The sequence below is a fragment of the Pseudarthrobacter sp. NPDC059871 genome (assembly GCF_042731175.1).
Classification (GTDB): domain Bacteria; phylum Actinomycetota; class Actinomycetes; order Actinomycetales; family Micrococcaceae; genus Arthrobacter.
In genome coordinates this window covers 1-114,367 of record NZ_JBHWJV010000002.1, presented here as the reverse complement: position 1 = coordinate 114,367, position 114,367 = coordinate 1, and the positions used below count along the sequence as shown (strand labels likewise).

Annotated in this window: 100 protein-coding genes and 2 pseudogenes (1 of these 102 cut by a window edge); 50 read left to right on the top strand and 52 right to left on the bottom strand. The window is 66.2% G+C overall.

The genetic code is table 11. From position 1 onward, the window contains the following. The 3 genes in view from ACFV4R_RS03225 to ACFV4R_RS03215 are tightly spaced (at most 19 nt apart) and all read left to right on the top strand, a layout consistent with a single transcriptional unit that may run on beyond the window. Positions 1 to 1,013: the 3' portion of an MFS transporter gene (locus ACFV4R_RS03225; protein WP_377201013.1), read on the top strand. The gene continues 337 nt to the left of window position 1, outside the view; only the last 1,013 of its 1,350 coding nucleotides appear in the window; its start codon lies off the left edge, out of view; it ends in the stop codon at positions 1,011 to 1,013. Between the two features lie 19 nt (positions 1,014 to 1,032). After that, the gene (locus tag ACFV4R_RS03220) at positions 1,033 to 2,718 is read left to right on the top strand and encodes a carboxyltransferase domain-containing protein (protein ID WP_377201012.1); all 1,686 of its coding nucleotides are present in this window, start codon (positions 1,033 to 1,035) and stop codon (positions 2,716 to 2,718) included. Beyond that, on the top strand, positions 2,718 to 4,493 hold the full coding sequence (locus ACFV4R_RS03215; protein WP_377201011.1) for a biotin carboxylase N-terminal domain-containing protein: 1,776 nt from the start codon (positions 2,718 to 2,720) through the stop codon (positions 4,491 to 4,493). The genes ACFV4R_RS03220 and ACFV4R_RS03215 overlap by 1 nt, the downstream gene beginning before the upstream one ends. Positions 4,494 to 4,514: 21 nt before the next feature. On the opposite strand, the gene ACFV4R_RS03210 is transcribed toward ACFV4R_RS03215, so the two are convergent. Together ACFV4R_RS03210 and ACFV4R_RS03205 are read right to left on the bottom strand one after the other, a co-directional pair. Then, positions 4,515 to 5,501, bottom strand: a complete 987-nt coding sequence (locus ACFV4R_RS03210; protein ID WP_377201010.1) for an aldo/keto reductase — start codon at positions 5,499 to 5,501, stop codon at positions 4,515 to 4,517. Positions 5,502 to 5,600: 99 nt separating this feature from the next. Next, positions 5,601 to 6,122 (bottom strand): hypothetical protein, encoded by a 522-nt coding sequence (locus tag ACFV4R_RS03205; RefSeq protein WP_377201009.1) that lies wholly within the window; start codon positions 6,120 to 6,122, stop codon positions 5,601 to 5,603. A gap of 357 nt (positions 6,123 to 6,479) precedes the next feature. Between ACFV4R_RS03205 and ACFV4R_RS03200 the strand changes: the two genes are divergently transcribed. Both ACFV4R_RS03200 and ACFV4R_RS03195 read left to right on the top strand, forming a co-directional pair. Next, positions 6,480 to 7,523 carry a hypothetical protein gene (locus tag ACFV4R_RS03200; protein WP_377201008.1) on the top strand — a complete coding sequence of 348 codons (1,044 nt, stop codon included), beginning with the start codon at positions 6,480 to 6,482 and terminating at the stop codon, positions 7,521 to 7,523. A 93-nt stretch (positions 7,524 to 7,616) separates the two neighbouring features. Then, positions 7,617 to 9,059 (top strand): DUF320 domain-containing protein, encoded by a 1,443-nt coding sequence (locus ACFV4R_RS03195; RefSeq protein WP_377201007.1) that lies wholly within the window; start codon positions 7,617 to 7,619, stop codon positions 9,057 to 9,059. A gap of 109 nt (positions 9,060 to 9,168) precedes the next feature. Here ACFV4R_RS03195 and ACFV4R_RS03190 read toward each other — a convergent pair whose 3' ends face one another. The 4 genes from ACFV4R_RS03190 to ACFV4R_RS03175 all read right to left on the bottom strand — a co-directional run bounded on the left by ACFV4R_RS03190 (position 9,169) and on the right by ACFV4R_RS03175 (position 13,735). Then, positions 9,169 to 10,095 carry an aldose 1-epimerase family protein gene (locus ACFV4R_RS03190; RefSeq protein WP_377201006.1) on the bottom strand — a complete coding sequence of 309 codons (927 nt, stop codon included), beginning with the start codon at positions 10,093 to 10,095 and terminating at the stop codon, positions 9,169 to 9,171. Beyond that, a complete protein-coding gene (locus ACFV4R_RS03185) occupies positions 10,092 to 11,714 on the bottom strand; it encodes a xylulokinase (RefSeq protein WP_377201005.1) in 1,623 nt (540 codons plus the stop codon). Before ACFV4R_RS03185 ends, ACFV4R_RS03190 begins: the two co-directional genes overlap by 4 nt. A gap of 225 nt (positions 11,715 to 11,939) precedes the next feature. Beyond that, positions 11,940 to 12,578 carry a hypothetical protein gene (locus ACFV4R_RS03180; RefSeq protein ID WP_377201004.1) on the bottom strand — a complete coding sequence of 213 codons (639 nt, stop codon included), beginning with the start codon at positions 12,576 to 12,578 and terminating at the stop codon, positions 11,940 to 11,942. 524 nt (positions 12,579 to 13,102) lie between these two features. Beyond that, entirely contained in the window at positions 13,103 to 13,735 is a 633-nt protein-coding gene (locus ACFV4R_RS03175; RefSeq protein ID WP_377201003.1) for a flavin reductase family protein, read from the bottom strand. A gap of 172 nt (positions 13,736 to 13,907) precedes the next feature. On the opposite strand from ACFV4R_RS03175, the gene ACFV4R_RS03170 reads away from it, so the two are divergent. From ACFV4R_RS03170 to ACFV4R_RS03135, 8 genes are all read left to right on the top strand, one after another. Further along, on the top strand, positions 13,908 to 14,753 hold the full coding sequence (locus tag ACFV4R_RS03170) for an ABC transporter ATP-binding protein (protein ID WP_377201002.1): 846 nt from the start codon (positions 13,908 to 13,910) through the stop codon (positions 14,751 to 14,753). 116 nt (positions 14,754 to 14,869) lie between these two features. Then, positions 14,870 to 15,613, top strand: a complete 744-nt coding sequence (locus ACFV4R_RS03165) for an ABC transporter permease (RefSeq protein ID WP_377201001.1) — start codon at positions 14,870 to 14,872, stop codon at positions 15,611 to 15,613. Positions 15,614 to 15,647: 34 nt separating this feature from the next. Then, positions 15,648 to 16,727 (top strand): ABC transporter substrate-binding protein, encoded by a 1,080-nt coding sequence (locus ACFV4R_RS03160; RefSeq protein ID WP_377201000.1) that lies wholly within the window; start codon positions 15,648 to 15,650, stop codon positions 16,725 to 16,727. 77 nt (positions 16,728 to 16,804) lie between these two features. Beyond that, on the top strand, positions 16,805 to 18,802 hold the full coding sequence (locus tag ACFV4R_RS03155; RefSeq protein ID WP_377200999.1) for an aconitate hydratase: 1,998 nt from the start codon (positions 16,805 to 16,807) through the stop codon (positions 18,800 to 18,802). Beyond that, a complete protein-coding gene (locus ACFV4R_RS03150; RefSeq protein ID WP_377200998.1) occupies positions 18,799 to 20,010 on the top strand; it encodes an MFS transporter in 1,212 nt (403 codons plus the stop codon). Before ACFV4R_RS03155 ends, ACFV4R_RS03150 begins: the two co-directional genes overlap by 4 nt. Positions 20,011 to 20,211: 201 nt before the next feature. Then, on the top strand, positions 20,212 to 21,702 hold the full coding sequence (locus tag ACFV4R_RS03145) for a GntP family permease (RefSeq protein ID WP_377200997.1): 1,491 nt from the start codon (positions 20,212 to 20,214) through the stop codon (positions 21,700 to 21,702). Positions 21,703 to 21,717: 15 nt separating this feature from the next. Beyond that, the gene (locus tag ACFV4R_RS03140; protein ID WP_377200996.1) at positions 21,718 to 22,962 is read left to right on the top strand and encodes a CaiB/BaiF CoA transferase family protein; all 1,245 of its coding nucleotides are present in this window, start codon (positions 21,718 to 21,720) and stop codon (positions 22,960 to 22,962) included. Further along, entirely contained in the window at positions 22,959 to 23,885 is a 927-nt protein-coding gene (locus ACFV4R_RS03135) for a hydroxymethylglutaryl-CoA lyase (protein WP_377200995.1), read from the top strand. The genes ACFV4R_RS03140 and ACFV4R_RS03135 overlap by 4 nt, the downstream gene beginning before the upstream one ends. Here ACFV4R_RS03135 and ACFV4R_RS03130 read toward each other — a convergent pair. Continuing rightward, complete coding sequence (locus ACFV4R_RS03130) at positions 23,872 to 24,687, bottom strand: IclR family transcriptional regulator (RefSeq protein ID WP_377200994.1); 816 nt, start codon at positions 24,685 to 24,687, stop codon at positions 23,872 to 23,874. The genes ACFV4R_RS03135 and ACFV4R_RS03130 overlap by 14 nt on opposite strands. Positions 24,688 to 24,825: 138 nt before the next feature. Between ACFV4R_RS03130 and ACFV4R_RS03125 the strand changes: the two genes are divergently transcribed. The 5 genes from ACFV4R_RS03125 to ACFV4R_RS03105 all read left to right on the top strand — a co-directional run bounded on the left by ACFV4R_RS03125 (position 24,826) and on the right by ACFV4R_RS03105 (position 29,389). Beyond that, the gene (locus ACFV4R_RS03125) at positions 24,826 to 25,110 is read left to right on the top strand and encodes a hypothetical protein (protein ID WP_377200993.1); all 285 of its coding nucleotides are present in this window, start codon (positions 24,826 to 24,828) and stop codon (positions 25,108 to 25,110) included. 288 nt (positions 25,111 to 25,398) lie between these two features. Further along, positions 25,399 to 26,763 carry an SLC13 family permease gene (locus tag ACFV4R_RS03120; RefSeq protein ID WP_377200992.1) on the top strand — a complete coding sequence of 455 codons (1,365 nt, stop codon included), beginning with the start codon at positions 25,399 to 25,401 and terminating at the stop codon, positions 26,761 to 26,763. Positions 26,764 to 26,848: 85 nt separating this feature from the next. Further along, on the top strand, positions 26,849 to 28,249 hold the full coding sequence (gene leuC, locus ACFV4R_RS03115; protein WP_377200991.1) for a 3-isopropylmalate dehydratase large subunit: 1,401 nt from the start codon (positions 26,849 to 26,851) through the stop codon (positions 28,247 to 28,249). Between the two features lie 11 nt (positions 28,250 to 28,260). Continuing rightward, positions 28,261 to 28,851, top strand: coding sequence for a 3-isopropylmalate dehydratase small subunit (leuD, locus tag ACFV4R_RS03110; RefSeq protein ID WP_377200990.1), 591 nt, complete (start codon positions 28,261 to 28,263; stop codon positions 28,849 to 28,851). A gap of 304 nt (positions 28,852 to 29,155) precedes the next feature. Then, positions 29,156 to 29,389 carry a hypothetical protein gene (locus ACFV4R_RS03105; protein ID WP_377200989.1) on the top strand — a complete coding sequence of 78 codons (234 nt, stop codon included), beginning with the start codon at positions 29,156 to 29,158 and terminating at the stop codon, positions 29,387 to 29,389. Between the two features lie 343 nt (positions 29,390 to 29,732). Here the strand turns inward: ACFV4R_RS03105 and ACFV4R_RS03100 are convergent, their stop codons facing one another. Next, the gene (locus ACFV4R_RS03100) at positions 29,733 to 30,293 is read right to left on the bottom strand and encodes a TetR/AcrR family transcriptional regulator (RefSeq protein WP_377200988.1); all 561 of its coding nucleotides are present in this window, start codon (positions 30,291 to 30,293) and stop codon (positions 29,733 to 29,735) included. Between the two features lie 52 nt (positions 30,294 to 30,345). Here ACFV4R_RS03100 and ACFV4R_RS03095 point away from each other — a divergent pair, with 52 nt between their 5' ends. Further along, complete coding sequence (locus ACFV4R_RS03095) at positions 30,346 to 32,859, top strand: MMPL family transporter (RefSeq protein WP_377200987.1); 2,514 nt, start codon at positions 30,346 to 30,348, stop codon at positions 32,857 to 32,859. A 144-nt stretch (positions 32,860 to 33,003) separates the two neighbouring features. Here the strand turns inward: ACFV4R_RS03095 and ACFV4R_RS03090 are convergent, their stop codons facing one another. From ACFV4R_RS03090 to ACFV4R_RS03045, 10 genes are all read right to left on the bottom strand, one after another. Next, positions 33,004 to 34,503 (bottom strand): LCP family protein, encoded by a 1,500-nt coding sequence (locus ACFV4R_RS03090; RefSeq protein WP_377200986.1) that lies wholly within the window; start codon positions 34,501 to 34,503, stop codon positions 33,004 to 33,006. 131 nt (positions 34,504 to 34,634) lie between these two features. After that, positions 34,635 to 35,519, bottom strand: a complete 885-nt coding sequence (locus ACFV4R_RS03085) for a helix-turn-helix domain-containing protein (protein ID WP_377200985.1) — start codon at positions 35,517 to 35,519, stop codon at positions 34,635 to 34,637. A gap of 51 nt (positions 35,520 to 35,570) precedes the next feature. Then, positions 35,571 to 36,920 carry a cellulase-like family protein gene (locus ACFV4R_RS03080; RefSeq protein ID WP_377200984.1) on the bottom strand — a complete coding sequence of 450 codons (1,350 nt, stop codon included), beginning with the start codon at positions 36,918 to 36,920 and terminating at the stop codon, positions 35,571 to 35,573. Further along, positions 36,917 to 40,234 carry a DUF5107 domain-containing protein gene (locus ACFV4R_RS03075; RefSeq protein WP_377200983.1) on the bottom strand — a complete coding sequence of 1,106 codons (3,318 nt, stop codon included), beginning with the start codon at positions 40,232 to 40,234 and terminating at the stop codon, positions 36,917 to 36,919. The genes ACFV4R_RS03080 and ACFV4R_RS03075 overlap by 4 nt, the downstream gene beginning before the upstream one ends. Before the next feature lie 71 nt (positions 40,235 to 40,305). Next, positions 40,306 to 41,157: a pyruvate, water dikinase regulatory protein gene (locus ACFV4R_RS03070; protein WP_377200982.1), complete on the bottom strand. Its 852-nt coding sequence runs from the start codon at positions 41,155 to 41,157 to the stop codon at positions 40,306 to 40,308. After that, positions 41,158 to 43,560 (bottom strand): phosphoenolpyruvate synthase, encoded by a 2,403-nt coding sequence (ppsA, locus tag ACFV4R_RS03065; protein WP_377200981.1) that lies wholly within the window; start codon positions 43,558 to 43,560, stop codon positions 41,158 to 41,160. It lies immediately after the preceding gene. 166 nt (positions 43,561 to 43,726) lie between these two features. Next, the gene (locus ACFV4R_RS03060) at positions 43,727 to 44,734 is read right to left on the bottom strand and encodes a Gfo/Idh/MocA family oxidoreductase (protein WP_377200980.1); all 1,008 of its coding nucleotides are present in this window, start codon (positions 44,732 to 44,734) and stop codon (positions 43,727 to 43,729) included. 67 nt (positions 44,735 to 44,801) lie between these two features. Then, entirely contained in the window at positions 44,802 to 45,818 is a 1,017-nt protein-coding gene (locus ACFV4R_RS03055) for a sugar phosphate isomerase/epimerase family protein (protein WP_377200979.1), read from the bottom strand. A 9-nt stretch (positions 45,819 to 45,827) separates the two neighbouring features. Further along, on the bottom strand, positions 45,828 to 47,270 hold the full coding sequence (locus tag ACFV4R_RS03050) for a sugar porter family MFS transporter (RefSeq protein ID WP_377200978.1): 1,443 nt from the start codon (positions 47,268 to 47,270) through the stop codon (positions 45,828 to 45,830). A 13-nt stretch (positions 47,271 to 47,283) separates the two neighbouring features. Further along, complete coding sequence (locus ACFV4R_RS03045; RefSeq protein ID WP_377200977.1) at positions 47,284 to 48,480, bottom strand: Gfo/Idh/MocA family protein; 1,197 nt, start codon at positions 48,478 to 48,480, stop codon at positions 47,284 to 47,286. Positions 48,481 to 48,637: 157 nt separating this feature from the next. Here ACFV4R_RS03045 and ACFV4R_RS03040 point away from each other — a divergent pair, with 157 nt between their 5' ends. Continuing rightward, positions 48,638 to 49,657 carry a LacI family DNA-binding transcriptional regulator gene (locus ACFV4R_RS03040; protein ID WP_377200976.1) on the top strand — a complete coding sequence of 340 codons (1,020 nt, stop codon included), beginning with the start codon at positions 48,638 to 48,640 and terminating at the stop codon, positions 49,655 to 49,657. An 87-nt stretch (positions 49,658 to 49,744) separates the two neighbouring features. Here ACFV4R_RS03040 and ACFV4R_RS03035 read toward each other — a convergent pair whose 3' ends face one another. From ACFV4R_RS03035 to ACFV4R_RS03015, 5 genes are all read right to left on the bottom strand, one after another. After that, positions 49,745 to 50,692: an ATP-binding cassette domain-containing protein gene (locus ACFV4R_RS03035; protein WP_377200975.1), complete on the bottom strand. Its 948-nt coding sequence runs from the start codon at positions 50,690 to 50,692 to the stop codon at positions 49,745 to 49,747. Between the two features lie 9 nt (positions 50,693 to 50,701). Next, positions 50,702 to 51,748 (bottom strand): ABC transporter permease, encoded by a 1,047-nt coding sequence (locus ACFV4R_RS03030; protein ID WP_012630853.1) that lies wholly within the window; start codon positions 51,746 to 51,748, stop codon positions 50,702 to 50,704. 10 nt (positions 51,749 to 51,758) lie between these two features. Beyond that, a complete protein-coding gene (locus ACFV4R_RS03025; RefSeq protein ID WP_377200974.1) occupies positions 51,759 to 52,754 on the bottom strand; it encodes a substrate-binding domain-containing protein in 996 nt (331 codons plus the stop codon). Between the two features lie 149 nt (positions 52,755 to 52,903). Then, positions 52,904 to 53,944: a Gfo/Idh/MocA family oxidoreductase gene (locus tag ACFV4R_RS03020; protein ID WP_377200973.1), complete on the bottom strand. Its 1,041-nt coding sequence runs from the start codon at positions 53,942 to 53,944 to the stop codon at positions 52,904 to 52,906. Positions 53,945 to 54,129: 185 nt separating this feature from the next. Beyond that, entirely contained in the window at positions 54,130 to 54,522 is a 393-nt protein-coding gene (locus ACFV4R_RS03015; protein ID WP_377200972.1) for a hypothetical protein, read from the bottom strand. A gap of 218 nt (positions 54,523 to 54,740) precedes the next feature. Between ACFV4R_RS03015 and ACFV4R_RS03010 the strand changes: the two genes are divergently transcribed. The 3 genes from ACFV4R_RS03010 (at position 54,741) to ACFV4R_RS03000 (ending at position 58,070) form a co-directional block, all read left to right on the top strand. Then, entirely contained in the window at positions 54,741 to 55,187 is a 447-nt protein-coding gene (locus tag ACFV4R_RS03010) for a helix-turn-helix transcriptional regulator (protein WP_377200971.1), read from the top strand. Further along, positions 55,184 to 55,603: a VOC family protein gene (locus ACFV4R_RS03005; RefSeq protein ID WP_091717107.1), complete on the top strand. Its 420-nt coding sequence runs from the start codon at positions 55,184 to 55,186 to the stop codon at positions 55,601 to 55,603. The genes ACFV4R_RS03010 and ACFV4R_RS03005 overlap by 4 nt, the downstream gene beginning before the upstream one ends. A 76-nt stretch (positions 55,604 to 55,679) precedes the next feature. Further along, on the top strand, positions 55,680 to 58,070 hold the full coding sequence (locus tag ACFV4R_RS03000) for an ATP-binding cassette domain-containing protein (RefSeq protein ID WP_377200970.1): 2,391 nt from the start codon (positions 55,680 to 55,682) through the stop codon (positions 58,068 to 58,070). 14 nt (positions 58,071 to 58,084) lie between these two features. On the opposite strand, the gene ACFV4R_RS02995 is transcribed toward ACFV4R_RS03000, so the two are convergent. After that, entirely contained in the window at positions 58,085 to 59,053 is a 969-nt protein-coding gene (locus ACFV4R_RS02995) for an alpha/beta hydrolase (RefSeq protein ID WP_377200969.1), read from the bottom strand. 89 nt (positions 59,054 to 59,142) lie between these two features. Between ACFV4R_RS02995 and ACFV4R_RS02990 the strand changes: the two genes are divergently transcribed. The 4 genes from ACFV4R_RS02990 (at position 59,143) to ACFV4R_RS02975 (ending at position 61,867) form a co-directional block, all read left to right on the top strand. After that, entirely contained in the window at positions 59,143 to 59,715 is a 573-nt protein-coding gene (locus tag ACFV4R_RS02990; protein ID WP_377200968.1) for an MOSC domain-containing protein, read from the top strand. A 240-nt stretch (positions 59,716 to 59,955) separates the two neighbouring features. Continuing rightward, a complete protein-coding gene (locus tag ACFV4R_RS02985; protein WP_377200967.1) occupies positions 59,956 to 60,360 on the top strand; it encodes a hypothetical protein in 405 nt (134 codons plus the stop codon). Between the two features lie 158 nt (positions 60,361 to 60,518). Then, on the top strand, positions 60,519 to 61,502 hold the full coding sequence (locus ACFV4R_RS02980; protein WP_377200966.1) for a trypsin-like serine peptidase: 984 nt from the start codon (positions 60,519 to 60,521) through the stop codon (positions 61,500 to 61,502). Between the two features lie 143 nt (positions 61,503 to 61,645). Continuing rightward, complete coding sequence (locus ACFV4R_RS02975; protein WP_377200965.1) at positions 61,646 to 61,867, top strand: hypothetical protein; 222 nt, start codon at positions 61,646 to 61,648, stop codon at positions 61,865 to 61,867. Positions 61,868 to 62,103: 236 nt separating this feature from the next. On the opposite strand, the gene ACFV4R_RS02970 is transcribed toward ACFV4R_RS02975, so the two are convergent. The 4 genes from ACFV4R_RS02970 to ACFV4R_RS02955 form a co-directional block, all read right to left on the bottom strand. Next, on the bottom strand, positions 62,104 to 63,279 hold the full coding sequence (locus ACFV4R_RS02970) for an MFS transporter (RefSeq protein ID WP_377200964.1): 1,176 nt from the start codon (positions 63,277 to 63,279) through the stop codon (positions 62,104 to 62,106). Then, a complete protein-coding gene (locus ACFV4R_RS02965) occupies positions 63,276 to 63,941 on the bottom strand; it encodes a GntR family transcriptional regulator (protein ID WP_377200963.1) in 666 nt (221 codons plus the stop codon). Before ACFV4R_RS02965 ends, ACFV4R_RS02970 begins: the two co-directional genes overlap by 4 nt. 185 nt (positions 63,942 to 64,126) lie before the next feature. Then, on the bottom strand, positions 64,127 to 65,497 hold the full coding sequence (locus tag ACFV4R_RS02960) for an MFS transporter (RefSeq protein WP_377200962.1): 1,371 nt from the start codon (positions 65,495 to 65,497) through the stop codon (positions 64,127 to 64,129). A 102-nt stretch (positions 65,498 to 65,599) separates the two neighbouring features. Next, positions 65,600 to 66,457: a LysR family transcriptional regulator gene (locus ACFV4R_RS02955; RefSeq protein ID WP_377200961.1), complete on the bottom strand. Its 858-nt coding sequence runs from the start codon at positions 66,455 to 66,457 to the stop codon at positions 65,600 to 65,602. A 69-nt stretch (positions 66,458 to 66,526) separates the two neighbouring features. On the opposite strand from ACFV4R_RS02955, the gene ACFV4R_RS02950 reads away from it, so the two are divergent. Further along, positions 66,527 to 67,477: a DMT family transporter gene (locus ACFV4R_RS02950; RefSeq protein WP_377200960.1), complete on the top strand. Its 951-nt coding sequence runs from the start codon at positions 66,527 to 66,529 to the stop codon at positions 67,475 to 67,477. 3 nt (positions 67,478 to 67,480) lie between these two features. Here the strand turns inward: ACFV4R_RS02950 and ACFV4R_RS02945 are convergent, their stop codons facing one another. The 8 genes from ACFV4R_RS02945 to ACFV4R_RS02910 form a co-directional block, all read right to left on the bottom strand. Next, on the bottom strand, positions 67,481 to 68,464 hold the full coding sequence (locus tag ACFV4R_RS02945) for a cyclase family protein (RefSeq protein ID WP_377200959.1): 984 nt from the start codon (positions 68,462 to 68,464) through the stop codon (positions 67,481 to 67,483). Then, positions 68,461 to 68,715: a hypothetical protein gene (locus ACFV4R_RS02940; protein ID WP_377200958.1), complete on the bottom strand. Its 255-nt coding sequence runs from the start codon at positions 68,713 to 68,715 to the stop codon at positions 68,461 to 68,463. The genes ACFV4R_RS02945 and ACFV4R_RS02940 overlap by 4 nt, the downstream gene beginning before the upstream one ends. A 10-nt stretch (positions 68,716 to 68,725) precedes the next feature. Beyond that, positions 68,726 to 70,063, bottom strand: coding sequence for a TRAP transporter large permease subunit (locus ACFV4R_RS02935; protein WP_377200957.1), 1,338 nt, complete (start codon positions 70,061 to 70,063; stop codon positions 68,726 to 68,728). Between the two features lie 79 nt (positions 70,064 to 70,142). Next, a complete protein-coding gene (locus tag ACFV4R_RS02930; RefSeq protein WP_377200956.1) occupies positions 70,143 to 70,922 on the bottom strand; it encodes a DUF1932 domain-containing protein in 780 nt (259 codons plus the stop codon). Between the two features lie 44 nt (positions 70,923 to 70,966). Then, positions 70,967 to 71,596: a methyltransferase gene (locus tag ACFV4R_RS02925; protein WP_377200955.1), complete on the bottom strand. Its 630-nt coding sequence runs from the start codon at positions 71,594 to 71,596 to the stop codon at positions 70,967 to 70,969. 30 nt (positions 71,597 to 71,626) lie between these two features. Next, positions 71,627 to 72,637, bottom strand: a complete 1,011-nt coding sequence (locus tag ACFV4R_RS02920; protein ID WP_377200954.1) for a tripartite tricarboxylate transporter substrate binding protein — start codon at positions 72,635 to 72,637, stop codon at positions 71,627 to 71,629. Between the two features lie 53 nt (positions 72,638 to 72,690). Then, a complete protein-coding gene (locus ACFV4R_RS02915; protein WP_377200953.1) occupies positions 72,691 to 74,193 on the bottom strand; it encodes a tripartite tricarboxylate transporter permease in 1,503 nt (500 codons plus the stop codon). A gap of 2 nt (positions 74,194 to 74,195) precedes the next feature. After that, positions 74,196 to 74,705, bottom strand: a complete 510-nt coding sequence (locus ACFV4R_RS02910) for a tripartite tricarboxylate transporter TctB family protein (protein ID WP_377200952.1) — start codon at positions 74,703 to 74,705, stop codon at positions 74,196 to 74,198. A gap of 120 nt (positions 74,706 to 74,825) precedes the next feature. On the opposite strand from ACFV4R_RS02910, the gene ACFV4R_RS02905 reads away from it, so the two are divergent. Further along, the gene (locus ACFV4R_RS02905; RefSeq protein WP_377200951.1) at positions 74,826 to 75,626 is read left to right on the top strand and encodes an IclR family transcriptional regulator; all 801 of its coding nucleotides are present in this window, start codon (positions 74,826 to 74,828) and stop codon (positions 75,624 to 75,626) included. Positions 75,627 to 75,742: 116 nt separating this feature from the next. On the opposite strand, the gene ACFV4R_RS02900 is transcribed toward ACFV4R_RS02905, so the two are convergent. From ACFV4R_RS02900 to ACFV4R_RS02865, 8 genes are all read right to left on the bottom strand, one after another. Continuing rightward, the gene (locus tag ACFV4R_RS02900) at positions 75,743 to 77,227 is read right to left on the bottom strand and encodes an FAD-dependent monooxygenase (protein ID WP_377200950.1); all 1,485 of its coding nucleotides are present in this window, start codon (positions 77,225 to 77,227) and stop codon (positions 75,743 to 75,745) included. Positions 77,228 to 77,408: 181 nt separating this feature from the next. Continuing rightward, positions 77,409 to 78,476 carry an LLM class flavin-dependent oxidoreductase gene (locus ACFV4R_RS02895; protein WP_377200949.1) on the bottom strand — a complete coding sequence of 356 codons (1,068 nt, stop codon included), beginning with the start codon at positions 78,474 to 78,476 and terminating at the stop codon, positions 77,409 to 77,411. Positions 78,477 to 78,532: 56 nt separating this feature from the next. Next, positions 78,533 to 78,733: a 4-oxalocrotonate tautomerase family protein gene (locus ACFV4R_RS02890; protein WP_377200948.1), complete on the bottom strand. Its 201-nt coding sequence runs from the start codon at positions 78,731 to 78,733 to the stop codon at positions 78,533 to 78,535. A gap of 13 nt (positions 78,734 to 78,746) precedes the next feature. Next, positions 78,747 to 80,228, bottom strand: a complete 1,482-nt coding sequence (locus tag ACFV4R_RS02885; protein ID WP_377200947.1) for an aldehyde dehydrogenase — start codon at positions 80,226 to 80,228, stop codon at positions 78,747 to 78,749. Further along, complete coding sequence (locus ACFV4R_RS02880; RefSeq protein ID WP_377200946.1) at positions 80,225 to 80,965, bottom strand: alpha/beta fold hydrolase; 741 nt, start codon at positions 80,963 to 80,965, stop codon at positions 80,225 to 80,227. Before ACFV4R_RS02880 ends, ACFV4R_RS02885 begins: the two co-directional genes overlap by 4 nt. Beyond that, a complete protein-coding gene (locus ACFV4R_RS02875) occupies positions 80,962 to 81,513 on the bottom strand; it encodes an amino acid synthesis family protein (protein ID WP_012630822.1) in 552 nt (183 codons plus the stop codon). Before ACFV4R_RS02875 ends, ACFV4R_RS02880 begins: the two co-directional genes overlap by 4 nt. Beyond that, entirely contained in the window at positions 81,513 to 82,178 is a 666-nt protein-coding gene (locus ACFV4R_RS02870; protein ID WP_377200945.1) for an amino acid synthesis family protein, read from the bottom strand. The genes ACFV4R_RS02875 and ACFV4R_RS02870 overlap by 1 nt, the downstream gene beginning before the upstream one ends. A 53-nt stretch (positions 82,179 to 82,231) precedes the next feature. Next, entirely contained in the window at positions 82,232 to 82,927 is a 696-nt protein-coding gene (locus ACFV4R_RS02865) for a GntR family transcriptional regulator (RefSeq protein WP_377200944.1), read from the bottom strand. 117 nt (positions 82,928 to 83,044) lie between these two features. Here ACFV4R_RS02865 and ACFV4R_RS02860 point away from each other — a divergent pair, with 117 nt between their 5' ends. The 3 genes from ACFV4R_RS02860 (at position 83,045) to ACFV4R_RS02850 (ending at position 87,385) form a co-directional block, all read left to right on the top strand. Beyond that, positions 83,045 to 83,995 carry a flavin reductase gene (locus tag ACFV4R_RS02860; RefSeq protein ID WP_377200943.1) on the top strand — a complete coding sequence of 317 codons (951 nt, stop codon included), beginning with the start codon at positions 83,045 to 83,047 and terminating at the stop codon, positions 83,993 to 83,995. A gap of 117 nt (positions 83,996 to 84,112) precedes the next feature. Then, positions 84,113 to 85,789 (top strand): BCCT family transporter, encoded by a 1,677-nt coding sequence (locus ACFV4R_RS02855; RefSeq protein WP_377200942.1) that lies wholly within the window; start codon positions 84,113 to 84,115, stop codon positions 85,787 to 85,789. An 87-nt stretch (positions 85,790 to 85,876) separates the two neighbouring features. Next, on the top strand, positions 85,877 to 87,385 hold the full coding sequence (locus tag ACFV4R_RS02850; protein WP_377200941.1) for an NAD-dependent succinate-semialdehyde dehydrogenase: 1,509 nt from the start codon (positions 85,877 to 85,879) through the stop codon (positions 87,383 to 87,385). Positions 87,386 to 87,556: 171 nt separating this feature from the next. On the opposite strand, the gene ACFV4R_RS02845 is transcribed toward ACFV4R_RS02850, so the two are convergent. Continuing rightward, the gene (locus ACFV4R_RS02845; RefSeq protein WP_377200940.1) at positions 87,557 to 87,757 is read right to left on the bottom strand and encodes a hypothetical protein; all 201 of its coding nucleotides are present in this window, start codon (positions 87,755 to 87,757) and stop codon (positions 87,557 to 87,559) included. Between the two features lie 292 nt (positions 87,758 to 88,049). Between ACFV4R_RS02845 and ACFV4R_RS02840 the strand changes: the two genes are divergently transcribed. Beyond that, positions 88,050 to 89,393, top strand: a complete 1,344-nt coding sequence (locus tag ACFV4R_RS02840; protein ID WP_377200939.1) for a glycosyltransferase family 87 protein — start codon at positions 88,050 to 88,052, stop codon at positions 89,391 to 89,393. 61 nt (positions 89,394 to 89,454) lie between these two features. Continuing rightward, on the top strand, positions 89,455 to 90,678 hold the full coding sequence (locus ACFV4R_RS02835) for a glycosyltransferase 87 family protein (protein ID WP_377200938.1): 1,224 nt from the start codon (positions 89,455 to 89,457) through the stop codon (positions 90,676 to 90,678). 12 nt (positions 90,679 to 90,690) lie between these two features. Here the strand turns inward: ACFV4R_RS02835 and mptB are convergent, their stop codons facing one another. Next, positions 90,691 to 92,310 carry a polyprenol phosphomannose-dependent alpha 1,6 mannosyltransferase MptB gene (gene mptB, locus ACFV4R_RS02830; RefSeq protein WP_377200937.1) on the bottom strand — a complete coding sequence of 540 codons (1,620 nt, stop codon included), beginning with the start codon at positions 92,308 to 92,310 and terminating at the stop codon, positions 90,691 to 90,693. Positions 92,311 to 92,453: 143 nt separating this feature from the next. After that, on the bottom strand, positions 92,454 to 92,843 hold the full coding sequence (locus ACFV4R_RS02825) for a MerR family transcriptional regulator (protein ID WP_377200936.1): 390 nt from the start codon (positions 92,841 to 92,843) through the stop codon (positions 92,454 to 92,456). 241 nt (positions 92,844 to 93,084) lie between these two features. On the opposite strand from ACFV4R_RS02825, the gene ACFV4R_RS02820 reads away from it, so the two are divergent. Next, complete coding sequence (locus ACFV4R_RS02820) at positions 93,085 to 94,536, top strand: SulP family inorganic anion transporter (protein ID WP_377200935.1); 1,452 nt, start codon at positions 93,085 to 93,087, stop codon at positions 94,534 to 94,536. A 44-nt stretch (positions 94,537 to 94,580) separates the two neighbouring features. Here the strand turns inward: ACFV4R_RS02820 and ACFV4R_RS02815 are convergent, their stop codons facing one another. Beyond that, a complete protein-coding gene (locus ACFV4R_RS02815) occupies positions 94,581 to 94,997 on the bottom strand; it encodes a hypothetical protein (RefSeq protein ID WP_377200934.1) in 417 nt (138 codons plus the stop codon). A 98-nt stretch (positions 94,998 to 95,095) separates the two neighbouring features. Here ACFV4R_RS02815 and ACFV4R_RS02810 point away from each other — a divergent pair, with 98 nt between their 5' ends. Continuing rightward, on the top strand, positions 95,096 to 95,446 hold the full coding sequence (locus tag ACFV4R_RS02810; RefSeq protein WP_377200933.1) for a hypothetical protein: 351 nt from the start codon (positions 95,096 to 95,098) through the stop codon (positions 95,444 to 95,446). A gap of 178 nt (positions 95,447 to 95,624) precedes the next feature. Here ACFV4R_RS02810 and ACFV4R_RS02805 read toward each other — a convergent pair whose 3' ends face one another. Next, positions 95,625 to 96,653: a LacI family DNA-binding transcriptional regulator gene (locus ACFV4R_RS02805; protein WP_377200932.1), complete on the bottom strand. Its 1,029-nt coding sequence runs from the start codon at positions 96,651 to 96,653 to the stop codon at positions 95,625 to 95,627. Between the two features lie 130 nt (positions 96,654 to 96,783). Here ACFV4R_RS02805 and ACFV4R_RS02800 point away from each other — a divergent pair, with 130 nt between their 5' ends. From ACFV4R_RS02800 to ACFV4R_RS02790, 3 genes are read left to right on the top strand one after another with little or no spacing between them, the layout of a single operon-like run. Next, positions 96,784 to 98,013, top strand: coding sequence for a Gfo/Idh/MocA family protein (locus ACFV4R_RS02800; RefSeq protein WP_377200931.1), 1,230 nt, complete (start codon positions 96,784 to 96,786; stop codon positions 98,011 to 98,013). Beyond that, positions 98,010 to 98,708: a ThuA domain-containing protein gene (locus ACFV4R_RS02795; RefSeq protein ID WP_377200930.1), complete on the top strand. Its 699-nt coding sequence runs from the start codon at positions 98,010 to 98,012 to the stop codon at positions 98,706 to 98,708. Before ACFV4R_RS02800 ends, ACFV4R_RS02795 begins: the two co-directional genes overlap by 4 nt. Beyond that, positions 98,693 to 99,826 carry a Gfo/Idh/MocA family protein gene (locus tag ACFV4R_RS02790; RefSeq protein ID WP_377200929.1) on the top strand — a complete coding sequence of 378 codons (1,134 nt, stop codon included), beginning with the start codon at positions 98,693 to 98,695 and terminating at the stop codon, positions 99,824 to 99,826. Before ACFV4R_RS02795 ends, ACFV4R_RS02790 begins: the two co-directional genes overlap by 16 nt. On the opposite strand, the gene ACFV4R_RS02785 is transcribed toward ACFV4R_RS02790, so the two are convergent. Continuing rightward, positions 99,823 to 100,974, bottom strand: a complete 1,152-nt coding sequence (locus ACFV4R_RS02785) for a diguanylate cyclase (RefSeq protein WP_377200928.1) — start codon at positions 100,972 to 100,974, stop codon at positions 99,823 to 99,825. The genes ACFV4R_RS02790 and ACFV4R_RS02785 overlap by 4 nt on opposite strands. A 188-nt stretch (positions 100,975 to 101,162) precedes the next feature. Here ACFV4R_RS02785 and ACFV4R_RS02780 point away from each other — a divergent pair, with 188 nt between their 5' ends. The 8 genes from ACFV4R_RS02780 (at position 101,163) to ACFV4R_RS02745 (ending at position 110,134) form a co-directional block, all read left to right on the top strand. Then, entirely contained in the window at positions 101,163 to 101,372 is a 210-nt protein-coding gene (locus ACFV4R_RS02780) for a zinc-ribbon domain-containing protein (protein WP_377200927.1), read from the top strand. Positions 101,373 to 101,497: 125 nt separating this feature from the next. Next, a complete protein-coding gene (locus tag ACFV4R_RS02775; RefSeq protein WP_377200926.1) occupies positions 101,498 to 102,856 on the top strand; it encodes a hemolysin family protein in 1,359 nt (452 codons plus the stop codon). Beyond that, the gene (locus ACFV4R_RS02770; protein WP_377200925.1) at positions 102,849 to 103,889 is read left to right on the top strand and encodes a hemolysin family protein; all 1,041 of its coding nucleotides are present in this window, start codon (positions 102,849 to 102,851) and stop codon (positions 103,887 to 103,889) included. Before ACFV4R_RS02775 ends, ACFV4R_RS02770 begins: the two co-directional genes overlap by 8 nt. Positions 103,890 to 104,176: 287 nt before the next feature. Further along, complete coding sequence (rsgA, locus tag ACFV4R_RS02765) at positions 104,177 to 105,349, top strand: ribosome small subunit-dependent GTPase A (RefSeq protein ID WP_377200924.1); 1,173 nt, start codon at positions 104,177 to 104,179, stop codon at positions 105,347 to 105,349. Between the two features lie 58 nt (positions 105,350 to 105,407). After that, positions 105,408 to 106,115: an alpha/beta fold hydrolase gene (locus tag ACFV4R_RS02760; protein WP_377200923.1), complete on the top strand. Its 708-nt coding sequence runs from the start codon at positions 105,408 to 105,410 to the stop codon at positions 106,113 to 106,115. Positions 106,116 to 106,235: 120 nt separating this feature from the next. Beyond that, positions 106,236 to 107,351, top strand: a complete 1,116-nt coding sequence (locus tag ACFV4R_RS02755; RefSeq protein WP_377200922.1) for an agmatine/peptidylarginine deiminase — start codon at positions 106,236 to 106,238, stop codon at positions 107,349 to 107,351. Beyond that, positions 107,348 to 109,078, top strand: coding sequence for an amidase (locus tag ACFV4R_RS02750; RefSeq protein WP_377200921.1), 1,731 nt, complete (start codon positions 107,348 to 107,350; stop codon positions 109,076 to 109,078). Before ACFV4R_RS02755 ends, ACFV4R_RS02750 begins: the two co-directional genes overlap by 4 nt. A gap of 204 nt (positions 109,079 to 109,282) precedes the next feature. Then, a complete protein-coding gene (locus ACFV4R_RS02745; RefSeq protein ID WP_377200920.1) occupies positions 109,283 to 110,134 on the top strand; it encodes a pentapeptide repeat-containing protein in 852 nt (283 codons plus the stop codon). Positions 110,135 to 110,194: 60 nt separating this feature from the next. On the opposite strand, the gene ACFV4R_RS02740 is transcribed toward ACFV4R_RS02745, so the two are convergent. Next, positions 110,195 to 111,478, bottom strand: coding sequence for a glycoside hydrolase family 27 protein (locus tag ACFV4R_RS02740; protein WP_377200919.1), 1,284 nt, complete (start codon positions 111,476 to 111,478; stop codon positions 110,195 to 110,197). A 116-nt stretch (positions 111,479 to 111,594) separates the two neighbouring features. Here ACFV4R_RS02740 and ACFV4R_RS02735 point away from each other — a divergent pair, with 116 nt between their 5' ends. Next, positions 111,595 to 112,851 carry a D-arabinono-1,4-lactone oxidase gene (locus ACFV4R_RS02735; RefSeq protein ID WP_377200918.1) on the top strand — a complete coding sequence of 419 codons (1,257 nt, stop codon included), beginning with the start codon at positions 111,595 to 111,597 and terminating at the stop codon, positions 112,849 to 112,851. Positions 112,852 to 112,900: 49 nt separating this feature from the next. Continuing rightward, a pseudogene (locus tag ACFV4R_RS02730) lies at positions 112,901 to 113,235 on the top strand (hypothetical protein). A 43-nt stretch (positions 113,236 to 113,278) separates the two neighbouring features. Here the strand turns inward: ACFV4R_RS02730 and ACFV4R_RS02725 are convergent. Then, complete coding sequence (locus ACFV4R_RS02725) at positions 113,279 to 113,875, bottom strand: MarR family winged helix-turn-helix transcriptional regulator (protein WP_377200917.1); 597 nt, start codon at positions 113,873 to 113,875, stop codon at positions 113,279 to 113,281. Between the two features lie 291 nt (positions 113,876 to 114,166). On the opposite strand from ACFV4R_RS02725, the pseudogene ACFV4R_RS02720 reads away from it, so the two are divergent. Then, a pseudogene (locus ACFV4R_RS02720) lies at positions 114,167 to 114,367 on the top strand (hypothetical protein); the annotation flags it as partial.

The following is a 114,367-nucleotide window of genomic DNA, read 5'->3' as shown; positions in this document are numbered from 1 at the left end:
TGCCCGACTACTCGGCCATCGGCGTCGCCGCCCCCATCATCCTGGTGCTGCTGCGCCTGGCCCAGGGCATCGGCGTCGGCGGCGAATGGGGCGGCGCGGTGCTGCTCTCCAGCGAGTTCGGCGATCCCAACAAGCGCGGCTTCTGGTCCTCCGCCGCGCAGATCGGCCCGCCCGCCGGCAACCTGATGGCCAACGGCGTTCTCGCCGTCCTGGCCGCCTCGCTCAGCAACGAAGCATTCCTGTCCTGGGGCTGGCGCGTCGCCTTCCTGGCCTCCGCGCTCCTGGTGGCCTTCGGCCTGCTGATCCGCCTCAAGCTTGAGGAAACCCCGGTCTTCAAAGCCATCCAGGCCCACGGCGACCGCCCCAAGGCACCCATCAAGGAAGTCTTCACCAAGGAGCCCAAGGCCCTGGTTTCGGCAGCCCTGTCCCGCCTGTGCCCGGACGTCCTGTACGCCCTCTTCACCGTGTTCGTGGCCGTCTACGCCACCAAGCAGCTCGGCATGACCACCGGCAACGTACTGGCGGCCATCCTCATCGGTTCCGCGTTCCAGCTCTTCCTTATCCCGGCCGCCGGTGCCCTCACCGACCGGTTCAACCGCCGCTGGGTCTACGGGATCGCCGCCGCCGCAACAGCCCTCTACATTCCACTGTTCTTCCTGATGATCCAGGGCAAGTCCGTGCTGATGCTCACCATCGGTGTGGTGATCGGCCTGGCCCTGCACGCCTTCATGTACGGCCCGCAGGCCGCGTTCATCACCGAGCAGTTCCCGGCCCGCCTCCGCTACGCCGGCAGCTCGCTTGCGTACACCCTGGCCGGCGTCATCGGCGGCGCCGTGGCCCCGCTGATCTTCACCGCCCTCTACGGAGCAGCCTCCGGCGGCTGGCACCTGATCGCCGGGTACCTCGCACTCACCGCGGTCATCACCATCGTGGGCATGCGCCTGGGCCGCGATCCGCAGCCTGAGGAAGATGTCCGCCTGCTCAGCAACAGCGCAAAGGAGAGCCACGCCTGAGCGGCGCGGCCCGGTCCCTATGGAAACAGTCAGTAGCCCCGCCACGGCGGCCCGTGTTTTGGCCGTCCGGCCGGTAGGCACCACGGCGGTGCTCGCCGAACTCTCCGGCCTCCACGACGTCCTGGCCCTGCAGGCCCTCTTGCTGGAGGTGCCGCTGCCCGGCCAGGTGGACGTGCTGGCCGCAGCCGAAACCGTGATGGTGAAGGCCGATTCTCCCGCAGCTGCGCGCCGGATGGCTGCCCGTTTACTGGCGATGGACCTGACGGTCCAGTCCCACGCCGAGGGCTCGCTGGTCACCATCGACACCGTGTACGACGGCGAGGACCTCGCCGAGGTGGGAAGGCTCACCGGCCTGGGGGCTGACGGAGTGGTAGCCGCCCATACGGGGCAGGTCTGGACGGTGGCCTTCGGTGGCTTCGCCCCGGGGTTCGGCTACATGGTGGGGGAAAACCAGGCCCTGGAGGTCCCGCGCCGGAGTTCACCGCGCACGGCCGTCCCTGCCGGGTCCGTGGCGCTGGCCGGCAACTATTCGGCCGTCTACCCCCGGCAGTCGCCGGGCGGTTGGCAGCTGATCGGCCGCACCGCGGCACCCATGTGGGACCTCAGCCGGGAGCAGCCGGCGCTGGCCGCTCCCGGAGACCGCGTGCAGTTCCGTGCGGTGCGCGAGCTCGTGGAGATTCCTGCCCCGCCGGCCCAAACCTCCGCGCCCGCCGGTGTACAGTCCGGGCTCCGTATCCTCTCCCCCGGGCTCCAGAGCCTGGTCCAGGATCTGGGCCGGCCCGGGCATGCGGGTCTCGGCGTGTCCTCAGCGGGTGCGCTGGACCGCGCCTCGGTGCGGCGCGCCAACCGGGTGCTCGGCAACGGCCCCTCCGCCGCCGTGATCGAAAGCGTTGCCGGCGGCCTGCGCGTCCAGGCCGTGGGCGACCAGGTACTGGCCGTCACCGGGGCGCCGTCGGCACTGACTGTGGTGACGCCGTCGTCCGCTGCCGAAACCGGTGACGCCGAAGACGGCACATGGCCCGAAGAGGTGCGCACGGTGCCCATGGCCACCGCCTTCGCCCTGCTGGACGGCGAAATCCTGACTGTGGGCGCCCCGGAGCGGGGGTTCCGCACCTACCTGGCCATCCGCGGCGGCGTGGAAGCAGAGGCCGTGCTGGGCAGCCGGTCCACTGACACCATGTCCGGAATCGGGCCGGCGCCGCTGGCCGCCGGGCAACTGCTCGGCGCCGGAGCCACCACAACATCCAACGTGGTGGGCAATCCCGAACTGCAGCCCGACTATCCGGACGCCGGGGTCACGGTGCTGGACATTGTGCCCGGTCCCCGCGATGACTGGTTTGATGCGGCGGCGCTCGAATCGCTCTGCAGCCAGGACTGGGCCGTGACTCCCCGGTCCAACCGGGTGGGCATGCGCCTGGCCGGCGAGCCGCTCCGCCGCAGCCGGGACGGTGAGCTGCCCAGTGAGGGGACCATGGCCGGCGCCCTGCAGATCCCGCCCGAAGGCCAGCCCGTGCTGTTCCTGGCGGACCACCCCATCACGGGCGGCTACCCGGTGATCGGCGTGGTGGCGGACTACCACCTGGATCTCGCCGCGCAGGTTCCGGTGGGCGGCTCCATCCGGTTCCGCTGGGCGCCCGGGCTGGCTGCTTCGGCTGATACCTCCCCCAACCATTCCCACGATTCCCAAGACGAAGTGAGCAACTGATGCGCAAGGTCCTCATCGCCAACCGAGGAGAAATCGCTGTCCGCATCGCCCGGGCCTGCGAGGACGCCGGGCTCGAATCCGTAGCGGTCTACGCGGACGTGGACGCCGATGCCATGCACGTGGATGCCGCCACCGAGGCCTACAGCCTGGGCGGGAACGCGCCGTCGGAGACGTACCTGGACGTCGCCAAACTGCTGGGCGTTGCCGCCGAGTCCGGAGCGGACGCCGTGCACCCCGGCTACGGCTTCCTGTCCGAGAACGCCGGTTTCGCGGAAGCGGTCATCGGCGCCGGGCTGACGTGGATCGGCCCCAGCCCGGAGGCCATCCGGCAGCTGGGTAACAAGATCACGGCGCGGGAGATTGCCGTGCGCGCCGGGGCGCCGCTGGTGGCCGGCAGCGGCGGTCCGGTGGACTCGGCCGCTGAGGCCCGTGCCTTCGCCGAGGAACACGGCCTGCCCATCGCCATTAAGGCTGCCTTCGGTGGCGGCGGGCGCGGGCTGAAAGTGGTCCGGGAAATGGGACAGGTGGAGGAGGCGTTCGACTCCGCAGTCCGCGAGGCAGTGGTGGCATTCGGCCGCGGCGAATGCTTTGTGGAGCGCTACCTGGACCGGCCCCGGCACGTGGAAGCACAGGTCCTGGCAGACCAGCACGGCAACGTGGTGGTCGTGGGGACCCGGGACTGCTCGCTGCAGCGCCGGCACCAGAAACTCGTGGAAGAGGCCCCCGCCCCGTTCCTCACCGAGGGCCAGACCCGCCAGATTTACGACGCCGCCAAGGCAGTCTGCCGCGAAGCCTCCTATGCGGGGGCCGGGACCGTCGAATTCCTGGTGGCCGCCGACGGCACCGTCGCCTTCCTCGAGGTGAACACCCGCCTGCAGGTGGAGCACCCCATCACCGAGGAAACCACCGGCATCGACCTGGTCCAGGAGCAGTTCCGGATTGCCGCGGGCGAACCGCTCCGCTGGGACGCCGATCCGTCGCCGCGGGGGCACGCTTTCGAATTCCGGCTGAATGCCGAGGACGTGGGGCGCGGCTTCCTGCCGTCACCCGGGACCGTTACGGCCTTCAGCGGCCCCACCGGCCCGGGAATCCGCCTCGATTCCGGGGTCCGTGCAGGGTCCGTTGTGGCGCCGCAGTTCGATTCGCTGCTGGCCAAGCTGATCGTCACGGGCGCGGACCGGCAGCAGGCCCTCCGCCGGGCGCGGCGGGCCCTGGCCGAAATGCAGATCGGCGGCGTTGCCACTGTCCTGCCGTTCCACCGAGCCGTGGTGGAGGCGTCCGATTTCACGTCCGAAACGGGGCTCGGCATCCACACACGGTGGATCGAAACGGACTTCGCCGAGACCATCGGCGCGGACCCGGAGTTCGGCACGTCCGTCCCGGACGGTGAGCGGCGCACCATCACCGTTGACGTGGACGGCCGGCGCCTCGCCGTCGGGCTGCCCGCAGCACTGCTGGACGGCTGGGCGCGTTCCGGCGGCCCGGTTCCCGCGGGCGTCACCCCGGTGGGCGGCCCCTTCGGCGCGGAGCACGACGGCGGCACTGCCGCAGGTGCCGCGGCCCCGGGTGAGTTGCGCGCGGACATGGCAGGGACTGTGGTGAAGTGGCTGGTCGAGCCGGGCGCCGAGGTGGCGGCCGGGGATCCCGTCGTCGTCCTTGAAGCGATGAAGATGGAAACCCAGGTCACCGCCCACCGCGCCGGCACCCTTGGCGACGTGCGGGTGGATGCCGGCGGCGTGGTCACCGCGGGTGGCGTGCTGGCGCTGATCTCCTGATGGTTTGGGGCGCCCTGCAGGTCAGAGGTTGACCATCTTCATGCCGTTCTCGTCGTAGCGGTCCCCGGCTACGCCGAGCTTGCGGGTGAGGCCGTTCAGGTCCGCCACGTCGTCGGCGGAGAGCGCCACGGCGGTGGCGGCAGCGTTTTCGTCGATCCGTTCGCGGCGGCGGGTACCCGGGATGGGGGCGATGAAGGGGTGCTGCGCCAGCAGCCATGCCAGGGCCACCTGGCCGGCGGTTGCCCCGCGGGCATCGGCGAGCGCGCGGACGTGGTCCACGAGTGCCTGGTTTGCGGCGAGGTTGTCGCCCTGGAACCGCGGGATGCGGGAGCGGATTTCGTCCGGGGCGAAGGTGCTGCCGGCCGGCACGGTTCCGGTGAGGAAGCCTTTGCCCAGCGGGCTGAACGGCACGAACCCAATGCCCAGCTCGGCAAGCGTGGGGAGGACCTCGGCTTCGGGGTCGCGGGTCCACAGCGAATACTCGGACTGGACGGCTGTCACGGGGAACTCGGCGTGCGCGCGGCGGATGGTGCCGGCTCCTGCTTCGGAGAGCCCGAAATGTTTGACCTTGCCCTCGGCAACCAGCTCACCCACGGCGCCGGCCACTTCCTCGATGGGCACCGCAGGGTCCACGCGGTGCTGGTAGAACAGGTCGATGGATTCGATGCCCAGGCGGCGCAGCGATCCTTCGGCAACCCGCCGGATCTGCTCGGGGCGGGAATCGGTGCCCTGCATCCGCCCGTCCACGATGTTCCAGCCGAACTTCGTGGCCACCTGCACCTTGTCGCGGATGGGTGCGATCGCCTCGCCCACGAGTTCCTCGTTGACGTAGGGGCCGTAGACCTCGGCGGTGTCGATGAACGTGACGCCCTGGTCCACGGCGTACCGGATCACGTCGATCATGTCGTCGCGGCCGCCGGGGTTGGGGCCGTAGCTCTGGGACATCCCCATCGCGCCGAAGCCGATCGCGGATACCTCGAAACCCTGCCCAAGTGTCCTGGTGTGCATGGTGGTCCTTTCATTGCAGGTGATGGCTTCTATGCAACACCGGTTCGCCGCTGGGCGGCAGTGACTGCCGGTCAGGGTACTGCCAGTACCTCCCTGGGGTCACCGGGGCCGGCGTTTACCGGGGATCAGGCCGGCCAGTGACGACAGGCCAAAGATGGAGCACAGCATCCCCGCAAAGCCGGCAAACCCGTCGCCTGAGGACCCCGTCAGAAGAAGGACTCCGAGGGTGAGCCCGGCGGCTCCCCCGCCAAAACGCCACGCACGCCGTGCATTGATGTTCGGCTCATATCTCGACACCCCGTACTTCCTGGGCGTTCCCGTGCGATTCGCCTGCGGGTACGGGTCGGTGGCTGCTGGACCCTCAACCACATAGCCGGCCTCGTCCACCCATTGGCCCGTTCCGATCTCGGGGCAATGCGCGTGCACGCTCTCATCCACGCCGGCGAAGTCTGCGGGATGGCCCCGGTACATCACCGCGGAAAGCTCCACGCCGAAATCCACGTGCCCATCCGCCCAGTAGGCGTCATAGCGGACCAGCCGCCGGGGACGGTGCCGCCACCTTGAGGGCCGCATAAAGGCGGTCGCCCGGACGGCCACCGGGTATTTTGTGGGTTCAGGCATGGATCGATAGTTGCACAACCGAACCTCACTGTCCGCCATCCATGGGTTGCGCGTCCGAGCCCGGCGGGCCGCCGTCGTACGGGCAGGGATTTCGAGCGCGCAACTCGCTCCCAGCCAATCTCAAGGTTTCCCCTGCAATGTTGGTTCCGGAACTTCGGCCAACCGCTATTTGGCCGGAGTTTCGCCAATTTCCGGCCCTGTTGATTGCCTGCCTCCATCGAGCGTGACCCTTCGATGCCCGTCGTTTTTCCAAAGTTGCCTATCGTTTAGTTTCTCCAATTGCTGGACAGGCTTCGGTTTGGGTGGTTAGGGTTTTAACCATTGCTTGGCAATGATCTCTGGGGGGAGGCGATCTAAGTGCAGTCACGGCACCACATCTGGGCGTTTCTTCGCCCCGTCCTTCTCGCCGCAGCCGCAGCCACTTCCTGGATCGTTTTCTCCGCCCTTGGGGCATCTGCCGATTCCGGCTCTTCCCACAGCTCCCCGGCAGGCAAGTCCCTCGTTGGCACTGTCGGTTCCTCGCTCAATGCAGTCACCAGCCATGCCACCGGCCAGGCCAAAGATGTTCTGGCCCCGGTGAAGGCAGCGGTCAACGGCGGGCTGGCCGAATCCCCTTCTTCCTCCGTTGCTTCGCTTGTACCGGCACCGTCCCTGACTCCTGTGGTTCACGAGGTGGCGGGTCTTGCCGATGAAGTGGCCCAAAACGTCCCGGTCGTGAAAAAGCTCGTGCCCGTCGGCACCGTTTCGGCAGTCACGAATCCTGTTGTTCGCACGGTTGACGGGGCCGCAAATTCAGCTGTTGGCACCGTCACCAACGTCGCAACCACTGTCCTTGAACCACTGGACCCGGTTCTGGCTCCCGTCACCGGGACCGTGCCGGTGCCCGTGATAACCCCGGAGCTTCCGACGCTCCCAGCCGTTCCGCCTGCTGCCCAGCCGGTTGCTGCGGACCCCGCTACTTCATCACCGCAGCCTTCGGCGCTGCCGGCCGTCGACGGTGCTTCCCCAAACGACGCGTCCCCAGATGCTGCGGCGGCCCAGGAATCGGCCGCATCGGTACCGGCAATGGCGGATTCACCCGTTGAGCTGTCTGATCCAGCACGCGCCCACGGAAGCAGCCTTTTCCGTGGCCTGCCAGTGCAACTGCCCACACCTTCGGCGTCCAGCCCGGAAAGCCCTGCCGGCCCCGCGCCCTTTGAAGCACCTGCTGAACCGCAGCCAGTTGCTCCGGCGACCACCACCGGCGGGGCAGGCGCATCCAACGGCAACGCACCGGTCCAGCCAGCCTGGGTGGACGCCCACCACTTCTTCCTCCCTGAGCCCGGATCGGCCAGGATTCAGGGCAGTTTGCTCAATGCCCCTGCGCCGGTGTCCTTTGACCCCGGATCTTCACCTGATTAGTTGCGGCCACCCCCGCGTCGTTTGACACGGGACACGAGCCAACGTTTTAGGGCTAAGCAGTATGCCCCAACCAACTTTCAGGAGAGAACTCCCATGTCACATCGCAACATCCGCAGATGCCTTCTGGGCACCGCATTCGCAGGTGGCCTCTTGGCCTTTGGCGGCGTCGCCGCCAACGCTGCCGACACTACGTCCGGCACCGACGGGCTGCTGTCCGGCACCCAGGTGGTGGCGCCCATCAGCATTCCGGTCAACCTTGGTGCCACTTCCGTGGGCCTCCTGGGCGATTCGAGCGCCAGCACGCAAAGCGCCGGTAGCGGCGCGCCCGCAGCGGCACCAGCGCAGGCAGCCGGCGCTGAAACGAGCGGTGCCGACGGCGTCGCCTCCGGAACCCAGGTCATCGCGCCAATCACCGTCCCGGTGAACCTCGGCGCCACATCCCTTGGGCTGGTGGGCGATTCAGCAGCAACTACCCAGACGGCGGGCGCGCCCGCACCGGCACCCGCGGTGGTGCCGGCAGCTTCGACAGACGGCAGCAACGGCATCGCGTCCGGAACCCAGGTCGTCGCGCCGGTGACCGTTCCGATCACTATCGGTGCCACGTCCGCGGGCGTCATCGGCGACTCGGCAGCGGGCCTCCAAAACCCGGCTGCCGCGGCACCCAGCCCGGCTCCGGCGTCGTCCGCCCCCTCCGAGGTGAGCACAAGCGGCGATGACAGCGTCGCATCCGGGACCCAGATCGTCGCGCCGGTCACGGCTCCAATCAACCTCGGTGCTACCTCGGCAGGCATCCTGGGCGACTCGGCAGCGGCAATCGAGGGCCCGGGAGCCACGGGCAGCGCGCCAGCGGGCGGGCAAGCTCCGGCAACCACCAGCGGTGCGGAAGGTGTTCTTTCCGGAACGCAGGTTCTTGCCCCGGTCACCGCCCCCATCAGCTTGGGGGCCACGTCCCTGGGTCTGGTTGGGGACTCGGCAGCCGCAGTTGAAGGCTCCGGCCCCATCGGCACCACCACGGTGCCTGCAGCGCCGGTCACCACTACCGGAGCGGACGGGCTCCTTTCCGGAACCCAGATTGTCACGCCCATCACCCTGCCCATCTCGCTGGGCGCCACCTCCGTTGGCGTGATCGGTGACTCCACTGCCACGGTGGTTACCCCTCCAGTGGTTGCCCCGCCGGTGGTGACTCCCCCGGTTGTCACCCCGCCCGTTGTCACGCCCCCGGTAGTAACCCCGCCTGTTGTCACCCCGCCGGTAGTGACTCCTCCCGTGGTTACCCCACCCGTAGTCACGCCGCCGGTGGTTACTCCCCCGGCAGTGACTACGCCGGTGGTGAACCCTCCGGCCACTGCAGTTCAGCCCGCGGCCGTTTCTGCTGAGACCCGTACCCCAGCAGCCGCACCGGCCGCCATTGGCAGCTCCTCCGCTCCGATGGCACTGGCACACACCGGCGCGAACACCGGCCTGCTGGCTACCGGAATACTGCTCCTGGCCTTTTGCGGGCTGGTGATGCTCGGGCTGCGCCGGAAGCGGGCCTGACCCTCAGCCGGTTAGCTGCAGCACCAGGAGTGAACCACCGGCTCCTGGTGCTGCAGCGGCGTGCCACCCACATGGCTGTCTTTCCGTCCGCGGGCGTTCGCAGCCGGGATCAGACCGCGAAAATGCCCCACGATGCCGTGCAGGCGGCCCCCGGCTCCAGCCGGATGAGGTCCACACCGCTGTTGAACGCATCGGGCGGGCATGTCATGGGTTCCACAGCGACACCCAGCCGGTTCGGGAACGGCGGCTTTTTGTCCGCGGTGTGAATCTGGAGCCACCGGCACGTACGGTCCCAGGACATTCCCACGCCGGTGCCGGTTGGGTCGTGGACCAGCACGCGGGCCTGCCCGCCGTCGTCGAATTCAATGTCCGTGAACGCGAGGTCAATCTCCGTCGCGCCGATGGCGCGGGAGCTGCGGAAATCGAACTCATGGCCATCCACGCTGAGCACTTCCTTCGGCAGGAGCCGGTCCGGCGTTACGTCCAGGAAGGATCCCGCAGGGACCTCCAACGTCCACTCATTGAGCGGCGACGGGCCCGCCAGCAGGTAGGGGTGCGGACATATCCCATACGGTGCCGTCGTGCTGCCGAGGTTCTCCGCGGAGACCGTCATGCGGAGCCCGTCTGCCCCAAGCAGGTATACGACGACGACACGCAACTCATGCGGATACCCCGCCGTCCGCCCCAGCGAGCAGGAGAGTTTTACGGATGCTTCGTCGTGCGACTCCAGCGCCCACTCAAGCGGGAACACCAGTCCGTGCAGGGCACAGCCACGGTCGGCTTCGTTGACCGGCACCTCGTAGTCTGCACCATCAAACGAGTACCGGCCGTCAGCGATCCGATTGGGCCACGGGGCAGCGATGACGCCGCGGTAATCCGGGATGGGGCCGCCTTCCGGGAACGGGACAATCAGGTCCCGCTTCCGGTGGCGGAGCTCCCGCAGGGCGCCCGCCCGTGCAGTAACTGCGGCGGTGTACTCCCCTGCCCGGATCCTGTACTCGGTCACAGTCCGGCCAGTCTGTAGATGGCCGGTCATGGGGTGGCTCCGTTGAGCGTGAGGCTGTCGATCGCGGCCCGCTGCACTGCCAGGCCCGCGCTGTAACGGTCGAGGTAGGCGCTGAAGCCGGCTGCGTCGTCGGGACGGGGGTCCGTGGTCTCGAATTCCGCGTCGCCGAAGACGGATGTGCGGAGGAAGTGGTCGAGGTCGTCCGATGGGTCGCTGACGAAGGCTGAGAGCACGGCTATCCCCCATGCCCCGCCTTCGGAAGCGGATTCCGCCACTGAAACGGGCGCGTTCAGCGCGCCGGCCAGGAAGCGTTGGGCAACGCCGGCCGTTCGGAACACACCTCCGTGGGCGAACATCCGGTCGATGGTGACATTTTCGCTGGCGAGAACCCGCATCCCGAGGGCAAGTGTGGCGAACACTCCGTAAACCTGCGCACGCATGAAATTTGCGAGGGTGAAGTCGCTGCCGGGGGCACGGACAACGAGGGGACGCCCCTCGCTGAGGCCCGCGATGGGTTCGCCCGCGAGGTGGTTGTAGGCAAGGAGCCCGCCGGCATCCGCTTCCCCTTCCAGGGCCTCCTGCAGGAGCGCGCTGAACGCGGCGTCCGTGTCCACGGGAACACCTGCCGCCGCAGCGAAGCGCGTGAAAAGCTGGACCCACGCCGCGAGTTCACTGGCGCCGTTGTTGCAGTGGACCATTGCCACCGGCACACCCGCAGGTGTGGTGACGAGGTCGAGTTCGTGGTGCAGCCCGGCGAGTGGGCGCTCGAGCACCACCATCGCAAAGATGCTGGTCCCGGCGCTGACATTGCCCGTACGCGGCGCTACCGAGCACGTGGCAACCATGCCCGTTCCCGCGTCGCCCTCTGGCGGACAGAACACGGCACCCGCCTGCAGCGCCCCTGTGGGGTCAAGCAGTGCGGCACCCGCTTCAGTCAGCAGCCCGGCATTGGTACCCGCAACCAGGGCTTCAGGCAGCAGCCGCCCAACCTCCAGTCCGGGAGCGGTCCCCGCCACAAGCATGTCGTAGCGTTTCAGCAGTTCCGCGTCATAGGTGTTGGTGGCCGAATCAATGGGGAACATGCCAGATGCATCACCGATTCCAATGACTTTCCGGCCGGTAAGACGCCAATGCACGTACCCGGCGAGGGTGGTCATGAAGTCGATTTGGGAAACGTGCGGTTCCTGGTCAATTACAGCCTGGTGCAGGTGGGCTATGGACCATCGCAGCGGGATGTTGGCCTCAAAAAGAGTGGTGAGCTCCTGCGCTGCCGGTCCGGTATTCGTGTTCCGCCACGTCCGGAAAGGCACGAGCAGTTCACCGTCGGCTCCGAAGGCAAGATACCCGTGCATCATTGCAGAGATGCCGATTGATGCCAGGGCCGCGGGCCGCACGCCGTGCCTGCGCTCCGCGTCGTCCAGTAGATCCGCGTAGGCCGCCTGCAGACCGGACCATACCTCCTCGAGGGAGTAAGTCCACAAGCCATCTTCCAAGGCGTTCTCCCAGGTGAAACTTCCCACGGCAAGCACCGTCCGGGGATCATCCCCAATCAGGCAGGCCTTGATGCGGGTGGAGCCGAGCTCGATCCCCAGACGGCCACGTCCGGAACGGATGACTTCGGCCGCGGTATCGGCACCGGGAATGCTCACTGAAGGTCCTTCGACTTGTTAGCGCTAACAGAATGTATGCACCCAAACCTACTCGATCCGGAAATGAACGTCTAGAGGAGGCACCCGCATTGGGGCGGCGGCGCCTGCCGCCGCCCCGGCTTTGGACCGCCTCCTGTTGTCTTTCGCTTTTACCAAAAAATTCATCTAGGAGTGCTCTGGGCAGTCGAAGGCCCTGCTATTGGCTGACTCCTTCAGCTGTTTCCTTCAAGTCACTAGTCCATCAAGTTCTGCAATGTCGGAGAGTATCTGCTTCCGTTGCCTGGTGCGGTAGAGACCGGGGGTGAGGTGCTCACTAAGAACCAGGTTGGCTTCCAACGAATTGCGCCTGATCGCGCGGTAGAGCAGGGGAAGGTTTGCCTCGAATGCTTTGGCTGCAACTGCCGCTGACGGAACGTCTGCCGTGTTGATGGCCACCGTTGCTTCTTCCCGAATCCTGTCGAGGTTTTCTATAGCTTTGGACACCTGTGCATCAGCGTGGACGATGCGTCGCGCTATCACTCGGCGCCAAGCGTCCGTCGCTCGAGTAATCCGGGCCACCAGGTCATCGCTGTACCTGTAGTACGTCTCTTCAGAGGTAAGGATTTCTCCGGATTCGACCCGATTCCTGGCTTCTCGCATGAAGGCGTCAATGTCTTGAATCAACCGCTGGTAGAGGATTGAAAGATCGTGTGCTGCGGCCACCGCTTCGACATGAAATTCTCTCGTGGTTTCTATTTGGGCCGAATTCCACTGAATCCTGGCAGTTTGCTGGCCTAGCGAGCGGCTACTCAACACCCCGATCACTACACCCGCCAACGCGGCCACCGGAGCTACAAGCTGCAGCATCCATGAAAAATCGCTCATACCAGCACCCCCAAGATCGGTACCCCAATGGCACCGTTCCGATTATCCGCTGCCGTCCCTTCATAGCTTTGCTGCCACGCTGCCAGCCCCCTGACGACCGACACGCTCGGGCCTGTCCGAGCAACGCGATGGTCCGGTCAGCGCTGAGAGTCTGGCCGGACGATGTACATCCTCAAGGATCGAGCGCGCAGATAGTCGGTGGTCTGGGTCCCAGGGAAACGGATTCCTACCCGACGCAATCTCCATTATGGGCGTTCGAAAGAGGGGATAAGAATATACGCTCTTGGCATCAGGATGCTTCATCATGCTTACAGTCATGGAACGCCTCGAAGGCCGCAGCAGCGACCGGCTCAAACGAGGCGTAAGTCGGGATAAGGTCAATTATCGACAATATTTCCGAATGCTCATTAGAAGCGAGAATCCCCGCCTCTGGACGCGGTTTCTTATTTGAGAAGCCGAAATACGGCCTTGACGGCTAAAGTCCACGGCGTTGTGGCGGTGTTAGCGTCCATGCCGATCTCCAGTCACTCGACCTGGCTGGGGGCGCTGAAGTGTCCGGGCCAGTCTTTGGCTCGGATGCGGCGGATCTCCTGTACCGGACCGAGTGTCCCCCATTCGTTGCCCCCTAATCGGCACAGGGGTTCTAAAAGGTCAATTTGCGGATGGTCACCGTCGAGCACGCTTGTAGACACGACTGCGTGGATGACCCTGCCAAACACCAAGGTGCAGTTACCGAGCTCTAAGGTGCTGTGCAGTCTGCATTCCAGTGCCACTGGCGAATCTCTTACACGCGGAGGACTCACCAGGGTGCTCGATTCCCGGGATAGCCCCACTGCGTCGTACTCACTCGTAGCCGCATGAAAGTCAGTCCCTGTTGCATTGACCTCCTCAAGCAGCGAGGCCGGGGTGAGATTGACGACGAACTCACCCCGTGCCTGTATGTTGCGCAAAGAATCCTTCTCGCCCACTGAAGTGAACTGAACAATCGGCGGATCAACGGACGCAATGGTGTAAAAAGAGTGCGGCGCAAGGTTGTCCACGCCCTCCGCCGATGTAGTTGACACCCAGGCGATCGGCCTCGGAACAACAACCGACGTTAACAGCTGATAAAAATCCCGCGATGACATCTGTGCCGGATCAAAATCCTTCCGAGCCACGTAGCCTCCTGCTCTTTCTATCTCCACGGCCGCATACCGGAACCGGGATGGTGACCCGGAATGGTGCGGCAGCTGGTTCACACCACCCCTTGTAGTGTGACGCACGTTACTGCTAGCCTACCAACCATTATATGACCATCAACTCACAATGTGGTTAGTCGGGAGATTAGCAATGACGCAACCCTCACAGCCAGGATCATCGAATTACGCGATTGAACTGAACGGATGCACCAAGGAGTTTGTAACTCCCGGCGGTGGATCGTACTTCGCTGTCCGGGACATCAACCTCAAGGTTGAGCCGGGACAATTTGTCTCCATCGTTGGGCCCACGGGATCGGGTAAGTCCACGATCCTCAACATGGCAGCGGGACTCCTAAGTCCTTCTTCGGGCACTGCCCATAGCTTCGGTGAGCCCGTCCACGGGGTGAACCGCCGCGCCTCCTACATGTTCCAGCAGGACGCTTTGCTTCCGTGGAAGTCGGTTATCGACAACGTCAGCCTCGGCCTTACGATGGCCGGAGTTTCCAAGGCCGAAGCCTACGACGAGTCACGCCGCTGGCTCGAGAAGGTGGGTCTGAAGAACTTCGCCGACCGGTATCCCCACCAGCTCTCCGGAGGTATGCGCAAGCGCACGGCAGTTGCCCAGGCCTGGATCGTCAACCCGGACATCCTCCTCATGGACGAACCATTTTCCGCGCTCGACGTTCAGACCCGGCAGATCATGGAGAACGAACTCCTCCAGCTCTGGCAGGAATCGAACAAAGCCGTCGTTTTCATCACCCACGACCTGGACGAGGCGATCGCCCTGTCCGATGAAGTGGTCATCCTTGGGGCCGGCCCGGGCAGCACAGTCGTCGGCAGCTACCAGATCGACATCCCCCGCCCCCGGGACCTTCTTGATATCCGGGACGATCCAAAGTTCGTTGAGCTCCACAGAGAAATCTGGGGCCGCCTCAAGGTTGAAGTATCGAAGACCTATGAATCAGCACGCGAAGAGGAAGAGAGCCAGGCAGCATGACCGCGGCACCAGTTTCCAAGAACACACAACGGTCTCCTCTTCGAAAAGACCGAAGCCCGGCGGTGGTCCAGCGCCCCAGGCCCAAGCGGGGCACACCGTCTAATTTCTCAATCCGGATGGGACAGCTGGGCCTCGCCGTCATTGCCCTCGGCGCGTGGGAATTGCTGGGACGCGTTGGCGTCATCGACCCGTTCTTCTTCCCGCTCCCCTCCGACATCCTGATGACGGTGTGGGTCTGGATTTCCAGCGGCTTCGTCTTCCCGCATCTGTGGATCACCCTGCAGGAATCGATCCTGGCATTCATGACGGGTGCAGCGGCCGGCCTGGTCTTGGGCTTCCTCCTGGCGAGGGTCCGGGTCCTGGAACGGCTCCTCGACCCGTTCCTGCAGATGTTCAATGCCCTGCCCCGGGTGGTGCTGGCCCCGATCTTCCTGCTGTGGTTCGGCCTGGGGATCTGGTCAAAGGTCGCCTTCGGCTTCACTCTGGTTTTCTTCATTGTCTTCTTCAACACCCTTGAGGGTGTTAAGAGCGTGGACCGGGTCCTCGTGGACAACGCACGCATGTTGGGGGCGTCGGAGAAACAGCTCCTCCGCCACGTCTTCATCCCCAGCGCCTTGACGTGGATCTTCTCCAGCCTGCACATCAGCGTAGGTTTTGCCATCACTGGTGCAGTGGTAGGTGAATACCTCGGAGCTTCCGCCGGTGTGGGCTACGCGATCGCTCAGGCCCAGGGTGTCTTTGATACCAGGGGGGTCTTCGCCGGCATGTTCATCCTGATGTTCGTGGTCCTGATCATCGACCTCCTCGTCAACCGCCTCGAACGGCACCTTCTCAGGTGGCGCCCGGCCCGGTCCTCATAATCCATTCATCTTCACCGCCTGAAAGGGAACTCACATGACACCGAACGAAACCCGGCACCGGCGCCGGGGCCTCTTCCGCCCCCTGACCCTGCTTGCCTCCGTCGCCCTTGCCCTCTCCGCCTGCGGCGCCCCTTCGGCGGCACCGCCCGGCCAGGGCGGGACCGGCGCTGCCGGCGGCGGGGATGGCACCAAAGTGATCATCGGCGTCGGCGGACAGACGCTCCTGACGTATCTCCCCACGACGCTGGCCCAGGAACTGGGCTACTACAAGGACGAGGGCCTGAACGTGGAGCTCCAGGACCTGCAGGGCGGCTCGAAAGCGCTCACTGCAATGGTGGGCGGCAGCACCAATGTCACCAGCGGATACTACGAGCACGCCATCCAGATGCAGGCCAAGAACCAGCCCATCAAGGCATTCGTCGATATGGGCGAGTCCTCGGGCCTCGCCCTGCTCGTAGCGCCTAAGAATGAGGGCAAAATCAAGTCCATCACAGACCTCAAGGGCAAAAACGTCGGTGTGACCTCACCGGGATCCTCCACGGATATGTTCGTTAAATTCCTGCTGGCCAAGAACGGCATGCAACTGACGGATGCCGCCGTCTCGGCCATCGGCGCCGGGTCATCGGCCGTTGCCGCCGTGGAGCAGAACCAGGTGGATGCGGCAGTGATGCTTGAACCCGACATCTCCGTACTCGCAAAGCGGATCGGCCACGATCCGGTGGTGCTCGAAGACGTCCGGACGGTTGGGGGGCTGAAGGAAGTATTCGGCACCGACTCCTGGCCGTCATCATCCCTTTACGCCAAGAGCGAGTGGCTGGAACAGAACAAGGAAACCGCAGGCAAGCTCGCCAAGGCGATCAAGCGCACCCTCGAATACATCGACAGCCATTCCGGTGAGGAGATTGCCGCGGAAATGCCCGAGAAATTCGCCGGCGGGGACAAAGACCTGTACGCCAAGGTCATTGAAGACCTGAAGAAGACGCTCAGCAAAGACGGATCCTTTACCGAGGACGGCGTCCAGGCAGTACTGAAGACACAGCAGGTGGCCAACCCGGAGGTCGGGAACAACGACATCAAGGTGGCGGACACCTACACGAACGAATTCGTGAAGTAGTACCACCCGGCAGGCACGCCATCCACAACAGATGGCGTGCCTGCCGCCGCCGCATTCCTGCTTGAGGAGACCACGTCATGCCCGCAACACTGATCCACAAGATCCTGGCCAGCCATCTCGCGTCCGGCGAGCTGGCCCACGGCTCCGACATCACCATCGCCGTTGACCAGATCCTCATTGAGGACGCGACCGGAACCATGACCGCGATGCAATTCGAAATGCTCGGCATGGATTCCATCGCGGTGCCACTGGCGGTCATGTACGTCGACCACAACGTCCTGCAGATCGACGACAAGAACATGCAGGACCACCACTACCTCCGCACTTTCTGCGCCCGCTACGGACTGCGCTACTCCCCTGCCGGGCACGGCATCTCGCACTACATCCACCTCGAACACTTCTCCCGTCCGGGCCAAATCCTGCTCGGCGCAGATTCGCACACCTCAACGGCGGGCGCCTTGGGCATGTTCGCTCTCGGCGCCGGCGGCCTGGAGGTAGCCGTGGCCATGGCGGGCTACGGGTTCGACTTCGTGTGCCCGGCAGTGGTCGGCGTGGAACTGACGGGCACGCTCGGACCCGACGCCGAAGCGAAGGACGTGGTGCTCGAACTGCTGCGCCGCCACGGCGTGCGCGGCGGCCGCGGGAAAGTTTTCGAATTCTACGGCGAGGGCGTTGCTTCCCTGTCCGTCTCGGCACGCGCGACCATCTGCAACATGATCATCGAAACCGGTGCAGCCACCGCCGTCTTCCCCTCCGATGACCAGACCCGCGCGTGGCTGCGGGCCCAGCACCGCGAGGACCAGTTCATTCCCCTGACCGCCGATACGGGCGCGGCCTACGACCACGATGAGCAGCTTGATCTCTCAAGCCTCGTTCCGCTCGTGGCGCTTCCGCACTCACCGGGAAACGTCCGCCCCGTCTCCGAACTGCCGCGCACCGAGGTCGTCCAGGTATGTGTCGGTTCCTCGGTGAACAGCTCCTACGAGGACCTGGCCACGGTGGCGGCCATCCTCAAGGGACATACCGTCCATCCGTCCGTCCAGCTCACAGTGACCCCAGGGTCGCGGCAGATCCTGCAGACAATCATCGCCTCCGGTGTCTACGAGGACCTCATGGGAGCTGGGGCGCGGATGCTCGAGCCGGTGTGCGGACCCTGCGTGGGCATCGGACAGGCGCCCACGGAGGGGGCCCCGTCGCTGCGGACGTTCAACCGCAACTTCCCGGGCCGCAGCGGCACAGCCGAGGACTCCGTGTACCTGTGTTCACCGTCGACCGCTGCTGCCAGCGCATTGGAGGGCGCCATCGTGGATGCCTCCACCGTCAGCCGCGGTGAGCTCCGCCCCGCCACCGCCCCGCACCCGGAAGTCCACGACCTGCACATCACCGGGGTCCTGCCCCTTGAGGCCCGTCGCAACATCGAGATAGAGCGGGGCAGTAACCTCGTCCCCCCACCACAGCCCACACCCTTGCCGGCTGATCTGGACGCCAGGGTGCTGATCGCCGTCGGTGATGACATCTCCACCGGCGACATGGCTCCCGACGGCGCCATCGCCATGTCGGTATGGTCCAACATCGCCGTCTGCGCGCGCTTTATGTTCCGCCGCCTGGACCCTGATTTTCACGACCGCGCACTTGAGTGGGGCGGCGGTGTCATCGTCGCAGGGGAAAACTACGGGCAGGGCTCGTCGCGGGAGCACGCAGCCCTGATCCCGCTGTACCTGGGAGTCCGGGCGGTCGCTGCCCGCAGTTACGCCCGGATACACCGCCGCAATCTGATCGCCGCCGGGATTGTGCCGCTGGTCCTGCCCGCCGGGGCGCAGAACTCCACCGGGCAGCGGTGGGTCATCGGGGCACTTGCCGACGCCCTGGCCAAGGGACGCCGCTCTGTTACCGCCCGCGTGGACGGGGATACAGAGCTAACGCTCGGATTCGACTTCTCCCCGGCCGAACGCGCCGTCCTCACTGCCGGGGGCCTACTGGCCCAGGTGCGGACGGGCGGGCGGCCCATGTTGGCCGGCGACGCCGTCGTACGAGGCGGCGCTGCAGGCATTTCGCAGACCCGCTCCGCAGGGTGAAGCGGGCCGCCGTCGGACCCGCTCGAACGCCTGCGCGCCGGCCGGGACAGCGGGCCACTGCCATCGCGGCGCTGACAACCGTGGTAGCGGTGCTGCCGGTCTTTCTCGTCGGAGGGCTGGCTGTCCAGCTCGAGCAGGACCTGGGCATGGGGGCCTCAGCGCTCGGAGTCGCAGTGGCCACCTTCTGGGCTGTCTCCGCGTTGCTGTCCGCCCCGGCCGGGTATGTGGCGAGCGGAATCGGGCTCCGCCGCGGAGTTCCTCTCGCCGTCGGGCTGGGTTTTGTTGCCTTGGCCGGCATCGCGTTTGTCACGCCACACTGGACATGGCTGATCGTCTGGCTCAGTTTCGCCGGTGCCGCAAACGCCCTGGTCCACCCACTGTCGAACGGCCTGATCGTGGACCAGGTAGCACTCCGCAACCGAGCCTTCTCGTTTGGCCTCAAACAGGCCGCCATTCCAACGGCGACGCTCGTTGCCGGCCTGTCGGTCCCGGTGTTCGCTCTTACCGTGGGATGGAACTGGACTTTTGCGCTTGCAGCCCTGCTGGCGGCCGCCCTGATCCCGGCACTCCTCCGCGCCCTCCCCCGCACTGGGCCGCCCCACCGACGCTCCGGACCAGCAGCCAGGGAAAAGCTCCCCCGGAGACTGAAACCATTCCTTCTTGCTACCGCCGTGGCCAGTGCTCTCGGAGCCGGGCAGGCCAACGTCGTGGGTGCTTTCACTGTCACCATGGCAGCACAGGCCGGATTCGGCGCCACCGGTGCGGGCTTACTACTGGGCGCCGCCAGTGCGGCCGGGATCCTGGCCCGCCCGCTGGTGGGTATTGCAGCTGACCGGGGAATCGGCGGCTCGATGGCCACAGTGGCTCTCATGATGGGTGCCGGGAGCCTGGGACTGCTCGGCATGGCGTCCGGCTTCCCGATCGTCTACGCCGCCGGGGCAGTCATCGCCTTCGGCCTGGGTTGGGGCTGGAACGGGCTGGCCCACTACGTGGTCGCACGCACGGCACATCCGTACACCACCCAGGCCACCGGGATCACCCAGAGCGGAACCTACATCGGCGGAACGCTGGGGCCGTTGCTCTTCGGCATCGTTTTCTCTCAAGTCACTCCAGCTGTTGGCTGGACACTTGCAGCGGCGGTCGCAGCAGCCGGGGCGGTGGCTTCGCTGGTCGCACTCCGTTTGGAGAAGCGTCTGCGCGCCAGTTAGCTGCTGCGGACAGACGGCCGGAACCGCACGTTCGCACGGCCCATACGCAAGGGCCTCAGCCCGGTGACCATCCAACCACCCACCCCTTCACAAACAGCCACCGCATACCCAGCGATTGACTCACATGGTGGGTTTGTGCTCAGATTGTAGGTGTGTGATTCACATTACGACTTTGAGCATGGATCCAATGGAGGATTTTTCATGGAAGATTGGCAAATACTTGGCATCACCGGGGCGGTGATCGTCGGGATCGTCGTGATGATCCTTCGCTTCCGCCTTAATCCGGCAATGTCGCTGGTTATTGGTGCTTTGGCGCTGGGCCTGCTGACCGGTTTGGGGGCGGCCGAGACTACGAAGACTGCGATGTCGGGATTCGGTGACATCATGACCAAGGTTGGCCTGCTCATCGCCTGGGGCGTCCTGATGGGCGCCATCCTTAATGAAATGGGTGCCATCGCCAAACTGGTTGACAAGCTGCTGCGTGTCTTCGGGCCCAAGGGAGTGCCCTACGCGCTTGGCCTGACCATCGGAACACTGCTGCAGTCGATCTTCCTGGACGTTCTCCTGGTAATGAGCGCACCCCTGGCACGCCGGATCGCCCCGAAGCTGGGCAAGTTCGGCACTGCGAAAATGGCGACCGCGATGGCGATCAGCCTCGAATGCGGGATCGTCCTCATGGTCCCGGGAGTTGCCACCGTGGCGCTGGCGGGCCTCCTGCAGGTGCCCCTGGGCGAAATGCTCATCTTCGGCCTGATCGTCATCATCCCCACGATCATCGTCTCGATCATGATCATGAACTTCTTCATCCACCGGGGACTGTGGAAGCCCGAGACCGATGAGGAACAGGCTGTGGAGGAATCCCCCGCCCTTGAGGACAGCGACGGGATGGTCGTCCACGCGCACGCGCACGATCACAGCGGATCCCCGGAACACAGCCAGTCAACAACGGCGGCTACCCCGGGCGCCGCTCCGGCGTCCGGCCCAACATACAGCCGTGTCGGCCTGCTGCCTCACGACGTCCGTACCCCGGGACCGAAGACCCCGCGTGAACCGGGACTGCTTCTCATGTTCGGTCCCATGCTCCTTTCCCTCGTGCTGATCGCTTCCGGCGCCTTCCTCAAAATGGCTGGCATCACCAACGAGATCGCAGGCTTCCTGTCGACGCCTGTGGTGGCCCTGCTGATCGGTCTTCTGGGAACGAGCCTCGTAGCGCGGCTGACTATCGGCACGAAGCGGGTGGAGGCTGCCGTTGCCAACGGCTTCAAAGAATCCGGACAGATCCTGATCCTCACCGGCGCCGGCGGTTCACTTGCCGCAATGGTGGCAACAAGCGGAATGGGAGACATCCTCGGCAAGTACTTCTCGGCATCATCGGCCGCCCCGCTCCTGGTGGTCTGGGTGATTGCTGCCGTCTTGCACATCGCCGTTGGCTCAGTATCAATTTCAGCCATCACAGCTGCCGGTCTGCTTGCCCCCATCGCCCCCGCGCTGGGCATCAACCCAGTCCTGCTGGCGCTGGCCGCAGGGGCAGGATCAATGTTCGTCGTTCACGTCACGTCCAACACCTTCTGGCTGCTGCAGTCGATGCTCGGCCAGACAACCCGCGGAACACTGAAGAGCTGCACCTTGGGCGTCTCCGTGGCATCCGTTATCGCCCTGGGGTTCACCCTCGTCCTCAGCATCTTCATCTAAGAAGGAAGACCACCAATGACTATCAACACCGCCGTGGCCCCGCTTCAGGGTGTCCGCGTTCTGGAACTGGGTAACTACATCGCCGCCCCCACAGCCGGGCGCATGCTGGCCGACTTCGGGGCAGAAGTCATCAAGGTCGAACGCCCCCGTACCGGGGATGAACTCCGAAACTGGCGGCTCTACGCCGGCGACACGTCGATGCTTTACCGAACCATAAACCGGAACAAGAAATCCGTTGTTATCGACCTGCGGACCGAGGAAGGACGTCAGCTGGTCCTGGAACTCGCCGCAGCCTCCGACATCGTGCTGGAAAACTTCCGCCCCGGCACCTTGGAAAAGTGGGGCCTGGGGCCGGAGGTGCTGAATGAAGCCAATCCTGACCTGATCCTCACCAGGATCTCGGCATTCGGCCAGACAGGACCCATGGCGTCACGTCCAGGATTCGCCGCGGTCGCCGAAGCCTTCGGCGGCTTCCGTGAACTCGTTGGCGACCCCGACCGTCCCCCAGTGAGGGTCGGGGTTTCCATCGGCGACACGATCGCGGGCCTCTACGCGGCATTCGGGTCCGTCATGTCCTTGTTCGAGCGTGAGGTCAAGCGCGGGAAGACTCCTATTCCTCTGACCCACCGGATGATGGACGTCGCCCTGAACGAGGCAATGCTCTCGGTCACGGAGTCCCTGATTCCCGACCACACGGCCTTTGGCATCAAACGCCAGCGCACCGGTGGACGCATGGAAGGAATCGCCCCCTCGAACGCCTACCTGTGCCTGGACGGCAGCATCGTCGTCGCCGGCAACGGCGATGGTATTTTCAAGCGCTACATGGACGTCATCGGCCGACCGGACCTCGGCAACGATCCGGGGCTGCAGAGCAACGCCGACCGCTGGGAGCGGCGGGACGAGCTCGACGCCGCCATAGGGGAGTGGACACGACACCTGACCACCAAGGAAGCTCTTGCCGCTCTTGACGCCGCAGGTGTCCCTGCCGGTCCCATCTACACCGCCGCCGACATCGTCTCCGATGAGCAGTACGCGGCACGGAACATGATCCAACGGTTTGACGTCTCAACGGGTGAGGAAACCGTCTCCAATGTCGCGTTCCCCGGAGTCATCCCAGTCATCGGTGGACAATCTCTACCGATCAGGAACCTCGGCCCGGACCTCGGAGCGGACACCAAAGACGTCCTTGAACGGGTACTGGGAAAAACCGCCGAGCAGGCCGAAGCGCTGATAGTCAAAATGGAAATGGAAACGGTATGAACACGACAATTGATTTTCAGCTCAGGGACGTGACCCTGCGCGACGGGCTACAACTCACCGGGGGAATGCTCTCCACGGAACGTAAAGCGGAGATTGTCCGGTCGCTGCTGGCCGCGGGCGTGCCGGCAATAGAAATTGGTTCCATGGCACGACCCGACCTGGTGCCACCGATGGCCAACACTCTGGAACTGATCAGTGCCCTGACTCCCGAAGAACTGGAGAAGTGCTGGATATGGGTGGCCACCCCGCGCCATGTCGAGAAAGCGGCAGCTGCCGGAGCGGTGAACATGCAGTACTGCCTCAGTGTCTCCGACGCCCACAACCAAGCCAACATCGGCCGGACCACAGAGGCGAGCATGGCAGCTCTGCCTCAGGCGTTGGAGTACGCCCGCGCAGCAGATGTGGCCCTGCAGTTGTGCCTCGCCACCTCGTTCACCTGCCCCTTCGAAGGCGACATCGACCCGGCCCGGGTCTTGAAGCTCGTGGAAGACCCCAGGGCTGACGGTGTCAGCGATGTCGTCATCTGCGACACTCTCGGGCACGCAGTCCCGGAGCAAGTCGGTGACCTGATAGGCAAAGTACGGGCCGCTGCCCCTGGCCTCGGAGTAGTGTTCCACGGACACGACACATGGGGCATGGGAGTCGCCAACGCGATCGCCGCCCTGGACGCCGGAGCTTCGACCATCGACGGTGCACTGGGAGGGCTGGGCGGCTGCCCGTTCGCCCCGGGCGCCTCGGGAAACACCTCCACAGAAGACCTGCTCTTCGGCCTTCGCCCGGACTGGTTGAATCCGAAAAACTTCGCTGACCTTGTCCGGCTGGGCGAATCAATCACCCGCGAACTGCACGAGGACAACAGGTCCAAGTCAGCCCTTGGGGCCCGCTCGAAAGCGTCGGCCTTCCAATGGGTTATGCCGAGCTGAGCTTCCGGGCGGCAGGAAGGGCGCCTGTCGACGGCAGGCGCCCGCCGATCATCCGGGTAATCCGCTCTGCTCCCTCCAGCAGATCCTCCACCCACTGCTCACACACCTCCAGCGGCATCCGGAGAGTGGGACCCATGATCGTCAATGCACCGACCAGGTCCGCCTGCGGGTTGAAAACAGGGGCGGACAACCCGCTCGCACCCGACTCGCGTTCCCCTGTCGTCAGCGCGTACCCGTCCGCACGCGTCTGATTAATCGCAGCCTTCAGCGACTCCGTGTCGGTGATGGTGCTTTCCGTGAGCTGGTTCAACCGGGTAGACAGAACCCTGTCGGCCACCTCAGGGTCCCAGGCCAGAAGAACCCGGCCCGCCGACCCGGCATGCAAGGGCAGAATCCGCCCCACAGCCATATCACGCCGAAGCATATGCCGCGTTTCCGCCATGGAGACGCACACCCTGTACTCCATGGACGTCTGGAAAAAGCAGACGGTCTCCCCCAACCTGTCCCGCAACTCCTGAAGGACCGGCTTGATGATCTCAATGAGCTCGACCCCGTGCGTTGCCGGGGCGGCCCAGTAGGACATCTTCACGCCGACCCTGTACTTGTCATCAACCCTGTCAATGAAGCCCTGAGCAACCAGGTTCCCCACCAACCGCTGAACAGTCGACGTGGGAAGACCAGTTGACTCCCGGATCTGAGCCAGCGTCAGCTCAGGCCGGGCCAACGAAAAGGAATCCAGAATGTCACTGATCTTCGCTAAAACCAGAAGCGGTGCGGGTCCCTGCATATTCTCGGCAGCCATGCAGCAATTCTATGGTCTCGATCGGCCCCGACAGCTGACCGCCAAGCCCAACCCGTCCATCAAAGCCGGCTTCCAGGAAGTCAACGGAAGGCCGACGACCAACGCCACGGCCGGAAAAGGTTCATCAGGGGGCCCGTCATGACAGAACTGCCGCATGTCGGCCCGCTCAGAACCTATCCGTACCACGACTGGTCCAAGCTCCAAGGGGCAATCGTCGAAGTTCTCCATGATGGTGCCGTCGTCAGGGACGGGTACGTCGACGCAGCCACAGCCGATGGAACCATGCTGTGGCTGGCCCAGGAAGGCCCCTGGAACAGGATGCTCATAGACAAAGGTTCCGGCTATGAAATCAGGGTGGCACCGGATCAATTCCAAAGGATCCGCCTGATGGAACAAAGATTCTGCGCAACCGGCACCCGCTAAGGGAACAGCGACAGATCCCGGAACCTCATCTCCGGCGGCCCGGCACCACAGAACATCAAAAGACTTGCCATTACCGAAAGAAGGCGGTCCATCGCCCGGTGGATGCCGCTCCCTCTTCCTGCGCCCTTATGGTCAGGAAGACCCCAAACGTCGGCCGGATTCCCAGCGTGTCACGCAACAACAGCCCGAAAGCCGGGTGCTGGGAATCCGGCACGACATCACCACACCGCCGTGGTGGGAAACGCATCCTTGCATCCCACTCCCGTTTATTTCTAAGGGAAACAACTAATGACCCCTGAACTAATCTCGATCATCGTCCTGGCCCTTCTCTTCCTTGTGGCCACGGTCCGGTCGGTGAATATGGGCGTACTGGCTTTTGTCGCCGCCTTTGGTGTCGGCGTCGGATTCGCCGGCATGACCACCGACGAGGTCGTCGCCGGATTCCCCGGCGAACTTTTCCTGGTCCTGATGGGCCTGACCTACCTATTCGGCTTCGCTCAGCAAAACGGAAGCATCGACCTGCTGGTGCAATGGAGCCTGAAGGCTGTCAGGGGCAAAGTTGCCGCAGCGCCATGGATCTTCTTCGCACTCTCCGCCCTCCTGGTGTCCGTGGGAGCACTCTTCGCCGTCGCAGTGGTGGCCCCGCTGGCCATTCCATTCGCCCGCCGCTACCGCATCAATCAGCTCATGATGGGCATGATGGTCGTCCACGGCGCCCTGGCGGGAGCGTTTTCGCCGATCAGCGTCTACGGAGCTTTCATCAATGGCTACCTCGAAAGAGAGGGACTGCCCGTTGACCCCCTTGCGCTGTTCCTCGTGCCCCTGGCCTTCAACCTTCTCATCGCCGCGATCGTCTACATCACCATGGGCGGACGCCAGCTCAAAGGCATCCAAATTGGCGCGGACGGTTCCCGGTCCGGGGGAACCCCGGCAAGCGGTTCACCGCAGCCGCCGGCACCTGCACGCGGAACCGTGACCTCCGATGGGACCAACCCCCAGCCGGGCGGCACCGCTCTGCTCACCACACCCCTCCCTGAGCCCACCGCCAGCCACCGGGCGACTCCCTTCCAAAAGCTGACCCTGGCCGGACTGGCCGCCCTGGCCATTGGCACCGCCGGTTTCGGCCTCGACGTCGGCATCCTGTCGCTGACGATCGCCTCAGTGCTCGCCATCGTCTCGCCAAAGTCCGCCAAGGAAGCCATGACAAAGGTCAGCTGGCCCACGGTCATCCTCATTGCCGGCGTACTGACCTATGTCAATGTCCTGCAAACCGCCGGCACCATCGATTACGTCAGCTCCGGCATCGCCGCGATCGGCATCCCGCTCGTAGCGGCCCTGCTGCTGTGCTATTTGGCCGGGATCACCTCAGCCATGGCCTCCTCGGTAGGCATCATCAGCGTTGCTCTTGCCCTCGCCGTGCCCTTCCTGCACTCCGGAGCCATCGATCCAATCGGATTCGTGATCGCCCTGGCCATCGCCGCGACAGTAGTGGACGTCAGCCCGTTCTCCACCAACGGCGCCCTGGTCCTGGCGAACGTTGATGAAGCCGACCGGGACAAGTTCTACCGCCAGATGCTGATTTACGCCGGCATCGTCGTCGCCGCCGGGCCAGGCGTGGCCTGGCTGACCATCCTGGTCCCCGGCTGGCTCTAGCCCGCAGATACCACCCAGCACACACAATTCAGGATGCCACCGGCCAGCTACGGCTGACCGGTGGCACGCGAAAAGGAGACATCACATGGGATACACCCTTGCCGAAAAAATCTGGAACCGTCACGTCGTCCACCAACAGGCCGGTGAGCCCGACCTCCTGTACATCGATCTCCACCTCATTAACGAGGTCACCAGCCCGCAGGCTTTCGATGGACTCCGCACCGCGGGCCGTTCTGTCCGCCGGCCGGAGTTGACCCTGGGCATGGAGGACCACAACGTGCCCACAATCGGCGTCGATCGCCCCATCGCCGATCCGCTTTCCGCACTGCAGGTCCAGGCCCTGCGCCGCAACTGCACCGATTTCGGAATTGAACTGTTCCACATGGGCGGGATAGAGCAAGGCATTGTCCACGTCGTTGGACCCCAGCTCGGACTGACCCAGCCGGGCATGACGATTGTGTGCGGTGATTCCCACACATCCACCCATGGGGCTTTCGGCGCCCTTGCCTTTGGCATCGGCACGAGCGAAGCCGAACACGTTCTGGCCACCCAGACTTTGCCGGCGCAAACCTTCAAGACGATGGCCGTCACCATTGAAGGGGACCTGCCCCAAGGCACCAGCTCCAAAGACGTGATCCTCGCACTGATCGCCCAGATCGGCACGGGCGGGGGGCAAGGCTACGTGCTGGAGTACCGCGGCCCTGCCGTCGAAAAAATGTCCATGGAAGCACGGATGACCATGTGCAACATGTCCATCGAGGCCGGAGCCCGGGCCGGGCTCATCGCCCCGGACCAAGTAACCCTGGACTACCTGAAAGGCCGGCCCCGGGCACCCCAGGGCCAGGACTGGGACACCGCAGCCGACTACTGGCTTTCCCTTGCCACTGACGATGACGCAGTCTTCGACGCCGAAGTCACCCTCAACGCTGCAACCATCACCCCATTCGTCACATGGGGAACCAACCCCGGACAAGGCGTGCCCATCTCCGGCAGCATCCCCTTCCCCGAGGAATTCGATGACGAACGCGATAAGGCCGCTGCCGAACGGGCACTGGAATACATGGGCCTAAAAGCCGGAACACCGATGAAATCCGTTGAAGTCGACACCGTCTTCCTTGGCTCCTGCACCAACGGGCGGATCGAGGACCTGCGCATCGCAGCCCAAATACTCCAAGGCCGCAAGGTCAAAACCGGAATGCGCATGCTCGTGGTGCCAGGATCAATGAAGGTCAAGGCCCAGGCTGAGGAAGAAGGCCTCGACGAAGTCTTCAAGACCGCCGGGGCTGAATGGCGCTTTGCCGGCTGTTCCATGTGCCTGGGCATGAACCCCGACCAAGTCGGGGCAGGAGAACGCTGCGCTTCAACATCCAACCGCAATTTTGAAGGACGGCAGGGCCAAGGCGCGCGCACCCACCTGGTCTCCCCTGCAGTGGCAGCGGCAACGGCTATCCGCGGAACCATCTCCACCCCCGCCGACCTGAACTAGAAGGACAAGACATGCAACAATTCACCACCCACACCGGAACCGGCGTCCCCCTGCGCCGCAACAACATCGACACCGACCAAATCATCCCCTCACGCTTCCTGAAGCGCATCAGCCGCGCCGGCTTCGACGACGCCCTCTTCGCAGAATGGCGCAAAGACCCGGACTTCATCCTCAACACCACGCCGTACCAAGACGGATCCATCCTCGTCGCCGGCAGCGACTTCGGCATCGGATCCTCGCGGGAACACGCAGTCTGGGGACTTCTCGACTACGGCTTCCGTGTCATCATTTCCTCCCGGTTCGCCGACATCTTTCGCGGCAACTCCGGCAAAGCAGGCCTGCTGACCGCTCAGGTGACCGAACACGACGTCGAATACTTGTGGAACCTGCTCGAACAGGAACCGGCAACCAAACTGTCCGTGGACCTTCCAAACCAGACAATCACCACAGCTGATACCGTCATCCCGTTTGACATCGACCCATACGTAAAATGGAGGCTCACGATGGGCTACGACGACATCAGCCTCACCGAACGCCACCTGGAAGCGATCGCCCGGCACGAAGCCGCCCGCCCCGCATTCATGCCCCGCTGCAACGCCTAATCGCTTTCGACTCTCGACTCTCGACTCTCAAAGGAATGAAGGCAGGGCGCCTTCGGCAAAGACGGATTCGCCCGACAGTGGAGCTCCAGTCTTCTTCCACATCCTCCATTGACCGCTGGACATGACATCGGCGGCCCATCCACCCAGGGATCAGATGTCGCAGACCCACATCTAAATCCCCCCTACAGGAAGCCGTCGAACGGCAGCCAAAACCGCCTCAAGCCACTGTCAGCCACTAAACCCGGTTGGCCGCCACCGTCACCGGTGGCGGCCGCCCAGCCTTAAAGGAAGAAAGCCAAACCACGTGACGAAACACAAACACACCCACTGGGAAGACCTGATCGGCGCGCCCGTCGAGGTCCGCCACAACGGGCAGATCATCCGCGCGGGGATTGTCGACGAGGCCATGCCCGACGGGTCCGCCATCTGGGTTACCTCCGACAGCAGACAGTCACGCCGCATCTATGAGAAAGCAGAAGGGTTCTTGGTCTACGTCGAACCCCAACAGCTCACAGGAAAAATGGTTGCGAGCACCTGAACACACGAATCCGCCATCCCGCACGACAGCTACCTGAGTAGACAGAATAGGGCCGGATACTCGGAAGCGACTATCGATCTCGCCCATTCCTTCGGAGTCGTAGAGTTGTAAGGAGCCCTGTAGATATCGAGTACACCCCAGCCTGTTATCAGGGCGCCTGACATGGGAGGACGTGGCTTGCAGGCCGAGCGGTGAGATCTAGGGCTTAAGCCGATTTCCCGGCCTGTGGCTTTGGTGAGGCCGGCTTGCAGGACGATGTCAGGAGCGTCGACTCCTGCGTGCCGCCCCGGTCACAGGGAAAGGCTGCTCACCGGCGGGTGCCTGGGTCTGGCCAGCTCGTTCTCTAAGCGGTGCGGAAGAGGTATCTGATTAGTTCGCGGGGGGCGGGTGCGCGCCCGAGCGAGGTGGAGATGACGGCGCCGAGAATGGCGTGCCCGAGTTGTTCGATAGGAGCTTCCTGCGGCAGTTGTCCGTCGCGGGCGGCGGAGGCAAGGCGGTCGGTAAGGAAGCGATCTACGCCGAAGGCGGCGCTTAGGTGATCGCCGACGGCAGGATCTTCCGCGCTGGCCGCGACCAGTGATCTCAGCAGTGCTCCTCCGCCTGGGGTTTCAAGGACGGCCAGAACTTCTTCGAGCCACGTTTCCACGTCGGCTACAACGTCGCCTGTATCGGGCACACCGAAATCCAAGGGGAACAAACGCCCGTCGGTAAGAGTTTCTGCGATCAGGGCACCGCGCGTCGGCCACCACCGGTAGATGGTTTGCTTCCCAACGCCAGCCTCGCGGGCCACACCCTCGATAGTGAGGTGCTCATAGCCGACGGAATGGAACAGGCGGGCTGTTGCGGCCAGAATTGCCTCACGGGCCGCAGCGCTGCGGACGGGACCGGCACGGTGTGCTTTCATTTCTCCAGCTTAGATGTATCCGCTAGACGAGACGTAGCGTATTGTGAACGTCGTGGCCACTTTCCTCTTTCAAGTCGGATCGTTTGCTGTGCGCAGAGCCTGGGCGGTGATCATGTCTTGGGTTGCGCTCCTCGGTCTAGCCGTGTGGGCGTTCCTGGCCTTGGGCGGGTCCCTGAGCAACAGCTTCGATATCCCGGACACAGCCTCGGGAGCGGTGATCAGCCAACTGGCCGAGAAGCTGCCGGACACCGCTGGCGGTACCGGCACGGTGGTCTATCAGACTAACGGCGGAACCCCACTCACGGATGCGCAGAAAACGGCAATATCCGACGTCGCGGCCGGCGCGGCGGACCTTGACGGCGTCGCAAGGGTTGTTGACCCCTTTGCAGCCGTGCAGCAGCGGGCTGACCAGGCCCAGAAGCTTGCTGACGCGAAGGATCAGATCACAAAGGGACGCGCGCAAATCGATACCGGCCAGGCGCAGCTGGACGCCGGCATCGCACAGCTCGACTCGAGCCAACAGCAATTGACCGCTGCCCGGGCGCGGGCCGAAGCCGCTGGCGCCCCCGCCGAGCAGCTCGCCACCCTCGCCGCGCAGCAGTCGGCGCTCGACGCGCAAACCAAGGTGCTCCGTGAGCAGCAAACCAGGATCGACGCCAGTAGAAAGCAGCTTGAGGCTGGTGAAAAGCAGGCGCAGTTGGGATCGACTCTGCTGGGCCTGGCCCGCGGCATCGACGTCGTCTCAGACGACGGTTCCGCCGCGATCGTGAACGTTTCGTTTACCGAGCCGCGCCTCGACCTTTCCAACGAGGTCAAACAAGGCACCATATCCCACTTCCGGAACGCCCCCGTCGAGGGAACCAGCGTCAACTTCAGCGCCGACATCGCCCAGGACGTCCCCGAGATCTTCGGCGTCGGCGAAGCCCTCGGCCTCGTGTTCGCCGCGGTCGTCTTGATCGTCATGCTCGGCTCACTGATCGGCGCCTCGCTGCCCATCATCACCGCAATCCTTGGTGTTGGCATTGGTGTCACGGCATGCCTCGCATTCTCTGGGCTGGTCGACATGTCCTCCGTCACCCCGGTGCTCGGCGTGATGCTGGGCCTGGCCGTGGGAATCGACTACTCCCTCTTCATCGTCAACCGCCACCGCAAACAGCTTCTCGCCGGCGCGCCGGTCCATGAATCGATCGGACTCGCAACGGGCACCTCGGGAACAGCGGTCGTCTTCGCAGGATCGACGGTGATCGTCGCGTTGCTTGCGCTGAATGTCACCGGCATACCCTTCCTCGGCCTGATGGGTACCGTCGGCGCGGTGTGCGTCGCCGTAGCAGTACTCGTCGCCATCACGCTTGCCCCGGCCATTCTCGGCCTGGCAGGGACACGAATACTGCGCAAGAAGAAGCGGGCAACGATCAGTGACCGCCACAACGTCAAGGCTGTGAAACCCACGCCGACGGTCCGCGGGATTATCACGGCGGTGGCGTCGGTCGCGTTGCTGCTGGTGATCGCAATACCTGCTCTTTCGATGCGCTTGGGACTGCCCGATGGATCGAGCGAGCCTGCCGCCTCTACCAGCTTCCGTTCCTATGAGATCGTCAACCAGGAGTTCGGGGCAGGTGCCAACAGTCCGCTCCTTGTTGTCGCCACCGTCCCAGCAGGACTCAGCGGCGACGACATCCTGCAAACTCAGGTCGATATCGCCCAGACCCTACACAACCAAGCGTCAGTAGCGGCAGTCGTCCCCGTCGCGACCTCAGGTGACAAGCGCCTGCTCGCGTTTCAGGTCAAGCCTAACGGGGGACCCAACAGCGCCTCCACCGAGAAACTCGTTCAAGACATCCGTGCCCTGCCGCCGGTCGGCGACGACATCACCCTCGGCGTCGCCGGACAAGCAGCGATTAATATCGATATCTCGGAAGCACTCGCCAACGTACTTCCGCTTTATCTCTTCGTCGTGGTCGGGCTGTCTCTAGTCATCATGATCATCGTTTTCCGCTCACTCCTCGTCCCCTTCATCGCAACCGGCGGATTCGTCCTGTCGCTCTTCGCCACCTACGGGCTGCTCGTTTCCGTCTTCCAATTCGGATGGGGCGCATCGCTCATCGGGCTGCACAATACCGGACCGATTTTGAGCTTCCTCCCCGTGCTCCTGGTAGGGATCCTGTTCGGCCTGGCGATGGACTACCAACTCTTCCTCGCCTCAGGCATGCGGGAGGCCTACGTCCATGGATCACCCGCACGACTCGCCGTCGCGCAGGGCCTCCGAGCCGGACGCTCGGTGGTGATCGCTGCCGCACTCATCATGGTGTCGGTCTTTGGCGGGTTCATCTTCTCCGATTCGACGATTGTCCGCTCCCTCGGGTTCGGCCTCGCCTTCGGTGTGCTCATCGACGCCTTCATCGTGCGGATGCTCCTCATGCCAGCCCTCATGCACCTCCTTGGCCCCGCCGCCTGGTGGGTGCCACAATGGCTGGACCGCCTCCTTCCAAACGTGGACATGGAGGGAGCCGCCCTCGAGCGCGACAGCCTTAGTGTCCAAACCAGTGACGTCTCGATCACTAAATAGACCACACTCCAACCTGACGTCAGGGCACCCACATAAAAGAAGGCAGATTAGGCTCCAACTCTGAATTTCAGGACACAGCACCCAAAGGGTCCTAGACCCTAACCAGGCACTCACGGGGAAAACCCAGCAGCCTCACAGCACCAATTACCGGACAGCCTGGCACTTCTGGTCCTCGGCGGTCTGCGTCACCACGTCCCGGGCGCTGGGTGCGGCAACGGAAGGCTTGGTGCCGGACGTGAAGTCGATGCCCAGGTAGAGCTGCACTCCGTATACAGAAGGGTCCGCCTGGACCTTGGAGGCGGGCAGCCCGAAGAGTGCAGCCACGTCCGCGGCTACGTCGTCGAACTCAGGCCCGTAGTAGATGGTGGTCTCATCGGCCGGCTGCGCCTCGATCCGGCTGAGGTTGGTGAACCCCGCCTCGGTGAGGATGGGGATGAGGTCGTGGCTGCGGCCCGGAACGGTGGTGCCGTTGGCAATGAGCACCGGCTGCAGCCCCTTGTCGTAACCGGGCGACGGCGCCTCTGCCGGCGGAGCCTCCGAAGGGGCAGGCGCGGGTCCGGCAAGGTCCGCGCTCTGTTGCAGCGCGGCGAACAGGTTGCGCGCCGCCGGTTGGGACAGCTGCAGGCGGTTGGGGTCCGCGGCGGGAACGGTGGGCACGGTAATGAAGTTCACCCTGGCCGGGTCAATGTTCTTGAGCCGGTCCGCGATGGTCAGCAGGGCCGGAATCGAGGCGAGGCCTTCATCAACGGTGAGATTGCGGGTGACGGTATCGGCGATGCCCAGGACCTTCTGCGGGTTCCGCAGCGTCCCTTCATCCTTGAGCTTGCGGGTCAGCGACCCCAGGAAAGCCTGCTGCGCCTGGATCCGGCCCAGGTCCCCGCCATCAGCGAACGCATACCGGGTCCGCAGGAACGCCAGCGCCTGGTCCCCCTGCACGCTCGAGGTCCCCTCCGGCAGGCGCAGCCCGGAATCGGGGTCGAACACCGCCGCGTCCACGCAGACGTCCACGCCGCCCACAGCGTTGGAGAGCTCCTTCACCGAGTTGAAGTCGGCCATCATGAAGTGGTCGATCTCGAAGCCGGTCACCTCATTGACGGTGTCCACGGCGCAACCGATTCCCGCCTCGGCCATGGCGCTGTTGATCATTGCCCCGGGGCGCGCCGCATACCGCCGGTCCGTGTCCTGGTCCTCGCAGGACGGCACGTCCACCAGGAGGTCGCGCGGGAAGCTGATGACATTGACGTCCTGGTTGTTGGCCGAGATGTCCAGCAGCATCATGACGTCCGACTGCCCGTAGCCGGAGGACTGGTCCGCCGTCCCGTACGCAGCGTTCTTCCCGTCCCGGGTGTCAGTGCCCAGGATCAGGACCTGGAGCCTGTCCGTCCGATCATCCACCGGGCCTTCGGACCGCTGACCGCCGGCCCCCAACGCCGACGACTTGATGTTCGACTGCAGCCGGAACGCCCAGTAGCCTCCGAACACCACAGCAGCCACCAGGAGCACAGCCACGGACGCACCGGCAATCAGGAGCCACCGCGGCACGCGCCTGCGCGAATACCGGGCGCTCCCCTCGGCCAGCTTTCCTTGGCCCGGATAGCGCGCGGCCGCGGGGTCGGAGTTTTCGGGGCGGGGCGTGCTGTCCAACAGAAGAACCTTTCGGGGGTTGACCGCGCCCCACGCTACAAGGCCCCGTCCCGCGGTTCACGCCCCTCCGCGGGCAACCAGGGATCCGTTGCCGAATGGTTACCTCGGCGAACCACACAAAGAAACAGGGCCTACCCCTTGCACAAGGCCCGGTACGCACTGGGGCTCACCCCATGCAGGCGCCGGAACTGGCGGGAGAAATAGAACTGGTCCTGCAACCCGATCTCGCGGCCCACCTCGGCAATGGGCAGGTCCGTGGTGTCCAGCAGCAGCCGTGCCCGCGCCATCTTCAACGCCGTATGGTGCGCCAGCACTCCCCCGCCCGTCGCCTCCCGGAACAGCTTGCTCAAGTACGACGACGACACCCCCACCAGCGCCGCAAGATCGGCCAGTCGGACCGAACCGTCCACCCGGTCCTCCAAATAGTTCATCGCCTGCTGCAGCGGCGTCCCCTTCTCCGGCAGCCGGCGGTCGATGGCCAGGGCGGTCAGCAGCCGCCACGCCATCCCGGCAGTGGCCACCAGCCTGGCCGGCGACTGGTCCTTCTCCAGCGCGGCGATGATCTCGTCCAGCATCGCCGTCAGCCGGTCCGCCGCCACCAGCGGAATGACCTGCGCGCCCCGCACGGCCGCCCCGTCCAGCAGGTCAGCCACATCGGCACCCCGCACATGGCACCCCCAGATAGTCCACGGGTCGCCCTCCGCGGCACCGTACGCGTGCGCCTCACCTGTTCCGCCGGGAAGTACGACGGCGGTGGCCGCACCCACGGCGGTCCGCACCCCGCCGGTTTCCACCCACCCCGTGCCCGCCACGCACAGGATCACGATGGTTTCCGCCGCGCCGTCCGGCCGGTGCCGGCCGTGGTCGGCGGCCGCGGGAAAGACGCCGGCGTCGGTAACCACCAGGTGCCGGGTGATGGGACGCCTGAGGGCATCGCGGACCAGCGGCCGGGGCACCACCACCAGCCGCTGGTTCTGGAATCCCGTGGCACGCGCCAACCTGTCCCCCTCAGTCACGGAATGTCCATGATAGAACGGGCGCCTGGAGCCAGGACGGGATAACGCAGCTCAGCTGGCCGGATAGCCGAGGATCAGATCGTTCATGCTTCGCTGCCACTCAGCGTCAGCCCACATGGGGTGGTGCGGCGCCGCGTTGGAACACAAAACCATCCCCCACACCCCGTGCGCCAGCGCCGTGCGGATGCCGTGCTCGGCCAGCTCCCGCCCCGCCGGCCCCTCCTCGAACCCGCCCTGCAGCGGCGTGTAGCCGATCCACCCCTCACCCACCACCGCGGGCACACCCTTCCACCGGGCCCACGCGGCGATCGCCACCACCCGAGATTCGATCTCCCGCCGCATCACCTCCCGGTACGGCCCGTACTCGTGGTCCAGCCACGCGTCCCAGGCCGCGGGATCGATCCAGTCATAGCCGTAGAACATCTGGTCCGTCACCACGGTGGCCCGGTACTTCCAGGGCACCAGCCGCCCGTACTCAGCCAGCGAGGGAGCGTCAGCCCGCAGCAGCGACCGCAAAGCAGCATTGGGAAACCCGTCGGTCCCCTCGGACCGGATATCGATGCGCTGCTGCAGCGCATCCAGAACCCCATAGCTGTAGACGTGGAACTGGGCGGCACCCAGGCCCTCCGGAACGGTGTGCATGGCCAGGTGCGGTGGCTTGCCGTAACTGGCCGTCACCAGCAGGTCCGGGTGCAGCTGCCGCAGCCGCTGCACCTGCTCCGTGCCGCCGTCGGCCAGCGCCGGAAGGATGGAGAAATCCACCTCGTTGTGCAGTTCCACCATGGCGATCCGCTCCCGGTGCCCGGCCTCGGACAGCGCGCGGACCAGCCGGTCCCAAGCATCGGCCAGGACCCGGTACCGGTCGCCCAGAGGGACGGCGTCGATGGCCTCGAACCACCGCGGCGACGCCCCGAAAACCGGCGACTGCTGGTACTCCCAGCTGGCCAGGAGGATCACCAGCCCATGCCGTTCGGCGGCGTTGAACAACCCGAGGAGGCGCTCGCGCAGGTTCAACCGGTACCCGCCGGGTGCGTCGTACCAGCGCGTACCGCGGCCGTAGATTTCGCCGTCGGGCGCCCTGCCGAGCCCCTCGATCTCGAGGTCCTCAGCGAGCGCGTCGAGTCCGAGCCCGCCGAAAAGCAGCAGCGGCGCCGCGCAGATGCGGATGGCGTTGTACCCGAGCTCCGCGGCCCGCGCACACGCAGCGTCGAGGTCCGCGTACGGGCCGCCGTCCTCGGCGCGGGTGTACCAGGAAAAGTCCCAGAGGGTGATGGCCAGCCGGGGCGGAAGGTGCGACGGCGGCGCTCCGGTCAGGGAGCCCGTGTCACCTTCCACGGTTCCAGACCCCAGGTAGCGGGGTTCTTCAGTCGCGGAGGTTTCAGTTCCCGGATATTCGGTCACAGTGCTGCCCCTTCTTTCGTACCGGCATGCGCGGCCAGCAGGCGCCCCTGACCAGCGAGTTGCCGGAGGTGCGCGGCTGCCGCAGCCCGGGAACCGGCGGTATCAGTGTTAAAGAGGAGCAATTCGGGCAGCGACGTCGCGAAGTAGTCCGGCGCTGCGGGTGCGGAGTCCAGTTCATCAGCCCGGGCCTCCAACTCCCGCCAGATGTCCTCGGCGCCGTCCGGCAACCCCAGCCGAAGGAACGCAATGCCCCGCCAGTAGTCCACAGGACCCACCGGACGCCGGTCCACCGCCAAAGGACCGCCCTGCAGGAGCGCGCGGTTGTACGCCTCCTCCGCTCCAGCAGCATCGCCGGCAAGCTCCAGCGCGTCCCCCAGTGCCACGAACCGCTCGGCCATGCTGTCCGCCGGATGCCGGCCCTCGCCCAGGTTCGCCGGGGCCTCGATGCCGTCCCGCAGGAAGGCGGCTGCCGCCGTCGGGCCCTCCTCCATGAGGACCCGGGCATGCTGGACCGCGGCCCGGTCGTAGGCCGCGAGCGCCAGCCCCTCACCGCCCTCGAAGGGCTGGAAGCTGCGGGACGCAAGGAGGGCCAGCGCGTCCGCTGCCCGTCCGGCATCAGTCAGCAGGTTGGCGTAGAGGATGGCGAGGTCGTCCCGGTCCAGGACGGCCGGTCCGTGCTGCTCGATGGCAGCGATCCGCTCCGTGGCCGGCAGCCCGCGGATCTCCGCCAGGACGGCCCGTTCGAACACCAGCCGGGCATCGTCCGGGGCCAGTTCCAGGGCACGGCCGAAGTACCGGTCGGCAACTCCTGCCTCCCCGCCCGTGTTCACCGTGGCCAGGGCGGCATTCCGCCACACCACGGGGTCCTGCGAACCGTGGGCCATGGCCTTTTCCAGGTGCGCCAGCGCATCAGCGGTCCTCCCTGCGTCCAGCAGCCAGCACCCCAGCAGCCCGTGGGCCACCCTGTCCTTGGGATCGGCCTCGAGCGCCCGGTGCAGCGCATCGAAGTCGTCCAGCCCGTACGGGAACGCATACGTGGTGTCCGCGCGCCGCGCCGTGGCCCGCTCCGCGGCGGCGGCCTCCGGGTCCAGCATTTCCTCGAGCCAGCTGGCGCGCAGGTAGCGCCGCAGCGGGCCGGGGTTGCCGAAGGCCGGGTGGGCGTCTGCGGGTTCCGCACTGCGGGTCAGGTCAAGGGCACGCTGCCACTGCCCCGCCCGCGCCAGCCAGCACGCCACCGCCAGGCCGGTCTTGGCATCCGCTGTCTGCAGGGTTCCGGCGAGGGCCTGCGCCACCGGGTCCAGCGGATCCGACGCCAGGATGTCCGCCAGCAGCGCGGCGCTCTCCGTGGGCCGCCCCAGCTGTTCGAGTGCCAGGTACCTCAGGTGCCCGGCTTCCGGGCTGGTTGCTTCCGTTGCGAGCGCCGAAGCTGCGTGGCGGAGCGCCTCCGCTGCATCACCGGAGCGGAGGGCCAGCCGGGCGAGGGCCAGGTGCGCCGGGTGGGCCCAAGCCCGGTCCCAGGCAGCCTTTCCGAAGCGCTCCCGGGCTTCCTCCAAATGGCCGGTCCGCTCGAGGACCAGGCCCAGCCGGTAGCTGGCTTCCCCGCTGGGCGGGTTCAGGTTCCGCCGGGTCAGCCGGGCGAGGGCGTTCTCCAGGAGGTCCCGGGCCTGGGCATAGTGGCCGGTGCGGTACCTCGCGGCCGCGAGCGCGGTGGAGGCACGGGAGTCCAGCGGATCCCGGCGCAGCATCTCCTCGAAGTACGGAAGGGGTGACCGGGTGGGGTGCCGGTTCTGTTCCAGGTGCGTTCCGGTGATGAACAGCTCGTCCATGCTGTCCATGTCCTGCGGCTGCGCCGGCTCGGTGGCGGTCCACGGTTCGGGGTTCTCCGCGGGGCGCCGCGGGGTCCACGAGATCACTTCCGTGCCTCCGTCCATGACCCGCAGCGTCAGGTCGGTGCCGGCGGCGGGCACGGGCAGATGAAGCGTGGCGGTAAACGGATGGGCGGGCGAGAGGACCGCGGCCCAGGTGTGGAGCGTTGCCTCCCCGAGCCTGAGCTCGATCCGCGCGTCCCTGCGTGCGGTGGCGGAAACGCCCACGGTGGCGGTGCGGCCCGCGTCATCCAGGGAAAGCGCGACGGCGGCGTCCAGGTTTGCCTGCTGCGCCGGGCCCATCTGCCGGATGGGGTACCAGTACTGGCTGAAGGTGCGCGTCTCACCCGGGGCGAGGTAGCTGAAATCGGGCTGGTTGTCCGTGAAGACGCCGGCCATCAACTCCACGTACGGGCCGTCGTCGTCCGTTAAATGCCTGTCCCAGGCGGTGCCCACCGGGCCGGTCCCCCACGTCCACTGCTTCTTGCCGGGGGCGATCCTGCGGTCTGCCCAATGGACGAACCCGGCCCCGGCGGCATGGTCGTACCCGCCGAAGAAGCTGTCCCGGGTGTCCGTGACCATGTAGGAGGTGGGGACGGGGATGTTGGCGTAGAAGTCGAGCCTGTCCGCATCCGGCCGGCCCGCGTCACCGGCGCCGGCTGCCGCGAGCGCCGGGTAGTCCACGCCGTAGTACGGCCGGTCCGCGCGTGGAAAGGCGGTGACGGCGCGGCGGGCGTGGTCCGCCACGTGGGTGACGTCCGTGGGGAAGAAGGACTGGTACCTGTCGTGCACCCGGGCGGCGACGTTGGCCCACCAGAGGAAGGTCTGCGGCTCGTCGGTCCGGTTGTGGAGCCGGGCCTCCACCTCAATGAGCGAACTGCCCGGCGTGAGCCGGACGCCGTGGGTGCCGCGCATCCGCTGCAGCGGGTCAAGGTCGCTGTGCCAGACGGTGACGCTGCCGTTCCCTGAGCGCTCGACGGCGGTGTCCACGGGGAGGAAGGTGGCCGGCCGGTGGTGCTGGGGCCAGTTGAACTCCACCCCGCCGGAGATCCACGGCCCGGCGAGGCCCACCAGTCCGGGCTTGATCACGTTGTTCCGGTAGAAGAAGTCGTACCCGGCAGTCTTGTCGTACCCGATGTGGATGCGGCCGCCGATCTCCGGGAGGAGCATCAGGCGGACATACTCGTTCTCCAGGTGGATGGCCTGCCACAGCCGGGGCTCCTTGTCCGCCCCGATGCTGTCGATGAACGGCACCGGATACACCTTGCCGCTGGAGCCCTGGTACACCCGCCGGTCCAGGAACAGCGGGTACCGGTCGGGCTTACCCGGCGCGTAGGTGTCGATCAGCACCGGTTCGCTCCAGCAGGCCACACCGCCCGCGTCCAGGATGTCCTGCTGATTCTGCGGGGCATCGGGCAGGACAATCGTGCTCTTCGCGTCATTCGTCACCACTACAGGCTATGAAGGGCGGACACGCTTTCCCATGGCTTAAAGAAGCGCGAATATGGACGATCGTGCACTCAGTGGTGCAGGTTCATCCGCTGCAGGACGGTGGCGGAAATTTCCTCCACGGACATCGAGGCGGAGTTCACGAAGGGAATCGAATTCACCCGGTACATGTCCTCGGCGTTGCGCAGCTCGAAGGAGCACTGGTTCAGCGAGGCGTAGTTGCTGCCGGGGCGGCGCTCCTGGCGGATCTGGCTCAGCCGCACCGGCAGGGACGTCAGCCCGAAGCACTTCTTCGCGAACGGCAGCAGGGGTTTGGGCAGTGACAGGCTTTCGAAGTCCTCCTCCACCAGCGGGAAGTTGGCCGCGAGGATGCCGTGCTGCAGCGCCAGGTACATGGTGGTGGGCGTCTTGCCGCAGCGCGACGGGGCGATGAGGATCAGCTCGGCGCGTTCCAGCGCACGGAGCGACTGCCCGTCGTCGTGCTCTATGGCGTACTCGACGGCGGCCATGCGCGACTGGTAGCGCACGGCGTCGCCCACGCCGTGGGCCTGGCCGGGCTGCCCGCTGGCGGAGGCGTGCAGGGCCTGCTCCAGCTGGCCGAGATGCGTCCCGATCAGGTCGAAGAAATGCCCGCGGCTGCGGGCCAGGACGGCGCGGACGTCAAGGCTCACCGTGGTGGAAAAGACGAGGGGAAGGGGGCCGGCGGCGGCCACCTGGTCGATAACCGCCACCACCTCCTGCGCCTGCTCCACCGTGGTGATGAACGGGACGGTGCGGCGTTCCAGGTGCTGGGCGGGAAACTGCGTGAGCAGGGTGTTGCCCAGCGTCTCGGCGGTGATGCCGGTGCTGTCCGAAAGGAAGAACACCGTGGGGGCGGACGTGCTGCCCGCCCCCACGACGTCCCGCCAGGGGGCGTCAGGCACTTAGACCGCTGTGTGGTTGCTGGTGCGGGCCAGGCGCAGCCAGGTTTCGGTCACGGCGTCAGGGTTCAGCGAGATGGAGCTGATGCCCTGGGCCAGCAGCCACTCGGCGAAATCCGGGTGGTCGCTGGGGCCCTGTCCGCAGATGCCCACGTACCGGCCCTTGGCGCGGCAGGCGGAGATGGCCATCTCCAGGAGCTTGGTGACCGCCGGGTTCCGCTCGTCGAAGCCCTCGGCCACGAGGGCCGAGTCACGGTCCAGGCCCAGGGTGAGCTGGGTGAGATCGTTGGAGCCGATGGAGAATCCGTCAAAGTACTCGAGGAACTCGTCGGCGAGCAGCGCGTTGGCCGGCAGCTCGCACATCATCACGATTTCCAGGCCGTTCTCGCCCCGGGTCAGCCCGTTGGCGGCGAGCAGTTCGGTCACGCCGCGGGCCTCGGCCAGGGTGCGCACGAACGGGACCATGATCTTGATGTTGCTCAGGCCCATCTCGTTGCGGACGAACTTCAGGGCCTCGCACTCGAGCTCGAAGGCCTGCCGGAACGAGTCCGAAAGGTACCGGGACGCGCCGCGGTAGCCGATCATCGGGTTTTCCTCGGACGGCTCGAACGCGGGGCCGCCCAGCAGGTTGGCGTACTCGTTGGACTTGAAGTCCGAGAGCCGGATGATCACCGGTTCCGGAGCGAAGGCCGCGGCGATCGTGGAGATGCCTTCGGCCAGGCGCCGCACGTAGTAGTCCCGCGGGCCGTCGTAGGCTGCGGTCTTTTCGCGGATCTGCCGCACGGTGAAGTCCGAGAGCGACGCCGGGCGTTCGATTTCCCCGGCCACGGCCAGGAGGGCGTTGGGGTGGATGCCGATCTGCCGGTTGATGATGAATTCCAGGCGGGCCAGGCCAACACCGTGGTTGGGCAGCTTGGAAAAGCTGAACGCCTGCTCCGGGGTGCCCACGTTCATCATGATCTTGACCGGGGCCTCCGGCATGGTGTCCAGGCTGGTCTCCTGCAGGGTGTAATCCAGCAGCCCCTCGTAGACGAAGCCCGCCTCGCCTTCGGCGCAGGACACGGTGACCGGGGTTCCGTCCTTGAGGATCTGTGAGGCCTTGCCGGTACCCACGACGGCGGGGATCCCCAGTTCGCGGGCGATGATGGCCGCGTGGCAGGTGCGTCCGCCGCGGTCGGTGACGATGGCGGCGGCCTTCTTCATGATCGGTTCCCAGTCCGGGTCCGTCATGTTGGCCACCAGGACGTCGCCGGCCTGGAACGAGGCCATCTGGTCGATGGAGGTCAGCACGCGCACCTGGCCGGCGCCGATGCGCTGGCCGATGGCGCGGCCCTCGGCCAGGACGGCGGAACGCTCGGTGAGGGTGTAGCGCGAGATGGTGCCGGAGGCCTTGCGGGACTCCACGGTCTCGGGGCGGGCCTGCAGGATGTACAGTTCACCGTCCACGCCGTCCTTGCCCCATTCGATGTCCATGGGGCGCCCGTAGTGCGCCTCGATGGCCAGGGCGTGGCGGGCCAGCTCCTGGACCTCGTCATCGGTCAGGCTGAAGCGGCGCCGCAGGTCCTGCGGCACGGGAACGAAGTCCACGGTCCGGCCCACTTCATCGGAGTCCGTGTAGATCATCTGGACGGCTTTTTCGCCGAGCCCGCGCTTGAGGACGGCGGGCCGCCCGGCTGCCAGGGCAGGCTTGTGGACGTAGAACTCGTCAGGGTTCACGGCGCCCTGCACCACGGCTTCGCCGAGGCCGTAGGACGAGGTGATGAACACGGCGTCGTTGAAGCCCGATTCGGTGTCCATGGTGAACATCACGCCGGAAGCGCCGACGTCGGAACGGACCATGCGCTGGATGCCCGCCGAGAGTGCCACCTCGGAGTGGGTGAAGCCGTGGTGCACGCGGTAGGCGATGGCTCGGTCGTTGTACAGCGAGGCGAAGACGTCCTTGATGGCGAGCAGGACGTTGTCCACGCCGCGGATGTTCAGGAACGTCTCCTGCTGGCCTGCGAACGAGGCGTCGGGCAGGTCCTCGGCCGTGGCGCTGGAGCGGACCGCCCAGGACACGTCAGCGCCGTGGCTGCCGGTGAGGCGCTCATAGGCGGAGCGGATCTGCTCTTCGAAACCGTCAGGGTACGGGGTCTCCCGGATCAGGTCCCGGATCTGCTTCCCGGCCACCGTCAAAGCGGCCACGTCGCCGCTGTCCAGGTCTTCGAGGATGCTTTCAATCCGGGCATCGAGGCCCGTTCCGGCAAGGAATCTTCTGTAAGCGTCGGCTGTGGTTGCGAAACCGTCCGGTACTTTTACCCCTGCAGAGGCAAGGTTCCGGACCATTTCTCCGAGCGAGGCGTTCTTGCCGCCGACCTGGTCGAGGTCGGACAGGCCGAGGTCAGAAAACCAGAGAACGTCAGTCATAGGTGGTGTCCCTCCATTGGGCACGCGCTGACAAGCGCTGAGAAAAAGATGTGATGCAAGATTTGTCAGGAGTGCGCCAAAGAAGCAAACGGATGTGACTCACGCAACACCCGGGGAGCGTAATGAAGTGTCACCCAGGGAAGGGCACTTGCATGGGGGTTATCCCTTATGCCGCCGCCGGACCCACGCTGACCCGCTGGCCCGTCGCGGCCGACCGGGCCGCGGCGAGGGCCAGGGCGAGTGCGGCGCGGCCGTCGTGCAGCGAAGCAATCGGGATGGCCTCGCCCCGGGCCACCGCTACCAGATGCTCGATTTCCCTGCGGTATGCCGTCGCGTACCGGTCGCCGTACCACGGGGTGAAAGCGCCGCCGGTATTCGTCCCGCCGCGGCCGGATCCCAGGACCAGGGTTTCCGTGGCGTTCCTGACCGTCAGCGTCCCGCGCGGGCCGGCGGCTTCCAGCCTTTGGTCGTAGCCGGAGGCGTTGCTGCGGGAGTTGAGGATGGTTATCAGGGCACCGCTGCCTGTAGCGAGGGTCACCACCGCCCCGGAGGCGTCACCCAGCGCGGCAAGCTGCGGATCAGTCTCCTGGGTGGTCGCTTGGACGGAGACGATCCCGGGCACCAGGAACCGCGCCATATCCAGGTCATGGATCATCATGTCCCGGAAGAGGCCCCCGGAACCCGGGACGTACTCCAGTGGTGGTGGCGCGGGGTCGCGGCTGATGATGAGCAACTGCTCCACAGCACCGATCTCACCCGCGAGGATCCGCTCCCGGACAGCTGCGAAGGATGGATCGAACCGGCGGTTGAAGGCGACCACCACCCGGTCAGAGGCAGCCCCCACGGCGGCGATGCATTCATCCACCCGGCCCAAGTGGAGATCCACCGGTTTTTCCACCAGCACAGCCTTGCCGCCGTTGGCGGCCTGGACGATGTGGTCAACGTGAAATCGGTTGGGTGAGGCAATCACCACTGCATCGACGCCCGGGTGGCTGAAGGCATCGTTGACCTCCAGGCAGACGGCACCGTAGGCCGATGCAAGGCCGGCAGCGCCTGACCCGCCCGCTACAGCGGCCAGGCATGCACCGGGAGTTGAGGCGATGTTCCGGGCGTGGAGCGACGCCATCTTTCCCGATCCGATGAGTGCTATCCGGACCTTGCCCGCAATATTCAAGGGGACCTCCACAGGACAAAGCGGGGGTGCCATCCACTGGATGCCACCCCCGCAACCGTTGAAGTGGTTACTGGCTGACCAGCGAGGACCGGAGGGCCGCATCCGCGTCCCGCAGGACCTTCGCCGCGACCTGGAGCCCCTCGATCCGGCCGAGCGACACGTCCTCGTGTTCGATGTTCACCAGCATCTCCGGGTCCACCTCATGCAGGGCCCGCAGGAATTCGGTCCAATAGGCGGTGTCATGGCCGCGGCCCAGGGCTACGAAGTCCCAGGCAGAGTTCTTGGGCCATTCATTGGCCCACTCGTCCCCACCAAGGTTGGTGCGGTTTTCCTCAGGGGACAGCTTGCGGAAGCTGTTGTCCAGCACACCGTACAGGGCTGCGTTCTCCTTGTTGACCCGGACGTCCTTCGCCGCAGCCTGGAACACCAGCGGACCCAGTTCGCGGACCACGGCCACCGGGTCCATCTGCTGCCAGAAGAGGTGCGAGGCATCCAGCTCCACGCCCACGTGGGTGGCGCCGGTCAGCTCAGCCAGCTTCCGGACGTCCGCCGTGTTGAACACCAGGTTCTGCGGGTGCAGCTCCAGGGCCACCTTGACGTCCAGTTCCCGCGCCAGTTGGTCGATCTCCTTCCAGAAAGCCGCAGCGATCTCCCACTGGTACTCCAGGACGTCCAGCGCTGCGGAGTTCCACGCATTCACGATCCAGTTGGGAACGGTCGCACCGGGCTCCCCGCCGGGAAGCCCGGACATGGTGACCACACGGTTCTGGCCCAGGCGGTGCGCCAGCCGGATGGACCGGCGGATGTCCTCGGCGTGCTTCTCACCGATCTCGCGGTTGGGATGCAATGGATTGCCGTTGCAGTTCAACCCGGCAATGGACACCCCGGTGCCCTCGAACGTCGCCAGGTACTCGTCCCGGGCCGCATCGCTGGTCAGGATTTCGTCGATGTTGGGGATGTGCACCGGGGGCAGGAAACCGCCGGTGTTGATCTCAATCCCCGTCAGGCCCAGGTTGGCGATGACCTTAAGGGCTTCAGGCAGGTTACGGTCGTGCAGGATCGCGTTGTAGACGCCGAGTTTCATAATGACTCCTTAGGAAATATGGGTTGGTTCTGCGGCGCTGCCCTCACGGACCAGCGCGTCGGTGTTGCCTGTCTTAAATTCCTCTTCGAGTTCTTCGAGGGATTTTCCCTTGGTTTCGGGCATGTACACCTTGAGGAACACCAGCCCGGCCGCACCCAGCGCCACGAAGATAAAGAACGTCCCGGAGATGCCGATGAGGCTGACCAGCACTGGGAAGAACAGCCCGATGAGGAAGTTGACCATCCAGAGCGCGAAGACGCACACGCCCATCCCCGCGCCGCGGAGCGTCAGGGGGAACATCTCGGAAAGCATCAGCCAGGTCACAGGGCCGATGGAGCCCTGCATGAAGGCCAGGAACGTCGCCATCAGGCCCAGGAACAGCACCGCCCGGAGCATGCCCGGTTCGGTCACCAGGGACACGATGCCGATCAGGAGCAGTGACAGGGACGTGCCGGCGAGGCCGGTGATGAGCATGGGCCGCCGCCGGACCCTGCCGAGAAGGGCCATGCCGGTGGTGGCCGCCGCCACGGACACAGCACCGTTGGCGATGGTGGCCCACAGCGCCCCGGTGGTTCCGAAGCCGGCTTCCGACAGGATGGACGTGCTGTAGTACATGATGGCGTTGACTCCGCTGATTTGCTGGATCACTGCCATCCCCAGCCCCACAATCAGGATCCGTTTGGTCCAGGAGTGCGCAAGCAGTTCCCGCCATCCGCCTTTGCTGGAGTCGTAGTCCTCACGCGCCATCCGGATCACGTCGTCGAATTCGCGCTGCAGCTCGTTTGCGGGCCGGACCCGGCGCAGCACGTCGAAGGCTTCGTCGCCGCGCCCCCCGGCCGCCAGCCAGCGCGGCGATTCCGGCAGCACCAGCGTCCCAAACCACAGGACGACGGCGGGAAGGGTGGCCAGTGCCACCATCCACCGCCAGATGTGGTCGTCGCCGAAGAACGTCCCCAGCAAGGCATTCGACACGTAGGCGATCAGCTGGCCGGAGACGATCATCACCTCGTTCTGCGTGACGATACGGCCGCGGTCCTTGCTGGATGCCATCTCGGCGAGATATACGGGCACCGTCACCGACGCGCCGCCCACGCACAAGCCCAGGAGGAACCTGGCCACCACCAGGAGTTCAGTGGTGGGCGCGGCGGCCGCGGCCGCCGTCGTCGTAAAGAATGCGACGGCGAGCCAGCGAATGGTGCGCCGCCGGCCGTTCCGGTCCGAGAGGCGCCCGGTGTACATGGCCCCGAACGCCGCGCCAAGCAGGAGCGCAGACGTGACCAGCCCCTCCTGCAGCGGGTTCAACGACAGGTCGTCGCGCATGAACGGCAAGGCGCCGTTGATGACGCCGGTGTCGTAGCCGAAGAGCAGGCCGCCGAAGGTGGAGAAGAACGCGATCTTCCGCATGAACTTCCGTGGTGCGGCCGCGCCAGGGGTTTCTGTCCGGGCTGTCATCCGGTCACCCCGCTTACGCGAACGCCGGCTGCGGGATAGCGACGCTCCGGCCGCCCAGCTGCGCGGACTCGGTGACGGCGGCCAGGATCTCCATGTTGCGGACGCCTTCCTCGAAGGTGGCGCAGCGCGGCAGCGACTTCTCTGCCGGCAGTCCGGCCACTTCCTCAAGGAAAGCCCGGGCCTGGTAGCCGAACGCGTCATTCTGGCCGAAGCCCACGCTCGGCGCATCCATGGCCAGGCCGCCGGCGATGTAGGGGTGCTCTGGCCCGAGGACCACCTGGCGGTAGCCGTTTTGCGCGGATGCACCTTCGTTGAGGAACAGTCCGATCTCGGCCGGGCGGCGCTGGTCGAAGAGTGCGGCGCCGTTTTCGCAGAACACCTCGAACGTTAGGGTGTTCGCGTGGCCGGCGGCTACGCGGGACACGGCGAGGCTGCCCACGCCGGTGGTGAACTCCGCGGAGAAGGCTGCAACGTCGTCGTTCTCCACGGGTTCGAAGACGTCGCTGACGGCGGAGTGGTCATGCCCCATGACAGCCCCTAGGGGCAGCGGGCGCTGCGGGATGACGGTGCTCAGCTGGCCGCCGCTTACGGACTGGATGTCGCCGCAGAGGAATTCGGCCACGTAGGCAAGGTGGCTTCCGACGTCGGCCAGCGCGCCGCTGCCGGCACCGCCCTTGTAGCGCCAGCTCATGGGGGCTTCGGGGCTGCAGCCGTAGTCGGTCCAGTAGCGGCCGCTGAAGTGCAGGACCTTGCCCAGGGTGCCGGACCGGATGAGGTCTCGGATGTAGGCGATGCCCGGCGTGCGCCGGAACGTGAAGCCGATGCGGCCCAGCGAGGAAGCGTTGCGGGCGGCCTCGGCCATGGCCCGGGCGTCCTCCATGGTGTCGCTCAGCGGCTTCTCGCAGAGGACGTGCTTGCCGGCGGCCAGCAGGCCCTCGACAACCTCGCGGTGGAGCTTGTTGGCGATGACCACGCTGACCACGTCGATGTCGTCCGCCTCGGCAATGGCCTGCCAGGAGCTGTCGTGCCGGTCGTAGCCGAAGCGCTTGGCCGCGGCGGAACCGAATTCTGCGTTGACGTCCCCGATGGAGACGAGGCGGATCTCCGGCAGGTCCGGTGAGTAGAGGGTGGATGCGGTGCGGTAGGCCGCTGCGTGTGCCTTGCCCGCCATGCCGGCGCCGATGACTGCCACGCCCAGGGACTTGCTCATGTGTTTCTCCTTTGAAAACCTGCCCGAGCCGTGCCGCTCGGGTGCCGGGGGAAGCCGGAAAGTTGTACGCTGTTTGGAGCGCTCCATAAAACTGTAAGGACCACACTTTGTCCTGTCAATCCCCTATGGAGCCGTGATGGAATGGGATGATTGCACGGTGAAAGCTTCAACGGATTCAGCGTCCGCCCGGCCAACGATCTACGACGTCGCCCACCGGGCCGGCGTGTCCAAATCCCTGGTGTCGCTGGTCCTGCGCGGTTCGCCGAATGTCAGTGGCCCGCGGCGCGAGGCGGTGCAGGCCGCCATCGACGAACTGGGTTACAGGCCCAGCCGGGCAGCGAGCGCCCTGGCCGCAAACCGGACGCAGAGCATCGGCCTGCTCATCGACGACTTCCACAACCCGTGGTTCGTGGAAGTCCTCCGTGGTCTCCGTTCCGTGCTCGACCCGGCAGGCTGGAACGTCTCGGTGGCGGACCTCCAGCTTGAGGCGCTGTCCGGCCGCAACCCGCTGGACGGATTCCTGGCGATGCACGTGGACGGCCTGATCATCGCGGCGGAACCGCATGCGGCCCCGCCGCTGCGGAACCTGGATGTCCCTTTCGTGGTGGCCGGCGTACGCGAGATCGACTCCGGGCCTGCCGACGTGGTGGCCAGCGACGAGGTGCAGGGCGCGGGCCTCGCCGTGGAACATCTGGTGCAGCTGGGCCACCGCCGGATCGGCCACCTGAGCGGCACCGGCGGGTCCGCGAAGGCCCGCCTCGACGGCTATCTCCGATCCGTCCGGGCTGCGGGGCTGGAGCCCCTCGTGGTGGGTGAATCCGGGGACACCACCGAGGAGGCCGGCTACACGGCCGCGCGGGAGCTGTTTAGCGGACACGACGGCGTCACGGCCGTTTTCGCCGCCAACGACACCATGGCGCTCGGCGCCCTCGCCGCACTCAAGCAACACGGGCTGCGGACTCCGGAGGATGTCTCGGTGGTGGGCTACGACAACACCCCCCTGGCGGAATCGCGGTACCTGGACCTGACGTCCATCGACAGCCACAACGCATCGATCGGCACTGAAGCCGCCCGGGCCCTGTTGGGCCGGATCGCCGAACCCTCGGCCCCGCGGCGGCAGCTGCTGTTGGCGCCGTCGCTGATGGCACGGGGTTCAACGGCGGCTCCGCCGTCCTGACCGACCTTCTCCAGGCCCGGCGTCACCGCACGCGCCGCAGCCCGCCGTCGTACACGACGACGGCGGGCAGTTTAGGTACGGCGCCGTTCAGCCGGCAGCCTTGCCGGTAACGGAGGCCGTTTCGGCCTTGACCTCCTCAAGGGTGTCGCGGTGGCCGCCAAGGGACTCGAGCTCGTGGGCGAGCTCGGCCAGTTCAGCGCCGCCGGCCATCTGGGCGGTGAGCTCCTCGAGCGTGATGTCCTTCTTGTCGTAGTACCCGATGGAGCGCCCCCGCTTGAGAAGGAGGAACCTGTCTCCTACCGGGAAAGCGTGGTGCGGGTTGTGGGTAATGAAGATGACGCCCAGGCCGCGGTCGCGGGCCTGAAGGATGTAGCGGAGCACCACGCCGGACTGCTTGACGCCCAGGGCAGCCGTCGGCTCGTCCAGGATCAGCACCTTGGCGCCGAAGTGGACGGCCCGGGCAATCGCCACGCATTGGCGTTCGCCGCCGGACAACTGACCAATGGGCTGCTCGACGTCGCGCAGGTCGATGCCCATGTCCGCAAGTTCCTTCCTGGTGACCTCCTTCATCTTCTCGACGTCCATCCGCCGGAACGGACCCCTTCCGGTGGTGAGTTCTGAGCCGAGGAAGAAGTTGCGCCAGATGGGCATGAGGGCGACGACGGCGAGGTCCTGGTAGACGGCGGCGATGCCGGCGTCGAGGGCCTCGCGGGGTGAATTAAGCTTGCGCTCCTCACCCATGATGGAGAAGACGCCTTGGTCGTGCTGGTGCAGTCCGGCGATGATCTTGATCAGCGTTGACTTGCCGGCTCCGTTATCGCCCAGGACGCAGGTGACGCGTCCATTGTCCACGGCCATGGTGACGTCCCGGAGGGCGATGATGTTTCCATAGTGCTTGCCCACGCCGTCGAGCTGGAGCAGGTGCACGGCGCGATCGGTGAGCGGGTCGGTCTCGCCCTGGAGCAGGGTCTCGTTACTGATCCGCGCCCGTTTGCCGGCGGCCGGGGCGGTGCTGTGGTTTGTTTCGGCGGTCATGTCCCACTCCTACCTAAGGTCCGCGCGGCGTTTGACGATGAGGTTGACGATGGTGGCCAGCAGCAGCATCAGGCCCAGGAAGAACTTGAACCAGTCCGGATTCCATTGCGCGTACACGATGCCCTTGTTGGCCATACCGAAGATGAAGGCTCCAATCGCTCCGCCCACCGCCGAGCCGTAGCCTCCTGTAAGGAGGCAGCCACCTATGACGGCGGCGATGATGTAGAGGAACTCGTTACCCACGCCCTCACCGGACTGGACGGCGTCGAAGGCGAACAGGTTGTGCATACCCAGCACCCAGCCGCAGAAGCCGACCGCCATGAACAGGCCGATCTTGGTCCTGGTGACGGGGACGCCCACCGCACGGGCCGCGTTGGCGTCGCCCCCCACAGCGAAGATCCAGTTGCCCACGCGGGTGCGCAGCAGCACCCAGGACGCCACGGCCACCAGCACGATCCAGAAGAATACGGTGACCTTGATTTCGACGCCGGCCAGGGTCACCGAGGAGGCGAAGATGGCGCGGGCGGAGTCGAAGCCGTCCATGTCCGCAATGGACGGCGAAGAGACTCCGCCGCCGATGGCGCGGGTGAGGGCCAGGTTGAGACCGGTGAGCATCAGGAATGTGGCCAGGGTGACGATGAAGCTGGGCAGTTTGGTTTTCACCAGGATCCAGCCGTTGATGAAGCCGATGCCCAGCGAAACCGCCAGGGCCAGCAGCACGCCGACCCAGATGTTCATGCTGAAGTACCAGCTGAACAGGGAGGCCGTCAGCGCCGAACTGATGACGGCGACGCCGGTGGAGAGGTCGAATTCGCCGCCGATCATCAGCAGGGATACGCCCACGGCCATGATGCCGATGGTCGATGCGCCGTAGAGCACCGTGGCGAAGGCGTTGGGCTGCAGGAAGGTGCCGGAGACCGACGAAAAGAAGATGAAAAGGACTACGGCGCCCACCAGGGCACCCACCTCGGGACGGCCCAGGAGTTTCTGGAACGGATTGCGCCGCCCCACCCGCTCGTCAATGACCGGAGGTGCCGCCAATGCTGTCTGTGTCATGGGAATACTCCTAGCGGATGCCAGCGTCGGCAAACTTCTGCACGGACGCAACATTGGCTTTGTCCACGATGGTGGGACCGGTCAGTACCGGCTGGCCGCCGCCGATCAGGAAGCCGCCGCGCTTGAACTGCCACAGCGCGTCGATGGAACCGTACCCCTGAAGCCAGGGCTGCTGGTCCACAGTGAACAGCAGGGACCCGTCCGCGATCTTGCCGGCCAATTCCTTGTTCAGGTCAAAACTTGCCACCTTGGCCTTGCTGCCGGATTCCGTAACGGATTTCAGCAGCGTCAGCGTGATCGGGGCGCCCAGGCCGATAATGACGTCAGCATCCTTTGAAGCCTGCAGCTTGGCGGTGGACGTGGAGGCTACGGCCGTCATGTCCGACCCCGTGACGTAGAGGACCTCGGTGTCGGGGACCTTGGCCTTCACACCGGCGCACCGGCTTTCCAGGCCCACGTGGCCCTGGACCTGGATCACGCAGATGGGGTGGCTGAAGCCCTGGTCCGCAAGCTTCTGGCCCACGGCCTCGCCGGCCAGCTTGTCGTTGGAACCGAAGTGCGTGAAGGCACCGAGCTTCTGGGAAACGTTCTCGCCCGCGTTCAGGCTGACCACGGGGATTCCCGCGTCGGTGGCCTTCTTGATGGCGTCCTTGAGTGCCTCTGGCGTGGCCAGCGTAACCGCGATGCCATCCACCTTCTGGTTGATGGCCTGCTCGATCAACTGCGATTGCCTGCCGGCCTCCGGATCGTTGAGGTACTGCAGTTCCACATTGTCCTTGGCCGCAGCCTCCTCTGCGCCCTTGCGCACGATGTCCCAAAAGGTATCTCCTGACGGCGCGTGCGTGATCAGGGCGATCTTCATGCGCTCGGTGGCGGCCACCTGGCCGGCCGAGCCGTTTCCGGCGGTGTCAGGGGCGCGTCCGCCGCTGCTTGAGCAGGCCGTGAGGGCCAGCATGGGAATGGCGACGGCGGCAACGGCGGCGCGTTGCCAGGAAAACTTCTTCACGGGTGATCTCCTTCGATCATCTGATGCGTAAGCCCGCCGGGATGGGCGGGGTTTGCCCGGGCCCGGCGTGCGTGACGTGCCCCACATTTGGAGCGCTCCATGAAAGAATAGGAAGAAGAAGTTTGTCCTGTCAATAGGTGTCAGGTCCGTTAGGGAACCCCGACCTCGACGGTACTTCCGGCCAGCGCGCTCTCCCGGGCCGCGTCAAGGACCTGCAGCGTCCGGATGGCCTCCCTGGCAGGCACCGGCGCCGGGCCGCCGTCGCGGGTGGCTTTCGCGAAGGCGCCGTACAGGTCGTGCCAGCGGCCCTGCAGTGAGGGGATGCGGTGCCGCCCCGAAGCGGTGGAAAGGATGGGCCAATGGTCATGGTCTTCGTACCCCCATTCCTCCGGCATGGCCGCGGGTCGCAGTCCGGACAGGACGGCGGCCGCCTGGACATCCGAGGCGAGGGACAGGTAGCTTCCCTTGCTGCCGTAGGCACGGAGTTCCCTCGCCTCCGCATGATTGGCCTTGCTGGCCTCCGCGTAGGACCGCGCGCCGCTGGTGTGGACCAGGTCGAGGGTGAAGCCAGCATCTGTGCAGCCGGAATCCGTCTCCACCCAGTCCACGTGTGCATTGACAGACTGCACAGGGCCAAGAAGCCAGATCAACTGGTCCACCAGGTGGCTCCCGAGATCAAGCAGCAAGCCGTCCGCGGCTCCGGCCGTGAGGGAGCCGGGATTGTGCTGGTCCATCCTTGAGTAGACCCGCCAGAGCTCGCCCAATCGGCCTTCCGAGAGCACTCCGGCAAGCGTCCGGGCATCCGCATCCCAGCGCCGGTTGTGGTAGGCGCTGAGCACTACGCCAGCTCTGTCCGCGGCAGCGGCAAGCTCGCGGCCCTCGGCTGCCGACGGCGCGAACGGCTTGTCCACCATGACGTGCAGGCCTGCCGCAATGGCTTGGAACGCCAGCTCAGGATGGGTGCCCGGCGGCGTGGTGATGGTGACCGCGTCAACGCCGGCGGCGACCATGTCAGCCAGCGACCCGAACACCGGCACACCGGGCCAGTCCGCTGCCACCTCAGCGGTGCGCTCCGTCGAGCGGGTCACCACACCTGCGAGGGTGATGCCCTGTGCGGCCTCGATGAACGGGGTATGGAAATTCCTGCCGCCCGTCCCGTAGCCGACGACGCCAATACGTAGATCACTCACTTCATGCCCTCCAAAACTCCTGCAGAATGCATTCATTATGGAGCGCTCCAATAGGGCGCCGCCAAATATTTCACGTCAAGTCCGCAGGATGGGCACGCAGTCCGGCGCTGGCGCTCAAATGATCAGCGCTCCGGGGGGAAGCAGGGCAACCCACGGCCCGGCCGGTCCCCCGCGGCCGGCAAGGGCTAGGCTGCGAGCCGCGTGTCCGCCGCTGTGGGAACGGAACCCACCACGGGCAGCGACCCGGTAAGGGCCTCAACAGCCTCGACGACGGCCATCTGGCCGGTGGAATCGGGAACGCCCGGATACTGCACGTGCGCTTCAGCGGGCTGGGCCGAGGCCTCCACCTCACGCATCCGCACAAGCGCTACTGCCGAGATGAGGAACCAGGCCACGTTGGTGACTACGGAAGGCCAGGCTCCGTGCAGGGTGCCGTTGATGATGAAGGCCACGGAGCCGAAAAGGTTTGCCGTCTGGAAGCCCTTGCCCGCCTTCAGCCAGCCCATGGAAACAGAAAGGTAAGCACTGAGAATCGCAACTGCGCCTGCCCAGCCGGCGAGTTCCCACAGCAGTTCCATGACGTCCTTTCGAGGGTCCCCGCGCAGAATCCAGGCAGGGCTTATGAGGGGGTAAAACGGGGGTTGTTTTGCCGGCCACTGGGTTCCTCAAGCCGTGTTCGGGCGAGGACCTCATGCTGGCCGGCGGGATAATCATACCCCGCACCCGAGGGCCAATTTGCCACTCCGGCAGGGCCCCGGCTATGGACAACATCGGTGCCGCGTAGCACCATCTGAGAGTGACCTCCGCTCCTGCTGATCCGTACCTTCGCGAACTCACCGGGTTGAGGCGCGTCAAGGACCGGATGGACCGGGAGTACGCCCAGCCGCTGGACGTCGAATCGCTCGCCAGGGACGTCTACATGTCCGCCGGGCACTTCAGCCGCCGCTTCAAGCTCGCCTACGGTGAATCGCCCTACAGCTACCTCATGACCCGGCGCATCGAACGCGCCATGGCACTGCTCCGCAAAGGCGATCTGAGCGTCACCGAGGTGTGCTTCGCCGTCGGCTGCTCCTCGCTGGGCACCTTCAGCACCCGCTTCAGCGAACTGGTGGGGATGCCTCCCAGCGTCTATAAACAGCAGGCGGAACGCTCGACGGCCGGCATCCCCGCGTGCGTGGAAAAACAGGTCACCAGACCGGTCAGGAATCGAGAAGCGCCCGCGGTTGAGGCGTTACTAGCATGACTTCCATGGACATCAACATTTCCTCAACCTTCCTTCCCGCCACCGATCCCGACGCCTCCCTGGCCTTCTACCGCGACGCGCTCGGCTTCGAAATCCGCAACGACGTGGGCCGCGGCACCATGCGCTGGATCACCGTGGGCCCCGCAGGCCAGAAGGACGTCTCCATCGTCCTGCACCCGCCGGCCGTGGACCCCGGCATCACCGAGGACGAACGCCGCACCATCGCCGAAATGATGGCCAAGGGCACCTACGCCACCATCGTCCTCTCCTCCCCCGACGTGGACGCCGCGTTCGCCAAGGTGGAGGCGAGCGGTGCCGACGTGGTCCAGGAACCCATAGACCAGCCCTACGGCATCCGGGACTGCGCCTTCCGCGACCCCGCCGGAAACACCGTCCGCATCAACCAGCAGCCGTAGGCTGATTACCAACGACGGCGGAGGGAGGCTGCCCGCGCAGCCTCCCTTCAGCGCCGCCCAACGAGATGGAGGCTCGATGAGCACGGATACCGGCACCGACAACCGGGCGGCGGCAGCGCATGTCGCGGACAGCCACGACCTGATCAGCGTGCAGGGCGCACGGGAGAACAACCTCAAGGACGTCAGCCTGGAACTGCCCAAGCGGCGGCTGACGGTGTTCACCGGTGTATCCGGCTCCGGCAAGAGCTCGCTGGTGTTCGCCACCATCGCCGCCGAATCGCAGCGGATGATCAACGAAACCTACAGCGCGTTCGTGCAGGGCTTCATGCCCAGCCTGGCCCGCCCGGACGTGGACCGGCTGGAGGGGCTGACCACGGCGATCATCGTGGACCAGGAGCGGATGGGCGCCAACCCGCGTTCCACCGTGGGCACCGCCACCGACGCCAACGCCATGCTGCGGATCCTGTTCAGCCGCCTGGGCCAGCCCTACGTGGGCCCGCCCACCGCATTCTCCTTCAACGTGCCCACCCGCAAGGCCAGCGGTGTGATGAGCACAGAAAAAGGCGGCCGGGTGGAGAAAAGCATCGTCCAGCAGGCCACCTACCTGGGCGGCATGTGCCCCCGCTGCGAAGGCATGGGCAACGTCAGCGACATCGACCGGACCGCGCTGTACGACGATTCCAAGACCCTCGCCGACGGCGCCCTGACCGTTCCGGGCTACTCGATGGACGGCTGGTACGGCCGCCTGTTCGAGGGCATGGGCCTGCCCATGGACAAGCCGATCGCCAAGTTCACCGCGAAGCAGTTGGACACGATGCTGTTCGCCGAGCCCACCAAGATCAAGGTGGAGGGCGTCAACCTCACGTTCGAGGGCATCATCCCCAAGATCCAGAAGTCCATGCTGTCCAAGGACGTGGAGGCCATGCAACCGCACGTCCGGCGCTTCGTGGAACGCGCCGTCACGTTCGCCGTCTGCCCCGAATGCAAGGGCACCCGGCTCACGCCCGAGGCCCTGGGGTCCAAGATCAAGGGCAAGAGCATTGCCGACCTGTGCACCATGCAGATCAGCGACCTCGCCGAATGGGTGCGGGACCTGGACGAACCCTCCGTCCGGCCGCTGCTCACCGGGCTCCGGGACCTGCTGGAGTCCTTCACGGAAATTGGCCTGGGCTACCTTTCGCTGGACCGGCCGGCCGGCACGCTGTCCGGCGGCGAGGCGCAGCGCACCAAGATGATCCGCCACCTGGGCTCCTCGCTCACCGACGTCACCTACGTTTTCGACGAGCCCACCATCGGTCTGCATCCGCACGACATCGAGCGGATGAACAATCTCCTGCTGCAGCTGCGGGACAAAGGCAACACCGTCCTGGTGGTGGAGCACAAACCGGAGACGATCGCCATCGCGGACCACGTCGTCGACCTCGGCCCCCTGGCGGGCACCGGCGGCGGCGAGATTGTTTACGAGGGCGACGTCGACGGGCTGCGTTCCAGCGACACCGTCACCGGCCGGCACCTGGACGACCGCGCCCGGATCAAGGACGCGGTCCGGGCCGCCACCGGGGCACTGGAGGTGCGCGGCGCGTCCACGAACAACCTGAAGAACGTGGACATCGACGTCCCGCTGGGCGTGCTGTGCGTGGTGACGGGCGTGGCCGGGTCCGGCAAGAGCTCCCTCATCCACGGCTCACTGGCCAAGCGCGAGGGCGTGCTGGTCATTGACCAGGGTGCCATCAAGGGCTCTCGGCGCAGCAACCCCGCCACGTACACCGGGCTCCTGGAGCCGGTGCGCAAGGCGTTCGCCAAGGCCAACGGCGTCAAGCCGGCCCTGTTCAGCGCCAACTCCGAAGGCGCCTGCCCCACCTGCAACGGCGCTGGCGTGATTTTCACCGAGCTCGGCGTGATGGCCACGGTGGAGTCCACCTGCGAGGACTGCGAGGGCCGCCGCTTCCAGGCTGCCGTGCTGGAATACACGCTGGGCGGCAGCAGCATCGCCGACGTGTTCGACATGTCCGTGGACGCGGCGCTGCAGTACTTTGCCGAGGGTGAGGCCAAAACCCCGGCCGCGCACAAGATCCTGGAACGGCTCGCGGACGTGGGCCTGGGCTACATCACCCTCGGCCAGCCGCTCACCACCCTGTCCGGCGGCGAGCGCCAGCGGCTGAAGCTGGCCACGCAGATGGCGGAGAAGGGCGACGTCTACATCCTGGACGAGCCCACCACCGGCCTGCACCTGGCCGACGTGGAGCAGCTCCTGGGCCTGCTGGACCGGCTGGTGAAGTCAGGCAAGTCGGTGATCGTGATCGAGCACCACCAGGCGGTCATGGCGCATGCGGACTGGATCATCGACATTGGGCCCGGGGCCGGGCACGACGGCGGCACGGTGGTGTTCGAGGGCACGCCGGCTGACCTGGTGGCGGCCCGGTCCACGCTCACCGGGCAGCACTTGGCGGCGTACGTCGGGGCTTAAAGCCGTCCGGGTCCCTAGAGCCGCCCGAGGAAGGCGACCGTGGCGGCGGCGATCTGTTCCTGCGCGGCCTCGCGGCTGAGGCCGGGGTCGCCGTCGCCGGGCTGCGCACCGTAGTCGCCGAAGAAGGCGTGCACGCCGCCCTGGATGGCGGCGAACTCCGTGTCCGCGGGCAGCAGCTCGGTGGAGGCATCGATCTTCGCCGGGGTGCTGAGGCCGTCCTTGGTCCCCGAAACGGACAGGGCCTGCAGCCCTGGCCGGCCGCGGAGGGAGTCCAGCGGGTAGGAGGCGTAAAGCACCAGGCCCCTGACGTCGTCGCTGTCCCCGGCAAACGACGACGCTGCAACGCCGCCGAGCGAGTGGCCGCCTACTGCCCAGGTGGTGATGTCCGGGTTGGCGTCCATGGCGCTGCGGGCCTGGTTGGCATCCAGCAGGCTGAGCCCCAGTGGCTCCTTCAGGATGACCACCCGGAACCCTGCGCCGACGGCCGGGGCCAGGATGTCCTGGTAGGCCCGCGCATCTACCCGCGCGCCCGGGTAGAAGACCAAACCCTTGGTGGGTGCGCGGCCGCCGTCGGGCGTCATGGTGATGGTGGTGGTCGTTTCGGTGACGATCAGGTCAGATTTGGGACCGGCCTCGGCCGCCACACCCGGCTGGTAGGCGAAGGGGTTGAGCCAGGCCAGCGCCGCCACCAGCGCCAGGACGGCGATCCGCCCGGCCCAGGCGCCAATGGCCCGCACCAGCGACCGGGGATGGGGCGTGTCCCGCCGCCGCCAGAGGAAGACCGCCCAGGCCACTCCGACGACGGCCGCCGCGATCAGCAGTCCGGGCAGCAGCGGGTGCCCGGCCAGGACAGCCGGATTCGCCACCAGCATCCAGGCCGGAACCGCGATGAGTGCGGCAGTGCAGGCGGCCGACATCCAGTAGATCGCGGTCCGGCGCCTAGGGCGCACGGTGGCTGTGGCGGCAGCGGAAGAGGAGTCCATGGTTCCTGATCATTCCACTCATTCCATCGGCGCACCCGGTTTCGGCGCGAGCACCTCGTTTGCAGGGAACGCGGGCTTACGGTGGGGGTATGGGCGAGAACTTCCGGTACGACGTCGAAATCCTGCACCTGCTGGTGTCCCCCGCGCACGCCTACTTCGGCCGGGCCCGGGACGGCGCCGCGGACGTCCCCACCTCGGATGTGGACGTCGCCGAGGTGGTGGCTGGCAAAGGCATCGTGGGTGACAGATTCTTCGGCAAGGCCGCCCACATGGACGCTGCGGTGACCCTGTTCGCCGTCGAATCCCTTGAGGCCATCGCGGCCGAACTGGGAGCTGAACCCTTCAATCCCCTGCTGACCCGCCGGAACGTGGTGCTCCGCGGGGCGCACCTGCCTCCACTCCTGGGGCAGGACTTCACACTGGAATCAGGCGGGTCCTCTGTTTCCCTCTTTGGCGGCCGGCACGCGCAGCCCTGCGCCTGGATGAACGAGATGCTGGCTCCCGGGGCGCATCCGGCCATGCGGGGGCGCGGCGGCATCCGCTGCCGCGCAGTCTCCGGCGGCCTGCTGCACCGCGGCCCGGCCGTGCTGGTCAGCCCCGTTCCGCTGGATCCGGCCCAGGCCGGGGAAGCCAGCGTCCTCCGCCCGTCCCGGCTGCCCTAATCCCCGCCTAGTAGCCGATCCCCCATTTGACTTGCATTGTTTTGTTGAGGGTTTTAGGTTGAGCCGGGCCTGGGCTCATGACGCCCAGCGACAAAAATAGTTCGGGGAAAGTCCGATGAATTTGGGGGACTAATTCATGAAGTTTAGAAGCATGGTGACCGCTGGCCTGGGTTCCTTGCCGTGTTTGCCCCGCCACGTGGGCAGCTTTCTGGGCCTGATATGAACCGGGACGAAACAACGATGTCGACCAAATCGAAGTACTGGCTAACCCTTAGCGGCCTCCTGGCCGCGGTGGTCTTAACCGTGGGGCTGGCGTCGGTCCCGCTGGTTTTTGTCCTCGGCGGGGCGCTAATGATCGGCTTCTTGGCCGCAGGAGTGCTGTATGGCCAATTCCAAAAGGACGCCGTCCGGAGCGGTACCCTGGCCGCGCCCTTTCCACTTCTCTTAGCAATAGTTGCGTTCAACGTTGCGCTCCTGCTTCGAGGCAGCGAACTGGCGCTCTTTCTGGTCCCGGTCCTGGCAGCTGCCCTGTTTGCCATCTGCTATCTGTGGTCCATCAAACATGGACCCTACGCCCCGCCACGTTCTTCCGAACCGGGCCTCTCAGGCTTCGCTACCCATCACCGCACGCCGGACGGTGGCTGATCTTTAGCGCATCCCCTCCTGCCTTCCACGGTGATTACAAATCCGTAGAGTCATTAACTGATTGAAGAATCTTATTTACAAGTTTGTCATACCGGTATAAGTTCTCTCCAGCGGACCACCCATCGGGTCCGCGTCACCCGAACCTACCGAGGACAGCTATGACATCAACCAGGACTCTGGCCACAAGCCTCATGAGCCTCACCACCGCAGCACTGTTCGCTTTCTGCTCAGCAGGCCAGGCAACGGCAGCGCCCGCATCGCCGGACAACAAGGATGTTGCCGGCGTCAGCAGCACTGCCGTCACGGACACCAGCGGAGCCGACTACTGGACGCCGGAACGCATGCGCTCCGCCATCCCCGCGGACGTCCTCGCGAAGAAGGCCGTGGACCGGCAGAAGGCCAACCCGGCAGTCCTCCCGGAACAGGCCAAGGGCCCGGAGGCCAAGATCCAGGGCTCCGCACCCCAGATCCAGACCAAGGCGAACGCCAGCGAAACCCCCGTGTCCCACATCGGCAAGGTGTTCTTCACCCTCGGCGGCACCAACTACGTTTGCTCGGCCAACTCGGTCGTGTCCACAAACCGCAACACCGTATCCACCGCCGGCCACTGCCTCAACGAAGGCCCCGGAGCCTTCGCCACCAAGTTCACGTTCGTCCCCGCCTACCTCAATGGCGCCGCACCCTACGGAAAGTGGACTGCCAAGGCGCTCTACGCCCCCACCCAGTGGAGCTCGTCCGGCAGCATGCAGTACGACACGGGCTTTGCCGTGATGAGCCAGCTCAACGGCCGCAACCTGGCCGACGTCGTCGGAGCCTCCGGCGTCAGCTTCAACGCCGCCCGCGGCCTCGCCTACAAGGCCTTCGGCTACCCGGCAGCCTCACCGTTTAATGGCGAATCACTGAAGAGCTGCTCCGGTACCGCCACCAACGATCCCTACAGCCCCGAGTTCAACACCCAGGGAATTCCCTGCAACATGACCGGCGGCTCCTCAGGCGGACCGTGGTTCATCGGCACCAGCTCCAGCGGCTACCAGAACTCGGTCAACAGCTACGGCTACGGCACCAACTCCACCAAGATGTACGGACCGTACTGGGGTTCAGTGATCCAGCAGGCGTACAACTCCGCATCCTCAGCCTCCTAAGGGAAAGCGGCGGGTCCCGGCCTCTTCCGGGACCCGCCGCTGTGCACTACCGTAGCGACCACGGGCGGGGTTTTCCCGGCCTGGATCCGGCGGCAGCGTGGGCCGGGTAGTCACCGCATGGTTTGTTCAAGCAAAGGATGACAATGGCCGTTTCAATTGAGCTTGGCAAGAAACTCGATAAAGAGTTCGAAAACCTTTCCCTCGAGGAGATCCTGGATGCACCTCCGTCGGCCCTTGCCGGCCTGACGGAAAAACACGCCGAACTCCTTGCCGGCCTGGGCATCAAGACAATCCGTGACCTGGGCAGCAACAAGTATTTTGCAGTGGCCGGCGTCCTGGTGGCGCTGTCCAACCACACCGGCTAGTCCCGGAACTCATTCCTGAGTGAGCCCGGAAAGGTCCGGCCGGTGGTCACCACCGGCCGGACCTTTTTGTGCCAGCTTCCGGGGACGGACGACGGCGTCACGCACGGCACGCTTTCGCCCCGCCTCAGGTGGGGAAGCCCCGCAAACCCGGAGCTCCGGCGTCGTGCGTTTCGCAAAAGCATGCCCGGCGTGACGGCCTCTGTTGTGGCGGTTGCCGGCAATGCGCTGCGCACGGGTCAGTCGAGCTTGACCCCGCGAAGCAGCACCATTGTTCCGCCCACCACCACCGCGGAGGCGAGGAACACGCCTGCAGCCCCAAGGCCTGCCGCGACGACGCCGATGGCGCTGGGCAGCACCACCTGCCCCACGCGGTTCCCGGCGACGCGGAGGGCGAGCGCCCGCCCGCGCTGCCCGGCCGGAGCCTGGGCCGACAGCCACGACATGGTGAGCGGCTGGCCGATGCCGAGGCCCAACCCGAGCACAGCCATCACCACGAACAGCAGCCACGCGGGCATGGGAATGGCCGCGGCAGCCAGGGCGGCAGTGGACAACGCCAGGCTGGTGACCAGCAGCCGCATGCGGCCGATCCTTCGTGACACCCGGCCCAGCAGGAGCCTGGAGACCATGGAGAACACGGCGCGGACCGTGAGCATCGCCCCCACGGTGGCCGCGGTGAGGCCGCGGTCCGCTCCCAGTGCGGGGAGGTAGACCATGGTCAGGTCCACCACGGCGAGGACCGTGGCGCTGGTGGCCAGTGCGCGGGCCACGCCGGGGGTTTTGAGGAGTGAGATGGCGCTGCCCTTGGCTGCGCCGGCGTCGCCGGTTTTCTTCCGGCCGCCGCTGACCTCGGCCGAAACCATGAACGTGGTAGCGAAAAGCACCGCGCTCATGCAGACGGCGAGGAGGAAGATCATGTGGGTGTCCGGGTGGACCGAGTTGCCGCCCACCAGGGAAATCGCCAGCGGCCCCAGGGCCTGGCCCAGCGAGGCGGCGAACGTCAGGTATCCGAAGGCGGAATCCATCCGGCTTGCGGCGGCGTTGTTGGCCACCACCGCCTGTTGCCCCACCACGCAGGCCAGCTGCCCGGCGCCCAGGAAGGCGGTGCCGATGACCAGGGCGGTGATGGATGAACTCCAGAACAGCAGGAACGCTGAGCAGGCGAGCACGACGCCGGACCCGATCGCCATGAGCCGGCGCTCACCCAGGCGGTCCACCAGGCCGCCCGTGGGAACAGCGAGGAGAAGGGGAAAGACGGCGTAGCTCGCGGCCAGGAGTCCCAGGGCGAAGCCTGGAACGTCAAGCTCCAACGCACGGTAGGTGGCGGCCGGCCGCACCAGGAACGTGACGGCCTGGATCAGGGCTGAGTGCAGGAGCAGGGCGGTGGCCGAGCGCCGGCCGAGTTCGCCGATCACGAGCCGGCTCCGTTCTTGCCGGAGATGGCACGGACGGCGGCGTCGCGTGCGCCCATCACATGGTCGAAGGCCACTTTGGCTGCCCGGTCCGGGTCGCCGGCGGCGATCGCTTCCACCAGGGCCCGGTGCTGCGCCAGTGCCTGGTCCCGCCGCCTTTGGGTGCTGTTGGTGTAGTGCCGGTAGCGCTCCATCTGGCTGGCCACCTGGTCGTGGAACCGCCCGGCCCAGGAATTGCCGGCGATGAGGGCGATCCGGGAGTGCAGTGCCATGCCGTGCTGCATGGCGTCATCGGCAAACTCCACCAGCGCGGCGTTCCGTGCCAGGATCCCACGGAGGTGGTCGAGGTCCGCGGGTGTCGCCTTCAGGCAGGCATTCCGTGCCATGAGGGACTCCACGGCCGCGCGGACCTCGTACAGCTCCGAGATCTCTGCCTCGTCCAGCACCGGGACCACCACGCCCCCGGTGGGTTGCTGCTCCAGGAGGTTCTCCGAAATCAACCGTCGTATGGCTTCGCGCAGCGGCGTCCGGCTCACCTGCAGCTCGGTGGCCATTGCCGGTTCGTAGATTCGCTCACCGGGCTTCAGGTCGAGGCTGAGGATGCGCCGCTTCAGTTCGGCGTAGACAACGTGGGCGCCCGTGTTCCGGGCAGGAATAGCTGGCATGGGTGGAACCTCCACCAACAGCATACTTGTATACAACTATGCACAGGAGCTTTTGCGGGCAGCATCACCCGGGTAATGCGGCCGCGCGGAGCGGCAGCACGCAAAAGGAGGGGACAGCACGCGCTGTCCCCTCCTATGTGGCTAACCCGGCTGTGGCAAACCCTGCGCCCCGGCTGTCAGGCCGCTTAGGCCTTGTGGGCCTCCAGGTCCTCCAGCGACTTTCCCTTGGTGTCCGAGGACATGAGGGTGGCCACGGTGGCCACCAGGCAGATGACGAAGGTGGCCAGCCCGATGATCAGCGGCACGTTGGCGGTACCCGGAGGGGCGATGGCCGTAAAGATGCTGGGGAAGAAGGAGGCGATCATCAGGCCGATGTTCTGCGAGACGGCAAACCCGGTGACGCGGATCCGCATGGGGAACTGCTCCTGGAAGAATGTGGCGAAGGTGGCGTTCCACATCTGGAAGAAGATGCCCTGCACGATCACCACGGCGACGAAGACCAGCGGGAGGCTGCCCTGTTCAATCGCCCACAGGTAACCGCCCACCATCACACCGCCCAGCAGCCCGCCGCCTGCCATCAGTGTGCGTCGGCCGATCCGGTCGGACAGGGCACCGAAGAGCGGAATGGTGGCGACGGCGGCGATGTTGGCCACCAGCGTGACCCACAGGAACTCACTGCTGGAGAACCCGTTGCCGTAGCCCTTCTGGGTGGCGTAGGAGACGCCGAAGATCAGGGTGGCCATGCCGATGACATTGGCGAAGGTCATCAGGATGCACCGCACCATGGCGCCGGGCCTGGTGCGCAGGAGTTCCACCAGCGGGAAGCGCTGCTTCTGCGCCGCCTCACCGGAGCTCGCAGCATACGCGGGCGGTTCCTGGACCCGGCGGCGGATGAAGTAGCCGGCAAGGATCACCACGGCGCTCAGGAGGAACGGGATGCGCCAGCCCCAGGACGCGAACTGCTCCGCCGGGAGGGCTGCGGAGAGCGGGAGCAGGACGGCTGTGGCCAGGATGGAGCCCACCTGGGTGCCCTGCAGGCTGAAGCTGGCGAAGAAGCCGCGCCTGGCGTCCGGCGAGTGCTCAACGATCATCGCGCTGGCGCCGCCCAGTTCACCGGCCACGGCGAAGCCCTGGATCAGGCGGAGGACCACCAGCAGGGCCGGAGCCAGGAGGCCCACCTGTCCGTAGGTGGGGAGGAGGCCGACGGCGAAGGTGGCGAAACCCATGAGCAGCATCGCGAAGACCAGTACGCTCTTGCGGCCCTTCCGGTCACCGTAGGCACCGAGGACGACGGCGCCGATAGGCCGGGACACATAGCCCACCGCGTAAGTGGCCAGCGAGGCGATGATACCGACGGTGGGGTTTTCCGATGGGAAGAAGATGGTGGGGAATACCAGGGTGGCGGCCAGCGAGTACAGCGCAAAGTCGTAGTACTCCAGGGCGCTTCCGATCCAGCCGCTCATCGCAGCCTTCCTGGGATCCCGGGGACCGGTTCCTGCCGCCCCGCTGGTGCGGACGGCGCCGGTGGTGGCGGCGCTGCTGTGGGTAGTGCTCATGTGCTTGTCCTTCGACTCCATTGGCAAAGAACCGGCATCGCCGGCGCTTTGAATCGATTCACAATCTTAGGACGTGACCCCCGTTACGTCAACGGGCAAGCGCTATCCCGCCGTGTAGGCCTCGCGCGCCAGGCGGATGAAATCAGCCACCGCGGGCGAAGGGTCATCCCGCCAGGAGGCCAGGAAAACCTCAATCCGCGGGGCGTCGCGCACCGGGCGGTAAGCGATGCCCGGCCGGGGATTCTGTGCGGTGGTTGCCTCGGACGACATCCCCAGTGCCTTTCCCGTGGAAATCAGCGTCAGCCACTCGTCCACGCCCTGGACCAGACGGAACCCGGCCGGGCGGGATCCCTCAGGCCAGAGCTCTTCGCTGGTGGTTCCGGTGCGGCGGTCGACGGCGATGGTCCGGTCCGCGAAGTCGGCCATCCGCAGGGACCGCCTTCGGGAGAGCGGATCGCCGCTGGCCACCGCGGCGTACCGCGCCTCGGTTCCGATCGGCGTCGACGTATAGCGGGCGTCGGCAGTGGAACGGCGCAGGACGGCGATATCGGCCGACCCGTCGGCAAGGCCGCCGGACGGGGCACTGGACTGGACCCACACCAGGGATACCTCCGGATGGATCTCCTCCCACTGGCGCTGCAGCGCAATGGTGCGGCGGCCCAGCGCGGACCAGGCGTAGCTCACCCGCAGTTCGCTGCCGTGGTCGCGGGCCTCCCGCTCCAACAGGGCCAGTTCGTCGAGGACATTGCGGGCATGGGCAATGATGCGCACGCCCACCGGCGTCGGGGTGAAGCTGCGGGTGGTCCGCTGCAGGATGCGAAGCCCCAGGGCGTGCTCCAGCGCCGCAATGGAACGCGAGACGGCGGCCTGCGAGGTCCCGAGTTCGATGGCGGCGTCCGTGAAGGTTTCGGCGTCCACGACGGCCACGAGAGCGCGGAGATAGCGCAGCTCAACATTCATACGCTCATCGTATAGAAGGCACGGCGGATGCATTTCTTGTGGCACCCGCGGCAGCCGGACACTGTGGGGATGGACGCTTCTTTGCTGCACGGTGCGGGGAAGACCCGCGGCGCGACGGGCACCCCGGGTGGGCCGCCGTCGTCGTTGGTGCGTGGCCTGCTGACCATGACCGGGGCTGGGCTCAGCAACCAGTTGGGCGCCGGAATCGGCGCGCACGCGTTCCCGGTGATCGGACCGGCGGGGGTGGTGGCCGTGCGCCAGCTCGTGGCAGCGGCCGTTTTGCTTCCCGCGGCCCGGCCGCCGTTCCACCGCTTTACGTGGCGGCAGTGGTGGCCTGTCCTCCTGCTGGGTGCGGCCACGGCCCTGATGAACATCTGCCTGTACATGGCCATCGACAGGATCGGGCTGGGGCTGGCGGTCACCCTGGAATTCCTGGGGCCGCTGGCGGTGGCGCTGCTGTCCTCGCGGAGCCGCTGGGACCTGCTGTGCGGGATTGGCGCCGGTGTGGGCGTGTACGTCCTGGTGATGCCCGTGCCCGCGAGCGACCTCGCCGGCATCCTCATTGGCCTGGGCGGCGCCGCGGGCTGGGCGGCCTATATCCTTTTGAACCGCGTGGCCGGCCAGCGGCTCCCCGGCCTGCAGGCCCCGGCGGCAGCCAGCCTGGTTTCGCTGGCGCTCTACGTGCCGGTGGCCCTCCACCTGCTTGCCAGCGGCAGCTTCACCGGACAAGCCCTGATGTATGCCGCCGCGGCCGGAATCCTGTGCTCAGTGGTTCCGTACGCTGCCGACCTGATCGCCCTCCGGTTCGTTCCTGCCGGATTTTTCGGTGTGTTCATGAGCATCAACCCCATCCTCGCGGCACTCTCCGGAATGGTGGTGCTGGGCCAGGTGCTGGTGCTCCACGAGTGGCTGGGCATCGCCCTGGTTGTCGCGGCGAATGCCACGGCGATCTGGCTCGCGGGACGTCGGCGGCGGACGCCCGGGCGGACCGGGCAGGTGGTCAGTTCACCGCGGAGCTGACGCTCACAGCATGGCGGTGGCGTTGGCCGGCGAGCCCGTTCCCCCGGTGATGTTAAGCGGTTTGATGCTGATGAAGGCATCCCACCGGCCGGTACTGCGCATATGCCGCGCCAGCGGGCCCAGCCGCCACAGCTCGCCCAGGGGCATGCCCAGCTTGGCCAGGAGTTGCTGGTGCATCATGCCGTGGTCGTTGGGGGCTGAGTTCCTGTACGGGCTGTCCGGAACCGCGGGAAGGCATTCGAGGGCGAAGTTGTCCGCCGCGAGCAGGGCCAGGCGCTGGTCCCAGGCCCACGCCACGAAGTCCTGCGACTGGGCGATGCCCGTGGCCTTCCTGCTGTCGCGCACCTGCTCCTTCTCCGCCGTCGGCAGGTCCAGGAACCATTCGCACCATCCCGTGTGCAGCAGCAGGACGTCCCCTTGGCGGAGGATGGCGGACTGGGCGGCGAGGGCGGCTTCGATGAGGTGGAGGCCCAGCGGCTCCCCTTCCGCGTGGTCGATCGGGTTGCCGCGGGCGGTGCGGTATCCATCGAGATCCACCAGCACCGCGCGGCCAACGATCGGTTCGTCGGCCCATTCCTGGATGCCGAGGTCCGGGGTCCCCTCCACCACGCGGTCATCGGCCGTGCCGTTGTAGAACCCCACGTCGTCCGCCCGGCGGTGCCGGAGGCCGTCCACCTGGCTGGACCCCTGGAGGTAATAGCCATCCAGGAAGTCATCGCGGTGTGCCGGGTGCGAGGAGTAGATGGTGTGCTTTGGCGCGCCGCGCTTTAGGGACATCCCGGGGTGGAACGCATCCGCCGGGTAGTCGAGGCCGAAGACAGCGCCGGTGCGTATGCACTCCCGCGCATTGAGCAGCACCTCGGGGGTAATGAACGACGGCGTCCCGCGTGTTGGGTGCGGAAACAGGCCCCAGGATGTTCCGGCGAGGCGGCCGTCCCGCTGCATCAGCCCGTCAAAGCTAGGATATATGCCGTCAGTGGAATTCATCGCGCCCCGGCCTTTTGCGGCTGCTCCTGTGCCTGCCGGCGCTTGTAGCTGAGCAGGAACCCCGCCACGGCGCAGACCGAGGCGGCGATGCAGATGGGCGTCTTGATGGTGTCGTTGAGCGCCGTGAGCCACTGGCCCTGGCCCGCCATCAAACCGATGGCCTGGCCGAGGACGAAGACGATGCCGCCGGCCAGCAGTACGGCCAGCGTGAGGACGAAGAGGACTTCGATGGCCCTTCTGAAGGTGTGCATGGAATGCTCCCTAGATTGGCAGGATGCCGAGGATGATCAGGACGCCGATGCCCAGCAGCGGCAGGGCGTAATGGGTCAGGAGGCGGAGGAAGGTCTTGAGCGGGTCCACGTCCGCGATGCCGCAGGCCACGTACAGCGGGGCGCCGCCGGGCGGGACCGCGGCTTCGCAGGACGAGAACACCAGGACGGCCACGGCAGCGGTGGTGGCCGGGACGCCGGCGGCGACGAGGGTTGCCACGCCCACTGTTCCCACGGCGGCCATGGTGGCCGTGGCGGACAACGGTGCCGCCACCGCAATGATGATCAGGCCGATCAGGATGGCCAGCAGCCACAGCGGCAGGTTCATCCCGTTCAGGAGTGTGGTCATCTGCTTCGGCAGCCCGGTGGCGGCCAGGGCATTTGCCCCGGCGAAGGCGAACACCACAGTGACGCCCACAATCCCGAAACGCGGCGCGGACTCCTGCAGCAGCGTCCACCAGCCCCGGCCGCTGCCGGGCAGGTTCTTCCTGCCCAGCAGGAGGCCGGTGATGATCAGGACCACCGGGATCCACACGATGACGCTGACGGACTTGGTGACGTCCCCACCGGTCCAGTCCGACAAGCCCTTGGCCAGCGCTCCCGTGGTGATCACCAACGGGATGGCCACCACGACGAACAGCAGCAGCGTGGCCCAGCCGCGGCCGAATGCCGAGCGCACCGTCAGCCGGTGCGCGGCGTCCAGCGGAGTCATCCCGCTCTTGCGGACCAGCAGCCAGGTGACCACCAGCCGGTGCAGGAAGCACCAGAGGCCACCAAAGAGCAGGGGCAGGACCAGCGCGTTGATGTCCAGCAGCGGCCCCACGGTGGCGGAACCCACCAGGACGAACATCGAGGCACTGAACGGGAACGTGATGCCCATACCGGCGTTGCCCGCCACCAGCGTGGCCGCGGACGGCTTGTCCAGTTTGGACTTTTCCATCCAGGGAATGGTCACCGAGCCCACCGTGGCGGCGATGGCGGCCTGGTTATGCACCACCCCGCCGAGCCCCGCTGAGGCCACCGTGGAAACCCAGGCCGGACCGCCCTTGACCCCGCCGATGAGCGAGTTCAGCAGGTCGATCAGCCGGTCCAGGACGCCCGCCTTGTCCAGCAGGTAGCCCATGAAGACGAACGCCATGGTGGCGTAGACAATCTCGTCGGTGATGGCGTCATACAGCGCTTCCCAGCCAATGGCCGCCGCCGCGGCGCCGGTGAAGGGCAGCACGGCCAGGAAGCCGAGGATCATGGCCTCCCCCACGCTGCGCTTGACCACGGTGGTCCAGAGCAGGATGACGGCAAGGTAGGCGCCGAGTGCCCAGATGCCATTCATGCTGCTTCTCCTGACGGCCGGATGCCGGTTGGTGTGGAAGTCACGTGTTACCCGTTCCTGATTGTCCCCGACTGCGCGGTCAGCGCAAGGCCGGTTCCGTGGCCTGCGCCATGCGGGCCAGGGCGGTGGCCGAGGCGGTGGTCATCTCGGCAGGGACGCCAAGGTCAGACAGGTAGCTGGCGGTGTCCTGCATTTCTTTCGACCGGCGGACGGCATGTTTGACGCTGCCGGTGAGGAACCGGTCGATGACGGCCTGGCCGTCTCCGGCCAACTGCGCCGCTATCTGGCCGCGGATCCAGTCCTCCAGGCCGGCTGCCTTTCCGGCCGTGACGGCTTCCACCACCACAGAGGCCAGGCCCTTCATGAGGACGCTGCGCAGCAGTTTGTGGGCCATCGCCGCCCCGGGCTCCCCGTCCGCAATTTCCACCTGCACGCCCAACGGCGCCACGAGGTCGGCAACGGCCTGGGCGCCGGGACCGCTCACCATCAGCGGGGTCCTTTCGCCCAGCGCGGACACCGGGCCGAGGATGGCGACGTCGGCGAAGCGGGCTTTGCTGGGCACCTGGCCGAGCTCCTGCATCACGCCCGGGGACGAGGACGTGAAGTCCGCGTAGACGCTGCCGGCGTCGAGTACCGGCAGGCATTCCCCAGCCACGCTGCGGGCGGCTGCGGCGCCGGTCATCACCAGGACGATGTCCGCTCCGGTGCATGCTTCGGCGGCGGTTGCGGCCCGGATGACGCCTGCCGGGGTGGTGGGGGCCACCGGGTCGAAGCCGGTGACGGTGTGGCCGGCTTCGACCAGTGCCGCGGCGTAGGTGGCTCCGGCTTCGCCGAGGCCGATGACTGTGCACGCTGTCATGGTTTGCTCTGTTCTTTCTGGTGGCGTTCTGGTGGTGTTGGTGTTCAGTTGCGGGCTGCGACGATGGCCTGGCGGCGGTTCGTCTCATCCGCGAAGACCGCTTCGGCAGCTTCGGCGACGGCGGCGGCCTGTTCCCGGGGGATGACCACCACGCCGTCTGAGTCGCCCACGATTACGTCGCCGGGGAGGACGGGGACGCCGCCGAAGGCGACGGCGGTCACCAGCCTGAACGGGCCGTCCTTGTAGGGGCCGGCGGGCGAAGTAGCCCTGGCGAAGACGGGCATGCCAATCTCACCCAGCGCCTCGGCGTCGCGCGCTGCTCCGTCCAGGACGAAGCCGGCCACGCCGAGGTTGATGGCGCGCTCACCGATCAGTTCGCCGAGGAGGGCCCGGGATTCATCGCCGCCTCCGGCCACCACAATGACGTCTCCGGGACGGACCTGCTGCAGGGCCTGGTGGATGCCCTTGTTGTCGCCGGGGCGGGTCCATACGGTGAAGGCCGGCCCGGCGAGCTTTGCACCCGGCCAAACAGCCTGTATGGCCGAATCCGCGACCCCGAGGCGGTCCATGGCATCGCCGATGTTGGCTGCGGGCAGCTTGGCGAGCCGTTCAATGATGCCCCGGTCGGGGCGCGCAAAGTCGGCGTCGGTGGCGTCAATGGCTGGAGTTGTCATGATGGATCTTTCCGTTCAGGCGGGCGGGGGTCAGTCTTTTTTCTGGACCAGCGGGAGGACTTTCTTGAAGTCCTCTTCCTGGCCGGCCCAGAATGTCTTGTAGTCGGCGCCGTTGAGGTAGCTGGTCTGCAGGCCCAGGTCCTGCATCTTCTTCACCACGGCGGGGTCCTCGATGGCCTTCTGGATGGCGGCTTCGAGCTTCTTGGCAACGTCATCGGGCAGGCCGGCGGGTGCGGAGTAGCCGCGGGCGGTGCCGGCGGTCAGGTCGTAGCCGGATTCCTTGAAGGTGGGGATGTCCGGCAGGGAGGGTGCGCGCTCCTCGGACATGACGCCGAGGACGCGGGCCTTGCCCTGCTTGCTGAGGTCGTTCACGTCGCTGACGTTGGCCACCAGGACATCCACGTGCTTACCGAGGAACGCGGTGGTAGCCTGCGAGGCACCCTCCGAGAAATGAACGGGAGCGAATTCCGAGCCCGTGTTTTCCTGGATCTGCGCCAGGGCGAAGTGCTCGCCGGTCTGCAGGCCGGTGGTGCTGGCGGTCATGGACTTCGGGTTGGCCTTGACGGCGTCCAGCAGGTCCTTGATGGTCTTGTACGGGCTGTCCGGCTGGACGGCGATGACGGCGGGGTCAATGACCTGGCGGCCCAGCGGCTGGAAGCTTTCGCGGGTGTACTTGGCGCCGCGGGACGGGTCCAGGGGCGACACCACTACGGACGGCGATCCGGTGGCGCCGATGGTGTAGCCGTCGGGCTTGGCGCTGGTGAGCTGGGTGTAGCCGATCTGGCCGCCGGCGCCGGGCTTGTTGATGACCTCGACGTTGGTGCCAAGTTCCTTTTCGAGCACCGGCTGGATGAGCCGGGCGGCGGTGTCCACGGCGCCACCGGAGCCGAAGGCGACGATGATGTCGATCGACTTGCCCTTCTTCGGGAAATCGCTGGCACCACCGGCGGCACCGGTGGCTCCGGGGTTGGCACCGCAGCCGGTGAGTCCGATCAGGGATGCCGCGGCAAGGGCGGCGGCGAGGCGCAAACGGGTCTTCATGGTTCTTCTCCTTTGAAGGTGGGGTTTTGGGTGCGAGGGGGAATGCGGCGGGTCTAGGTTTCGGGGTCTTCGTTCAGGGCCTTGGGCTTGCGGAGCTTGAGCAGCGGGCTGAAGACGATCAGCACGCCCAGGCCGATCAGCACCGCGGAGATGGGACGGCTGGTGAAGATGGTGAAGTCGCCCTGGGAGATTTCGAGGGACTCGCGCAGCGACCGTTCCATCAGCGGGCCGAGGACCAGCGTCAGCACCATGGGCGCCAGCGGAATGTCCAGGTGCCGGAGTCCCAGGCCCAGGAGGCCGAAGCCGATCATCACGAAAACGTCGAAGACGCTGAAGTTGATCGTGTAGGCGCCGATCACCATGAACAGCAGGATCAGTGCCGTGAGGATCGACGACGGGACGCGGAGGATGGAGGTCCAGAGCCCCACGAGCGGGACGTTGAGCAGGAGCAGGATCAGGTTGCCGATGAAGAGGCTGGCGATGATGGCCCAGGCGATCTCGGAGTTCTCGGTGAAGAGGGTGGGTCCCGGGGTGAGTCCCTGCTGCAGGAAGGCGCCCATCAGTACGGCGATGGTGGGTGAGGCCGGGATACCGAGGGTGAACAGCGGGATGAGGGCAGCGTTGGCGTGTGCGTTGTTGGCCGTTTCCGGGCCTGCAACGCCTTCGATGGCGCCCTTGCCGAGCTCGTGGCGGTGGCGGGAGAACTTCTTCTCCGCACCGTAGGACAGCAGGGAGGAGACGGAGCCGGTCATGCCGGGGATGAGGCCCAGGCCGAAACCGATGCCGGTACCGCGGGCCATGGCCGGGGCACTGCGGAACCATTCCTTGCCGGTGGGCAGCAGCGAGCGCAGGTTGGGCGCGTGTACCGCGGCGGGCTGGTCACCCTTGCGGTAGGACAGGAGTTCGGAGAGGCCGAAGACGCCCACGATCACGGCGACGAAGCTGACGCCGTCCAGGAGCCGGTCCATGCCGAAGGTGAAGCGCGGCGCGCCGGCCACGGGGTCGATGCCCACCATGGAGATCAACAGGCCCAGGGCGCCGGAGATGACGGCCTTGACCATGGATTTTCCGGCCAGCGCCACCAGGAGCGAGATGCCCACCACCATCAGGGCAAAGAATTCCGGCGGCCCCACCAGCAGGCCGAGTTCACCCAGTGGTTTGGCGGCGGCCACCAGGCCGATGGTGGCGATGGTGCCACCCACGAAAGAGCCGACGGCAGCAATGGTCAGGGCGGCGCCTGCCTTGCCAATCTTGGTCATTGCGTAGCCATCGATGGTGGTGATGGCGGAGGCTGCTTCTCCGGGGGTGTTCAGCAGCACGCTGGTGATGGTTCCTCCGTAGGCGGTGCCGTAGAAGATGGCACACAGCATGATGATGGCCCCGGTGGCATCCATGTTCAGCGTGAGCGGGATGAGGAGGGCGACGCCGGCCACCGGGCCGATGCCCGGCAGCACGCCGATGATGGTGCCCAGCAGGCAGCCCAGGAAGGCGAACAGCAGGTTCTGCCAGGTCATGGCGGCCGCGAAGCCGCCCATCAGTTCGTTGAGGGTATCCACGTCTAGAGTCCGATCGAATTCAGGAAGGGAAGGGCGGACACCGGCAGCGCGACGTTCAGGCCGTAGTTGAAGGCGTAGAACGCCCCGAAGCTTCCGGCCACCGCGATGATCAGCGAGGACACCCAGGTCCTGCGTCCGCGAATTTTCAGGTGGTACAGCAGGAACGCGAACATGCTCAGCTGGAACCCGAGCAGGTCCATGACGGCCGCGAGGATCACCAGGCTGGCCACGACGGCGATCACGAGTCCGCGGTCAACGCCGGCTGCCGTTTCGCTGGGGTTGCGGAGTTCCTGGAGCAGCCAGAGGAGGGCCATGGCGGCGAGAACGGCGCCCATGGCAAAGGGGAAGAGGCCCGGACCCGGGCCGAGGGATGTCCACAGCCCGAGGCTGATGGAGCTGACGAGGACGTAGACGCCGACGGCCGCGAAGGCGCCGATTCCTGCCAGCACGGAAGGGGCTACCCGGGTTGTGCCTTCATGCCCGGGGTTCGTCCTGACTGACTCCGTTGTCATGGGTTTCCTTTTCACTGCGCGTCATTGCGTTTCATAGAATGAAACTATATTGCGTACTGAGAAATAGTGACAGGAGACACAGAGCCTGTCAAGCGCAAGGAACTTACATAGAATGGAAGAATGGCGATAACGAGTTCCACCACGGCCGGATCGGCGGAAGAGGGCCCCAAGTCCTCGAACATGCGTTCCCTCTCAAGGGCCATGGAGGTCTTTGCCGAACTGCAGCGGGCGGAGCGGCCGCAGCGGCTCAGCGACCTGGCAAGGAACTGCGGCATGAGCCTGCCCACTACGCTGCGGATCCTGAGGGTGCTGCAGGATTTCGGGATGGTGAGCCAGACGGACAAGTCCTACCGGATCGGCCCCGCCGTCCTTCCGGCAGCAAAGAGCTTCCTGGAAAACGATCCGTTGGCGGTTGCGGGACGTCCCGTTTTGCAGCAGTTGGCGGCCCAGACCGGAATGTCCGTTTCCCTGCACACCCGGCTCGGGTTTGAGCGGATCCTCGTTGCACGGGTTCAGGGCGAAGCGCCCATGCAGTATGACCTGCCGCTGGGTAAACGCCTGCCTCTGACTCGTGGCGCGGCCGGAAAGATCCTGATCGCGGGCGCACCTGACGCTGAACTCGAACAGGTGGTAGCTGCCGCAATCGCTTCCGGTCACGAGAAGCAAGGATTCACAGTTGAGGAACTTCGGTCACGGCTGCCCGAGCCAGGCTGTGACTACGCCTATTCTGCGAATGAACGCGTGATTGGCGTGCTCTCCGTAGGGGTGGCACTAACGAACCGGGAGGGCCGCGCCAACGAATCAATGGCCTTGAATTGCCCCGCGGAGGCGACAACCGAGGAAAAGATCAAAGCCAACGTCCCCGAGCTCCGCCGCGCCGCCAGCCGCCTCTCCGAGCTGCTTGAGGGCTCCGTCTACTGAGCCTCGCCCCGAACAGGGCTTGGCCCGGCCAAACTGGCCCACTTTTGGGGCCGTGTCCCTGAAATTTCCGTGACCAAATGGGGATGTTCCGCCGCAAAACCGGGCCAGTTGTGATGTCAGGCTTCTCCGAACCAGGTGCGGACCGCCTCCGTGAGGCCCTCAGCTGTGCCCTCACCCACCCACGCCACGTAGCCGTCCGGGCGCACCAGGACGGCCGACGGCGGGGCGACGGTTCCGACGACCGGCAGATCCCACGCACCCCCGCAGTGCGCATCCACGAGCTGGACCGACGGCGGCAGGGTTGTGGAGTCAAAGGTGCCGGCGGCGCCGAGATTCAGCAGGACCGGGCGTGCGGTGTGCAGCAGCGTGTACATCCGCAGGGGCCCGGCCGGCGTCTCCAGGTCCAGGTCCGGCATCCGGCGGCCCAACAGCGGGTGCCCCTCAACCAGGTCGTAGTGCACGTCCAGGCCCGACTGCATTCCGGCGAACCGGCGACGCGGCTCTTCCATCCCCAGCAGCTCAGTAATCACCTCGCCTGCGGCGGCGATCCTGGGGTCCGGGCGGCGGAGTGCCGATTGGGCCATGGTGTTGCGCAGGACCCGCGCCGCCACGGGATGACGCTCTTCCTGGTACGTCTCCAAGAGGCTTTCCGGCGAAGTCCCGTGGAGCACCTGCGCCAGCTTCCAGCCCAGATTTACCGCGTCCTGGACGCCGATGTTCAGGCCCTGGCCGCCGTCGGGTGCGTGGATGTGGGCCGCATCGCCGGCCAGCAGGACCCGGCCTTTGCGATAGGCGGCAGCCTGCCGGGTGGCGTCCGTGAAACGGGAAATCCAGGTGGGGCTGTGGGCGCCGTAGTCGGTGCCGCAGACGGCAATGAGCGCCGCGCTGAGGTCGGCCAGGCCCGGTTCACCGGTGCCCACGTGCTCCTCGGTGACCATGACCGCCACCGGGCCGCTGTCCGCGTACACCACCTTGCCGTCCTGGATGGTGTACTCGCGCCGCCCGAAGGAGTGGATGCCGAAGGGGTTCTTGTGGACGCCGAATTCCGGCTGCGCGGTCATCTCCACCTCGGCGATCAGGGCACTGGTGGTGGGGTCCCAGCCGGGAAATTCGATGCCCGCAGCCTTGCGGACCAGGCTGCGGCCGCCGTCGCACCCCACCACGAAGTCCGCGTGCAGCGTCCGGCCGTCCGTCAGGGAGACCTCGACGCCGGTGCCGTCCTGCGCAACGCCCGTCACCTCAGTGCCTCGGTGGAAGGTCACGGGCAGCTCGCCCACCCAGCCCGCCAGGATCCGCTCAATGTGGTTCTGCCACAACCCCAGCCCGTAGGGGTGCCGGGTGGGAAATCCGGTCAGGTCGAGGCGGATGCCGGCGAAGCCCGCCACCTGGGCAACCTGCCCTTCGGCGAGGAAGCGCTCCGCAATGCCCCGCTGGTCCAGCACCTCAAGGGTGCGGGCGTGGAGGCCACCTGCCCGTGCGCCGGCGAGCTCCTGGCTGGGCCGCCGCTCCACCACTGCCACATCCACGCCGGCGAGCGCCAGCTCCCCCGCCAGCATGAGCCCGGTGGGCCCGCTTCCCACAATCACTGCCTGGTGCTTCATCCCAGTGCTCCCCGTCCTCCGTGGGGCCGCGCTGATGCCACGGCCTCCGGCGAACGATTATCCGGCCCACGGGGGGCCTTGCCGCAAGCCCCACCCCAGGCGATACATTGGAACTACAGAAGGTGCCCCGTCAGCCCGGATTCGGATTGATGGGGCACCTTCACTTTTGTGTCCGGCAGGGTCAGCGCGAAACTGCGGCGGGCTGTTCCTGGAACGCCGGCACCACGTGTTCGATGAAGAGCTCGAGTGAGCGCTTCTTTTCCTCGTGGGTGAGGGTGTTGTCGGACCAGACGCTGAATTCGGTGACGCCGAGTGCCTCGTACTTGCGGAGGCGTTCGATGACCTCAGCCGGCGTACCGATCATGGCCGTCTTGTGCAGGGATTCCGGGGTGAATTCCGGCCGCTCGGCGAACTTTTCCTCGGGGCTGGGCTCCAGGAAACCGTTCGTGGGCGTGGCCTTGTTGCCGAACCAGGCATCGAAGGTGCGGTAGAACTTGTTGATCCCTTCGGCCGGGCGGCGCCAGCCTTCGGGCTCGTCCTCGGGGTGGATGTGCGTGTGGCGCAGCACCATGAGGTCCGGGCGGGGAACGCCCGGGTTGCTTTCCACGGCGGAGTCGAACTTGCGTGCCAGGTCCTCGACTTCCTCGTCGCCTTTCATCAGGGGCGTCACCATCACGTTGCAGCCGTTGGCGACCGCGAATTCGTGGGAGGAAATGTCCCGGGCCGCGACCCACATGGGCGGCGTGGGCTTCTGGATCGGCTTCGGAACGCTGGTGGACGTGGGGAACTGCCACACCTCGCCGTCGTGCGCGTAGTCGCCCTCCCAGAGCGCGCGGACGGCCGGGACGAGCTCGCGGAGGTGCTTGCCGCCGTCGACCGCCGGCATGCCGCCCATCAGGCGGTCGAACTCGAACTGGTACGCGCCGCGGGCCAGCCCCACCTCCGCCCGGCCGTTGCTGATGACGTCCAGGAGGGCGCACTCACCGGCAACCCGCAGCGGGTTCCAGAAGGGCGCGATGATGGTTCCGGCGCCAAGGCGGATCTTCGACGTCTTTGCCGCAAGGTAGGCCAGCTGCGGCATGGGGCTCGGCGAGATGGTGTATTCCATCGAGTGGTGCTCGCCGATCCAGACGGTGCTGAAGCCGCCGGCCTCGGCCATGAGGGTGAGCTCGGTCAGGTTTTCGAAGCATTCCTGGTGCGAGACTGACTCGTCCCAGCGCTCCATGTGGACGAAGAGGGAAAAGCGCATGAGTAACTCCTTCGTTCTGCGGCGGTGTCCGCCGCACGCGTGGTTAGTGGCTGCAGCTACCGGGCTGCGGCGTTGCGTTCGGCAATGGTCTGGTTGCCGCGGGACCAGTGTTCGTGCTCGATTTCGCGGACGATGACTGTGGTGTTTTCGGGTACCGCGCCCACCGCCTTCTCTGCTGCAAGGTGCAGTTCGTTGATGAGCGCGCGGAGCTGTTCGGGGCTGCGGCCCCGGGCGATGGACACTTCGATAAGTGGCATTGGGGGTTTCCTTTCAGCTGCGCAGAACGAACGGATCGGAAACGGGGCCTTCGTCCGTGTTGATCCAGACGCTTTTGAGCCGGGTGTATTCGTGCATGGATTCGAGTCCGTGCTCGATGCCCACGCCGGAGTTCTTGAACCCCTGCCTCGGCGACATCGGTGACATGGCACGGTACGTGTTGACCCACACCGTCCCGGCTTCCAGTCGCCGTGCCATGCGGTGGGCGCGCGCCAGGTTCTGCGTCCAGATGCCGGCGGCCAGCCCGTATTCGGTATCGTTGGCCAGTCCAACCACCTCGTCCTCGGAATCGAACGGCATGATCGCGGCCACCGGTCCGAAGATCTCTTCACGCACCACGCGCATGGAGTTGTCGACGCCGGTCAGGACAGTGGGTGCGAAGAAGTAGCCGGGGAGCTCGATATCCGGGCGTTTGCCGCCGGTCCGCACCGTGGCACCTTCGCTGACGCCGATGTCCACGTAGGAGCTCACCTTTTCCAGCTGTGCGCCGAAGGCGAGCGGGCCCAGTTCGGTGGTGGCCAGGCGGGGGTCGCCGATGATGATAGATGCGGCGCGTTCGGCGACGCGCTCCACGAGTTCGTCGTAGACGCTGCGGTGGGCGAAGACGCGGCTGCCGGCGATGCACGTCTGGCCTGCGGCCGCGAAGATCCCGGCGATGACACCCATGGCGGCGTTGGACACGTCCGCGTCCCCAAAGACGATGTTGGGGCTCTTGCCGCCGAGTTCAAGGGTCGAGCCGATGAAGCGCGACGCCGTTTCCGCGGCAATGCGGGCACCGGTCTGGGTGGATCCGGTGAAGGAGATCTTGGCGAGGTCGCGGTGGCTGACCAGCGCGGCGCCGGCTTCCTGGCCGAAACCGGTGACGACGTTCACCACACCGTCCGGGAACCCTGCCTCGGAGGCGAGTTCGGCGACGCGGAGGATGGTCCTGGACGTGTACTCGCTGGGTTTAATGACCACGGTGTTGCCGGCCGCGAGCGCGGGGGCAAGCTTGGAGGTGGTCAGCGTCAGGGGTGAATTCCAGGGAGTGATGGCGCCGACGACGCCGAGCGGTTCGCGCTGGGTGTAGTTCAGCATGGTGATGGAGTTGGTGGGGATCTGGCTTCCCTGGACCTTGTCCGCGAGCCCGGCGTAGTAGTACAGGTACTCGGGCAGGGAGGCGAGCTGGCCGCGCATCTCGCGCAGCAGCTTGCCGTTGTCCAGGGTCTCCAGCTCAGCCAGTTCATCGGCATGTTCGCCGATGAGGTCACCAAGGCGGCGGAGCAGGTGTCCGCGCTTGGTGGCCGTGAGGTCGCGCCACAGCGGGGACCCGAAGGCCTCCTTGGCGGCTGCCACGGCGCGGCGGACGTCCTCTTCGGTTCCCCGCGCAGCTTCGTACAGCACTTCGAGGTTGGCCGGGTTGGTGCTGGGGAAGTACTCCCCAGTGGCGGGAGCTGACCAGGTACCCCCGATGAAGTGGTCGAGTCGGAGTGTCATGCCCGTTCTCCTTCGGATTCTTGGATGAAGTCGTTGATGGCCCCGGCCAGGACGTCAGCGTCCTGGACCGGCAGCATGTGCCGTGCGCCGGGGACCACGAGGCTCTTGGCGCCGGGGATGGCGTCGGCGAGGCGTTGCGTCATGTCCGGTGTCGATCCGGGGTCCAGCTCCCCGGTAATGGCGAGGGTGGGGACGCTGATGGCGCCGAGCTCCGGTCCGATGACCGCGTCTCCGAGCGCGAAGACGCGGTAGGCGTGAACGAAAGAGCCGACGTCGTTCGCCGCCAGGGTGCGGCGCGTCGCTTCGACCACGCTTTCGGGTACGGACGTCCCGGTGTACCAGCGGCCAATGGAGGCCTCAACGGTTGCCGGGAAGTCCGATTCCGCCGCCGCGAGCCTTGTGAGGACCGCTGCAGATTCGTCCTCCGTGCGCCGGCACACCGAGTTCACGCAGGTCAGCGTTTCCACCCGGTCCGGGTAAAACCTGGCGATGTACTGCGCAATCAGTGCCCCGAGCGAGAACCCCACCAGGTGGCTCCTTCCGGGAAGCCTCTCCAGAACGTCCGCTGCCAGTTCGGCCAGTGATGTGGGTGCCGTGAGGGCCGGCTGCTGCCCGTGGCCCGGCAGGTCAAGGGCCACCGAGTCACGCTTGAGGGCGTCCCGGACCGGCTCCCACATGCCGGCGTCGAGGCCGACGCCGTGCAGGAGGGCAACGGGCGTCCCGGGCACGTGGCTCATTGCTCCGTGGACAGGGGTGCCAGGCGCTCCTGCGGCCGGCCCTGCGCAGAGGCAGCCAGCGCGATGAGGATTTCGCCGGGGTGGGGGGCGTCGGCCACCCTGACCTCGACGCTCTGGTGGTGCGAGCGGATGGTTGCGTCCGTGATGTGCTTCATCGGGATGTCGAAGACGGTGCCGGCGGGGGCGCGCTTCTCGACGGCGGGCAGCAGTGTGGTGGCGGAAGCGGCCTTGCGGTAGTGGTCGCCGAATTTGAGGGTGTGGATCAATGCCGAGCCGTGCTCAACCTCGCCTTCGATGCCGACGATGGCTGCCTTGCCGTAGGCCTCCACCGGGGCGCCGAGGGCCTCAATGACCTTGGGTGTGAGGAGGGCGCCGAGGTCCGAGGCGGTGGCATCGATGCCGGCGGTGAGGTCCTCGACGAATCCCTGCCCCGCCCACGGGTTTTCCACGACGGCGACGGCGATGGCCACCCGGGCGCCGGGGGTCACGGGACGGCCGCCCTCGGTGAGGATTTCTTCGGACAGGGTGACGATTTTGCGGATGTTCATTACAGGATTCCCTCCAGGATTTCGGCGGTTACGGGGCGGTCGGTGGTTCGGTCACCGATGCGGGGATGCGGACGCGAGCCCGTGGAAGCCGCGGCCACCACGACTATTTCGTTGGGATGGGGCGCATCGCTCAGGCTCAGCGTCAGGGTTTGGTAGTGGCTGCGGGTGGACGCGGCTTCCTTGTGCCACATCGGCACGGCGATGGTGGTGCCCGGTTCGGCGCGGTCGTCCGAAAAGGACAGGATTGAGGTCCCTTCGAGGAATTCGCGGACCAGGTTGCCGAAGAACGGTGTGTGGATCAGCGCTGCGGCATGTTCCACCTCGCCCTTGAGGCCCACGACGGCGGACTTGCCAAACGCCTCGATCTCGCCTGCGCCGCCCAGGGCCGCCGTGAGCCGGTCCGTGAGGATTTTGGCGAGCACGGGAGCGAGGCGTTCGGTTTCGGGCGCAAGATCGGTAGAGACGGCGGACCCGGTCCACGGGTTGCGGACGATGGCGGCAGCGGCAGCCCTGGTCACGCTGGTGGCCAGGGCGCCGGAGCCATCCCGCAGGATCTCTTCGGTCAGGACGGTGACCTTCCGGACACCGAGTTCCCTGGCAAGCTCTTCGACAGCAGCTGCGGGGCTGGTTCCCTCGGCGACGGGGGACAAAGCGGTTTCAGGCACAGTTCAACCCTTCTTCGGGAAGCTAATGGCGGTCATGGGGTTCCTCTCGGTCACTAAGCATCTGTTGGTGCGCCGGCGTCAGTGCCCCGTGCCGCGGCAAGGCTGGAAGCATTGACGTGGCCGCGCATGGCGAGTTCAGCGCCCACCGGATCCTTCTCCAGGAGTGCGTCGATCACCGACTGGTGCTCCCTGATGGAGGCACGCATGCGGGCGGGACGCTCAACGGTCTTGAGCACGATCCGGTGGTAGGCAAGCTGGTTCATGAGCCGCCCGTAGTGCTCCACGAGCTTGGAGTTATCCGAGCCCCGGACGATGGTCCAGTGGAATTCGTGGACAAGCTCCGCATATTTGGCGCTGTCCGCGTTCCGTTCCGCCCGCCCGGACTCCTCGATGTTGCGCTTGAGGATGTCCATTTCCGGCACGGGTCCCCGCCGGGCGAGGAGACTGGCGGCCAAACCCTCAAGGCTCTCCTTCAGCTGGAAAAGTTCGACGATTTCGCGCCGCGTCGGAATCCGGACGAAGGTTCCCACCTTGGGCCGAATCTCCACCAGGCCCTCGTTCTCCAGCTGCTTGAGGGCTTCGCGTACCGGCGTCCGGCTCACGTCGAACTCCTCGGCCAGGAACAGTTCCGGCAGCGGAGCCCCGGGCGGGTACTCGCCGCTGAGAACCAACTTCCGGAGCTTGTCCAGAAGGCTGACCTGGCTGGCGGACGTCTGTGCGGCTTTCCGCAACTGGATGACTTCTTGCATGCATCAAACCTACGTTGCATACAAGAAGGGCGTCAAGGGTGAATCCTATTTCCCTACATCTAGCTGACTTTTCAGTTACCTATTGACGCAGATCACACTCCGTCCTACCGTTGTGGCATGCAACAGACAATCAACGACTCTGTAACGGCCGCCTGGACAGCAGCGTGGGATGAGGGCGACGTCAACGCCTTCGACGCCATCGTCACCCCCGACTACCAGCGCGAAAGCACCGGCACCAGGAAGGTGTCCGGGCTGAAGGAACTGCAGCAGGAAATCCTTGATGTCCGGTCCGCGTTCCCGGACCTGACCACCCGCATCGATAAGGTCATCGCCAGCGGCGATGACATGGCGATCTTCTGGAAGTCGACCGGGACCTTCACCCAGCCGCTCCGGGGCGTCCCGCCCACAGGACGCGTCGTGGAGACCCGCGGATCAAATGCCCTCACCCTCCGTGACGGGCGCATCGCCCATGAACAGGTGACCTGGGACGCCGTCGAACTCCTGGCCCACGTGGGCATCCCATCCCTCAGCTCGGCTTTCGAGGACGACACCCCCGACGTCGTCGTCGACAACCTGTCCGGCAACCTGCCGCCGGACGTCATGAAGGGCTTCAACCGGCAGTTCATCACCGGCGTCACCGTAGTGACAACCGTTGACGAACAGGGCACTCCCCGGGGACTTGCCGCCAATTCCTACGCGTCGATTTCCCTGGATCCGCCCCTCGTCCTGGTCTGCGTCCAAAAGACGTCCTCCACCTACCCCGCCCTGTTCCAGTCATCCCACTTCGGGATCAACATCCTCAGCAACAACCAGCTGGGAACCGTGCAGACCTTTGCCTCCAAAACCCCGGACAAGTTCGCTGACCTGGAGTGGCATGCCGGCCCCAACGGTGTACCGCTGATCGACGGGTCCGCAGCGTCCCTCGAAGCGGAAATCAAGGAACGCTTCCAAGCCAAGACCCACACCATCTTCGTCGGCCGGGTCCGGCACGCCGAGGTGGCCGATGTGGATCCCATGATCTACAAGGCCGGGCACTTCTTTGACGGTGCGCAGCTCGAGGAACTCTGACCCTCAGGTGCCATCAGCGTCCCGGTCCGCCCAGCAACCGGCGGGCCGGTTACCCGGGATTCCCCGTCCGGGAACCATCAATTTCAACCCCATGCAGCGTTGAATCTGGAGTACCCCATGACCCACACACAAAATGCCGAGGACCTGATGGACACTTCAAGCTCAGGCACGGGCGCAAGCCCTACCATCCGCAGCTCCCCCAACGGCGGGGGCCCGCACACCGAAACCGCCCTGGCCAAGGCAGACCGGCTCAGGGGCAGGCCCGGGTCCGTTTTCTGGACCTCGGTGGGGCTCATCGGAGCCTTTACGGCCTGGGCCTCGCTTTCCCCCGACAGCCTCAGCGCGGTTATGACCGCGGCAATGGATTGGGTGGCCCAAAGTGTCGGCTGGAGCTACCTGGTGGTGACCCTTGGCTGCATCGGCCTGCTCATCTACATCGCTATCAGCCGGTTCGGCCGCATCCGCCTCGGCGCGCAGGACAGCAAACCGGAGTTCAGCACCTGGGCCTGGCTGGCGATGATCCTTTCGGCGGTCATGGGCATCGGGCTCATCAGTTACGGCGTCGCCGAGCCGATCTCCCACTTCGCTTCCCCGCCGCACGGCCTGGCCCAGGCCGGAACCATGGAAGCAGCAGTCCGTGCGATGCAGTTCTCCTACTTCGACTGGGGCCCGCACGCCTGGGCCGTCTTCGGGGTGTTCGGCCTGGCCATCGCGTACTCCACCCACTGCCGCAACAACCCCGGGCTGGTGTCGCCCATGCTCCGCCCGATTTTCGGGAAGATGGTTGACGGCTGGTTCGGCAAGATGATCGATGTCTTTGCCATCATCGCCACCCTGTTCGGGACCACCACGTCGCTGGGGCTCGGTGCTTCGCAGATCGGGGAGGGCGTTAACCGCGTCTTCGGCATACCCTCCAGCCTGTTCGGGCAGATCCTCATCATCGCCGTCATCACGGTCATCTTCACCCTCTCAGCCCTCTCCGGCGTCCACCGCGGCGTCAAGTACCTTAGCCAGGGAACCATGGTGCTGTCCGTCGGCCTGGGACTGTACGTGCTGTTCACCGGCCCCACCAATTTCATCTCCAACCTCTTCTTCCGCTCCCTCGGCGAATACCTGAGCAGCTTCTTCGCCGTCAGCCTCCTCACCCCGGGCACGCCGGAAGATGTCCAGTGGATGCAGTGGTGGACCTACTTCATGATGGCCTGGTGGCTGAGCTGGGGCGCCTTCGTGGGCGTCTTCCTCGCCAAGATTTCCAAAGGCCGGACCATCCGCGAGTTCGTGGCGGGCGTCATGATCGTCCCCAGCGTCGTCTTCTTCGTATGGTTCACCATCTTCGGCGGAACTGCCATCAAGTTCGACATGGAGAACGGCGGCCAGATTGGCGCAGCAGCCCTCGACGACGTCAACTCGGCCTTCTTCGCCACCCTCGCTGAGCTTCCGCTGTCCGGCCTGACATCCATCGTGGCCATCATTCTGGTGGTGATGTACTTCGTCTCCGGCGCCGACGCGAACACCTTCGTGTTGAGCATGATGTCCTCCCGCGGGACACTCGAACCCACCAAACCGGTGCTGACCACGTGGGGCCTGCTGACCGGTTTGTGCGCCGTGGTGCTGCTGATTGTGGGCGGCCTGGGTGCGCTCCAGCAGGCGGCGATGCTTTCGGCCCTGCCGTTCACGGTGATCGTCGCGCTCCTGGGTGTCGGCCTGGTCAAGGAACTCCGGAACGATCCCCGGTTCGACCGGACCCGCGGCGTCACGCACAGCGATCTCAACAGAATCCTCACGCCCCAGTAGCACCAAATTTCCGGTGGTTGGGCCTGCCTGCCGGACCAGGCAGGCCCAACCACCTCTCCATGTCCTTTTACTTCCCTGAGGAGCATCATGTCCCTTGCCCCTGCCCTGTCCCCTGCCGTCTCGCCGGAGCGTGAGGCGTCCCTGCTTGCCTCGGTGCCCACCGGCCTGTTGATCAACGGTGAATGGCGGGACGCGTCCGACGGCGGCACGTTCGACGTGCATGATCCCGCCACCGGCGAGGTCCTCGCCACGCTCGCCTCCGCCACCAGCGACGACGCCATCGCAGCGCTGGACGCCGCCGACGCCGCCCAGGCCTCCTGGGCGCACACCGCACCCCGGATACGCGCCGACATCCTCCGCCGCGCCTTTGACCTCGTCACCGAACGCGCCGAGGACTTCGCCCTCCTGATGACCCTGGAAATGGGCAAACCCCTCGCCGAAGCCCGCGGCGAAGTCACCTACGGCGCCGAGTTCCTCCGCTGGTTCTCCGAAGAAACCGTCCGCGACTACGGCCGCTACCTCACCACCCCCGAGGGCAAAAACAAGATCCTCGTCCAGCACAAACCCGTCGGCCCCTGCCTGCTCATCACACCCTGGAACTTCCCCCTCGCCATGGCCACCCGCAAAGTCGCCCCGGCAGTGGCCGCCGGCTGCACCATGGTCCTCAAACCCGCCAAACTCACCCCGCTCACGGCCCAGCACTTCGCCCAGACCATGCTCGACGCCGGCCTGCCCGCCGGAGTCCTCAACGTGGTCTCCTCCTCATCGGCCTCCGGGATTTCCGGGCCCTTGCTGAAGGATTCCCGCCTGCGGAAGATCTCCTTCACCGGCTCAACACCCGTGGGCAAGCGACTGATAGCGGACGCCGCGCAGAACGTGCTCCGCACCTCCATGGAACTCGGCGGGAACGCCCCCTTCATCGTGTTCGACGACGCCGACCTGGACGCCGCCGTCGAAGGGGCCATGGCCGCGAAAATGCGGAACATGGGCGAAGCCTGCACCGCCGCCAACCGCTTCCTCGTCCACGAATCCGTCGCCCAGGAATTCACCCGCAAATTCGCCGCCGCCATGGCAGAGCTCACCACCGGACGCGGCACCCACCCTGAGACGAAGGTCGGCCCGCTCATCGACGGCGGTGCCCGCGATGACGTCCACGCGTTGGTGAGTGCCGCTGTCGACGCCGGAGCAGTCGCCGTCACCGGCGGCGCCCCCGTGGACGGACCCGGCTACTTCTACCAGCCCACCGTCCTCGCCAACGTCCCCAACAACGCCGCGATCCTCGGCGAGGAGATCTTCGGCCCCGTCGCCCCCGTCACCACGTTCAGCACCGAAGAGGACGCCATCCGGCTGGCCAACGCCAGTGAGTACGGGCTCGCGTCCTACCTCTACAGCCGCGACTTCAACAAGCTGCTGCGCGTGGCCGAACAGATCGAATTCGGCATGGTCGGATTCAACGCCGGCGTCATCTCCAACGCCGCAGCACCCTTCGGCGGCGTCAAACAATCAGGACTCGGCCGAGAAGGCGGCTCCGAAGGCATCGCCGAATACACCACCACCCAATACATCGGCATCGCCGACCCCTACGCCGGGCAGTAAGGGCACCACAAGCCTGACTAGAGAAGCGCCTGCCACCCCTTTCGGAAAGGGGCGGCAGGCGCTTTCTGTTGCTCTGCCGGCTGACCCATCAGGGGCTTGTTCGCAGATCCGAACCCTGAAGGCTGGGTTCGGCGAACAAGCGTAGGACCGGCGGCGGGGCAGGAGGAGCCCCTACCAGGCCTGGTGTTCCCGCGTCATGCCGAAGGGGACGGCCTCGCTGAGGGCCACGGTGAACTTATTCACTCCGTGGCGGGTTACCAGGATGCCGTGCCGGCTGTCCATGGCATGCTTCTTGGCCACGGAGACGGCGGCGTCCAGTTGGCTGTCCATGCTCTGGCGGTCGGACACGGTGAAGGTCAGGGGGAAGTTCATTGATTGTGCCTTAGGGATGGTGCGGATGGGGATGGAACAGCTGCGCTCCCCAAGGCTGCAGTGCCTGGGCACTATGGTGCATGACACATCCGCCGCCAGCAACTTTAGAAAAATACCGCAGGTCAGCGTAGGGATAACGCTTTCCAAGGATAAAGCAATTACGGCCGGTCTATGGCCGTGAATTAGAGTTGAACCCGGGCGGAAACTGTTCCAGGCCCTTCGATGTTCCTGAACGACGCCGCTGTGCGCCTGCCGTGCGGCAGCGTCCAGCCACCCGCGCAACCACTTACGTGTGCCACGACCTGACAAGGATCCCGCCATTTCCACGGACGCTTTCTTCGGCAATCTCACCCGGATCCGCAACGTCATCATTCCCAGCCGGGCGCGTGCGGTGCTGAACACGCCGCGCGGACTCCTGGGCGGGTTCATCGTGGTGCACCTGGTCTTCCTCATCTTCGCCGCCTCACTGTCGCTGCGCGGCGAGGCCTTCAGCGATACGTTCATCTACCGCGACTGGGCCATGGCCGGGTTCAACGATGCCAACCTGTCCGGTGGACCCAGCCCGTGGGTCTACCCGATCCTCGCGCTCATCCCCATGGCTATCGCCGGCGCCGCCGGACCGGGACCCTTCTTCTTCCTCTGGGTCCTGATGACCACCCTCCTCAACGGCTGGGCGCTCCTCAAACTGACTGAACGCGGCCGCAACACGGACGCCATCCCCGCGGGCTGGTGGTGGCTGGCCTTCACCTTCCTGATGGGCTGGCTCGGCTTCGCCCGCGTTGACGGCCTCACCGCTCCCCTGGTCCTGGTGGCCCTGGCCTACGGCGTGGGCCGGCCGTTCATCGCCTCCGTTCTGCTGGCCATCGGCACCTGGGTGAAGGTATGGCCGGCGGCCATCATGCTGGCCCTCTTCGCTGTGGTCAAGAACCGCCTCGTGGTGGTCCTGGCCGGCCTGGCGACGTCTGCCGCCGTCGTCGCGCTGGCAGCCGCCCTGGGCAGCGTTCCCAAGCTGCTGAACTTCCTCACCCAGCAGGGCGACCGCGGCATGCAGCTCGAAGCCACGTTCACCACCCCGTGGCTTTGGCTGTCCGTCCTGAACGCCGGCGGCTCCCGCATGTACATGAACACGGACATCAACTCCATGCAGGTGGACGGCCCCGGAACCGCCACCATGTCCGTGCTGATGCAGCCGCTGCTGATCCTGGCGGCCCTCCTGGTGGCCGGTATGACCTTCTGGGCACTCCACAACGGCAAGCAGCACAAGGTTGCCGGCGGCGTGGACCGCACCGAGCTGCTCCTGGCCGGCGCCCTCGCCCTCGCCGCAGCGTTCGTGGTCTTCAACAAGGTGGGCTCACCGCAGTTCATGGTGTGGCTTGGCCCGGCCGTCGCCGTGGGCCTGGCGCACAGCTGGCGCGAATGGCGCGTCCCCGCGGTGATGCTCATTGCCATTGCCGTGGCCACCTACTTCATCTACCCGCTCTTTTACGATGCCCTCAGCCACAACAACCCGTGGATGGCGCTGGTGCTGACCATCCGCAACGTCCTTCTGGTGGTCCTGTTCCTGTGGAGCGTCCGCCGGCTGTACCTGCTGGGCAGGAAATCACCGGCCTCTGCTCCTGCGCTGAAGGAGTCCTGACATTTCCACGACGTTCTTTGACCGCCTGGTCAGTGTCCGCACCCGGCTGCTCCCGGCGAAGGTGGTGGACTGGTTCGCCAGGCCGTCCAGCGTGTGGTGGGGCTTCGCCGTCGTACACCTGTACTTCCTCGGCTGGATGGCGTCCTTCTTCCTGAACGGCGACACGTTCAGCGACACGGAGCAATACCGCCAGTGGGCCACGGACGGCTACAACCCGCAGGACCTGGACGGCAAAATCAGCCCCTGGGTCTACCCGGTGCTGGCCCAGCTGCCCATCTTCCTGGCGAACATCGCCGGGCCCGGCCTCTACCTGCTCATGTGGTTCCTGATCATCACAGCCCTCAACGCCGTCGGGATCCTCTACCTGACGCGAGGGCCGCGCAAAGTCAGCGGCATCGCCCCTGCATGGTGGTGGCTGTTCTTCACCATCTTCATGGGCTACCTCAGCTTCGCCCGGGTGGAAGGCATCACCGCGCCCATCGTGCTCATCGCGCTGCTGTACGCGGCGGAACGCCCCGTTGTTGCCGGCGTCCTGCTCAGCATCGCCACGTGGATCAAGGTGTGGCCCGCGGCCGCCCTGGCGCCCATCGTGATCGCCAGCCGCAAGCGCATCCAGGTGGTCCTGGCCGGCGCCGGCGTCACGGCCGTGGTGGCCCTGGGAACGTGGCTGTCCGGCGGCCTGCCGCACATCATGGACTTCCTCCTGAACCAGGGCGAACGCGGCATGCAGCTCGAAGCCACCTTCTCCACGCCGTGGGTGTGGCTGAGCGTCTTCCACATTGCCGGGTCCAAAATGGCGGACAACACGGCCATCAACTCCACCGAGGTCTACGGCCCGGGCGCCAGCACTGCGGCGTTCCTGATGCAGCCACTGCTGATCCTCGCGGCCGTGGTGGCCGCCATCCTGCTGGTCCGTGCACTGAAGCGCGGCGCCGAACGCGAGGAACTGTTCCTCGAGGGGTCCCTGATGATGGTCACCGCCTTCATCGTGTTCAACAAGGTGGGATCGCCGCAGTTCATCATCTGGCTGGCTCCGGTGATCATCGCCGGCCTCGCGCACGACTGGGACCGCTGGAAGGTCCCCGCGGCGCTGCTGATGGGCATCGCCATGACCACGTTCGTGATCTACCCGCTGTTCTATACTCCGCTGATCCACGCCCACCCGGTGATGGCAGCCATCCTGACCACCCGGAACGTGCTGCTGGTAGTCCTGCTGTGGTGGTCGGTGAAGCGGACCGCCGAGCTGGGCCGGAAGAACTCCGCCCCGGTAACTGCCGGGGCCTAGAACGCTCGGGACCTAGCCGCTTTCGGCGTGGTCCACGGACGTCCGGTCCGCATCCGCGCGGCGGGCGGCCCGGCGCTCCGCCACCCACTGCCAGCCCGTGCGGGCCAGGTCCAGCGGACGCCCCTCGATGAGCAGCTTGCGTGTATGCACGTCGAGGAATAGAAGGTAGAACGTAAAGGCCAACGCCGTGACGAACGCCAGCGACGACGGCGGGATGGGCAGTTCCACGAAACCCCACACGGAGAGCTGGTCCTGCGCGCCGAACACCACGAAGAACGTGACACCCACGTAGAGCGACCGGATCTGCCAGTCGTCGCGGATGCCGGTGACGGCCAGGAACGGCAGGAACCACAGGATGTACCAGGGCTGGATGATGGGCGAGAGCATTACGACGGCGGTGAACGCCAGCGCCATCCGGCGCACCGCCCGCGAGTAGTCGCCGCGGAACATGAGCAGCAGCACCAGCCCGATGGCGGTCCACTTCATGCCGGTCCGAAGCCACGTGGCGAAGGCCCCGCCCGGCAGGCCGAGGACGTTGGCGAGGAACTCCACCTGCTGCCCCAGGAAGCCTGAGGGCGAGTAGCCGGTGTAGCCGGGGGTGGTGTCCAGGATGGCCCAGGTCCAGCCCATGCCGAGGTTGTACGGGATGCCGCTGAGCAGCAGGACAACCAGGCTAATGCCCGCGGTAGCACCCCACATCAGGAACTTCCGGAGCCAGGACGCCGAGGGTCCGGCCCACATCACCCCGATGAATGGCAGCAGGAGCACGGTGATGGGCTTGATGCCGATGGATGCGGTGACCAGCAGGATGCCGAGCAGGTAGCGCCGGGTGGCCGCGAAGTACACGCCGGCCACCGCCAGGCCCACCATCAGGGCGTCATTGTGGGCGCTGGCGATGAAGCTGATCAGGAACAGCGGGTTGGCTACCGTGATCCACAGCGCCCGGGCACCGTTGATGCCGTGCAGTGCGGCGAGCTTGGGCACGTAGATGACGCAGAGCAGCACGCCGACGCCGGCCAGCAGGCGGAAGAGGAGAACGGACGCGTCGGGCTGCGCTCCGGTCAGCCCCACCACCCCGCGCGCGAGCCAGAGGAAGTACGGACCGTAGGGCGTCCGGTTTTCCGCCCAGGCGGGATCGGCGCCGAGGGCGAACCAGTTGTTGAGGGTGGAAATTCCCACCTCGTACGGGTTCTGGCCTTCCTGGACCAGCCGTCCCTGGCCTGTGTACGCGTAGACGTCACGGGAAAACACCGGGACGCAGAAGATCAGGGGAAGCGACCATGCAGACACGGCAATGACCACGGACCGCAGGGATTTGCTGCCCCAGTCCGCGAGCCGTTGGCCCAGCCGCAGCCAGGAGCGCATCAGGAGCATGGCGCCGAGGGTGAGGAGGAAGGTGGATACCGTGACGCCCCAGCCTTCGGTGCGCAGGGCGATGACCACGGGCTGGCGGATCATGGGCGAACCGTTGGCGATCCACCCCGTGCCGATGGAGCCCACGAACATCATCAGGGAGCCGATGAAGCCTTCGATGGTGGCGAGGTAGGCACGTCCTTTGGCCGGCGCGGACGCCGTTGCCGGTGTGCCCGGCCGGCTGTCCGAAGTCCGGAGGTGTGACCCGCCTGCCGTCATGATTGTGTCTGGTCCCCTACCTGGTTGCGGCGCTGGCTGGACCAGCGAGAAAAGGCCGCCCTGCAACCCGCCCATTTTATCAGCCGGCTTTGCTGCTTCTCCGGTCTGCGGCAGGGAGGCTGCCCACAGTTTTCGCAAAGTCCTTACTGCGCGTGAAGGAGTGCCAGGAACTCATCGGCCATGCCGAGCTGTTCCTCCAGCTTGGCGCGGCGCCGCGCGGCCTCCTCAATGAAGGTGTTCAGCTCTGATCTGATGGCGGTGTCATCCTGGCCGGGCTCGAAAGCCTCCAGCGCGTCAATGACCCGCAGGAGCTCAGCCATGGCCTCAAGGGTGAATCCCAGTGGCTTCATCCGGCGGATCACCAGCAGGCGGGTGAAGTCGCGTTCGGTGTAGAGCCGGAAGCCGCCTTCGGTCCGGCCCGACGGTTTGAGCAGGCCCACCTCGTCGTAGTGCCGGATGGTCCGCAACGACATCTGCGACCGGTCCGCGAGCTCGCCGATGTGCATCGTTGCCACCACTTCTTCGGCGGTCATTTCTTTCACCATCACGTCACCAACCCTGGTCAACCCTCACGTTAGGGTAGTGTTGCCCACGCACCCGGACGTTGCCGGTGCATTCCTTCTCCACCCATTGTCTTCCATGACCGGGCTGGACCCGTGCGCAGTGTGGCGCAGAAACGTTCCCCACCGCTCTCCCCCAACAGAGCCGAGTCCCTGGAGCCGCTCCTTGGCCGTCGCCGACCGCCCTCGCCCTTTCCGGCAACCCGTCACCGTGATGACCGCCCTGCGCTCCCCACGGCAGCTGTCCCGCGAGGTCCTCGCCGGGATGGTCACAACGCTCGCGCTGGTCCCTGAGGTCATCTCCTTCTCAATCGTCGCGGGAGTCGACCCGATGGTGAGCCTTGTCGCCTCCATCGTGCTGGCCCTGGCGATGTCCATCCTTGGCGGCCGGCCGGGAGTGGTCACCGCAGCAGCCGGTTCCGTGGCACTGGTCATAGCCCCACTGGTGCACGAGCACGGCGTGCAGTACGTCCTGCCGACTGTTCTCCTGGCCGGCGTTATCCAGGTGGTCTTTGGCCTGGCAGGCCTCGCCCGCCTGATGCGGTTCATTCCCCGCTCGGTGATGATCGGGTTCGTGAATGCCCTGGGTGTGCTGATCTTCATGGCGCAGGTGCCGCACGTCCTCAACGTCCCGTGGCTCGCCTATGCCCTGTTCGCCCTGACTTTCGCGATCATTTTCATCCTTCCGCGGTTCACGAAGGTGGTCCCGTCGCCGCTGGTGGCGATCGTCGTCGTGACCGCAATCGCGATCATTGCCGGCCTCGGGGTTCCAAACGTCTCCGACGAGGGGCCCCTCACAGGCAAGCTTCCCGGCTTTACGCCGTTCCTCTTCCCGGTGAACGTTGAGACCTTCCAGCTGATCCTGCCCACCGCACTGAGCGTGGCCTTCGTGGGGCTCATGGAAACGCTCCTCACCGCAAAACTCGTGGACGACATCACCGACACCCCGTCGCACAAGGGCCGCGAGTCCTGGGCGCTGGGCGTCTCGAACATCCTTGCCGGTTTCTATGGCGGCATCGCCGGGTGCGCGATGATCGGGCAGACAGTGCTGAACGTGAAGACCGGGCAGGCCCGCACCCGCATCTCGACGGTGGTGGCAGGGGTGTTCCTGCTGGCGCTGGTAACGGGGCTCAGCTCGATCATGGGCCAGATTCCCATGGTGGCCCTCGCCGCCGTAATGATGGTGGTGGCCGTCACCACCGTCGACTGGCACAGCGTCAAGCCGTCCACCCTGAAGCGGATGCCGCTGCCGGAAACCCTCGTCATGGGCGTCACGGTGGCCGTCGTGGTGTTCACCGGGAACCTTGCCTACGGCGTCCTGGTGGGCGTGGTCCTCGCCATGGTGCTGTTCGCGCGCCGGGTGGCCCACGTCATCAGCGTGGACCGGAAAGTGGCGGACGACGGTGACAGCGTCCGCTACGACGTGGTGGGACCGCTCTTCTTCGGCAGCAGCAACGACCTCGTGGAACACTTTGCGTACGCCGACGACCCGGCGTCAGTGACCATCGACCTCAGCCATGCCCAGATTTGGGACGCCTCCACCGTCGCCGCCCTCGACTCCATCGAAACGAAGTACGCCGACCACGGGGCCACGGTGGCGATTCAAGGCCTCGATGAACGCAGCACCGGATTCCACCGCCGCCTCAGCGGGCACCTCGGCTCCTGATCCCTCCGGTCATACGGTGCACGGCCGGCGCGCAGGGGCGTGTGTCAGCGCCGGACGAGGATGTTGTCCTGGATCAGGGCATAACCCTGGCCCACCAGGTCCCCGGTATCCTCGCCATCGGCCACCACCGCCGCCTCGCTGCCGTACCCCAGAAGATTGGTGGTCAGCACCGGGCCGTCGTCCGTTGCGCACGCCGAACCCCACCGGTCCTTGCCCGCGTCCGCAACCTGGATCAGGCAGAATCCCGCCTCCTGGTCGGGGCGGGCAAGGTAGAACCGGAAGCCTCCGTGATCGGCTGCCAGCCTGACAGTGGAGGGGTCCGTGCCCTTGAGGTCCACGAACACGGGGACCTCATCTTCTACTGAAGCTGCCCGGTCAAGAATTGCCATGCCCGGCTGCTGCGGATCCGGGGTACATGACACCAGCGCCAGCATCGCCACGGCGGTAACTGCGGACGTCACGACAGAGCCTCGGACCGGCATAATTCCCCCACCTCAACAGAAAATATCTACCCAGCAACGATATTGCCGGGGAACACGTTCCGCAAAAGCGGCTTGACTTGATCCATGCAGCAATTCGATGTTATGAAAAACGGCCGACCGCACCATTTACCAGCATGCATCATGACCGTCAATTCATAAACAGCCCAAATTGCGCCGAATATCCCTGCTACGCTCAATCCGCCATCGAAATCGTATGGATTCACAAATGGGGGAAAATGAATATCAGAAAAATTCTTTTGGCAGCGACAATCTCCGCAGGCCTAAGCCTCGGCCTCGCTGGGCCTGCCCACGCATCCGAAACGCCGCCGGCGGCGCCTTCCGGCGACAATGTCCAGGCCGCAGTAGACCACCATTTTGCGAACCTTAATGCGCCTGCCATCTGGAACGTTTGTTTTTTACAACGTTGACCGCTACAACCTTTTCGGTTTTCATACCGGCACTGAGCGTGGGACGGCATTCTTCCCCACAGGAGTTTCGTGCCGTGTGATTTACGGATAAGGCGGTATTCGAACGCGGGCACCCATTACCGGAATAGGCAATGGGTGCCCTTTCGTGCTCCAGGAAGTTGAATGGCGAAGGGCTGGCCTATCCCCCGTGAGGGGCCGCCGTTGATTCCCGGACCACCAGCTTCGTGGCCAGTTCGACCCGTCGGGAGTCCGGTACCTCCCCCTGGACCTGGCGCAGGATAATCCGGAGGGCCGCCCGGCCGATGTCCCGCAGCGGCTGCGCCACGGTGGTCAGGGCCGGAACGGATTCCTCCGCCTGCCTGATGCCATCGAATCCCACCACGCTGAGTTCCTGCGGGATCCGGACCTGCTGGCGGAGGGCTTCGGCGATCACCCCCAAGGCGATGGTGTCGCTGGCGGCAACCATTGCTGTGGGCGGGGGATCGAGCAGCAGCAGGTCGCGGAGCCGCCGCGCTCCGTCGTCGGACCTGAACTCCCCGGCCAGGACGTACCGGTCCTCCGCGGCGATCCCCTGCGAGCGCAGCGCCGCGAGGTAGCCGTGCAGCCTGGCCTGGCTGCACTCCACCGCTTCAGGACCTCCGAGGAACGCTATCCGCCGGTGCCCCAGCGACAGAAGATGCGCCGTGGCGTCCTTGGCGCCGGCCCAGTCGGTGCAGCCGACGCTCACCACCTGCTCCGACGGCGGATTCAGCGGATCGATGACCACCACCGGAACGCCGCGGCGGTGGAAGGCGTCCAGCGGCGCATCCCCGAAGGCCGAGGTCACCACGATCATTCCGCACCGCCCCTGGTCCACGATGCGCTGGGCACGCTGCTCGGGGTTGGGCGCTCCCCCGCGCGAACCCGTGCTGCTCAGCACCACCTCCACGCCGCCAGCGGTGGCCGAATCCATGATTCCGGCCAGCACCTCAGCCGTATAACCGGAATTCAGGGAGTCAACCACCACCTCCACCACCGGGACTGCCGCGAGGGAGCGGCGATGCTGCACCGGCGACCTGTAGCCCGACTCTTCCAGGACGGCGAGGACCCGCTTCCGGGTTTCCGCCGCGACATCCGGCCGGCCGTTGATCACCTTGGAGACGGTGGGAACCGAAACACCGGCCTGCCGCGCCACCGCCGAGAGGGTCAGCCTGCTGCGATTCTCCATCCGCGCATCCCATCCCGTGATCGAAAGTTTTCGGTAATCAAAAGCCTTGACTCCAGAAGTGAAGCCCAAATAGCGTCAAAGTATCCCGAAATAGTACCGAAAACTTTCGAACGGCTGCAAAGAGGCACACATGGCAAACTCCACCCCGCTGCGCGTCGGCATGGCGGGCTACGCCTTCATGGGCGCCGCTCATTCCCACGCGTGGCGGACGGCCCCGCGGTTCTTCGACCTTCCGCTGGTTCCGGAACTGACCGCCCTGGCCGGCAGGAACGCCGACGCCGCTGCGGCAGCAGCCGCCAAGCTGGGCTGGAGTTCCACCGAAACGGACTGGCGCCGGCTCATCGAGCGGGATGACATCGACCTCATCGACATCTGCACTCCCGGCGACACGCATGCCGAGATTGCCATTGCCGCTCTGGAAGCCGGCAAGCACGTCCTCTGCGAAAAACCCCTGGCCAACACGGTGGAGGAGGCTGAACGCATGGCCGCTGCGGCACGGACCGCCGCCACTCGCGGCGTCTACGCCATGTGCGGCTACAGCTACCGCCGCACCCCGGCCCTGGCGTTGGCAAAGCGGATGGTGGACGGCGGCAGGCTGGGAACCATCCGCCATGTACGTGCCCAATACCTCCAGGACTGGCTCAGCGACGAAAATGCCCCCATGACCTGGCGCCTGGACAAGTCCAGGTCCGGCTCCGGTGCGCTGGGCGACATCGGCGCCCACATCATCGACGCCGCCCAGTGGATCACCGGCAGGGAGATCTCCGGGGTGTCGGCGCTGATGGAGACGTTCGTCCGGGAACGGCCCCTTGCCGGCGACCTCGTGGGCCTTGGCGGCCATGGAAACCTCGACGCCGGCTCGCCCCGGGGTGCGGTTACTGTCGACGACACGGCGATCTTCACGGCAAGGTTCGACGGCGGCCCGGTGGGGGTTTTCGAGGCCACGCGCTATGCGCTGGGGCGGCGGAACGCCATGCGGCTGGAGATCAACGGCAGCGAGGGCTCCCTCGCCTTCGACTTCGAGGACAACAACGTCCTGTCCTTCTATGACGCCGCCGAAGGTCCCGACGCCGGCTTCCGCAGGATCATCGTCACCGAACCCGAGCACCCCTACGTGGGCAACTGGTGGCCCACCGGCCACGGCCTCGGCTACGAGCACGGCTTCACCCACCAGGTGGTGGACCTGGTGACCGCCCTCGCGGCCGGCCGCCAGCCTGAACCGTCCTTCGATGACGCCCTGCAGGTGCAGCGTGTCCTCGCAGCGGTGGAGGGCAGTGCGGGCAACGCCTCCCGCTGGCAAGAGATCCGCCAACCAGACCCAGCCTCCAACTCCTCTGCACATAAAGGAATATCCCTATGACCGGAACGAAGAACGCCCTGGTGGTCCGCGGCGGGTGGGACGGGCACCAGCCCGTCGAAGCAACAGACCTGTTCATCCCCTTCCTCAAGGACCACGGGTACGACGTCCGGATCGAGGAGTCCCCCAAGATCTATGCCGATGCGGACTACATGGCCGGCGTGGACCTCATCGTCCAGTGCATGACCATGAGCACCATCGAAAAGGACGAGTTCGCAGGCCTGCGGGCCGCCGTCGAAAATGGGACCGGCCTGGCGGGCTGGCACGGCGGCATCGCAGATTCGTACCGCAATACCTCCGACTACCTGCACCTGATCGGCGGGCAGTTCGCCTGCCACCCGGGCAAACATCCGGACGAGCGCCATGGGGAACAGGCGGACAATTACGTTCCCTACACCGTGAACATGCTTCCCGCCGCCGCAGACCACCCCATCACCCGCGGCATTCCCGACTTCGGCCTGGTCACCGAGCAGTACTGGGTGCTGGCCGATGACTACATCGACGTCCTGGCCACCACCGCCCAGAAAGTGCGGCCCTGGGATCCGTGGCACCGCGAGGTCACCTCACCGGCCATCTGGACCCGCCAGTGGGGCGCGGGAAAGATCTTCGTGTGCACCCCCGGCCACCGCGTGGAAATCCTGGAGGACACCAGCGTCCGCACCATCGTGGAGAGGGGGCTGTTGTGGGCCAGCCGCTGACCGCAGGCACCGCCATCACCGTCGGCATCATCGGCTGCGGCGCCATCAGCGCCCAGTACCTGGCGAGCTTCCGCCGCCTGCCGAACGTCCGGCTCACCGCCGTCGCGGACCTGGACCTTTCCCGCGCGCAGGCTGTGGCGGACTCCTGCGAAGACGTGCGCGCCCTGACCGTGGACGAACTGCTGGCTGATCCCGCCGTCGGCCTCGTCCTGAATCTCACCATTCCCGCCGCCCACGCGGACATCGCGCTGCAGGCCATTGCCGCCGGGAAGGCCGTGTACGGCGAAAAGCCGCTGGCCGCGAGCACCAAGGAGGCCCGGGAGGTCCTGGACGCGGCGAAAGCGGCCGGCGTCGTCGTGGGCTGCGCTCCGGACACGGTCCTGGGCACCGGAATCCAGACCGCGCGAAAGGCGATCGACGACGGCCTGATTGGCACCCCCGTCGCCGCCACCGCCGTGATGGCCACCCCGGGACACGAGCGCTGGCACCCCAACCCGGACTTCTACTACCAGCCCGGCGGCGGCCCGCTGCTGGACATGGGCCCGTACTACGTCACAGCGCTGGTGACCCTGCTGGGTCCCGTGGTTTCCGTGACCGGCGCCGCCAGCCACACCAGGGACCAGCGCACCATCGGCTCCGGCCCCCGCGCTGGCGAAGCCGTTCCCGTCCAGGTGGACTCGCACGTCACCGGGACGCTGACGCACGCCGGCGGCGCCATCTCCACGCTGGTGATGAGCTTCGACGCCGTTCGCACCAAAAGCCCCAACTTGGAGGTCCACGGAGAGCGCGGCTCGCTGGTGGTTCCGGATCCCAACAGGTTCGACGGCGACGTGGAGCTTTTCACGCTCGGTGCAGCGGACTGGGAGGTGCTTCCGGTGTCAGCCGGCTACGTGGGGGCGGGCCGCGGCTTCGGGATCGCGGACCTGGCGGCCACCCCTCCCGGCAGCGAGCCGCGGGCCGGAGGCGAACTGGCGTTCCACGTCCTGGATGTCATGGAATCGCTGCTGGAGGCTGCACGGACTGGGGCCGCCACGGAGGTGCGGAGCACCGTTGCCAGGCCGTCGCCGGTCCCCCTGACCGCCGCCCCGCCGGAGCAGGGCGCGGAGGGCAACGCCTAAACGCGCCCGTCGCTGCGGGCGCTCCGGTTCCGGCCCAGGGACTTGGCCGTGTACAAAGCCGCGTCCGCTGCGGCGATGAGGTGGTCCACCTGGGAGGTCCCGGCGTCGTACGTTGAAATCCCGTAACTCGCCGTGGGCATCTCCACCCCGTCCAGGCGGGCGTCCGCGGCGAGGCGGCGGCTGATCTCGGAGGCCACCAGCTCTGCCCGTTCGGGGCTGGCCCCGGGCATCAGGAGGACGAATTCCTCGCCGCCGTAACGCCCCACCAGGTCGGTGGTCCGTACCGTGGCGATGCAGGCGTCCGCGAAACGGCGAAGCGCCACGTCCCCTGCCGCGTGGCCGTAGGTGTCGTTGACGGATTTGAAGTGGTCCAGGTCAGCCAGGATCAGGGCCCCGGAAGCGCCGGTGATGGCCCGGTCCGCCAACTGTTCGGCGGCCAGGTCCAGGAAGGCTTTCCGGTTCAGGAGCCCGGTGAGGTCGTCGCGCGAGGCCACCACGCGCAGGGCCCGCGTCTGCTGCTCGCTGCTCAGGGCAGCCATGCTGAAGGACACCACCACGAGGAGCACCATGGTTACCAGCGTGGTGACGGCGGACCCAAACACGGTGACGAAGGTGCGCCCGTCCTGGCCTTCCAGGACGAAGGCCAGCCAGCGGAAGAAGTAATAGACGGCCAGGCCGCCGGCGGAGACTGCCATGGGGATCCGGACCCTGGAGTACCCCGGTTCCAGGCGCCACAGTTCACGTGAGGCCAACCCGATGCTGATGCTCATGGCGGCCAGGAATACTGTTCCGCCGGACCAGGTGTTGGTGGCCGGACTGTCCAGGACCGACGCCACCAGTGTTGCCAGGGGAAGGCCCGCGAAGGCCCACATGGGCGGGCGGACGGTACGCAGGGACCGGGCACCTGCCCAGACGGCCACACCGCCGGTGACCAGCAGCACGTTGCCCACGGGGTTGGCCCAGACCTGGTGCGGCGTCCCGTCCAGCAGGAAACACCCTGAGCCGCCCAGGAAGAAGATCAGTGCCACGCACCACCAGCCGCTGTACGGCGAGCGCGTTACCCGGTACGCCGAGAAGTAGAACAGCACCACCAGCACCAGGGCCATGAGGCCGAATGCTATCCGAAGGGTCGCCGTATCCAGAACCATGTCTCCGAAAGTCCCCCAAACGCCGAAACCCTAACTGCCCCAAGTATCGCACCGCCCCGGCGGGCCCGCACCCACCCACCACGCCATGACGAACGTGTGCGGACCGCCTAGTGTGGAAGATGCTGCCGGATCACCCGTGCAAGCCACCAGAAAGGCCCGCCTTGCTCCTCCTCTTTGGCTTTAAGACAGTGGACAAAGCCCTCCCCGGCAGGCCCGGTACGTGCCAGCACTGCCGCGCCCACGTACACCACGCACTGGTTGAGCGGGCCACCAAGTTCACGCTGTTCTTCATCCCGGTGTTCACCACATCCCGGAAATTCCGCATCACCTGCACCAACTGCGGTTACGTCTCGTCCATCTCGGGCCGCCAGAAGCGGGCGCTGGAAATGCGCGGCTGAGGGATGCGGGAACTTCCGGCCGTCCCGTACAGTTAAAAGCACTATGGACGACCCTCCTTCACATATGCCCTGGCCCCTCTGCCATCTGACCGGATCACCGGCCACCACAGGAGAGGGGCGCCCCAATGTATGAATGGATCATGCTGGGCATCGGCCTGGTCCTGACCGTCGGCACCGGCTTCTTCGTAGCCTCCGAGTTCGCCCTGGTGAACCTGGACCGGCACGACCTCGAAGCCCGCCAGGCCCGCGGCGAGAAACGCCTCGCGCCCACCATCAAAGCCCTCAAGATCACGTCCACCCACCTTTCGGGTGCACAGCTGGGCATCACCCTCACCACGCTCCTCACCGGTTACACGTTCGAGCCCGCCATCAGCCGGATGCTCAGCGGGCCGCTGACGTCCGCGGGCCTGCCTGAACCACTGGTGCCGGCCATCGGATCCGTGGCGGGTATTTTCCTGGCCACCATCTTCTCCATGGTGATCGGCGAACTGGTCCCGAAGAACTTTGCCCTGGCCGTGCCGCTGGCCACTGCCAAGGTGGTAGTGCCGTTCCAGGCGCTCTTCACCACGGTCTTCAAGCCAGTGATCCTGCTCTTCAACAACACCGCCAACAAGATCATCCGCGGCTTCGGCATCGAACCCAAGGAAGAACTGTCCGGCGCCCGGAGCGCGGAAGAGCTGAGCTCCCTGGTTCGCCGCTCCGCCCTCGAAGGCGTCCTTGACCTGGACCATGCCACGCTGCTGCACCGGACGCTCCGCTTTACCGAACACAGCGCGGTGGATGTCATGACGCCGCGTGTCCGGATGACCGCTGTGGGTACCGAGGACACGGCAGAGGACATTGTCAGCCTGGCGAAGTCCACCGGATACTCCCGCTTCCCGGTCATCGGCCGGGACCGTGACGACGTGGTAGGCGTCCTGCACGTAAAGCAGGCGTTTGCCCTCGCCCTGTCCGACCGCGCCGGCACTACCGCCGGCGACCTCATGATTGAACCGCTCCGCGTTCCCGAATCCATGGGCGTTGACACTCTCCTGAACCTGCTCCGCAAGCAGGGGCTGCAGGTGGCCATCGTCTCCGACGAGCACGGCGGCACCGCCGGGATCGTCACGCTGGAGGACCTGGTGGAGGAGATCGTGGGTGAACTGGAGGACGAGCATGACCGTGCCCGCGTGGGCGTGGTCCGCACCGGCCGCTCCATCACCTTCGACGCCGCGCTGCGCCCGGACGAACTCCTGGACCGCACCGGCATCCGAGTGCCGGACGGTGAGTACGACACCGTTGCCGGCTTCGTGACGGACCAGCTGGACCGGCTGCCCGAGCTCGGAGATGAAGTGGAGGTCGACGGCGGCACGCTCCGTGTGGAGCGCGCGCTGGAGACCCGCGTGGAGCGGCTCCGCTTCACGCCCGCCGAATCCGGCGACGCACCGCTAAGCCCGCACGACAGGATCGTGGACAACATCACCCGGGAGCTGACCCATGAGTGAATATCTTCCCGGCATCATCTGGCTGGCCGTGCTCCTGGTGGTGAACGGCTTCTTCGTCGGCGCCGAGTTCGCTGTGATCTCGGCCCGCCGGTCGCAGATCGAACCCAAGGCGGAAGCGGGCAGCAAAGCCGCCAAAACCACGCTGTGGGCCATGGAGCACGCAACGCTCATGCTGGCCACCAGCCAGCTGGGCATCACGGTCTGTTCGCTGATCATCCTGAACGTCTCCGAGCCGGCCATCCACCATCTCCTGGAAATCCCGCTGGGCCTGACGTCCCTGTCCTATGAGGCCATCAGCATCATCGCGTTCATCGTGGCGCTGCTGCTGGTGACCTTCCTGCACGTTGTGCTGGGCGAGATGGTGCCCAAGAACATTTCGTTCTCGGTCCCCACGCGCGCTGCGCTGATCCTTGCCCCGCCGCTGGTAGTTGTGGCACGGATCTTCAAGCCCGTGATCTGGACGCTTAACGGGATCGCCAACGGCATCCTGCGCCTGTTCAAGGTGGAACCCAAGGATGAGGCCACCAGCGCCTACACCCTGGACGAGGTGGCCAACATCGTGGAGCAGTCCACCCGCGACGGCATGCTGAAGGACACCACCGGCGCCCTGAGCAATGCGTTCGAGTTCACTGCCAAGACGGTGGCCGACGTCCAGGTTCCGCTGAAGGACATCGTGCTGCTCCCGGAAACGGCCACCCCGGCCGACATCCAGCAGGCCGTGGCCCGGCACGGGTACTCCCGCTACATCGTCACGGACAGCAAGCGCGAGCCTGCGGGCTACCTCCACCTCAAGGACGTCATGGACCTCACCACGGCGGAGAAGTTCGCCCGGCCGGTGCCCGCCAAGCGGATCCGGCGGCTCGCCTCGGCCTTCGCAGGCTCCGAGCTTGAGGACGCCCTCGCGGCCATGCGCCGCACCGGCGCCCACGTGGCCCGGGTGTCCGACGCCGGGGGAACCACCACCGGCATGCTGTTCCTCGAGGACATCATCGAAGAGCTGGTGGGCGAGGTGCAGGACGCCACCAGCGCCTGACCGGCGTTCCAGCACCAATGGTGCGGCCCCCTTCTCGGGGGGCCGCACCTTTTTTGTGCCAGGCCCTAGCCCCCGACGGCGGACGCCGCTAAAGTGGGTCCCGGTTCCGCCCTGCCGTTCCCGGCAGGGGGACGGGAACCTTTCGAGGGATTGGAGGTGGTTTTGATGACTGCATTTGCCGCGCGCCTTGGGCGCCCCGCAACCATCAACCCAACCCCTTTCCCCGCCTGCACCGCCAGCGCCTGACGCGCGCCGGTGCACCGGGACATTCTCCCGAGGAAATTACCTTGAACACTTCTTCAGGCAACGCCCTGGACAGCACCATCACCACCCACCAAGCAACCGACGGTCCGACCGGTTTCGGCTACACGGCCGCCGTCGCCCGATATTTCGAGGACCATCCCTGCCCCGAGGGCACCGGACACGGGCGGGTGGTCCGCGTGGACCGCAACCTGCTGCTCGTGGCGGTGGCCGACGGGATGCTCCACCTCCCCTATCCACTAACCGGTGAGGCTGCCGTCACCGGCGACTGGGTCTGGATCGGGCCCAACCGGGCCGGTGACCGGCAGATCCTGGCCGTCCTTCCACGCCGGTCTGAACTCAGCCGCAAACGCGCCTTCGAGGACTCATCCGCCGAGCAGGTCCTGGCGGCGAATATGGACACGGTGGGGGTGGTGGTTCCCGTGGACCGGCCCCTCACGCACAACCGGCTCGAGCGGACGCTCGTGGCGGCGTGGGACTCAGGCGCCACTCCCCTGGTGATCATCACCAAGGCGGACCTTGCGCAGGTGGCGGACGACGTCGTCGGGAAGGTCATCCTGCAGGCGGCGGGCGTGGAGGTGGTCACCACCTCGGCCGAAAACGGCGACGGGATCGACGAACTGCTGGCGAACATCCCGGCCGGCGGCACCATCGTGCTGCTGGGGCCCTCCGGCGCCGGCAAGTCCACGCTCATCAACGCGCTGGTGGGCCGGGAAGTCCAGCACACCGGCGAGGTCCGGACCGGCGACTTCAAGGGCAAGCACACCACCACCTCCCGGGAACTGGTGCCGCTGGCCAACGGCACCGTGCTGATGGACACCCCGGGCGTCCGCGGGTTCGGGCTGTTCGACGCCGAGGACGGGCTGGGCGAAATGTTCGGCGACGTGGAAGAGCTGGCCGGGACGTGCCGGTTCAGCGATTGCGGGCACGGCAATGAGCCGGGGTGCGCCGTCCGGGAGGCCATCGACGACGGTGTCCTGTCGGAGCGCCGCTGGAACTCCTACCTGAAGATGCAGCGGGAACTGGCGGCCCTGGCGAGGCGGTCCGACGTCGCGGCCCAGCGGGCCTACTACCGCGAGTGGCACCAGAAGGTGGTGTCCGTGGGCAAGTCGCAGCGGTGGGCGGAGCGTGAAGTGGCCGAGAAGCAGGAGAAGGCCGGCGGCACCGGGCGGGGCAAGCGGCGCAAGGGCAGCCGCTGACGCCCGGTGCCCCCGGCCTCCCTGCCTGGTTGTCATAGACGGGGAGTAGGGTGCGGTCATGGACATCATCCTCGTTCCCGGATTCTGGCTTGACGCTTCTTCCTGGGACGGGGTGGTGCCGGCGCTTGAAGCTGCCGGGCACCGCCCCGTTCCCCTCACCCTGCCCGGGCTGGAGTCGAAAGACGCCAACCGGGCGGGGATCGGCCTGCGTGACCACATCGACGCCGTGGCGGCGGCAGTGGATGGCTTCGACGGAAAAGTGGTGCTGGTGGGCCACTCCGGCGGTGGCGCCATCATCCATGGCGTCGTCGATTCCCGGCCGGATCGCGTGGCGCGGGCCATTTACGTGGACAGTGGTCCCCTTGGCGAGGGCGGGGTGATCAATGACGAACTGGAGACGGACGGCCACGACGTTCCGCTCCCGCCCTGGGAAGGATTCGAAGACGCCGACCTGGTTGACCTCGACGACGCGTTGCGGGAACAGTTCCGCGCCCGGGCAATCCCGCAGCCCAAGGGCGTGGCCTTTGACCAGCAGCACCTCCACGACGAGCGGCGCTATGACGTGCCGGCCACCGTCATTGCCTGCGAGTTTCCTTCCGCGATGATGCACGAGTGGATCGCTGGAGGGCACCCCTTCGTTGCTGAACTGGGCCGGATGAAGGACGTGGAGTACGTGGACCTGCCCACCGGCCACTGGCCACAGTTCACCAAGCCGGACGAACTGGGCAAGGCCATCGTGGCAGCCGTGGGCTCGACGGGAAGCTGAGGCCCCAAGCTCTGCCTGCCCTCCGCCGGCGCCCGCGTACCGGGCTGCCGCGCAGCTTTCCTGCGCGTCATTTTGGCCAGGACCCTTGCGCGGCCGGGCTGCACTCCTCATACTAAATGAATGACATTCATTTACGCCTCTCTTGACGGAGCCAGCGCCGCCCCCGCTCAAGCAACCCCGGCTGACCGGGCAGCCGCCTCCGGTGTCATGCCGGCTGAGTGGGTTGACCACGCGCAGACCTGGATGGCCTTCCCGCCACCCAATGACACCTTCGGGCCGGCGGGGAGCCCCACCCTGGACCGCGCACGCGCGGCATGGACCAGCGTGGCCCGGACCATTGCCAAGTATGAACCCGTCACCGTGGTGGCCGATCCCCGGGATGCCACGGCAGCCCGCGAGTGGCTCGGCAGCGGCATCGCGGTGGTGGAGATTCCGCTGGACGACGCCTGGATCCGGGACAGCGGCCCCAGTTTCGTGCACCACCCGGACGGTTCGCTGGCTGCCGTCGACTGGGTTTTCAACGGCTGGGGTGCGCAGGAGTGGGCTGCCTGGGACCAGGACCGGAAGGTGGCCTCTGCGGTGGCAGCGCAAGCCGAAGTCCCCGCCCGCTCCAGTTCGCTGGTCAACGAGGGCGGCGGGTTCCACGTGGACGGCGAAGGGACGGTGCTGCTCACCGAAACGGTCCAACTGGATCCCGGACGGAACCCCGGAGCCACCAAGGAATCGGTGGAGGCTGAGATCCACGCCGCCCTCGGTACCACCAAGGCAATCTGGCTACCCCGCGGACTCACCAGGGACTACGACGAGTTCGGCACCCGCGGCCATGTGGACATCGTGGCCGCCTTCGCCGGGCCCGGCACCATCCTGCTGCACCGGCAGGACAACCCGGACCACCCGGACCATGCCGTCTACCTTCAGTTGAAGGCCGTCCTGCAGGGCCAACTAGACGCCCAGGGCCGGCCCCTGCGCATTATCGACGTTCCGGCGCCCACCGTCCTCTCGGATGAGGACGGATACGTGGACTGGTCTTACATCAACCATTACGTCGCCAACAACGTGGTGGTGCTGTGCGCGTTCGGCGATCCCAACGACGCCATTGCACAGGGCATCCTGGAACGCGCCTACCCGGGACGGACGGTGGAACTCGTGGACGCCCGGGACATCTTCGCCTTCGGCGGCGGCATCCACTGCATCACCCAGCAGCAGCCGGCACCCCGAAAAAGCGCCTCATCATGAGCCCGTTCAATGTGGTCGAGGCCGGTATCGTCACGCTCCGCGGCGCCTTGGAGAGGGGCGAAACCACCAGCGAGGAGCTTGTCGGCGCATACCTGGCGCGGATAGAGAAGTATGACTCAAACGGCATATGCCTGAACGCCGTGGTGGTGATGAATCCGGACGCGCTGGAAGAGGCGCGGGCCTCGGACCGGCGGCGGACTGATGGTTCCCTGCTCGGCCCGCTGGACGGAATCCCCTACACCGCCAAGGACAGCTACCAGGCCCGCGGCCTGACGGTGGCCGCCGGCTCACCTGCGTTCAAGGACCTGGTGGCGCAGCGGGACGCCTTCACCATCGAGAGGCTCCGCGCCGGCGGAGCCGTGCTGATCGGCCTGACCAACATGCCGCCCATGGCCAACGGAGGTATGCAGCGCGGCGTATACGGCCGTGCCGAGAGCCCCTATAACGCTGACTACCTCACCGCAGCCTTCGCATCGGGATCCTCCAACGGATCCGGCACAGCCACGGCTGCAAGCTTCGCGGCCTTCGGGCTTGCGGAGGAGACCTGGTCTTCAGGCCGTGCCCCGGCGTCCAACAATGCATTGTGCGCCTACACACCCTCCCGCGGCGTCATCTCCGTGCGCGGCAACTGGCCCCTGGTGCCGACCATGGACGTGGTGGTGCCCCACGCCCGCACCATGGCAGACCTCCTGGAGGTCCTGGACGTGGTGGTGGCTGACGACACCGAAACCCGGGGCGACTTCTGGCGTGTCCAGCCGTGGATTCCGATACCCAAGGCATCCGCTGTCCGGCCGCCGTCGTACGTGGACCTCTCCGTGCCGGACCCCACAGCCGCGGCAGGCGTGCTCGCCGGAAAGCGGTTCGGCATCCCCAGGATGTACATCAACGCCGACCCTGACGCCGGCACGGCACCGAACCCGGGAATCGGCGGACCCACCGGCCAGCGCATCGACACCCGCGGCTCCATCATCGCTCTGTGGAACGCTGCCCGCCGCGACCTCGAAGCCGCCGGCGCGGAAGTTGTGGAGGTGGACTTCCCCGTGGTTTCCAACTACGAGGGCGACCGGCCCGGCAAGCCAACCATCGCCACCCGCGGCCTGGTGTCCACGGACTACCTCCGCCGCGAAATCGTCGACCTCTCAGCCTGGGCATGGAACGACTTCCTGGACGCCAACGGCGACCCCCGGTTGAACCGGCTGGCCGACGTCAAGGGCTCAAACATCTTCCCGGCACCCGATGGTTCCCTGCCCGACAGGTACGACGGCTTCGATGACGACATCAGCGACTATCCGGCGTGGATCCGCGAAAATGGCGCACCGGTCCTGGCGGAGATCCCGCACCTGCGCGCCGGGCTGGAGGGCCTGGAAGAGACCCGCCGCACGGACCTGGAGCAGTGGATGGACCGGCTGGGCCTGGATGCCGTGGTGTTTCCCGCCGCAGCGGACGTTGGCCCCGCCGACGCAGACAAAAACGAGGATTCCGCCGATCTGGCCTGGCGCAACGGCGTCTGGGTGTCCAACGGCAACCTGGTCCCGCGCCACCTGGGCATCCCCACCGTCACGGTTCCCATGGGGTTGGCCGCGGACATCGGCATGCCGGTGGGACTGACCATCGCCGGCCGGGCCTACAGTGACACGGAACTGCTGCGCCTCGCCGCAGCCTTCGAAGCCACCGGAAACCGGCGCGTACCACCGCCGCGCACCACGTCCGAAGGAGACGTCGAATAGCCCTGCCCCGGACCTGGACCCAACAGCTATTCTGGACGCAGTGATTTTCATTTCCTGCCTGTGATCCACAGCTTCCGAAGCCTTCGCCCGTCGCTCCGGCCCTCGGCCATAACGGGGGCGGTGATTCCGCGTGCCATGGAGGGGAACCCCGTTGTGGGTTCCCCTCCCCCGGCACCCTTATCGGAACCATCATCGGGAGACCCCATGAACATCCAGCCACACGGCACACCCCTCCTCACGCAGGACACCCTCCGGCCTGACTGCTCCAACTGCTTCGCGCTCTGCTGCACCGCCTTCGGCTTCACCCGCTCGGCGGATTTCGCCATCGACAAGCCACCCGCTGCCGAATGCCACAACCTGGCTACCGACTTCTCCTGCACCATCCACAACAGGCTCAGGCCCCGCGGGTTCCGTGGCTGCACGGTCTTCGACTGCTTCGGTGCCGGCCAGTCGGTCAGCCAGGGCCTCTTTGCCGGGATCAGCTGGCGGGAGGACCCTGCATCACAGCCGGCCATGTTTGGGGCCTTCCGGGTGGTCAAACAGCTTCACGAGATGCTCTGGCACCTGGCCGAAGCCCACCGGCGGACCTACAGCCCGGACACTGCCGCAGATGTGCAGCACCTTCGGGTGACGCTCGAGGACGCCGCGGCCGGCGACGCGCAGGCAGTCCTGGACCTCGATGTGGAGGCCCTGCACCACAGCACCGCACGGCTCCTGCGGACGGTCAGCGAGGAGGTCCGGGCAGGCTACTTGACGGACGACGACGGCCCGGCCACCCGCCTGCGCCCTGGCGCGGACCTTGCCGGTGCCGGGCTGCGCGGGTTACAGCTGTGCGGGGCGGACCTTCGTAACGCACTGCTGATTGGCACGGACCTCCGGGGCACGGACCTCACAGCAGTGGACCTGCTCGGTGCCGACCTGCGGGATGCAAGGCTCGACGACGCCGACCTGGCCGGTGCGCTCTTCCTCACCCAGTCGCAGGTCACCTCAGCCCGGGGCAACGGGGGCACGCGGCTGCCGCAGGTGCTGGCACGGCCCGGTCATTGGGCGGACTGAGGTGCGCACCGCAAAGCGTGCGGCGGGCCGGCTGTCAGGCCCGGGAGTCAGGAATGGGAGTCAGGCCCGGGAGAACGTGTAGAAGCCCACCCCGTGGGCGGGAAGATCCACCTCCAGTGCCGGTATCCAGTCAACAGCCGAGATTCCGGCGCTGGAGCCGCTCCAGGCCTCCCGCACCTGCCAGCCGCCGCGCTGCGGGAGGCCCAGGTCCGCGAGCGGCAGGGAACGGACCAAGCCGGCAGTCCCGGTGTTGAAGCATGCCGCGTACCGGTCCTCCGACGTCGTGCTTTCCGCTGCCCAGACCACCAGGTCCCCGTCGCGGAGCAGCTCGCGGCTGTTGGAACCGGTCCGGTGGGCCGCCAGCAGGTCCGTGTTGGTCAGCAGGTCCAGGGTCTCAGGGGGTGAGGACGGAAGGTCACAGCCGATCATGAGCGGGGACCGGGCGATGCACCAGAGCGAGAGCATGGTGCGCTGCTCGTCGGCGGTGAGGCGGCTGAGCCGTTCCGCGCCGCGTTCGGCCCGCTGCGCTATCCGCCCCACCGGCAGCATGTCTGCGTCCGCCCAGCCGCCCGGCCGCTGGTGGGGTGCCCAGCGGGCCATGCGGGCGAACTGCGCTTCCACGTCTTCCCATACGTCCCAGAGGTCGTCGGAGACCCGCCACATGGTGGCGTTGGCCCGCAGGTGGTCCAGCCGCGAAAGCGACAGCGCCCTGCCCGGCGAAAGGCTGAGGACCATGTCCCGGCCGCAGCGGTCCATGGCCTTCCGGTAGGCGGCAATTTCCGCGTCGAAGTAGGGGCCCAGCATGTCGTCGGCCTTGACGAAGTCCACGCCCCAGGCGGCGAAAAGCCGCAGCTGGGAGTCGTAGTAGGCCTGGGCTGCGGGCTGGCTGTGGTCAAGGCCGTAGTTGTCCGCATTCCAGCTGCAGACGGAGACGGTGTCCGCGATCTGGTCTGCGGTGGCTGCTGTTCCTTCCACCGGGAGCCGCTCGAGGACAGCCTGTCGGGGAATGCCGCGCATGATGTGCAGGCCGAATTTCAGCCCCAGGGCATGGATCCGGTCGGCCAGCGGCTTGAACCCCAGCCCGCCGGCCGCCGAGGGAAACCTGTTGACGGCAGGGAGCGGCCGCCCGTACCGGTCGAGTTCCAACCGGGCACCGTGGTTGTATCCGCCGGCCCGCGCAGCCGGTTCGTACCACTGGATGTCCACCACCACTGTGTCCCAGCCGTGCGGAAGGAGGTGCTGGGCCATGAAGTCGGCGTTGGCCAGCACTTCAGCCTCGGTGACGGACGTGCCGTAGCAGTCCCAGCTGTTCCAGCCCATGGGCGGCGTGGGGGCGATAGTCATCCGGCCAAACTACAACGTTGGAAATCGATGCGCCACCCTGTGGAAGTGCCTTGACACCTCCATTTGTTAGCGCTGACTGTGGATGAAGCCACAAACCCGACCGGAGAGCCACATCATTGAAGAACTGGGCAGGAAACCTCGAATACGCGTCGTCCGCCGTGCACCGGCCAGGATCGGTGGACGAGCTCGCCGGCCTGGTTGCGGCGGCGCCCCGGGTCAAGGCGCTGGGCTCGCGGCACTCCTTCAACCGGGTGGGCGACACCGAGGGACTGCACATCCTCTTGGACGGCCTGCCGCACAGCATCGAGCCGGACAGCGAACGGCAAACCGTCCGGGTCAGCGGGGGCGTCAGCTATGGCGAACTGTGCCGGGCGCTTGAACGGTCAGGCCTTGCCATTCACAACCTGGCATCCCTCCCCCACATCTCGGTGGCCGGGGCCATCCAGACCGGGACGCACGGCTCCGGCGTCAACAACCAGTCCCTCGCGGGCGAGGTGCAGTCCATCGAGCTGGTCCGGCCGTCCGGGGACGTCCTCACCCTGGCCCGCGCTGACGGGGACGTCTTCCTGGCCAGCGTGGTGGGCCTTGGTGCCCTGGGTGTCGTCACCGCCGTCGAACTCTCCACCCGGCCCAGCTTCCGGATGCGGCAACGCGTCCTCGAAGACATGCCGTGGGACGCAGCACTGGCAAACTTTGATGCCCTGGTATCCGCCGCCTACAGCGTGAGCCTCTTCACCACCTACGCGGGTGATGCGGTCAGCCAGGTCTGGCTCAAGGCCCTCGACTCCGAACCTCCGCTGGCTGAGCTTTTCGGCGCCACCTCCGCCACCCGTCCACGGCATCCGCTGCCGGACATGTCCGCGGAGAACTGCACGCAGCAGCTGGACCAGGCCGGTCCGTGGCTGGACAGGCTGCCTCATTTCCGCCACGAGTTCACGCCCAGCAACGGAGAGGAGCTGCAGAGCGAGTACATCCTGCCACTGGAACACGCCCCGGCCGCCATCGAGGCCGTTCGCACCCTGGCGGACCGGTTGGCGCCGCTGCTGTTCATCTCGGAAATCCGGACCGGGGCGGCCGATGAGTTCTGGCTCAGCCCGTTCTACCGGCAGCAAAGCGTGGCCCTGCACTTCACGTGGAAGCCGCTGCAGGCGGACGTCGAAGCGCTCCTCCCGGAACTCGAGGACCTGCTGCGCCCCTTCGGCGCCAGGCCCCACTGGGGCAAACTCTTCACGACGTCGCAGTTCGATTGGGAGCAGCTGTACCCGCGCTTCGCGGGCTTCCGGTCGCTCGCCTCGGCCCATGATCCTGAGGGAAAGTTCCGGAACGTCCTGCTGGACGGCATCCTCGGCGTTCCCGCTGCCAGCGGACGCTGAAACCCGGAACGCGCCAGGCCGTGACGACGGCGGCGGCTAGGCTGGAGACATGAAACGTCGCTTCGCAGCCCTGTCCGCCCCCCGCTCCTGCTTCTCCTCGCCGGCTGCGGCGCCGTGGAGGAGGCTGCTACGGATGCAGCCAACGATGCTGCATCGAAGGTCGCCACAGCGGCTGCGGACGAGGTCAACAAGCAGATCTGCGCCGTGGTCCAGGACGGCCTGGTGAGCGTGCAGGACAAGCAGGTGCTGGCCGGATTGGTTTCCGCCGCACGCACTGCCGGAGTCCCCACGGACATCACGACGCCGTTGGGTGAGATAGCCGAGGCCGGAGACCAGGTGCCGGCCGAGTCGGTCCAGGCGCTGCAGGACGCCTGCGCAGCCTAGCGACACCCGGCGGCACCACCCTACGCCAGCCTTCCGGGCCCTGTTATTGCGACTGATCGAGCCCGTGCAGTCCTCCCGTGGCGGGAGGCCCGTGACCCTTCCGGTCGTGGACCGTCCGGTCCCGTGAGGACCGCTCAGGAGCCTGCGTCCCGTGCGGGGTCCGCTCATGGCCGGCCCTGTGCTGCGGCGGGGCAAAGGGAACCACGTCCGAGTTCCTGCTCGCCGGTGCGGCCCGGATGAACTTGGCCAGTTCTTCGCGCAGCACCGTCCAGCCGATATCCGGGTCATCCGGGTAGGCATCCACTTCAGCCTGCCGCGCTGCTTCCAGCGCCGCGATTCCGACTTCGGTCAATTCGACCTTCAACTGGCGACGGTCTGAGGCCTGCCGCGTCCTGGTGATCTGTCCCGCGGCTTCCAGCCGGGTGAGGACCCTGCCCAAGGTCTGGCTTTGGACACGGATGGCATCAGCAAGCCTTTCCTGGTTCAAGGGTCCGCCGGACAGTCCTTCCAGGGCGATGACTGCGGCTCGGGTCAGCCCCAGCGGAGCCAGTGCTTCATCCTGCCGCCGTTGGACCAAACGCGCCGCCAGGGTGATCAGTCGATAGCTGTTCCGGGCATCCGGATCAAGATTGCTGGTCATCGGGCCGTGGCCTTCCTGTAGGTGGCAAAGCGGGGATCGCCCTTCATCGCTACCTACCTACAATAAGCATGCTTAGCATCATCGTCGCAAGTGAAGTCATTGCCCCTCCCCCCAAAAGGCCGGACGGACGTCCCTTTTAGCGTGTCCGGCGGCCCTTTTTTAGAAAGTCCACGCCAGCCCCCTTGCGGACCAAAAGGGAAGTGTGCTTACTATCTAATTAGTAACCTTGCTTACTAAACAGCCAGCTTTGCTGGTTCTTAATCGCCAGCTGACTTGAGGAAAGAGAGCCCGATGACAGAGAACCAATGGCCCCAGACCCCCAACCCGGCCGTCACGGATCCCTACGGCGCCGCCACGGTCGAGGACGACTTCACTACTGCCCCGACGCCCGGTCCCGCCGGCGGTTCGAAAACCGATGCGGCAAAGGCGGAGGCCTCTGACGTGGCAGGACAGGCAACGTCTGCAGCCAAGGATGTGGCGCACACGGCGAAG

What these genes read in the sequence shown, in the direction of transcription:
- ACFV4R_RS03000 (WP_377200970.1), top strand. Translation starts at nt 55,680, where the DNA reads ATGAGCACGGATACCGGCACCGACAACCGGGCGGCGGCAGCGCATGTC.
- ACFV4R_RS02900 (WP_377200950.1), bottom strand. Translation starts at nt 77,227, where the DNA reads ATGAAGCACCAGGCAGTGATTGTGGGAAGCGGGCCCACCGGGCTCATG.
- ACFV4R_RS02885 (WP_377200947.1), bottom strand. Translation starts at nt 80,228, where the DNA reads ATGACACTCCGACTCGACCACTTCATCGGGGGTACCTGGTCAGCTCCC.
- ACFV4R_RS02955 (WP_377200961.1), bottom strand. Translation starts at nt 66,457, where the DNA reads ATGAATGTTGAGCTGCGCTATCTCCGCGCTCTCGTGGCCGTCGTGGAC.
- ACFV4R_RS03170 (WP_377201002.1), top strand. Translation starts at nt 13,908, where the DNA reads ATGACGCAACCCTCACAGCCAGGATCATCGAATTACGCGATTGAACTG.
- ACFV4R_RS02795 (WP_377200930.1), top strand. Translation starts at nt 98,010, where the DNA reads ATGACCGGAACGAAGAACGCCCTGGTGGTCCGCGGCGGGTGGGACGGG.
- ACFV4R_RS03135 (WP_377200995.1), top strand. Translation starts at nt 22,959, where the DNA reads ATGAACACGACAATTGATTTTCAGCTCAGGGACGTGACCCTGCGCGAC.
- ACFV4R_RS02905 (WP_377200951.1), top strand. Translation starts at nt 74,826, where the DNA reads ATGGCGATAACGAGTTCCACCACGGCCGGATCGGCGGAAGAGGGCCCC.
- leuD (WP_377200990.1), top strand. Translation starts at nt 28,261, where the DNA reads ATGCAACAATTCACCACCCACACCGGAACCGGCGTCCCCCTGCGCCGC.
- ACFV4R_RS03190 (WP_377201006.1), bottom strand. Translation starts at nt 10,095, where the DNA reads ATGACCGGCCATCTACAGACTGGCCGGACTGTGACCGAGTACAGGATC.
- ACFV4R_RS03100 (WP_377200988.1), bottom strand. Translation starts at nt 30,293, where the DNA reads ATGAAAGCACACCGTGCCGGTCCCGTCCGCAGCGCTGCGGCCCGTGAG.
- ACFV4R_RS03155 (WP_377200999.1), top strand. Translation starts at nt 16,805, where the DNA reads ATGCCCGCAACACTGATCCACAAGATCCTGGCCAGCCATCTCGCGTCC.
- ACFV4R_RS02775 (WP_377200926.1), top strand. Translation starts at nt 101,498, where the DNA reads ATGTATGAATGGATCATGCTGGGCATCGGCCTGGTCCTGACCGTCGGC.
- ACFV4R_RS02745 (WP_377200920.1), top strand. Translation starts at nt 109,283, where the DNA reads ATGAACATCCAGCCACACGGCACACCCCTCCTCACGCAGGACACCCTC.
- ACFV4R_RS03005 (WP_091717107.1), top strand. Translation starts at nt 55,184, where the DNA reads ATGACTTCCATGGACATCAACATTTCCTCAACCTTCCTTCCCGCCACC.
- ACFV4R_RS02850 (WP_377200941.1), top strand. Translation starts at nt 85,877, where the DNA reads ATGTCCCTTGCCCCTGCCCTGTCCCCTGCCGTCTCGCCGGAGCGTGAG.
- ACFV4R_RS02930 (WP_377200956.1), bottom strand. Translation starts at nt 70,922, where the DNA reads ATGACAGCGTGCACAGTCATCGGCCTCGGCGAAGCCGGAGCCACCTAC.
- ACFV4R_RS02740 (WP_377200919.1), bottom strand. Translation starts at nt 111,478, where the DNA reads ATGACTATCGCCCCCACGCCGCCCATGGGCTGGAACAGCTGGGACTGC.
- ACFV4R_RS02910 (WP_377200952.1), bottom strand. Translation starts at nt 74,705, where the DNA reads ATGACAACGGAGTCAGTCAGGACGAACCCCGGGCATGAAGGCACAACC.
- ACFV4R_RS03015 (WP_377200972.1), bottom strand. Translation starts at nt 54,522, where the DNA reads ATGGAACTGCTGTGGGAACTCGCCGGCTGGGCAGGCGCAGTTGCGATT.
- ACFV4R_RS03125 (WP_377200993.1), top strand. Translation starts at nt 24,826, where the DNA reads ATGACAGAACTGCCGCATGTCGGCCCGCTCAGAACCTATCCGTACCAC.
- ACFV4R_RS02995 (WP_377200969.1), bottom strand. Translation starts at nt 59,053, where the DNA reads ATGGACTCCTCTTCCGCTGCCGCCACAGCCACCGTGCGCCCTAGGCGC.
- ACFV4R_RS03030 (WP_012630853.1), bottom strand. Translation starts at nt 51,748, where the DNA reads ATGACACAGACAGCATTGGCGGCACCTCCGGTCATTGACGAGCGGGTG.
- ACFV4R_RS02975 (WP_377200965.1), top strand. Translation starts at nt 61,646, where the DNA reads ATGGCCGTTTCAATTGAGCTTGGCAAGAAACTCGATAAAGAGTTCGAA.
- ACFV4R_RS02865 (WP_377200944.1), bottom strand. Translation starts at nt 82,927, where the DNA reads ATGCAAGAAGTCATCCAGTTGCGGAAAGCCGCACAGACGTCCGCCAGC.
- ACFV4R_RS02895 (WP_377200949.1), bottom strand. Translation starts at nt 78,476, where the DNA reads ATGCGCTTTTCCCTCTTCGTCCACATGGAGCGCTGGGACGAGTCAGTC.
- ppsA (WP_377200981.1), bottom strand. Translation starts at nt 43,560, where the DNA reads ATGACTGACGTTCTCTGGTTTTCTGACCTCGGCCTGTCCGACCTCGAC.
- ACFV4R_RS02860 (WP_377200943.1), top strand. Translation starts at nt 83,045, where the DNA reads ATGCAACAGACAATCAACGACTCTGTAACGGCCGCCTGGACAGCAGCG.
- ACFV4R_RS02750 (WP_377200921.1), top strand. Translation starts at nt 107,348, where the DNA reads ATGAGCCCGTTCAATGTGGTCGAGGCCGGTATCGTCACGCTCCGCGGC.
- ACFV4R_RS02960 (WP_377200962.1), bottom strand. Translation starts at nt 65,497, where the DNA reads ATGAGCACTACCCACAGCAGCGCCGCCACCACCGGCGCCGTCCGCACC.
- ACFV4R_RS02805 (WP_377200932.1), bottom strand. Translation starts at nt 96,653, where the DNA reads ATGGAGAATCGCAGCAGGCTGACCCTCTCGGCGGTGGCGCGGCAGGCC.
- ACFV4R_RS02825 (WP_377200936.1), bottom strand. Translation starts at nt 92,843, where the DNA reads ATGACCGCCGAAGAAGTGGTGGCAACGATGCACATCGGCGAGCTCGCG.
- ACFV4R_RS02760 (WP_377200923.1), top strand. Translation starts at nt 105,408, where the DNA reads ATGGACATCATCCTCGTTCCCGGATTCTGGCTTGACGCTTCTTCCTGG.
- ACFV4R_RS02820 (WP_377200935.1), top strand. Translation starts at nt 93,085, where the DNA reads ATGACCGCCCTGCGCTCCCCACGGCAGCTGTCCCGCGAGGTCCTCGCC.
- ACFV4R_RS03165 (WP_377201001.1), top strand. Translation starts at nt 14,870, where the DNA reads ATGGGACAGCTGGGCCTCGCCGTCATTGCCCTCGGCGCGTGGGAATTG.
- ACFV4R_RS03140 (WP_377200996.1), top strand. Translation starts at nt 21,718, where the DNA reads ATGACTATCAACACCGCCGTGGCCCCGCTTCAGGGTGTCCGCGTTCTG.
- ACFV4R_RS03205 (WP_377201009.1), bottom strand. Translation starts at nt 6,122, where the DNA reads ATGCCTGAACCCACAAAATACCCGGTGGCCGTCCGGGCGACCGCCTTT.
- ACFV4R_RS02800 (WP_377200931.1), top strand. Translation starts at nt 96,784, where the DNA reads ATGGCAAACTCCACCCCGCTGCGCGTCGGCATGGCGGGCTACGCCTTC.
- ACFV4R_RS03050 (WP_377200978.1), bottom strand. Translation starts at nt 47,270, where the DNA reads ATGACAGCCCGGACAGAAACCCCTGGCGCGGCCGCACCACGGAAGTTC.
- ACFV4R_RS02875 (WP_012630822.1), bottom strand. Translation starts at nt 81,513, where the DNA reads ATGAACATCCGCAAAATCGTCACCCTGTCCGAAGAAATCCTCACCGAG.
- ACFV4R_RS02950 (WP_377200960.1), top strand. Translation starts at nt 66,527, where the DNA reads ATGGACGCTTCTTTGCTGCACGGTGCGGGGAAGACCCGCGGCGCGACG.
- ACFV4R_RS03195 (WP_377201007.1), top strand. Translation starts at nt 7,617, where the DNA reads ATGTCACATCGCAACATCCGCAGATGCCTTCTGGGCACCGCATTCGCA.
- ACFV4R_RS02755 (WP_377200922.1), top strand. Translation starts at nt 106,236, where the DNA reads ATGACATTCATTTACGCCTCTCTTGACGGAGCCAGCGCCGCCCCCGCT.
- ACFV4R_RS02770 (WP_377200925.1), top strand. Translation starts at nt 102,849, where the DNA reads ATGAGTGAATATCTTCCCGGCATCATCTGGCTGGCCGTGCTCCTGGTG.
- ACFV4R_RS02980 (WP_377200966.1), top strand. Translation starts at nt 60,519, where the DNA reads ATGACATCAACCAGGACTCTGGCCACAAGCCTCATGAGCCTCACCACC.
- ACFV4R_RS03160 (WP_377201000.1), top strand. Translation starts at nt 15,648, where the DNA reads ATGACACCGAACGAAACCCGGCACCGGCGCCGGGGCCTCTTCCGCCCC.
- ACFV4R_RS03035 (WP_377200975.1), bottom strand. Translation starts at nt 50,692, where the DNA reads ATGACCGCCGAAACAAACCACAGCACCGCCCCGGCCGCCGGCAAACGG.
- ACFV4R_RS03180 (WP_377201004.1), bottom strand. Translation starts at nt 12,578, where the DNA reads ATGAGCGATTTTTCATGGATGCTGCAGCTTGTAGCTCCGGTGGCCGCG.
- ACFV4R_RS03120 (WP_377200992.1), top strand. Translation starts at nt 25,399, where the DNA reads ATGACCCCTGAACTAATCTCGATCATCGTCCTGGCCCTTCTCTTCCTT.
- ACFV4R_RS03130 (WP_377200994.1), bottom strand. Translation starts at nt 24,687, where the DNA reads ATGGCTGCCGAGAATATGCAGGGACCCGCACCGCTTCTGGTTTTAGCG.
- ACFV4R_RS02845 (WP_377200940.1), bottom strand. Translation starts at nt 87,757, where the DNA reads ATGAACTTCCCCCTGACCTTCACCGTGTCCGACCGCCAGAGCATGGAC.
- ACFV4R_RS03215 (WP_377201011.1), top strand. Translation starts at nt 2,718, where the DNA reads ATGCGCAAGGTCCTCATCGCCAACCGAGGAGAAATCGCTGTCCGCATC.
- leuC (WP_377200991.1), top strand. Translation starts at nt 26,849, where the DNA reads ATGGGATACACCCTTGCCGAAAAAATCTGGAACCGTCACGTCGTCCAC.
- ACFV4R_RS02985 (WP_377200967.1), top strand. Translation starts at nt 59,956, where the DNA reads ATGTCGACCAAATCGAAGTACTGGCTAACCCTTAGCGGCCTCCTGGCC.
- ACFV4R_RS02920 (WP_377200954.1), bottom strand. Translation starts at nt 72,637, where the DNA reads ATGAAGACCCGTTTGCGCCTCGCCGCCGCCCTTGCCGCGGCATCCCTG.
- ACFV4R_RS03045 (WP_377200977.1), bottom strand. Translation starts at nt 48,480, where the DNA reads ATGAGCAAGTCCCTGGGCGTGGCAGTCATCGGCGCCGGCATGGCGGGC.
- ACFV4R_RS03210 (WP_377201010.1), bottom strand. Translation starts at nt 5,501, where the DNA reads ATGCACACCAGGACACTTGGGCAGGGTTTCGAGGTATCCGCGATCGGC.
- ACFV4R_RS02890 (WP_377200948.1), bottom strand. Translation starts at nt 78,733, where the DNA reads ATGCCACTTATCGAAGTGTCCATCGCCCGGGGCCGCAGCCCCGAACAG.
- ACFV4R_RS02945 (WP_377200959.1), bottom strand. Translation starts at nt 68,464, where the DNA reads ATGAATTCCACTGACGGCATATATCCTAGCTTTGACGGGCTGATGCAG.
- ACFV4R_RS02990 (WP_377200968.1), top strand. Translation starts at nt 59,143, where the DNA reads ATGGGCGAGAACTTCCGGTACGACGTCGAAATCCTGCACCTGCTGGTG.
- ACFV4R_RS02940 (WP_377200958.1), bottom strand. Translation starts at nt 68,715, where the DNA reads ATGCACACCTTCAGAAGGGCCATCGAAGTCCTCTTCGTCCTCACGCTG.
- ACFV4R_RS02925 (WP_377200955.1), bottom strand. Translation starts at nt 71,596, where the DNA reads ATGACAACTCCAGCCATTGACGCCACCGACGCCGACTTTGCGCGCCCC.
- ACFV4R_RS02880 (WP_377200946.1), bottom strand. Translation starts at nt 80,965, where the DNA reads ATGAGCCACGTGCCCGGGACGCCCGTTGCCCTCCTGCACGGCGTCGGC.
- ACFV4R_RS03145 (WP_377200997.1), top strand. Translation starts at nt 20,212, where the DNA reads ATGGAAGATTGGCAAATACTTGGCATCACCGGGGCGGTGATCGTCGGG.
- ACFV4R_RS02935 (WP_377200957.1), bottom strand. Translation starts at nt 70,063, where the DNA reads ATGAATGGCATCTGGGCACTCGGCGCCTACCTTGCCGTCATCCTGCTC.
- ACFV4R_RS02965 (WP_377200963.1), bottom strand. Translation starts at nt 63,941, where the DNA reads ATGCCAGCTATTCCTGCCCGGAACACGGGCGCCCACGTTGTCTACGCC.
- ACFV4R_RS02785 (WP_377200928.1), bottom strand. Translation starts at nt 100,974, where the DNA reads ATGGTTCTGGATACGGCGACCCTTCGGATAGCATTCGGCCTCATGGCC.
- ACFV4R_RS03220 (WP_377201012.1), top strand. Translation starts at nt 1,033, where the DNA reads ATGGAAACAGTCAGTAGCCCCGCCACGGCGGCCCGTGTTTTGGCCGTC.
- ACFV4R_RS03055 (WP_377200979.1), bottom strand. Translation starts at nt 45,818, where the DNA reads ATGAAACTCGGCGTCTACAACGCGATCCTGCACGACCGTAACCTGCCT.
- ACFV4R_RS02855 (WP_377200942.1), top strand. Translation starts at nt 84,113, where the DNA reads ATGACCCACACACAAAATGCCGAGGACCTGATGGACACTTCAAGCTCA.
- ACFV4R_RS02725 (WP_377200917.1), bottom strand. Translation starts at nt 113,875, where the DNA reads ATGACCAGCAATCTTGATCCGGATGCCCGGAACAGCTATCGACTGATC.
- mptB (WP_377200937.1), bottom strand. Translation starts at nt 92,310, where the DNA reads ATGACGGCAGGCGGGTCACACCTCCGGACTTCGGACAGCCGGCCGGGC.